This is a genomic window from Paracoccus sp. (in: a-proteobacteria) (genome assembly GCF_047605025.1).
Classification (GTDB): domain Bacteria; phylum Pseudomonadota; class Alphaproteobacteria; order Rhodobacterales; family Rhodobacteraceae; genus Paracoccus.
This window is the reverse complement of the sequence record NZ_JASGGO010000017.1, coordinates 1-83,379: the sequence shown is the minus strand read 5'-3', so window position 1 is coordinate 83,379 and position 83,379 is coordinate 1. Positions and strand designations below refer to the sequence as shown.

Annotated in this window: 74 protein-coding genes and 3 pseudogenes; 42 read left to right on the top strand and 35 right to left on the bottom strand. The window is 64.4% G+C overall.

Annotated elements, in window-relative coordinates:
- The 8 genes from QM682_RS11395 to QM682_RS11360 all read left to right on the top strand — a co-directional run.
- A partial coding sequence (locus QM682_RS11395) for a tyrosine-type recombinase/integrase (RefSeq protein WP_415129796.1) occupies positions 1-978 on the top strand: 978 nt, incomplete at its 5' end.
- A 139-nt stretch (positions 979-1,117) separates the two neighbouring features.
- Positions 1,118-1,357, top strand: coding sequence for a type II toxin-antitoxin system CcdA family antitoxin (locus QM682_RS11390; RefSeq protein ID WP_415129794.1), 240 nt, complete (start codon positions 1,118-1,120; stop codon positions 1,355-1,357).
- Positions 1,357-1,656, top strand: coding sequence for a CcdB family protein (locus QM682_RS11385; RefSeq protein ID WP_415129792.1), 300 nt, complete (start codon positions 1,357-1,359; stop codon positions 1,654-1,656). The genes QM682_RS11390 and QM682_RS11385 overlap by 1 nt, the downstream gene beginning before the upstream one ends.
- A gap of 137 nt (positions 1,657-1,793) precedes the next feature.
- Positions 1,794-2,990, top strand: a complete 1,197-nt coding sequence (repA, locus tag QM682_RS11380) for a plasmid partitioning protein RepA (protein ID WP_415129790.1) — start codon at positions 1,794-1,796, stop codon at positions 2,988-2,990.
- On the top strand, positions 2,990-3,916 hold the full coding sequence (repB, locus tag QM682_RS11375) for a plasmid partitioning protein RepB (protein ID WP_415129788.1): 927 nt from the start codon (positions 2,990-2,992) through the stop codon (positions 3,914-3,916). Before repA ends, repB begins: the two co-directional genes overlap by 1 nt.
- Positions 3,917-4,089: 173 nt before the next feature.
- Positions 4,090-5,241 carry a plasmid replication protein RepC gene (gene repC, locus QM682_RS11370; protein WP_415129786.1) on the top strand — a complete coding sequence of 384 codons (1,152 nt, stop codon included), beginning with the start codon at positions 4,090-4,092 and terminating at the stop codon, positions 5,239-5,241.
- Between the two features lie 902 nt (positions 5,242-6,143).
- Positions 6,144-8,381, top strand: coding sequence for a TonB-dependent siderophore receptor (locus QM682_RS11365; RefSeq protein WP_415129784.1), 2,238 nt, complete (start codon positions 6,144-6,146; stop codon positions 8,379-8,381).
- 239 nt (positions 8,382-8,620) lie between these two features.
- Entirely contained in the window at positions 8,621-10,027 is a 1,407-nt protein-coding gene (locus tag QM682_RS11360; RefSeq protein ID WP_415129782.1) for a YncE family protein, read from the top strand.
- 193 nt (positions 10,028-10,220) lie between these two features.
- Here the strand turns inward: QM682_RS11360 and QM682_RS11355 are convergent, their stop codons facing one another.
- From QM682_RS11355 to QM682_RS11345, 3 genes are read right to left on the bottom strand one after another with little or no spacing between them, the layout of a single operon-like run.
- On the bottom strand, positions 10,221-11,000 hold the full coding sequence (locus QM682_RS11355; RefSeq protein ID WP_415129780.1) for an ABC transporter ATP-binding protein: 780 nt from the start codon (positions 10,998-11,000) through the stop codon (positions 10,221-10,223).
- Positions 10,993-12,015 carry a FecCD family ABC transporter permease gene (locus tag QM682_RS11350; RefSeq protein ID WP_415129778.1) on the bottom strand — a complete coding sequence of 341 codons (1,023 nt, stop codon included), beginning with the start codon at positions 12,013-12,015 and terminating at the stop codon, positions 10,993-10,995. The genes QM682_RS11355 and QM682_RS11350 overlap by 8 nt, the downstream gene beginning before the upstream one ends.
- Complete coding sequence (locus QM682_RS11345; RefSeq protein ID WP_415129776.1) at positions 12,012-13,070, bottom strand: ABC transporter substrate-binding protein; 1,059 nt, start codon at positions 13,068-13,070, stop codon at positions 12,012-12,014. The genes QM682_RS11350 and QM682_RS11345 overlap by 4 nt, the downstream gene beginning before the upstream one ends.
- Before the next feature lie 82 nt (positions 13,071-13,152).
- On the opposite strand from QM682_RS11345, the gene QM682_RS11340 reads away from it, so the two are divergent.
- From QM682_RS11340 to QM682_RS11315, 6 genes and pseudogenes are all read left to right on the top strand, one after another.
- Positions 13,153-13,884 (top strand): substrate-binding domain-containing protein, encoded by a 732-nt coding sequence (locus QM682_RS11340; protein ID WP_415129774.1) that lies wholly within the window; start codon positions 13,153-13,155, stop codon positions 13,882-13,884.
- Positions 13,885-14,004: 120 nt separating this feature from the next.
- Positions 14,005-14,259 carry a hypothetical protein gene (locus QM682_RS11335; RefSeq protein WP_415129772.1) on the top strand — a complete coding sequence of 85 codons (255 nt, stop codon included), beginning with the start codon at positions 14,005-14,007 and terminating at the stop codon, positions 14,257-14,259.
- Positions 14,260-14,364: 105 nt separating this feature from the next.
- Positions 14,365-14,748 (top strand): annotated as a pseudogene (locus tag QM682_RS11330) (ATP-binding protein); the annotation flags it as partial.
- Between the two features lie 213 nt (positions 14,749-14,961).
- On the top strand, positions 14,962-15,771 hold the full coding sequence (locus tag QM682_RS11325; RefSeq protein ID WP_415129770.1) for a transglutaminase-like domain-containing protein: 810 nt from the start codon (positions 14,962-14,964) through the stop codon (positions 15,769-15,771).
- A 117-nt stretch (positions 15,772-15,888) separates the two neighbouring features.
- Positions 15,889-16,776: an SHOCT domain-containing protein gene (locus QM682_RS11320; protein WP_415129768.1), complete on the top strand. Its 888-nt coding sequence runs from the start codon at positions 15,889-15,891 to the stop codon at positions 16,774-16,776.
- 35 nt (positions 16,777-16,811) lie between these two features.
- Positions 16,812-17,057: a hypothetical protein gene (locus QM682_RS11315; protein ID WP_415129766.1), complete on the top strand. Its 246-nt coding sequence runs from the start codon at positions 16,812-16,814 to the stop codon at positions 17,055-17,057.
- 109 nt (positions 17,058-17,166) lie between these two features.
- Here the strand turns inward: QM682_RS11315 and QM682_RS11310 are convergent.
- From QM682_RS11310 to QM682_RS11295, 4 genes and pseudogenes are all read right to left on the bottom strand, one after another.
- A pseudogene (locus QM682_RS11310) lies at positions 17,167-17,418 on the bottom strand (transposase domain-containing protein); the annotation flags it as partial.
- 133 nt (positions 17,419-17,551) lie between these two features.
- Positions 17,552-17,799 (bottom strand): annotated as a pseudogene (locus QM682_RS11305) (FGGY-family carbohydrate kinase); the annotation flags it as partial.
- Between the two features lie 68 nt (positions 17,800-17,867).
- A complete protein-coding gene (locus tag QM682_RS11300; RefSeq protein WP_415129764.1) occupies positions 17,868-18,899 on the bottom strand; it encodes a GntR family transcriptional regulator in 1,032 nt (343 codons plus the stop codon).
- Positions 18,875-20,416 (bottom strand): UxaA family hydrolase, encoded by a 1,542-nt coding sequence (locus tag QM682_RS11295; protein WP_415127558.1) that lies wholly within the window; start codon positions 20,414-20,416, stop codon positions 18,875-18,877. Before QM682_RS11295 ends, QM682_RS11300 begins: the two co-directional genes overlap by 25 nt.
- 192 nt (positions 20,417-20,608) lie before the next feature.
- Here QM682_RS11295 and QM682_RS11290 point away from each other — a divergent pair, with 192 nt between their 5' ends.
- From QM682_RS11290 to QM682_RS11250, 9 genes are all read left to right on the top strand, one after another.
- The gene (locus QM682_RS11290; protein WP_415129762.1) at positions 20,609-21,289 is read left to right on the top strand and encodes an amino acid ABC transporter permease; all 681 of its coding nucleotides are present in this window, start codon (positions 20,609-20,611) and stop codon (positions 21,287-21,289) included.
- 11 nt (positions 21,290-21,300) lie between these two features.
- A complete protein-coding gene (locus tag QM682_RS11285; RefSeq protein WP_415129760.1) occupies positions 21,301-21,945 on the top strand; it encodes an amino acid ABC transporter permease in 645 nt (214 codons plus the stop codon).
- A 63-nt stretch (positions 21,946-22,008) separates the two neighbouring features.
- Positions 22,009-22,728: an amino acid ABC transporter ATP-binding protein gene (locus QM682_RS11280; protein ID WP_415129798.1), complete on the top strand. Its 720-nt coding sequence runs from the start codon at positions 22,009-22,011 to the stop codon at positions 22,726-22,728.
- Positions 22,729-22,758: 30 nt separating this feature from the next.
- Positions 22,759-23,568 (top strand): transporter substrate-binding domain-containing protein, encoded by an 810-nt coding sequence (locus QM682_RS11275; RefSeq protein ID WP_415129758.1) that lies wholly within the window; start codon positions 22,759-22,761, stop codon positions 23,566-23,568.
- 74 nt (positions 23,569-23,642) lie between these two features.
- Positions 23,643-24,569 carry a dihydrodipicolinate synthase family protein gene (locus QM682_RS11270; protein WP_415129756.1) on the top strand — a complete coding sequence of 309 codons (927 nt, stop codon included), beginning with the start codon at positions 23,643-23,645 and terminating at the stop codon, positions 24,567-24,569.
- A 1-nt stretch (position 24,570) separates the two neighbouring features.
- Positions 24,571-26,145: an aldehyde dehydrogenase (NADP(+)) gene (locus QM682_RS11265; RefSeq protein WP_415129754.1), complete on the top strand. Its 1,575-nt coding sequence runs from the start codon at positions 24,571-24,573 to the stop codon at positions 26,143-26,145.
- A complete protein-coding gene (locus QM682_RS11260) occupies positions 26,142-26,948 on the top strand; it encodes a shikimate dehydrogenase family protein (protein WP_415129752.1) in 807 nt (268 codons plus the stop codon). Before QM682_RS11265 ends, QM682_RS11260 begins: the two co-directional genes overlap by 4 nt.
- A 21-nt stretch (positions 26,949-26,969) precedes the next feature.
- A complete protein-coding gene (locus QM682_RS11255) occupies positions 26,970-28,106 on the top strand; it encodes a fumarylacetoacetate hydrolase family protein (RefSeq protein ID WP_415129750.1) in 1,137 nt (378 codons plus the stop codon).
- A gap of 579 nt (positions 28,107-28,685) precedes the next feature.
- On the top strand, positions 28,686-30,065 hold the full coding sequence (locus QM682_RS11250) for an ammonium transporter (protein ID WP_415129748.1): 1,380 nt from the start codon (positions 28,686-28,688) through the stop codon (positions 30,063-30,065).
- Between the two features lie 268 nt (positions 30,066-30,333).
- On the opposite strand, the gene QM682_RS11245 is transcribed toward QM682_RS11250, so the two are convergent.
- The 6 genes from QM682_RS11245 to QM682_RS11220 all read right to left on the bottom strand — a co-directional run bounded on the left by QM682_RS11245 (position 30,334) and on the right by QM682_RS11220 (position 37,951).
- Positions 30,334-31,377 (bottom strand): heme-dependent oxidative N-demethylase family protein, encoded by a 1,044-nt coding sequence (locus QM682_RS11245; protein ID WP_415129746.1) that lies wholly within the window; start codon positions 31,375-31,377, stop codon positions 30,334-30,336.
- Between the two features lie 9 nt (positions 31,378-31,386).
- Positions 31,387-32,334, bottom strand: coding sequence for a PDR/VanB family oxidoreductase (locus tag QM682_RS11240; RefSeq protein ID WP_415129744.1), 948 nt, complete (start codon positions 32,332-32,334; stop codon positions 31,387-31,389).
- Entirely contained in the window at positions 32,331-32,933 is a 603-nt protein-coding gene (locus QM682_RS11235; RefSeq protein WP_415129742.1) for a dimethylamine monooxygenase subunit DmmA family protein, read from the bottom strand. The genes QM682_RS11240 and QM682_RS11235 overlap by 4 nt, the downstream gene beginning before the upstream one ends.
- Before the next feature lie 56 nt (positions 32,934-32,989).
- A complete protein-coding gene (locus QM682_RS11230) occupies positions 32,990-34,126 on the bottom strand; it encodes an aminomethyltransferase family protein (RefSeq protein ID WP_415129740.1) in 1,137 nt (378 codons plus the stop codon).
- Between the two features lie 37 nt (positions 34,127-34,163).
- Positions 34,164-36,536, bottom strand: coding sequence for a DUF1989 domain-containing protein (locus QM682_RS11225; RefSeq protein ID WP_415129738.1), 2,373 nt, complete (start codon positions 36,534-36,536; stop codon positions 34,164-34,166).
- 71 nt (positions 36,537-36,607) lie between these two features.
- Positions 36,608-37,951 carry an NAD(P)-binding domain-containing protein gene (locus QM682_RS11220; protein WP_415129736.1) on the bottom strand — a complete coding sequence of 448 codons (1,344 nt, stop codon included), beginning with the start codon at positions 37,949-37,951 and terminating at the stop codon, positions 36,608-36,610.
- A 169-nt stretch (positions 37,952-38,120) separates the two neighbouring features.
- Here QM682_RS11220 and QM682_RS11215 point away from each other — a divergent pair, with 169 nt between their 5' ends.
- Positions 38,121-39,398, top strand: a complete 1,278-nt coding sequence (locus tag QM682_RS11215) for an ABC transporter substrate-binding protein (RefSeq protein ID WP_415129734.1) — start codon at positions 38,121-38,123, stop codon at positions 39,396-39,398.
- Here the strand turns inward: QM682_RS11215 and QM682_RS11210 are convergent.
- From QM682_RS11210 to QM682_RS11180, 7 genes are all read right to left on the bottom strand, one after another.
- Positions 39,382-40,107, bottom strand: coding sequence for a FadR/GntR family transcriptional regulator (locus tag QM682_RS11210; protein ID WP_415129732.1), 726 nt, complete (start codon positions 40,105-40,107; stop codon positions 39,382-39,384). The two genes, QM682_RS11215 and QM682_RS11210, sit on opposite strands and share 17 nt — an antisense overlap.
- A gap of 100 nt (positions 40,108-40,207) precedes the next feature.
- Positions 40,208-41,092: a formyltetrahydrofolate deformylase gene (purU, locus tag QM682_RS11205; RefSeq protein WP_415126237.1), complete on the bottom strand. Its 885-nt coding sequence runs from the start codon at positions 41,090-41,092 to the stop codon at positions 40,208-40,210.
- Between the two features lie 123 nt (positions 41,093-41,215).
- Positions 41,216-42,100 carry a bifunctional methylenetetrahydrofolate dehydrogenase/methenyltetrahydrofolate cyclohydrolase FolD gene (gene folD, locus QM682_RS11200; protein WP_415129730.1) on the bottom strand — a complete coding sequence of 295 codons (885 nt, stop codon included), beginning with the start codon at positions 42,098-42,100 and terminating at the stop codon, positions 41,216-41,218.
- Positions 42,097-42,648 (bottom strand): sarcosine oxidase subunit gamma, encoded by a 552-nt coding sequence (locus tag QM682_RS11195; RefSeq protein ID WP_415129728.1) that lies wholly within the window; start codon positions 42,646-42,648, stop codon positions 42,097-42,099. Before QM682_RS11195 ends, folD begins: the two co-directional genes overlap by 4 nt.
- Positions 42,641-45,565: a sarcosine oxidase subunit alpha family protein gene (locus QM682_RS11190; RefSeq protein WP_415129726.1), complete on the bottom strand. Its 2,925-nt coding sequence runs from the start codon at positions 45,563-45,565 to the stop codon at positions 42,641-42,643. Before QM682_RS11190 ends, QM682_RS11195 begins: the two co-directional genes overlap by 8 nt.
- The gene (locus QM682_RS11185; RefSeq protein WP_415129724.1) at positions 45,562-45,846 is read right to left on the bottom strand and encodes a sarcosine oxidase subunit delta; all 285 of its coding nucleotides are present in this window, start codon (positions 45,844-45,846) and stop codon (positions 45,562-45,564) included. Before QM682_RS11185 ends, QM682_RS11190 begins: the two co-directional genes overlap by 4 nt.
- A 9-nt stretch (positions 45,847-45,855) precedes the next feature.
- Complete coding sequence (locus tag QM682_RS11180; RefSeq protein ID WP_415129722.1) at positions 45,856-47,106, bottom strand: sarcosine oxidase subunit beta family protein; 1,251 nt, start codon at positions 47,104-47,106, stop codon at positions 45,856-45,858.
- On the opposite strand from QM682_RS11180, the gene QM682_RS11175 reads away from it, so the two are divergent.
- Positions 47,091-48,200: a GlxA family transcriptional regulator gene (locus QM682_RS11175; RefSeq protein WP_415129720.1), complete on the top strand. Its 1,110-nt coding sequence runs from the start codon at positions 47,091-47,093 to the stop codon at positions 48,198-48,200. The genes QM682_RS11180 and QM682_RS11175 overlap by 16 nt on opposite strands.
- Before the next feature lie 31 nt (positions 48,201-48,231).
- Here the strand turns inward: QM682_RS11175 and glnT are convergent, their stop codons facing one another.
- From glnT to QM682_RS11120, 11 genes are all read right to left on the bottom strand, one after another.
- On the bottom strand, positions 48,232-49,536 hold the full coding sequence (glnT, locus tag QM682_RS11170; RefSeq protein WP_415129718.1) for a type III glutamate--ammonia ligase: 1,305 nt from the start codon (positions 49,534-49,536) through the stop codon (positions 48,232-48,234).
- 72 nt (positions 49,537-49,608) lie between these two features.
- A complete protein-coding gene (locus tag QM682_RS11165; RefSeq protein ID WP_415129716.1) occupies positions 49,609-50,937 on the bottom strand; it encodes an FMN-binding glutamate synthase family protein in 1,329 nt (442 codons plus the stop codon).
- 11 nt (positions 50,938-50,948) lie between these two features.
- Positions 50,949-51,632 carry a protein GlxC gene (locus QM682_RS11160; protein ID WP_415129714.1) on the bottom strand — a complete coding sequence of 228 codons (684 nt, stop codon included), beginning with the start codon at positions 51,630-51,632 and terminating at the stop codon, positions 50,949-50,951.
- Positions 51,633-51,634: 2 nt separating this feature from the next.
- Complete coding sequence (locus tag QM682_RS11155; RefSeq protein ID WP_415129712.1) at positions 51,635-52,522, bottom strand: class II glutamine amidotransferase; 888 nt, start codon at positions 52,520-52,522, stop codon at positions 51,635-51,637.
- Positions 52,523-52,702: 180 nt separating this feature from the next.
- Positions 52,703-53,350, bottom strand: coding sequence for a helix-turn-helix domain-containing protein (locus QM682_RS11150; protein WP_415129710.1), 648 nt, complete (start codon positions 53,348-53,350; stop codon positions 52,703-52,705).
- A 475-nt stretch (positions 53,351-53,825) separates the two neighbouring features.
- On the bottom strand, positions 53,826-54,479 hold the full coding sequence (locus QM682_RS11145) for an ANTAR domain-containing response regulator (protein WP_415129708.1): 654 nt from the start codon (positions 54,477-54,479) through the stop codon (positions 53,826-53,828).
- Positions 54,480-54,542: 63 nt separating this feature from the next.
- Positions 54,543-55,712 carry a transporter substrate-binding domain-containing protein gene (locus QM682_RS11140; protein WP_415129707.1) on the bottom strand — a complete coding sequence of 390 codons (1,170 nt, stop codon included), beginning with the start codon at positions 55,710-55,712 and terminating at the stop codon, positions 54,543-54,545.
- 194 nt (positions 55,713-55,906) lie between these two features.
- Positions 55,907-57,994: a hydantoinase B/oxoprolinase family protein gene (locus tag QM682_RS11135; RefSeq protein WP_415129705.1), complete on the bottom strand. Its 2,088-nt coding sequence runs from the start codon at positions 57,992-57,994 to the stop codon at positions 55,907-55,909.
- A 33-nt stretch (positions 57,995-58,027) separates the two neighbouring features.
- Positions 58,028-60,100 (bottom strand): hydantoinase/oxoprolinase family protein, encoded by a 2,073-nt coding sequence (locus QM682_RS11130; RefSeq protein WP_415129703.1) that lies wholly within the window; start codon positions 60,098-60,100, stop codon positions 58,028-58,030.
- Between the two features lie 386 nt (positions 60,101-60,486).
- Positions 60,487-60,813, bottom strand: coding sequence for a hypothetical protein (locus QM682_RS11125; protein WP_415129700.1), 327 nt, complete (start codon positions 60,811-60,813; stop codon positions 60,487-60,489).
- Positions 60,814-60,883: 70 nt separating this feature from the next.
- On the bottom strand, positions 60,884-61,153 hold the full coding sequence (locus QM682_RS11120) for a hypothetical protein (RefSeq protein ID WP_415129698.1): 270 nt from the start codon (positions 61,151-61,153) through the stop codon (positions 60,884-60,886).
- Positions 61,154-61,189: 36 nt separating this feature from the next.
- On the opposite strand from QM682_RS11120, the gene QM682_RS11115 reads away from it, so the two are divergent.
- The 5 genes from QM682_RS11115 to QM682_RS11095 all read left to right on the top strand — a co-directional run bounded on the left by QM682_RS11115 (position 61,190) and on the right by QM682_RS11095 (position 65,634).
- Positions 61,190-62,275 (top strand): ABC transporter substrate-binding protein, encoded by a 1,086-nt coding sequence (locus QM682_RS11115; RefSeq protein WP_415129696.1) that lies wholly within the window; start codon positions 61,190-61,192, stop codon positions 62,273-62,275.
- Between the two features lie 92 nt (positions 62,276-62,367).
- Positions 62,368-63,234 (top strand): ABC transporter permease subunit, encoded by an 867-nt coding sequence (locus QM682_RS11110; protein ID WP_415129694.1) that lies wholly within the window; start codon positions 62,368-62,370, stop codon positions 63,232-63,234.
- Positions 63,231-64,277 carry a branched-chain amino acid ABC transporter permease gene (locus tag QM682_RS11105; RefSeq protein WP_415129692.1) on the top strand — a complete coding sequence of 349 codons (1,047 nt, stop codon included), beginning with the start codon at positions 63,231-63,233 and terminating at the stop codon, positions 64,275-64,277. The genes QM682_RS11110 and QM682_RS11105 overlap by 4 nt, the downstream gene beginning before the upstream one ends.
- On the top strand, positions 64,274-64,996 hold the full coding sequence (locus QM682_RS11100) for an ABC transporter ATP-binding protein (protein WP_415129690.1): 723 nt from the start codon (positions 64,274-64,276) through the stop codon (positions 64,994-64,996). Before QM682_RS11105 ends, QM682_RS11100 begins: the two co-directional genes overlap by 4 nt.
- Positions 64,993-65,634: an ABC transporter ATP-binding protein gene (locus QM682_RS11095; RefSeq protein ID WP_415129688.1), complete on the top strand. Its 642-nt coding sequence runs from the start codon at positions 64,993-64,995 to the stop codon at positions 65,632-65,634. Before QM682_RS11100 ends, QM682_RS11095 begins: the two co-directional genes overlap by 4 nt.
- Positions 65,635-65,745: 111 nt before the next feature.
- Here the strand turns inward: QM682_RS11095 and QM682_RS11090 are convergent, their stop codons facing one another.
- Positions 65,746-66,609 carry a DMT family transporter gene (locus QM682_RS11090; protein WP_415129686.1) on the bottom strand — a complete coding sequence of 288 codons (864 nt, stop codon included), beginning with the start codon at positions 66,607-66,609 and terminating at the stop codon, positions 65,746-65,748.
- Positions 66,610-66,713: 104 nt separating this feature from the next.
- Between QM682_RS11090 and QM682_RS11085 the strand changes: the two genes are divergently transcribed.
- On the top strand, positions 66,714-68,138 hold the full coding sequence (locus tag QM682_RS11085) for a PLP-dependent aminotransferase family protein (protein ID WP_415129684.1): 1,425 nt from the start codon (positions 66,714-66,716) through the stop codon (positions 68,136-68,138).
- 489 nt (positions 68,139-68,627) lie between these two features.
- Here QM682_RS11085 and QM682_RS11080 read toward each other — a convergent pair whose 3' ends face one another.
- Positions 68,628-69,488 (bottom strand): alpha/beta fold hydrolase, encoded by an 861-nt coding sequence (locus QM682_RS11080; protein WP_415129682.1) that lies wholly within the window; start codon positions 69,486-69,488, stop codon positions 68,628-68,630.
- Between the two features lie 410 nt (positions 69,489-69,898).
- On the opposite strand from QM682_RS11080, the gene QM682_RS11075 reads away from it, so the two are divergent.
- Entirely contained in the window at positions 69,899-70,921 is a 1,023-nt protein-coding gene (locus QM682_RS11075; RefSeq protein WP_415129680.1) for a VOC family protein, read from the top strand.
- A gap of 39 nt (positions 70,922-70,960) precedes the next feature.
- On the opposite strand, the gene QM682_RS11070 is transcribed toward QM682_RS11075, so the two are convergent.
- Positions 70,961-71,758, bottom strand: coding sequence for a DNA-binding transcriptional regulator (locus QM682_RS11070; RefSeq protein ID WP_415129678.1), 798 nt, complete (start codon positions 71,756-71,758; stop codon positions 70,961-70,963).
- A 299-nt stretch (positions 71,759-72,057) separates the two neighbouring features.
- Here QM682_RS11070 and QM682_RS11065 point away from each other — a divergent pair, with 299 nt between their 5' ends.
- The 10 genes from QM682_RS11065 (at position 72,058) to QM682_RS11020 (ending at position 82,414) form a co-directional block, all read left to right on the top strand.
- Positions 72,058-73,764, top strand: coding sequence for a bifunctional 3-(3-hydroxy-phenyl)propionate/3-hydroxycinnamic acid hydroxylase (locus tag QM682_RS11065; RefSeq protein ID WP_415129676.1), 1,707 nt, complete (start codon positions 72,058-72,060; stop codon positions 73,762-73,764).
- A 17-nt stretch (positions 73,765-73,781) separates the two neighbouring features.
- Positions 73,782-74,573 carry a 2-keto-4-pentenoate hydratase gene (gene mhpD / locus QM682_RS11060; RefSeq protein ID WP_415129674.1) on the top strand — a complete coding sequence of 264 codons (792 nt, stop codon included), beginning with the start codon at positions 73,782-73,784 and terminating at the stop codon, positions 74,571-74,573.
- Positions 74,574-74,626: 53 nt separating this feature from the next.
- On the top strand, positions 74,627-75,802 hold the full coding sequence (locus QM682_RS11055; RefSeq protein ID WP_415129672.1) for an ABC transporter substrate-binding protein: 1,176 nt from the start codon (positions 74,627-74,629) through the stop codon (positions 75,800-75,802).
- A 9-nt stretch (positions 75,803-75,811) separates the two neighbouring features.
- Positions 75,812-76,675 carry a branched-chain amino acid ABC transporter permease gene (locus tag QM682_RS11050; RefSeq protein ID WP_415129670.1) on the top strand — a complete coding sequence of 288 codons (864 nt, stop codon included), beginning with the start codon at positions 75,812-75,814 and terminating at the stop codon, positions 76,673-76,675.
- 29 nt (positions 76,676-76,704) lie between these two features.
- Positions 76,705-77,697 (top strand): branched-chain amino acid ABC transporter permease, encoded by a 993-nt coding sequence (locus QM682_RS11045; RefSeq protein ID WP_415129668.1) that lies wholly within the window; start codon positions 76,705-76,707, stop codon positions 77,695-77,697.
- Entirely contained in the window at positions 77,694-78,476 is a 783-nt protein-coding gene (locus QM682_RS11040) for an ABC transporter ATP-binding protein (RefSeq protein WP_415129666.1), read from the top strand. The genes QM682_RS11045 and QM682_RS11040 overlap by 4 nt, the downstream gene beginning before the upstream one ends.
- Positions 78,469-79,173, top strand: a complete 705-nt coding sequence (locus QM682_RS11035) for an ABC transporter ATP-binding protein (RefSeq protein WP_415129664.1) — start codon at positions 78,469-78,471, stop codon at positions 79,171-79,173. Before QM682_RS11040 ends, QM682_RS11035 begins: the two co-directional genes overlap by 8 nt.
- A gap of 14 nt (positions 79,174-79,187) precedes the next feature.
- Positions 79,188-80,132 (top strand): acetaldehyde dehydrogenase (acetylating), encoded by a 945-nt coding sequence (locus tag QM682_RS11030; RefSeq protein WP_415129662.1) that lies wholly within the window; start codon positions 79,188-79,190, stop codon positions 80,130-80,132.
- Entirely contained in the window at positions 80,129-81,163 is a 1,035-nt protein-coding gene (gene dmpG / locus QM682_RS11025; RefSeq protein ID WP_415129660.1) for a 4-hydroxy-2-oxovalerate aldolase, read from the top strand. Before QM682_RS11030 ends, dmpG begins: the two co-directional genes overlap by 4 nt.
- Before the next feature lie 231 nt (positions 81,164-81,394).
- Positions 81,395-82,414 (top strand): GSU2403 family nucleotidyltransferase fold protein, encoded by a 1,020-nt coding sequence (locus QM682_RS11020; protein WP_415129658.1) that lies wholly within the window; start codon positions 81,395-81,397, stop codon positions 82,412-82,414.
- Positions 82,415-83,167: 753 nt separating this feature from the next.
- Here the strand turns inward: QM682_RS11020 and QM682_RS11015 are convergent.
- Positions 83,168-83,379: type II toxin-antitoxin system RelE/ParE family toxin (locus QM682_RS11015; protein WP_415129656.1), on the bottom strand; the 212-nt coding region annotated here is incomplete at its 5' end.

The window sequence follows — 83,379 nt, the reverse complement described above, 5'->3', positions numbered from 1 at the left end:
CGCGGCACGCCGGCGAACACGCTCAGGGCCTGGGAAAGCGATCTCGGCTATATCGTGGCCTGGCGGCAGGCGCGCTTCGGCGCCGGGCCGGGCTGGCCCGAGCGCGAGGAGGTGGCGCTGGCCTTCGTGCTCGATCACAGCCGCGATCTGGCCGAAGCGGCGGAGGACGATCCCGCCCGGCTGGCGGCAGAGTCGCTGATCGGGGCCGGGTTGCGCCGCGGGCTCGCCTGCCCTGCCCCCTCGACGCTCGACCGCCGCATCGCGTCGTGGCGGGCGTTCCACCGCATGCGCAACCTGGCCTCACCCTTCGAGGCGCCGATCCTGCGCCAGGCCCGGCAGAAGGCCCGCAAGGCGGCCGATCGGATCCCGGCCCCGAAATCCGCCCATCCGGTCACCCGCGATGTGCTGCGCCAACTGCTCGACGTGTCCGGCCCCGGTCTGCGCGGGCTGCGCGACCGCGCCCTGCTCTGCCTGGGCTGGGCATCGGGCGGAAGGCGGCGGTCCGAGATCGTCGCCCTCGATGTCGAGGATCTGGATCTGACGGACCTCGCGGCAAAGGGCCTGATCCGGCTGCGCCTGCCCGGCACCAAGACCACGACAAGGGGCGATACGCCGCGCCTGGTGCTGCAAGGCACGCCGGCGCACGCGGTGACGGCCTGGATCGACGCCGCCGGGCTGACCACAGGGCCGCTGTTTCGCCGCATCACCCGCCACGACACCATCGGCCGCAACCGGCTTTCCGCCGCCGGAGTGTCCGAGATCCTGCGCCGGCTGCTGCGCGATGCCGGCCTGCCCGCAGGCTTCGCCTCGCCGCACGGGCTGCGCTCAGGCTTCCTGACCCAGGCGGCGCGGGACGGGGCGCCGCTGCAAGCGGCGATGAAGCTGTCGCTGCACCGCTCGCCGCAGCAGGCGCAGAAATACTATGCCGATGTCGAGATCGCCGAAAACCCCGCGGCAAGCCAGTTCGACGCGGGCTAGCGCGACCCTGGCGAAAGCCCTCGCCGCGTCCTGCGGCGGTGCGGCGCAAACCCCGCCAGGGTCTTGGGCAGGCAACGGGCCGCGCCTTGCCACGCAGTCCTCATGCGCATAGCATATGCGTATAACCCAAGGATGCGCCATGCCCCCTGCCCCCGAAAGCCCGCGCAAACCCGCGAACCTGTCGCTGGACCCGGCATTGCTGGCCCAGGCCCGCGCGCTTGGCATCAACCTGTCACGCGCCGCCGAGGCCGGGCTGCGCGATGCCGTGCGCAAGGCGCAAAGCGAGGAATGGCGCCGCGACAACGCCCCGGCCCTTGCCGCCTCGAACGCCTGGGTCGAGGAAAACGGCCTTCCATTGGCGCCGCATCGCCCGTTCTGATGGCGCGGTTCCAGTTCTATCCTGCGCCCGGCAGCCCCGGCTATCTGCTGGACGTGCAGGCCGACCTGCTGGACGGGCTGAACACGCGCGTGGTGGTGCCGCTGATGCCGGTGGCGCGGGCGCCCCGGCCGGCGGCGATCCTGAACCCGGTCTTCGACATCCTGCAACAGCCGCATGTGATGGTGACGCAGTTCCTTTCCGCCGTGCCGGCCAGCCTGTTGCGCCAACCGGCCGGCTCGCTTTCCCCCCGGTCCGCGCATATCATAAGGGCGCTGGACTTCCTGTATCAGGGCTTCTGAGCGCCGCGAGACCGGCCGCAGCCGGCGGATTTCGAAAAACTTCTTGTCAGAATCGCCGCTGTCGCGCATTTAATTACGGAACAAACAGAATAAGACGGTCGAAAGCGTAACAACCGGCCGCAGGCGATGAGGACAGGATGCAGCGAAAGACTCGCATCGACAAGCTCGTGGGGGAACATGCCCTTGCGCTTTCCAGCCGGCTGCAAGCGCATCGCGCCCAGCTATTCCCGCCCGATGCCAAGCGGCAATTGCGCAAGTTCACCAGCGGCGAGGTCGCCGAGCTTCTGGGCGTCAAGGACGCCTATCTGCGCAAACTGGACCTGGAAGGCCGCGGTCCCAGCCCGGAAACCCGCGCCGGCGGCCGACGCTATTACACGCCCGAAGACATTCAGGCGCTGCGCGAAATGCTTGAAAAGGGTGCGAAATCCCCCGGAACCTATCTGCCTGGCCGGCGCGGGAACGACCATTTGCAGGTCATCACCGTCATCAATTTCAAGGGCGGCTCGGGCAAGACCACGACCGCCGCGCATCTTGCGCAGAAGCTGGCGCTGGACGGCTATCGGGTGCTGGCCATCGACCTTGACCCGCAAGCCAGCCTTTCGGCGCTGCATGGCGTGCAGCCCGAATTCGACCTGGAAAACGGCGGCACCATCTATGACGCGATCCGCTACGCCGATCCGGTGCCGATCAGCAGCATCATCCAGAAGACCTATTTCACCAATCTCGACCTGATTCCCGGCAATCTTGAGCTGATGGAATATGAGCACGAGACGCCGCGCGCGATCATCGAACGCAGCGGTAAGATTTTCTTTACCAGGATCGGTGACGCTCTGGCCGAGGTCGAAGCTGATTATGACGTGGTGGTGATCGATTGCCCGCCGCAACTGGGGTTCCTGACCATGTCGGCGCTGTCGGCCGCCACCGCCATCCTGGTGACGGTGCATCCGCAGATGCTGGACGTGATGTCGATGTGCCAGTTCCTGCTGATGACCTCGAACCTGCTGGGGGTGGTCGCGGATGCGGGCGCGGATATGAACTATGACTGGATGCGTTATGTCGTCACCCGCTATGAGCCCGGCGATGGGCCGCAGAACCAGATGGTCAGCTTCATGCGCTCGTTGTTCGGGGAAAACGTCCTGAACCATCCGGTGCTGAAATCCACTGCGATCTCGGATGCGGGCATCACCAAGCAGACGCTCTATGAGGTTGAAAAATCCGCATTCACCCGTTCGACATACGAGCGGGCGATGGAAAGCCTGAACGCGGTCAACGGCGAAATCGAGTCATTGATCCAACAGGCATGGGGCCGCAACGGCACGGGAAAGGGTGACTGATGGCACGCAAGGATCTGCTCAAGGGCCTGATGCAGGCCGCAAGCCCCGCCCCCGAGGAAGAGGCGGCCGCCCTGCCCCGCTATAGCCGTGGCGCCATCGGCGCCGTGTCGCGCGGGATCGACGATCTGAAGCGCCGCGCGATCAGCGACGTGCCAGCCGACATGATCGACAATGCCGGCCTGCGCGACCGGCTGGACCAGGATGCCGAGGGCATCGAGGCGCTGAAGGAATCCATCCGCGAATACGGCCAGCAGGTGCCGGTGCTGTTGCGCCATCACCCCAACATCGAGGGCCGCTACGAGGTGGTCTATGGCCGGCGCCGGGTCGCGGCGCTGAAGGCGCTTGGCCAGCCGGTCAAGGCCATGGTCCGTCACCTTGACGACCGCGCGCTGGTGATCGCGCAGGGCCAGGAAAACAGCGCCCGCAAGGATCTGTCCTTTATCGAGAAGGCGCTTTTCGCGCAGGCCATGACCCGCCAGGGCTATGAGCGCAAAGTGGTCTGCGACGCGCTGATGATCGACAAGACCGTGCTGTCGCGGATGCTGACCGTGGCGGACAACCTGCCGCAAAAGCTGATCGCCGCGATCGGCAGTGCGCCATCGGTCGGGCGTGACCGCTGGCTGGCCCTGGCGCAGCGGGTGCGGGACCGGGACCTGGAGGCGACGGTCGCCTCGGCTCGGGGGAGCAGTTCGGATGAGCGGTTCGAGGCGGTTTTCATCGCGACGGCCCCTGCCCGCCGCCCCGCGCCCGCCCCGCGCGAAGTCACCGATCCCGCTGGCAGGCGCATCGCCGAAATCCGCGGCAGCGGCCGAAAGACGGTGATCGAACTGGCCGGCGACGACCGCGAATTCGGCGACTGGCTGGCCCGCAATCTTGAAGAGATTCATCGTAACTGGCTGAAAGAAAAGGGCCAGAACGGCGAATGACAGGCTGAAACCATCACAGGAGGCACGATTACGGCAAAAAAGAAGCCCCCCAGGACATGACATCCCGAAGGGCCGCTCTTTCGATCTAGCACCTCGAATTTAGCGGCAAATGTTGACAGCTGTCAACAGCGTCTTTTCCAGGCGATGGCTGATTTTTGTCCGCGTGAAATCACATGCAGCACATTTCAATGACGCCCTTTGGGCGGCAGCCGGTGACGGCTGGCCTGTTGGCAAGTCATGCGCTTGCGGGCAGCCCTGCCCCGCTGGCCGCAGTGGACAAATGGCACCTGCTGCGCGACCTGACCGCCGCCCGCAAAAGCTATGGCATCAGCGACCGCGATCTTGCCGTGCTTTCGGCGCTTCTAAGCTTTCATCCGCAGCGCGCGCTACAGGATGATGCGGCGCTGGTGGTTTACCCATCGAACGCCTCGCTGTCCGAACGCGCGCATGGCATGGCGGAAAGCACGCTACGCCGGCACCTGGCCGGGCTGGTCAATGCCGGGCTGATCCTGCGCCGCGACAGTCCCAACGGCAAACGCTTTGCCCGGCGCACGGTCTCGGGCGCGAAGCAGGCATTCGGTTTCGACCTGCGGCCCCTGCTGGCCCAAGCCGGGACCATCGCGCGGAATGCCCAGATCGCGCATGAGGCCGCAACAAGCCTGCGCCTATTGCGCGAGGAAGCCGTGCTGCTGCTGCGCGATGCCGCCAAGCTGATCGCCTGGGGCCAGCAACAGCTTCCCGGCAATTGGGACCGTCTAAGCGACGCCCTGGCCTTGACGCAGCGCGGCCTGCGCCGCAAGCCGGACGCCGATCTGCTGCACCGCCTGATCGCGGCCTCGCGCGAATTGCTGGCCGATATACGGTCCCAATTGCCCCATGAAGCACAGGAACCAAGCGGCAATGACGCCCAAAATGAGCGGCACCAACAGAATTCAAACCCAGAATATCTTGAATCTGAATCTGGCGAAGAAACGGCGATTGCCCAAGCTCCGGCCAACCTGCCCCTGGAAATCGTGTTGAAAGCAACCCCCGAGATTCAGGTTTACGCCCAGGAAAGCATCCGTAGCTGGCGCGATCTGACCCATCTTTGCGATTTCCTGCACCCAATGCTGGGGATCCCGGAACAGGTCTGGGCACAGGCTTGCGGCGCAATGGGCCGCGAATGCGCCTCGGTGACGCTGGCCTGCATAATGCAGCGCCTGACCAGTATTTCACGCCCAGCGGGATACCTGCGGCATTTGGCGACCAAGGCCAGTTCGGGTGATTTCAATCCGGGACCGATGGTGATGGCGCTGCTGCGCACCGAATCCGCGCCAGCGTGCTAATGCCGGGGCTCGCGACCAGTATCGGTTGCGGCTAGGACTGAACCCCGGTGCATTGTGGGGTCAGGGCAGGGCCGTGACGCGGAGGACAGTTTGACGGTCAAAGAAAGTTGACAGCTGTCAACTTCGCACCAAGGCGGCTAACCGATCATGACCGCCGCCTGGCAAGCTTGGCATAGGGCTGTAGCAAGCAGGCGCGCCGATGGTCTGGTCATGCGGCTTGGGTCTTTGGCCCAGCCTTGGGCGCAAGGTGTCGCAGCGGACGGGCAGGGTGCAGGCGTCCCTTGCAAAGGGTATCCAGGCAGGCCCCAAAAGAACGGCATGGCCGATCCGCAAAGAGGCGATGCGCTTGGGGTCATGAAGAATAAGGCGTGAAGAATAAGCGGCCCCAGAGGGCGGTCATCGTGATGCGGGCTGCCGATTGCAGCGGGGCAGGGGGCGTGGCCGGGATAAATGCCCGAGCATCCGGCTTCAGGGGGCGCCTCAACCGCCGATTTCGGCAAAGCTTCCAGGCTTGGGACAGCGGGAAGGGCAGGGGAGTTATTATCGTAAAAGGAGAGTTTGTTTTAACAATAACACCCATACGGATATGCGCCTGACCTTGCGGGAAAGGGGCGGCATGTCGTCAAGCTTGCGGTGATCACGAAACTGTGGCCAGCGGGACACAGATCACCCGGTCGGTTCCGGTAAAAGGCCGTGGCGACTGACTTTTCCAATAGATTAGTGCAATAGCACATAAGCTTTAGCATGATCCTGGGACCGCGCGCGTTTTTTGCGTCCCAAGGGGTCGCTTAGCCAAACATCACCATAAGCACCAAGCCGGTAGCCGGGTTTTCGGCCTGCCCTGCCACGCAGTGGCAATTAGCCAGGATGCTCATTTTAGTCAATTGAAAGGGTATCAACCTATGCGAAGAACACGGACGCATATCGTTTCGACGACCACCGCGATGGGGATGGTCCTGTCGCTGTCCGCCTATGCCGGGCATGCGCAGACCGCGGCAGAGGATACAGACGCAAGCGGTGTCGTCACGCTGGATACCGTCGTGTTGACCGGGACCGGCGATGCCGAGACCGCCTATCGCGCCGACAGCACCATCGGCCGGGTCGCCACCGATCCCAAGCATGTCGCCCAGACCATTACCTCGGTGACGGCCAAGCGCATCTCGGACCAGAACATCCGCTCGAACCTGGACCTGCTGCAAAGCTCGCCGGGTGTCGACGTGACCGGCAACGAAGGCTTTACCCGCGTGCGGGGCTACAGCGCGCAAAGCGCCATCGACGGGATTTCGGTGGGCAGTTTCGTCGGCCGCACCAGCGCCGACCTGACCCCCTTCGAGCAGGTCGAGATCCTGAAGGGCCCCGCATCGCTGTTTGCCGGCAGCGGCTCGCCCGGCGGGACGATCAACTATACCTTCAAGCGGCCGCGCGACGCGGAATCGCTGGAATTCAAGCTGGGCGCCGGCGATCCGTCCTCAAAGCTGATCACGATGGATTACAACTTCGCCCCCGCGATGGACGGCCGGCTGCGGGCGCGGGTCGTGGGCTCCTGGGAAGATCGGGACCTGACCGCCCACCCGGAACGTTTCGACCGGCTGTCGGTCTATGGCGTGACCGAATTCGACCTGACCGACCGCACCACCTTCCGGCTGGGCTATTGGCACCAGCGCGAGGATTCCGTCCGCAGCTTCCGCCAGGCGCTGCCGGCCTATAGCGATGGCGGGCTGATCGACTTTCCAAAGGGCACCACGCCGACGCAGGACTGGAACCTTTACAAGTTCCGCGCGAACTGGCTGAACCTGGACCTGGAACACAAGTTCAACGACCGTTGGAGCGGCAAGCTGTCCTTTCGCAAGGGCTCGTCCGAGCATCCCTCGATCTATGCCGTCGCCCGCAGCGGCATTTGCAGCGGGCCGAACGCGGATATAGGCTATATCAGCACCGGCATCGACCGCGCCAATCCCGATGGCCGCCAGTGCTTCGGTGCGGAATGGTGGAGCGATTACAACGACAATGAAATCTACGACGCCACGCTGACCGGCTCGGTGAATGCATTCGGGCGCAGCCATGATGTCGTGCTGGGATTTACCCAGGAAAACAGCTGGTTCCGCCGCGTCGATGGTCTTCATGCCAATCCGGCGGACGAGTTCATCCTGGACATCTTCAACCCCAATTCGCATGTGCGCGGGCCGCTGCCGATCGGGCCGATGGAGGCCCTGGAGGCGAAAGGCACGCCAAGCGAGAAATACAACCTGTTCGGCCAGATCACGATCAACGCGACGGATCGGCTGCGCTTTCCGGTCGGAGGACGCTTCACCTGGCTGAAGACCTCGGACGGCGATTGGACGGCGAAGGGCGAGTTCACCCCCTCGCTGGGCGTTGTCTATGACGTGACCCCCGAGATCACCGCCTATGCGCAGTTCTCGCGCATGTTCACCGCCAATACGTCCAGCTATGGCTGGAACCCGGCATGGGAGTCGGGCGAGGCGCATGCCGCCGAGGATGGTGTCCTGCTGCCGAACGTCACCGGCACGCAGAGGGAAATCGGTATCAAGGCCGATGTCTTCGGCGGGCTGGCGCTGGCCACGGCCTCGATCTTCGAGATCAAGGAGCAGAACCGCGCCCGCGAGGATACCGATCCCGATCACCCCTATCTGGGCAGCAGCCCCTTCCGCGTCGCCACCGGCGAGACCCGCAGCCGCGGCGCCGAACTGTCGCTGGTCGGTGAAATCCGGCCGGGCTGGGACATCGGTATCGGCTATGCCTATATCGACGCCAAATATATCAAGGACGATTCGGTTCAGGGCGTGGCCATCGGCACGGCGAAGCATTCGGGCAATATCTGGACGAATTACAACTTTACCTCGGGCAGCCTGGACGGGCTGAGCCTGGGCGGCGGGCTGCGCTTTTCGGGCAAGTTCAAGGGTTCGACCACCGACGCGGATGATACCAACCGGGTCAAGGCGCCGGGTTATGGCGTGGTCTCGGCTCGGGCCGGTTATCGGATCAACGACAATTTCACCGCCGTGCTGAATGTCGATAACCTGTTCGACAAGACCTATTACGAGATCGCGGGCAGCGTCGGATCGGGCAACTATCACGGCGAGGGGCGCCGCGTCTCGCTTAACCTGACCGGCCGCTTCTGATCATGGGCCGGCCCGCCATCATCCTGTCTTGGATGGCGGGCCGGTTGATCGTCGGGAAAACACCGACATCAACAGACCTCAATGGCCTGGCGCGGTCGTTCAGAGCCAGCCAAGGAAGTGCCTCGCCAATGGCATGGAAATTGTTGACAATTATAATCGGGAATATATTGCTGCGCAGGACCGAAGCCAGACCGGATCGCCGGCCGCGCCCTTAACTTCCCAATCCCAAGGAGATCCGCATGATCACGAACCCGCGTCACCGAACCCGCACGCTGCTGGGGACCTCGCTGCTGGCGCTTGGCCTTGCCGCCGGGCCGGTGCTGGCCGACAGCATTTTCACCCCTACCTCGGATGTGTTCGCCGGCTCGATCAGCGCCGATGCCAGCGAGCGCGGCGCTTCGATCTATCCCGGCACCGAAGTCACCATCAGCGGCGAGGACCTGATCCCCGGCCAGCGGATCACGCTGATGCGGGGCAATACCGTGCTAAGCGCCGACGGCCCGCTGACCGTCGATGCCGAGGGCAAGATCAGCTTCAACCTGACCGTGGACAGCGCAGCCGCGACCGGCGTTCAGCCCATCGTGGCCATCGCCGAGAACCCAGCCGCTGCCACGGTGGTGGAAATGAAGGTCTCGCCCCAGATCCCGCTGTCGGGCGAGGAGAAGTTCACTATCGAAAGCAAGCCGGTGACACGCGGGCTTTATCAGGTCGCCTACAGCCCGAAATCCGATGCGCTGTTCGTGACCGCCGCCGTGGGCCGCCCGCCAGTCGCCGAATCCTCCGTGAGCAAGCTTGACCCGAAGACGCTTGAGGTCGTGGCCTCGATCACCCCGCCCGCCGCGCCGGCCGGCGCCGATGGCAGCGATGGCGGGGTCTTCGCCGTTTATGGCGTGGATGTGGATGACGTGAACGGCAATGTCTGGGTCAGCGTGACCCGCCAGAACAGCGCCGCCGTCTACAAGCAGGATGACCTGTCGCTGGTCAAGCAGTTCGACGCCGGTTCGGTCGCCCACCCCCGCGACGTTGTTGTGGACGAGGCCCGCGGCCGCGCCTATTTCAGCACCAGCTTCGAGCCTTATGTCGCGGTCTTCGACACCGCCACGCTTGAGCCGCTGGACCCGATCCAGATCGCCTCGACCATCCGCCGGGAGACGTTCGGCGTCCGCAGCGTCCAGGTGGATGAGGCGGCGGGCAAGCTGTTCGCGGTCAGCATCAGCACGCCCGAGGTGGCTGTGGTCGACCTGAACAGCGGCGCGGTTCGCGTCCTGGCGCTGAAAAACCTGCTGGCCGGGTCGGATGCGGCCTATGATCGACAGGAGGGGCTGATTTTCGTCGTCGGCCAGGACAGCGACAACCTGCTGATCGTCAAGGAGGAAACCGGCGAGATCCTTCATGACATCGAGGTCGGGGCCAACCCGCTGAGCGTCAGCTTCGATTCGGACAGCCGGCTGGCCTATGTGGCGGTTCGCGGATCGGATACGCTGACCGTGGTCGACCCGGAGGGCAAGATCGTCGCCAACCTCGATGGCGGCAGTCTTCCCAACCAGGTGCGCGTGCTGGAAAGCGGCATCTACGCCACCAACAAGTCGCGCGGCGAGAACGACGCGCGGGGTGACCGCATTGCGCGCATCAGTCCGGCGCAATAACCTTGGCGGGGCGCGGGCGGCATGGACCGCCCCGCCCGACACGAGCAGGGGCGGCCGATGAACGCCCGGCCCGCGTCGAAGCCGGCAGAGCCTGCCGCCGACATGCCTGGAACGGGAAAACCCCGGCTTGGGCGCGGCGCCACCCCCGGCTTGCCTGTCAAAATGGGCATGTTCCTGTGGGCATGACGATTTGTCAGGCCCTCCCGGAGGGCTGCGGGCGATCACCGTAAAGCGGCACCACCGCCCGATGCGCGCGACTGCCGTTCTGGATCCCGACGATCCTCACCGGCAATCCGTAGAGCGTGGCGATGCGGTCTTCGGTCAGGATCTCGGGGCAGGGGCCGAAGACGGGCGCCGCATCGGGCAGCATCAGCAGCGCCTTGTCGGCGATGGCCAGCGCGTGATTGGGCTGGTGCGTGGTCATCATCACCGCCAGCCCGCGATCCGCCAGCCTACGCGCCAGCGCCAGCACTTGATCCTGATTGCCGAGGTCCAGCGCCGAGGCCGGTTCGTCCAGCAGCAGTGCCGCGGGCTCGGCGACGATGGCGCGGGTGATCAGCACCATCTGGCGCTGGCCGCCCGACAGCGCGTCGAAATGCGCCCCGGCCAGATCAGCCAGACCGATGACGGAAAGCGCCTCCATCGCGGCCTCGCGGTCCTGCCTTCCCGGCATCCGCAGCAGTCCGATATGGCGGGCCCGACCCATCAGCACCATGTCGATGACCCGGTAGGGAAAGGCGCGGGCGAAGTCCTGCGGCACCAGCGCCGTCCTGCCCGTCACCGTGACGCGACCCCGCGAGGCTGCGCGCAGCCCTGCCGTCACCCGCAGCAAGGTGGACTTGCCGCAGCCGTTGGGGCCCAGCACGGCCATGACCTCGCCCGGCTGGACGGCGAAATCCAGGTCGCGGAACTGCCAGCGCCTTGCGTCCCAGGAATGGCCCGCGCCTTCGGCAAGGATCAGCGGTTTAGCCATCCGTCCGCCTTTCCCGCATCCGCCACAGCAGCAGCGCGAACATCGGCGTGCCGATCAGGGCGGTCAGGACGCCCAGCGGGATTTCCGAGGCGCTGATGCCGCGCGCCGCATCGTCCACCAGCAGCAGGAACGTGCCGCCCATCAGCGCCGAGGCAGGCAGCAGCACCTGGTGATCCGCACCGACCAGCATCCGCGCCAGATGCGGCACCACCAGCCCGACCCAGCCGATCATCCCGGAAACCGCCACCTGCGCCGAGACGATCATCGCCGTCAGCACCAGCAGCAGCCAGCGCAGCCCGGCGACCGGCACGCCCAGGGCGCGGGCATCCTCGTCGCCCATCGACAGGATGTTGATCCGCCAGCGCAGGGCCAGCAGCACCATCCCACAGGCGATGACCGGCCCGGCCAGCAGCAGCGCCTTGCCCGCATCGGCGGTGGCGAAGCTACCCAAGAGCCAGAAGACGATCACCGGCAGCGTGTCCTGGCTGTCGGCCATGAACTGCACCAGGCTCACCAGCGCGCCGAAGAAGCCCGAGACCACGACCCCCGCCAGCACCAGCACCAGGATATTGCCGCGCGAGACCGCCGCGCTCAGCAGCCAGACCAGCACCAGTGCCGAGAGGCCGAAGACGAAGGCTGCCCCCACCAGCCCCAGTTGCTGCCAGCCGGCAAGGATCGCCAGCGTGCCGCCGAAGGCCGCGCCCGAGGAGACGCCCACCACCTGCGGCCCGACCAGCGGGTTGCGGAACAGGCCCTGCAAGGTTGCCCCGGCCAGCGCAAGCCCCGAGCCTGCCAGCACCGCCATCAGCACGCGCGGCAGGCGGACCACGACGACGACGCTCCATTCCACCGGCGCGACCGGCTCGGCGGGGGGCAGCCATGGCGACAGCAGGATGCGCACCACCCGCCCCGGCGGGATGTCGAAGCGGCCGATCCCCAGCGAGGTGATGGCGCTGGCGGCCAGCAGCGCCGCCAGCGCCCAGAGGATGCGCCTCTCGCGCCGCGCCGGGTTCACGGCTGGTAGGGCACGCGGTAGAAGCGCTGGTAATAGGCATCGGCGCGGGCATCCATGTCGATGTCCTCGAACCGCTTGGGATAAAGCGTCTTGGCCATCCACAATTCGCCCAGTGCCATGGCCTCGGGCATCGGATAGCCCCAGGCCTTGGCATATTCCGGCATCAGCCAGACCCGGCCGTTCTTGACCGCGTCGATCGGCTGCCAGGCCGCGCCGGTCCTGATCTCGTCCACCACCGCGGGATAGCGGTCCTGCACGAAGATCACCTGCGGGTTCCAGCCAAGGATCTCCTCCATCGTCACCTGCTTGTAGCCATGGATCGACTCTGCCGCGACGTTCTTCGCGCCGGCATAATCCATCATCAGTCCGGTATATTTGCCGGTGCCATAGGTGGTCAGGTCCGGGTTCGCCATGTAGGATCGGACGCGGCCGCCCTGTGCCACATCCGCCAGCCGCTCCGCGACCAGCGCCCGCGATTCCGTCGCCGCGGCGATCAGTTCCTCGCCCGCCTCGGCCTTGCCGAGGATGTCGGCGATCAGCCGCACGCCCTGACGAAAGCCGTTGTCATAGGCCGTGGCCTCGTCGCCCGCCACCTCGGGGCTTTGCTTCACCGCCTCCTCGGGCGGCACTTCCAGCAGCGAGATCGCGACCACCGGCAAGCCGACCGCCTCGATCTGCCCGCGCATCTCGGCGGGAGCATAATTGGTGACGAAGACCACATCGGGCTTGAGCGCCAGAAGCTCTTCGATGTTCACGCTGGTCAGGCCGCCGGGCGTGCCCAGGGTCTCGATCCCTGGCGCCAGCCGGAGGAAACCGGGGCCGAGCTGCTTTTTCCATTCCTCCAGCACGCCGACGATCTGGTCCTGCGCGTCAAGCTGCACGGCGATGTTCAGCGTCTGGTGCTGTAGGATGACGGCGCGCTTGATGGTGTCGGGAAGGGTGACATCATTCCCGATCTGGTCGGTGAAGCTGCGCTCGGCCAGCACGGGCGCCGCAAGGCCGACGGCCAGCGCGAATGCAAGCGACGAGATCAGGCAGCGATCAAGCTTCGACATCGGTTCCCCCAGAAGGTCTATTGAGTGCATGTGATTCGATATGTTCAGTCAAACATATCCAACCGAAAGGCACAGGACCAGAATGCCGGAGATCATCCTTGCCAGCGCGGGCAGCCTCGCGCCTGCCCTGTCGGAGTTTGCTGATCGGTTCGCTTCGGAAGCCGGCCATGCCGTCCGCCTGCGGTCCGGCCCCGCCGGACTGCTGACCCAGGAAATCCTGAAGGGCATGCCGGCCGATGTCTTCGTCTCGGCCAGTCCGCAGGGACCGGCGGAACTGTGGCGCAAGGGTCTATATGGACAACCCAGGACCATCGGCCGCAACCGGATGGTGCTGGTGGTGCATCCGGATGTCGAAACGTCGCGAAACAGCGCCCGCGCCCTGCTGGCCGATCCGCGCTGGCGCATCGGCATGTCCACCCCCGGCGCCGATCCAAGCGGCGACTATACGGCAGCTTTCCTTGACCGGCTGATCGCAACCGATCCTTTCCGCTGGCGCGGCCTGCGCGATCGCTGCGTCAGCCTTTACGGTGCGGCGCTGCCCGATGGTCCCGCCCCACCGCGCAGCCCGGCGGTGGAGGCCCTGTGCAGCCGCAAGGCCGATATGCTGATCGCCTATGCGACCACGGCCGGCCGGATCGCCGAGGCCCTGCCCGGCGCAAAGATACTGCCCCTGCCGCCGGAGATCGCTCTTCCGACCGAAATCTGCGCCTGCGTCCGGTCCGGCGCGCCGGACCCGGCACGGCGGTTGTTCGAGGCGTTGCAACGCCCAGAATGCGCCACGATCCTGCGGCGGCATGGCTTCATCGCCGCTTGAAGGACCGGGGCGGGCACAACTTTTGACGATGTCTGCCCCCATTGCGGGAAGGGGCAATGACATGCTCATTTCGCTGATCTGCTGGTGGGCGGAAGCCACCGGCAGCGACGCGCCCTGGCCATGACTGATCTATATCAGTCTGGAATTAATATAGAAATTCTTCTTACCAAGAACGTCTGCAACGATTATTTGGCAGCAGATGACGCTTCCCCTATTATTTTCATTCAGCATGAAAATAATAGGGGAAGCGCGTTGGAATCGTTATCCGCCAATGCCGCGGGGCTGATAAGGGAACTCATCCGCAACTGCGGTGTGACCCGGCTTGGCCTTCAATCGGCATTGGGCGCCACGCTGTTGTTTCTCACCCAGAACTGAGCCGTTTAAGCGCATAATTTTCACTGAGAACTGAGCCATGTGAACCTTCCCCCAACGCGGTGAGCGGCGGGGGCAACGGAGTGATCCACATGGGACTTTTGAACATCATCCATCGAACTGGTCAACGCCCTCGAACAGGAAAAGGCCAAGGGCAAGGCAGGGCAGATCGCCGAGGGGCTGACCAAGCTCGACCTCGTGATCCTGGATGAACTTGGCTATCTGCCCTTCAGCGCCTCGGGCGGGGCGCTCCTGTTCCATCTGCTGAGCAAGCTCTACGAGCGCACCAGCGTGGCGATCACCACCAACCTCAGCTTCAGCGAATGGGCCACGGTCTTTGGTGATGCCAAGATGACCACTGCCTTGCTCGACCGCCTCACCCACCGCTGTCACATCCTGGAGACCGGAAACGACAGCTTCCGCTTCAAGGCAAGCTCAGCCGCTGCAGCCCGGAAAAAGAAGGAGACAAACCCGCCCTCGACCCCAGCTTGAACCAAAATCCATAATCAGAGGTGGCCCACTTCTCGGTGATAAAACCGGCTCAGTTCCGTGTGAGATTCAACAGCTCGGGATACCCCGGAAATTCTGATACAAGCCTGCTTTTCTGCTATGCATGTGCCATGCGGTCCCGAAGCCTTCCCGCGGCCGGGCCGCTGTGCCAAAGGACATCGGAATCCCCGCAGGGGTCCATCAACCGGAGACCAGATGCTCATACGCTATGGATACGAGATCACCGTCACCTGCCCAGCCCCCACGCCGCTGGTCTGCCTGTTGGCGGTTCATGAAGAGCGTGCCAATGATCTGCGTACCCCCGAGACCTTCTTCACCACGCCGGCCGGGTTGCCCAACTGGACCTATCTCGATCTTTTCGGCAATCGCTGCCGCAGGCTGACCGCGCCCGCCGGCGATCTGACGATCTGGGGCGATGCGACCCTTATCGACAGTGGCCTGGCGGACCCGATCCTGCCGGAAGTCCGTGAGGTGGCGGTGGCCGAGCTGCCGGACCATTGCCTCGTCTACCTGATGGGCAGCCGCTATTGCGAGACCGACCGGCTGAGCCAGATCGCCTGGGATCTGTTCGGCGCCACGCCTCCGGGCTGGAACCGGGTGCAGGCGATCTGCGATTACGTCCATGACCATATCAAGTTCGACTATATGCAGGCCCGCGCCACCCGGACCGCCTATGAGGCATGGCAGGAGCGTATCGGCGTCTGCCGCGATTTTGCGCATCTGGCCGTGGCGCTGTGCCGTTGCCTCAACATCCCGGCCCGCTACGTCAACGGACATCTGGGCGACATCGGCGTGCCGGTGGTCGATCCGATGGATTTCAGCGCCTGGATGGAGGTCTGGCTCGACGGTGGCTGGCACAGTTTCGATCCGCGCAACAACAGGCCCCGCATCGGCCGGATCGTGGTGGCGCGCGGGCGCGACGCGGCCGATGTGCCGCTGATCAACTCATTCGGGCCGCATGTCCTGAAATCGTTCCGCGTCTGGACCTATGAGGTGTCGGAGTAAGGGGGAAAGCCAGCAGCCCGGACCAGAGCCGATGCCATTCATGCCACCGCGCGCGGGGGCATCGAGGTCAGGACCGCCCGGCGTCGGCTGCTGATCGTTCGGGCACGCACTGATCGGGTGGCGCGCGGCCAAGACGCATTGTTGAACGCGGCGCGATGGCATAAGCTCACCTCTGTCAAACCGGGGGACTTCGGCATGTTACTGACTGACGAGGGGCACCTGCGTGTCGCGGAAATCGCACAGCGGCACGGGTTCAGCGTGTCCGCGACAGAGGCGATGCTGGCCGCCATGGTTCACGGCAACGGCAGCCAGGCGCAGTTCAACCACCCGGAATTCGGCGGCATGGGCCAGTGGTCCATGGGCGGAATGCTGATGATCGGCGATATGTTCAACAACGGGCTGAAGTTCCGCGTGGACGGGCTGGCGCAGGAACTGTCCGGCCTCATCGGTTCGTCCTCGTTGTTTCAACCCGCGCGCGCAGCCGGGGCCGGTTTGTTTGCCGCGTCCTCGATCTGGCCGGCCGAGCTTGGTGCGCCATCATCGAGCGGCGCGCAGAACGACATGCAATATGCGGTCTTCCCGGCGCACCACCGGCTTGCGGTGATGCAGGGCGGCAGAATGGCCCTGTATGACACCGGCAATCATTTGATCGGCGGCGTGTCCCAGCAGCAGGGCGGCGGCAATGCCCTGCTGTTTTCAAGCCAATATGGGCCGGTCTCGCTGGACAGCCTGACCCCCGTCGCCCTTCCCGGCACCACGCCGGCCACGGCGCCCAAGCCCGCTGAAACGCCGGCAGAGCCACCCGCCCTTACAGCATCCGATGTCGCCTCTCCTGTCCCCGCCTATGCGCCGACCGCTCCGGCGCCCCGCACGACAACCAGGCCCGCTTCAGATGATGGCTCGATCTTCGCCATCATCGAGCAGCTTCATGGCCTGTTCAGCCGCGGCATCCTCACGCAGACCGAGTTCGAGGCCAAGAAGGCTGAACTGCTGGGCCGTCTGTGACGTGATCCCGCGGGCGACAATACCCCGTTTCTCGCATGCTTGAGCAGGTTGAAGAAGCTCTCGGCGGCCGCATTGTCATGACGGTTGCCGCATCGCGACGCCGTCCTGGCAGCGGCAGAGGTCCGCTGGATTGCCATGCGCGGCATGACCGGAAGCCGTCGAACCCTTCCGCGCCTGGCAAAGACGCTGATCGACCATATGGCCTGGCGCAAGTGATGATCCGCGCGAATGCCGATTCCGACATTATCGTGCCGGAGCCGAACCAATATGAACCAGCATGATCGGCCCTTGCTTCGACCGCTCCGCTGACACGGAAGGCTGGACTTGCAGGTGGTCGAATCTTTCAGGGCAGCGCCGGGTTTCACCGTAGGCATCCGGCGTAGGCCAGAGTTATGCGGCTCTGTCGATCGGGCTGTGCTTCCAGTTCCAGGAAAGAGGTTCCGGCAGGCGTGACAGGGATATTTCTGGCGTCCGGGCAAGGATGTCAGCCAGCCATGCCCGGGGAGCCATGTCATTCACCCTGGCGGTGACGATCAGGGAACACATGAAGGCAGCACGTTCGCCGCCACGCGGTGATCCGGCGAAGAGCCAGGCTTTCCGGCCAAGGGCGGCACCGCGCCCTTGGCCGTCAGCGGCACGGTTGTGTCGTAAGCGCTGTCAGCGCATCACCTTCCGGTCCCTGTCCTGATCGCCTCATTGGAGGTGTATGTTCGTCGATCAGCCGGTCCCCGCCCGCCAAAGCCCCCCCGGCCCGGCAGAGCAAAGGAAAAGCCGCTCATGTCACTTCCATCGTCGCCTTCACGGCCTTTTTCCATCGCTCATAATGCGCCTGTCTGTCCGCTTCCGCCATCCCCCGGCTCGAAGCGGCGTTCCAGGGCCCAGGTGCGGGCAAACGCCTCGGGGGGGCGGGCAGAGGCCCGTGCCCAGGCCCGCCAGATAGGCAGCACCCAGCGCAGTGGTCTCGGTCATCTGCGGCCGGTCCACCGGCGCGCCCAGAATGTCCGACAGGAACTGCATCGCCCAACCGCAAGAACGCCCTTTTCGCTGGCCATGACGCCGGTGCGGAAAACCGGGCTGTCATCGCTTCGCCTTCATGGCTCCAATATATATGGCAGTTCAGCCACCTTCTGGCTGCTGCGAAAGGCAGCGAGGCGATGGACGGCTTTTTGTGCGGAGAGTTCCAGGTGCCTGACCAATGTTTCGCGCACCGTGGCGGGATCTTGCGCCCGCAGCGCGGCCAGGATTTCGAGGTGTTCGCCCGTGAAGGGATCGACGCGGGCCTCGGCGCCCAGTGCGAGCTGGATATGCTTTCCGGCGACCAGGATGCAATGGCTGCGCTTGAGCGTCTCGGCGATCTCGGGATTGCTGCCATGGCCCAGGCAGTCGATATGCAGGTCGGCTTCCAGCAGGTCCAGCTCGCCCACGGTCAGGCGGGGGAAACGCTGCTGGGCGCGCAGCAGCCGGGCCTCGATCCTGTCCAGACGCTCGTCCGGGATGCGGCCGATGGCGCTGGTCATGGCCACGGGTTCCAGCAGGATGCGCAATTCGTAAAGGTTTTCGAACCGCGCCTCGTCCAGCGGCACGATCCACCAGCGCGACCCGTCGTCCTTGTAGACGATCCCGACCTCGCGCGCGTGGATCAGCAGGTCACGGGCCACGGTGCGGCTGACCTCCAGGTGCCGGGCCAGCGCCAGTTCGTTGACCCGCGCCCGGCCGAAGACCGAGCGCAGGATGATCTCGCGTTCGAAATCGTAGTAATGCGGCTGCCAGGCGAAGCTTTTGGCGCTGATGCCGTCCTCGCCGTCCAGCAGCAGCATGTCGGGGACGATCTTCACGCGGCGCGGGATTCCCTTGTTGCCGACCAGCAGCCCGCGCCCGTCGAAGCGGCTGAGCAACCCCTCGTCCTCAAGCGCCGCGAGCGCGCGTTTCACCGGAGAGCGGCTGGAGCCGAACAGCGCGGCCAGCGGCCCCTCCAGCAGCACGGTGCCGTCCGGCAGGGCGCCCGCCGCGATGCTCTGGCGGATGCGGGCCTCGATGGTGGCATAGGCCGGGCCCGCGATCATGGCGGCGCCGGCCGGGGTTTGCGGGGGCTGGACGGTCAGGTTACGGCTCCGATCTGCCATGGCACGAATTCATTGTCCCCAAAGCCGTAATCCTCGCTTAGCGTATGCTCGCCCGAGGCGACCGCCAGGATCTTCTCGAAAATGCGCCTGCCCGCCGCCTCGATCGTATCGGTGCCCTGGACGATGCCGCCGCAATTGATGTCCATGTCGTCGCTCATATGTTCATACATCTGCGTATTGGTTGCAACCTTGATGCAGGGCGCCGGCTTGAACCCCGAGACCGAGCCGCGCCCGGTGGTGAAGACGATCACGTTGCAGCCGCCCGCGACCTGGCCGGTGACCGCCACCGGGTCGTAGCCGGGCGTGTCCATGAAGACGAAGCCGGTCTGGTCGATGATCTCGCCGAATTCATAGACCGCTTCCAGGGGCATCGTGCCGCCCTTGGCCACCGCGCCCAGGGATTTCTCCAGGATGGTGGTCAGCCCGCCCAGCTTGTTGCCATGCGAGGGGTTGTTGTTCAGTTCGGCGCCGTTGCGCCGTGTGTATTCGCGCCACCATTCGATGCGGTCCATCAGCTTCTGGGCCACCTCGGGGGTGACGGCGCGGCGGGTCAGCAGATGCTCGGCGCCATAGATCTCGGGGGTTTCGCTGAGGACGGCGGTGCCGCCATGCCGCACGATCAGGTCGGCCGCGTAACCCAGCGCCGGATTGGCCGAGATGCCGGAATAGCCGTCCGAGCCGCCGCATTGCAGCGCGACCTTCAGCCCGGCCAGGGGCAGGGCCGTGCGTTCGGCGGCATTCGCCTCGGGCAGCATGTCGCGGATGATGCCGCAGGCGATCTCGACCGTCTTGCGCGTGCCGCCCAGGTTCTGGATCGTCATGGTGCGCAGATGCGGCCCCTCCTTCAGCCCGAACCTGCTGACGATGGGGTCGATCTGGTTCGTCTCGCAGCCCAGGCCGATGAACAGGATGGCGGCGAAATTCGGGTTGCGGGCATAGCCGGCCAGCACGCGCTGAAGGTAAAGATAGCCCTCGCTTTGCATGTTGATGGCGCAGCCGGTGCCATGGGTCAGCGCCACCACGCCGTCCACGTTGTCGAAACCGTCCAGCCCGCCGCCGCGATTGAAGTGGTCGGCGATGGCTCGGGCGACGGTGGCCGAGCAGTTCACCGAGGTGACGATGCCGATGTAATTGCGCGTCCCCGCCTGCCCGTCGGCGCGCGCATAGCCCTGAAAGCCGCGGCGCTGCCCTTCGGGCAAAAGCGGCGTGGCGCGCGCGTCCTGCGCGAAGTGATGCGTCACATGGCTGTCCTGCATGGCCAGATTGTGCAGGTGGACATGATCGCCGGGCGCGATGGCCGCCGTCGCGATGCCGATGACCTGGCCGTATTTCAGCACCGGCTCGCCCGCAGCGATGGGGCGCAGCGCGATCTTGTGGCCGCTGGGGATCTCGGCCAGCGCGGCCAGCGTCGCGCCGTCGATCACGACCGGGGCGCCCTGGGCGATGGCCATGCGCGCGACGCCGACATTGTCCGCCGGGTTGAGCAGGATCACAGGAGAGACGGCTTCCGCTTTCATGGTGGCTTCCAGAAATGATTATTGCGCGCATAAATCAATCATGCTATGCCCCCTCAAGTCAACCGGCTGTTGACCAATAATTGGCCATGGGGAGGAGACCCGGACCGATGTGCAACACACAAATAAGCAAACAATTGGAATCACTCGGTTTCCAGACCGACAAAGACCACGCTGCACTGCGGGCGGACAGCAATGTATGAGTTCGACTTTTCGTTTCTGAACGAATACCTGCCGGACCTGATCCATGGCATCTGGCTGACCATCGGCATGACGGTGGCCTCGATCCTGCCGGGTTTCGTGCTGGGCACGGCGGTCGCGGTGGCCCGGCTGCGCGGCCGCCCCTGGGTCAAGCGCGTCGCCACGGTCTATGTCGAGGCGATCCGCAACACGCCCCTGATCATCCAGGTGTTCTGGCTGTTCTTCGGCCTGGCCGCGCTTCAGGTCCATATCGGCGCCTTCGCCGCCGCCGTCATCGCGCTGGTCATCAATGTCGGCGCCTATACCGCCGAGATCATGCGCGCCGGCTTTCAAAGCATCCCGCGCGGCCAGCTTGAGGCGGCCGACTGCCTGGCGCTCAGCCCGTTCCAGTCGCTGATCCAGATCGAGGTGCCCCAGGCGGTCGAGCGGGTCTATCCCGCGCTGGTCAGCCAGTTCGTGCTGATGATGCTGGCGACCTCGATCATGTCGCAGATCTCGGCCGAGGAACTGACGGGCGTGGCCTACATGATCCAGTCGTTCACGTTCCGCGGCTTCGAGGTCTATCTGGTCATCGCCGTGTTCTACCTGGGCCTCGCCTCGGCCCTGCGCTTCGTCCTGATGGGCATAGCCGAGGTCTCGTTCCCGCGCCGCCGCCGTCTGCGCACCCCGCTGTAAAGGTCGAAACCATGCTGGGACTTACCATCCAACAGATCGCCTATATCTTCCAGGGCGCGGGCTGGACCATCATCCTGTCGCTTCTGGGCTTCGTCGGCGGCACCGTGCTGGGCCTGCCGATCGCGCTGGCCCGGTCCTCGAACAGCATGGCGCTGCGGGTTGCCTCGTCGCTTCTGGTGCAGTTCATCCAGGGCATCCCGCTGCCGGTCATCATGTTCGTCGTCTATTTCGGCATCAGCATCGGCGGTTTCGAGGTTCCGGCGCTGGTCGCCGCCGGCCTCGCCATGACGCTTTATGCCGGCGCCTATCTGGGCGAGATCTGGAAGGGCTGCATCCAGGCCGTGCCGAAAACCCAGTGGGAAGCCGCCGAATGCCTGGCCCTGAACCCCGTGCAGCGCTTCGTCTATGTCATCCTGCCGCAGGCGCTGCGCATCGCCATCCCGCCGACCGTGGGCTTCATGGTGCAGATCGTCAAGAACACCTCTTACGCGGTCGTCATCAACTTCTTCGACCTGACCTATTCGGCCAAGGTCATCAACAACTCGACCTTCATGCCCTTTACGGTCTTCACCCTCGCCGCCGCGATCTACTTTGCCATCTGCTTTCCGATGTCGGTGCTGGCCCGCCGCTACGAACGCAAGCTGCACCGGAGCTAGGCGATGAACCAAGCCGCAATTCACAGCAAGGATATCCCCGCCATGTCAGGCTCTACCCAACCGATGGTCCGCTTTCATGGTCTGCGCAAAAGCTATGGTGCGGTCGAAGTGCTGAAGGGGATCGACCTCGAAGTCTCGCCGGGGCAGGTGATGGCGCTGATCGGCCGCTCGGGGTCGGGCAAAAGCACGGCGCTGCGCTGCGTGAACGGGCTTGAACGCTTTCAGGCGGGCGCGTTGCACGTCTGCGGCTACGACCTGTCAGCCAAGGACCTGAACCTGCGCAACCTGCGTCAGGACGTGGGCATCGTGTTCCAGAGCTATAACCTGTTTCCGCATCTGACGGTGGAACAGAACGTGACGCTGGCGCCGCGCAAGGTCAAGGGCGTGGGCCACGCCGAGGCGCGCGCCCTTGCGAAAGAGGTGCTGGCCCAGGTCGGCCTGTCCGACAAGGTGGATGCCTATCCCGAACAGCTTTCGGGCGGCCAGCAGCAGCGCGTCGCCATCGCCCGTTCCCTGGCGATGAAGCCCAAGCTGATGCTGTTCGACGAGGTGACATCGGCCCTGGACCCGGAGCTGACCGGCGAGGTGCTGCGCACCATCGAGCGGTTGGCCGCCGACGGCATGACGATGATGCTGGTGACGCATGAAATGGCCTTCGCGCGCTCGGTCGCCGATCAGGTCGTGTTCATGCATCAGGGCCGGGTCTGGGAGACCGGGCCGGGCGATATGCTGCTTGATCCGCAGACGGTCGAACTGCGCCAGTTCGTTGGCAGCGGACTGTAGAAGAACCAATCCAACGGAGGAGAAAAGATGATGAGTTTCAAAACGGCCGCCACGGCCGCCGGCCTCGTGCTGGCTGTCGCGATGGGGCTGGCCGGCCCCGCCGCCGCCGCCGATGTGCCCGCCGCGATCAAGGAACGCGGCAAGGTGCTGATCGCCATCGATGTCAGCCACCCGCCCTATGGGATGCTGGACGCACAGGCCAAGGAGACCGGCTCGGATGTCGAGACCGCCAGGCTTCTGGCCGAGGACATGGGCGTCGCGCTGGAAATCGTCCCGGTCTCGGGCGCGAACCGCGTGCCCTCGCTGCTTAGCCGCAAGGTGGATATGGTGATCGCCTCCTTTTCGATCACCGAGGAGCGCAAGAAGGTCATCGACTATTCCCGGCCCTATGGCGTGATCCCTGTCGTGATCTCGGCGCCTGCCGACATGGCCATCGCGGCCCCCGCCGATCTGGCAGGCCAAGCCCTTGCCGTGGCGCGCGGCACCACCGCCGACATCGAACTGACCCGCATCGTCAAGGAAAGCGGCGTGGACGCGAAAATCGTCCGCTACGAGGACGAAGCGACCACCAACACCGCCGTCGCCACCGGCCAGCAGAAGATCCTGGCCGCAGCACTTTCCACCGCCAACGAGGTGGCCGCGCAGAACCCCGGCCTGAACATGAAGGTCAAGCTGGACATGGCCTCCTATCCGATGGCCGTCGGCCTGCGCAAAGGCGACGACGAACTGAAGGCATGGGTCGATGAATGGGTCGGCCAGAACCTGAAAAACGGCAAGCTGAACGCGATCTACGAAAAATATTTCCACCAGCCCCTGCCCGAGGTCATCCCCGAGGGCTGAGACCGCCTGTCCTTGCCGGGCGCCGATTGTGCCCGGCAACCCGCCGCATCACTCACGTCATACAGGAACCATCCATGACCAGTCCCGCGCCCTACAAGGGCCTGTTCCCCGTCGCGCCGACGCCGTTTCTTGAAAATGGCGACATCGACATCGAAGGCCAGCGCCGCGTCCTTGACTGCATGATCGATCAGGGGGTCGATGGCATCTGCCTGCTGGCGAACTACTCCGAGCAGTTCCTGCTGACCGACGAGGAACGCCGCATCCTGACCGAGGACAGCCTGGCCCATGTCGCAGACCGCGTGCCGGTCATGGTGACATGCAGCCATTTCAGCACCCGCGTCGCGGCCCTGCGCGCGGCCCATGCCCGCGACCATGGCGCGGCCCTGCTGCTGATGATGCCCCCCTATCACGGCGCGGGCGCGCTACGCGTGGACGAACAGGCGATTTACGACCATTTCGCCCGCGTGCAGGACGCCGCCGGGATCCCGGTCATGGTGCAGGACGCGCCGCTCAGCGGGGTGCATCTGTCGGTGCCCTTCCTGGTCCGGCTGGCGACCGAACTGCCGTTGGTGCGCTATTTCAAGATCGAGGTGCCCGGCACCGCCGCCAAGCTGCGCGCCCTGATCGCCGCCGGCGGCGATGTGATCGACGGCCCCTTCGACGGCGAGGAGGCGATCACCCTGATGGCCGATCTGGATGCGGGGGCGACCGGCGTGATGTCCAGCGCGTTGCTGCCCGACCTGATCCGCCCGGTGATCGAACATCACGCCGCCGGCGACCGCGACAAGGCCGCGGCCGCCTATCAGCGCATCCTGCCGCTGATCAATTACGAGAACCGCCAATGCGGGCTGCGCGCCGCCAAGATCGTGATGGCCGAGGGCGGGGTGATCGGTTCGGACACCGTGCGCCACCCGCTGGAGCCCGTGCATCCCGCCACGCGCGCGGGGCTGCTGGAACTGGCCCGCGACGTGCAGCCGCTGGCGCTGAACTGGGGGAAATGAGATGACATCGACCCTGACCGGCGCGCTGTTCATCGGCGCGGCCCGCCGCCCCGGCAGCCATGGCCAGATCCTGGCCACCGAGGCCGCGACCGGCGCGCGTATCCAGCCCGCTTTCGGCGGCGCCTCGCCCGCCGATCTGAACGATGCCTGCGCGCTGGCCGCCGCCGCCTTCGACGCCTTCCGCGCGCTGCCGCTGGAACGCCGCGCGCGGTTCCTTGAGGCTGTGGCGCAGAACATCCTCGACCTGGGCGATGAGCTGATCGAACGCGCCATGCAGGAAACCGGCCTGCCCCGCGCCCGCATCGAGGGCGAGCGCGGACGCACCACCGGCCAGTTGCGCCTGTTCGCGGGCGTGGTGCGCGACGGCGGCTTCCTCGACCTGCGCATCGACCCGGCCCAGCCCGACCGCCAGCCGCTGCCGCGCCCCGACCTGCGGCTGCGCAACGTGCCGCTGGGTCCGGTCGCGGTCTTCGGCGCATCGAACTTTCCGCTGGCTTTCTCGGTCGCGGGCGGGGATACGGCCTCGGCCTTCGCGGCGGGTTGCCCGGTGGTGGTCAAGGCGCATTCGGCCCATCCCGGCACCTCGGAACTGGTCGCCCGCGCGGTGGCGCAGGCCGTCGCCGGCTGCGGCCTGCCCGAGGGCGTCTTCTCGATGATCTTCGCCGAGGATCGCGGCGTCGCGCAGGCGCTGGTCGCCGATCCGCGTATCAAGGCGGTGGGCTTCACCGGCTCGCGCGCCGCCGGCACCGCCTTCATGGCGATCGCAGCCGCGCGCCCCGAACCGATCCCGGTCTATGCCGAGATGAGCAGCATCAACCCCGTCCTGCTTCTGCCCGCTGCCCTGGCCGCGCGGGGCGCACAGATCGGCACCGCCTTCGCCGCCTCGCTGACCATGGGCGCCGGGCAGTTCTGCACCAATCCCGGCCTGATCCTCGCCATCGAGGGCGCGGGTCTGGACGATTTCCTTGCCGCCGCGAGCAAGGCGATAACCGGGGCCGCCCCCGCGACCATGCTGACGCCCGGCATCCTTGCCGCCTATACGCGCTGCGCGGCGGCGCTGCGCGACCATCCGTCGGTTCAGACCGCCGCCACCGGCGCACCCGCCGATCTGAAGGCCAGCCCGGCGCTGTTCGTCACCGATGCGGCGACTTTCCTCGCCCGGCCCGAACTGCACGAGGAGGTCTTCGGTGCCGCCTCGCTAATCGTGTGCTGCCCCGACCTTGCCGCGATGACGGCGGTGATCGAGGCGCTGGAAGGCCAGTTGACCGCCGCGCTGCATATGGACGAGGCCGACCACGGCACGGCGCGCGGCCTGCTGCCGCTGCTGGAACGCAAGGCCGGGCGGATTCTGGTCAACGGTTTCGGCACCGGGGTCGAGGTCGCCCATGCGATGGTGCATGGCGGGCCTTTCCCCTCGACGGCGGACGGGCGTTCCACCTCGGTCGGCAGCCTGGCCATCGCCCGCTTCCTGCGCCCCGTCTGCTATCAGGATCTGCCGCAGGCGCTGCTGCCGCCGGAACTGCAAGGCGATGGCGCGGGCCTGCCCCACCGTCTGGACGGGAGGCCGGTGCTGTGAACACGCGCGATCTGACCGAAATTACCGGCAGGACCCGGGTTCTGGGCATCCTTGCCGACCCTATCGGCCATGTGAAGGCCCCGCCCGGCATCAACGCCATCGCCATCCGGCGCGGCCGCGACGCGGTGATGGTGCCCTTCCAGGTCGCGCCCGAGGATCTGGCCCGGTTCGCCGATGCGCTGCGCCGGCTGAAAAGTTATGACGGCGGCATCGTGACCGTGCCGCACAAGGGGGCCATGGCCGACATCTGCGACGCGATCACGCCACGTGCCCGGATGATGGGCGCCGTGAACGTGATCCGGCGCGAGGATGACGGGCGGCTGGTCGGCGATATGCTGGACGGCGCGGGCTTCATCGCCGGACTGGAATCGCAGGGCATCGCGGTCGCGGGCCGGCGCGTCTATCTGGTCGGCGCCGGCGGCGCGGCCAGCGCCATCGCCTTTGCCCTGGTCGAGGCGGGCGCGGCGCATCTGACGCTGGCCAATCGCACCGCCGCCAAGGCGCAAGAGCTTTGCGACCGCATCCGCGCGGCCTTTCCATCGGCCTCGGTCTCGGTCGGCGACGCGGACCCTGCGGGCCATGACATCGTGGTCAACGGCACTTCGCTGGGAATGCGGCCGGGCGATGCGATCCCGCTGGATGTCGCGGGACTGACCCCCGGCATGGTCGTGGCCGAGGTCATCATGGACCCCGAGATCACCCCGCTTCTGGCCGAGGCGCAGGCGCGCGGCTGTCGCATTCACCTGGGCAAGCCCATGCTGGAGCAGCAGCTTGAGCTGATGGCCGACTTCTTCAAGCTGTAGACGGGGATGGAAAGGCAAAACATGATCGACGACCCTTCCGGCCTGTGGCTCGGCCGCGTCTGGCTGCCCGAGGCAGCCGGCCCTGCCGTGGTCACGTTGCGAGACGGCCATCTGGTCGACGTGACCGCGCCCGGCGCAGCCACCGCCGCGGATATCTGCGAGATGGAAGAGCCCGCCGGCTGGCTGCGCACCGCACCCGGCCGGGTGCTGGGCCGGCTTGACGACATCGCGGCCGCGCCAGTCGGCGACATGTCCCGCATCCACCTGCTGGCGCCCTGCGACCTACAGGTCATCAAAGCCTGCGGCGTGACCTTCGCGCAATCCATGCTCGAACGCGTGATCGAGGAAAAGGCCGGCGGCGATCCCGCCCGCGCCCAGGCGATCCGCGGCCGTATTGCCGCCATCATCGGGGAATCGCTGCGCGATATCCGCGCCGGCTCACCCGAAGCGGCGGCAGTCAAGCAGGCGTTGATCGGCGAGGGCATGTGGTCGCAATACCTGGAGGTCGGGATCGGCCCCGACGCCGAGGTCTTCACCAAGGCCCCTGTCCTCAGCTCGGTGGGCGCGGGGGCCAAGATCGGCCTGCACCCGATCAGCCGCTGGAACAACCCCGAGCCCGAGGTGGTGCTGGCCGTCTCCGCTTGCGGACGCATCCTTGGCGCGGCGCTTGGCAATGACGTGAACCTGCGCGATGTCGAGGGACGTTCGGCACTGCTGTTGGGCAAGGCCAAGGACAACAATGCAAGCTGCGCCATCGGCCCGATGATCCGGCTGTTCGATGACGGGTTCTCGCTGAACGATGTGCGCCGGGCCGAACTGACGCTGACCGTCGAGGGCGAGGACGGCTATGTCCTGCATGGGCGTTCATCCATGGCGCAGATCAGCCGCGACCCCATGGATCTGGTCGCCCAGACCATCGGCGCCCATCACCAGTATCCCGACGGGTTCATGCTGTTCCTTGGCACCCTGTTCGCCCCGACAGAGGATCGCGATGTCAAGGGCGAAGGCTTCACCCACAAGCCGGGCGACCGCGTGACGATCTCATCCCCCGGACTTGGCCTGCTGACCAATACCGTGCGGCTGTCGACGGAATGCCCGCCCTGGAGCTTCGGCCTGCGCGACCTGATGCGCAATCTATCCAGCCGGAATCTGTTGTGACCACCAGGTTGAGAGCCAATGCCTCCAGATTGCAGGGCTTGTTCGGACTGATACCCGAAGCAAATGCCAATGGGGATATATCAGCCAGACGGCTGGGGCATCATGGCGTGACCAATACATAGAGCTTGTCGTAATTTTGCGCAAACAGGCGTTGGCCCCGCTCCGGGGCGGCGCTGTTTCGCAAATCAGCTGAGGACCGCAATTCCCCATCCTCCATATACATTTATCTCAGGGCCGCGGTGACCTGTATGCCGAGAGCAGTGAAGCGATTCATGGCCGGCGCGCGGGAAATGCTGGCGCTGAAAGGGGGTGATCAGGTCGGGTTCTGATCGGCGCGGCTGCGTCAGCCCCATGTTTCCCGGATCCATGTATGCGGGACAAGCCGGGGGCAGGGCTGGAAACGCCATCCCAGCCGCATGGGATGGCTTTCCGAAATGGCGCGAATTTATGCACTGACTGCACGAAAGCGCAAGATCTGCGACATTATAGCAAAACCACAAGTTTGACTGATAAGAAGTTTTGTTTCCTATGACGCAGGGGCATGATGGCGGCACCTGCCAATCCAACATGGGAAAGACAATGAAACCAAGATACCTGTTTCCATTGACCGCCGCTTTGGCGGCGCTGCCCTTCGCGGCGGCGGCACAAGAGGCCGAGGTCGTGCTTTCCGCGGGCGATACCGCCCTGGTGGCCACCTGCGCGCTGATCGTCATGCTGATGATGCTGCCCGGACTGGGGCTGTTCTATGCGGGCATGACCCGCAGCAAGAACGTGCTTTCGGTGCTGACGCAGATCTTTGCCTCGATCTCGTTGATCATCGTGCTGTGGGTGGCCGTCGGCTATTCGCTGTTCATCGACGGGACCGGCCCGTTCATCGGCGGTCTGGGCAAGATCTTCCTTTCCGGCGTGACCACCGACAGCCTTACATCTACGATCCCCGAGTATATGTATGTGCTGTTCATGGGGATGTTTGCGGCAATCACGCCCCCGATCATCGTTGGCGCCTTTGCCGAACGGATGAAATTTTCCGCTGTGCTGCTGTTCATGGGCATCTGGTTCATGATCAACTATGTGCCCATGGCGCATATGGCCTGGGGCGGCGGCTGGGTGTTCAATGTGGGCGTGCTGGACTTTGCCGGTGGCAACGTCGTCCACCTGAACGCGGGCATGGCGGCGCTGGTCTGCGCCTTGGTGCTGGGCCCACGCAAGGGCTGGGGCACGACGATGATGGCACCCCACAACATGACCATGACCTATACCGGCGGTGCGATGCTGTGGGTGGGCTGGCTGGCCTTCTGCGGCGGCTGTGCGCTGGCGGCCAACGGCTTCTCGTCGCTTCTGATGCTGAACACCTTCCTTGGCGGGGCGGCGGGCGCGCTTGGCTGGATGGTGACGGAATGGATCCATCGGGGCAAGGCCAGCACCTTCGGCCTGCTGTCGGGCGTCATCGCGGGCCTTGTCGCCATCACCCCTGCCTGCGGTTTCGTCGGGCCGGCCGGTGCGATTGCGGTCGGTTTCCTGGCCGCCCCGGTCTGCCTGTTCGCGGTCGAGGTGGTGAAGCCGAAACTGGGCTATGACGACAGCTTTGACGTGTTCGGTGTGCATGGCGTGGGCGCCGTGATCGGCGGCATCCTGACGGTGGTTTTCGCCGCGCCCCTGCTGGGCGGCATGGGCTATCCCGAGGGGCGCGGCATGATGGGCCAGATGATACCGCAGTTGGCGATCATGGGCTTCAGCATCCTGTATTCGGTCGCCACCACCTGGATCACCCTGATGATCGTCAAGGCCGTGCTGGGCCTGCGCGTGGACGAAGAGGCCGAATATGAAGGGCTCGACATCTCGTCGCATGGCGAGGCGGGCTATCGGTTCAGCGACGGGGTGTTCAGCGGTTCGGCGCTGCATTCGGCGGCCGAGGGCCATGCCCCGGCTTTGGCCACGGCACGGCTGAACAACGCCTGAGGATCAGGGCGCGGGTGGCCAGCCGCCCGCGTCGCCTGCGAAAGGGTCGGGCCGCAACCTGCGGCAAGGTCTGGCGGGGAAATGAAGGTGGTGGATGCGGCATATCCCCGATCCGGTTCCAGCGGATCGCGATGATGGCCGCACCCCCTTGGCCCCGACGCCGCGCCCATGGCGACGCCGGGACACCATCCGCCGGATGGCAGGTCCGACGGATGGGCACAGGGGCCGGCGCAATTCCCTGCGCCGGCCCTTGTTGCTTTGCGCCCCGTCAGTCGTCGGGGAAAATCCCGGCCGAGGTCGGCGCGCCATCGTCGAACCGCGACAGGTAATCGACGATCAGGGGCCGGTTCACCGAGAACCCCTTGTAATCGGCCAACTCGTCCGGCAGGTCGCGCAGCACCCGGTGCAGACGGCGCCCCCATTTCGGCACCGTCACCAGATCCTCCAGCGACAGAAGATAGCAGCGGATCGGAAAGGCGATGGCGTTCGAGCGGGGCAACCGCCAAAGGGTCTGCAACTCCACCCGCAGATACTGTTTCGCGCCGACGTTTTCGGCGGTCAGCGTGCGCTTTTCCGGCCCCCATTTGTGATAGTTCTCGGGGCTGGTATCCAGACGCGGATTGACCGTCATCGTCCAGTTCAGCCGCCGCACCGGCGCGCCCTGTTGCAGGTTCAACAGGAATTTCAACGCGCGCTGGAACACGCCCAGTTCGTGCGCCTTTGGCACCGGGGCGTGCCATTCAAAGAAGTTCATGCCGATGTCGAAGTCGAGGCTCCAATCCGCCTGGGCCGTGACCATGCCTGCATCCATCCAAAGGTTGCCCTCGCGCTGATCCAGCAGCGCATGGTCGCCCTGGGTCTGGCGGGTGATGTATTCCATCGGCCCGCAAGGCAGGGTGGTCGCATCCAGAAACGTGAACCGCTGGTCGATGTTCAGCGGCCGGTTGATCCAGTGCCAGTGGTCGCCGTCACGGTGCAGGGTGAACAGATCCGGGTAATCCTCGGCCTTCGAGGTCATCACCAGTTCCAGAAAATCCCAGCCCGCCAGTTCCATATGCGGCAGCGACTGGCAGCGCAGCGGATCGTCGCGCAGCGTGATGTCGCGGTCGCGCATTTCGCTGACATAATGTTCGTCGACATCGAAACGGTGCTGGAACACCGACCCGGCAGCGCCCCGGCGGTGCGGCTCGATATTGACCGAATACATGTAGCTGTCCTGATCGAACGGGAACGGGAACCGCCGCACGGCCTTGGCCGAGTTGTGGAAAGTATAGTCGTCGCGAAAGGTTTCGTCGTTGAACCGGATGGTCATCTTGGCCCCCTAGCGGTCGATGGTCAGGTCGTCGCCCTGAAAGCGTGAAACGCAGGGCATGATCTTCTGCTGCCCGGCCTTTTCGGCATCGGTCAGCCAATGGTCGTGATGTTCGATCCGGCCCTTGCAGGACAGGACAGCCGTTTCGCATTGGCCGCAGGCCCCGCCCCGGCACAGCCAGGGGGCCTCGACCTGGGCCTCTTCCATCGCCTCCAGCAGGCTTTGGTGCGGGCCGACGGTGATGGTCTTGCCCGACAGCGCCAGCGTCACCTCAAAGGCCGCCCCGGGCGGCGGCGACAAAAATGCCTCGGCATGCAGGGCATCGCGCGGCCAGCCCAGACGGGCGGCGGTGGCGGCGACGGCGGTGATCAGCCCTTCGGGTCCGCAGGTATAGACATGGGTTCCAAGCGGCTGGCCCGACAGCACCGCGCCGATATTCAGCCGGTTGCCCTCGTCCGAGATATGGATGTGAACCTGCGGCAGATCGGGCAGCAGGCGCAGGCCCGCCGCCTCGGCCCGGCTGCGGGCGGAATAGTGCAGTTCAAACGGCAGTTGCAGGCGTTGCAACTGGCGGATCTGGGCGGCAAAGGGCGTGATGCCGATACCGCCCGCGATCAGCACATGCCTGCGCGCGCGCAGGTCCAGCGAAAACAGGTTGACCGGCGCGCCCACCCGCAGCAGATCGCCCGCAGCCACCCGCCCGTGCATGAAGCGCGAGCCGCCCCGGCCCGCATCTTCGCGCCGGACGGCGATTTCATAGCCTGACCCGTCCATCGGGTCGGATATGAGCGAATAGGCATTGCGCCGCAGCGTTCCGCCGTCGGGCATTTCCACCACCACATGCGCTCCGCCCGAAAACAGCGGCAATGCCCCGCCCTCGGGGCATTCAAGGCGAAACCGGCTGACCAGGGGCGACAGTGGCGTGACCTCGGCCACGCGCAGCATCCGGGCGGTCATGGCCTGATCTCCTGTGCCGGGGGAATGACGCCGGGGGTTTCGGCATCTATGCAAACCCCCTGAAAGGCCGCCAGACGGCGCGAGTAATGGTCGCGCACGAACAGCACCAGCCCGCAATGCGAGCAAATGAAGGGGTCGGTGGTGACGCCCTCTGTCATGCCCTTGCAATGGACGCATTGCATCCGCCGCGCGATCGAGCCGCGATGTTCGGACTGGATGGCGCCGGGCGGCAGGCCCGCCGCCATGGCCTCGGCCATGGCCTGACCGATCAGCCCTTCGGTTCCGGCCAGATATAGCGTGGTGCCCATATGTGCATCCAGCAGGGCCTTACGGAATCGTTCCAGCACGGCCGGAAAGCTGGGGCTTTCGTGATATATCCGGGGCGACAGCGCCCGCAGCCGCGCCCCGTGGCCGGTGCCGGCGGGGATGAACATCAGATGCGCCCGGTCCATGACCGAAGCATCGCGGGCCACAAGGTCGATGATCGCCTCTGCCCCTTCGGCCTCGGCCAGCATGATGGCGGGGACCGAGCCCTGCGAGACAAGCCCAGGATAGACCGGACGGGACAGGATCGAGGCTGAGAATTGGGTTCCTGGCATGGCATTTCCCTTGTCTCGGCGGGGCGACGCCGATGCCGCCCCCTGCCGGTTGCGTGTCAGCCCTTGGCGGTGCGGATCTTCTTTTCCGGGTCCAGGAAGGGCATGGGCGAGGTCACGGCGGCGATGTCCCCGTGTTCTGCGCAACTCACCACCAGAGCGGTGCCCGCATTGGCGCAATCGACCGGCAGGCGCGCGATGGCGACCGTCCAGCCGTTCACTGGCGAATGCATGGCCTGGGTCACGACGCCCACCTGCACACCGTCACGCAGGACCGGCGCACCATTGCCGGGGGCCTTGTCGCCCTCCAGCTTCAGGCCCCAGATCTTGAAGCGTTCACGGCCCTTCAGGCGGTAATGTTCCTCGGCGCCGCGAAAGCCGACCTTGCCGGGCGACACGGTGAAATCAAGGCCCAGCTCCCACAGCGTATCGCCGCAAGGCTCATCCTCGAACGGATAGATTTCGGAATTGTCATAGGGAAAGAACAGCAGATAGCTTTCGGTCCGCAGCAGGTCCAGCGTCGTGAACCGGCAGGGGATGATCCCCATCTCGGCGCCCTCGGCCAGAATGCGGTCCCAGATCATCGGCGCATCCTGCCCGCGGACGAACAGCTCATACCCGCGCTCGCCGGTGTATCCGGTGCGGGTGATCATCGCAGGCACCCCGAAAAGCGAGGTTTGCAGGATGCCGAAATAGGCCAGATCGCGAATGCCCGGCACATATTTCGCCAGATAATCCACCGCCAGCGGCCCTTGCAGCGACAGATCATGCAGGTTGTCGTCAAAGCGGACCGACACATCCCGGCCCGCCGCCGCCATGGTCAGTTGTTCAAAGCCCTGGCCCGAACCATGCACCACCAGAAATGCGTTCGGCGCGGTGCGATAAATCACGCAGTCATCGACGAACTTGCCCGCGTCGTTCAGCATGCAGGCATAGACGGCCCGGCCCGGCATCAGCCTTTCAACGTTGCGGGTCGTGGCGCGGTCGATCACATGGCTGGCGCCGGGGCCGGTGATGTGAACCTTTTTCAGGCCCGACACATCCATCAGCCCGGCCTTGGTGCGGATCGCGGTATATTCCGCCATCGGGTCGGCATCATAGCTCCAGGCCGTGCCCATGCCCGACCAGTCTTCGAGGTTTGATCCAAGCGCGCGGTGGCGGCTGGCGAGTGCTGAAAATCTCCACGATGCGGTCATCATCTGTCTCCCTGTTCCTGTTCGCGTGGTGCCCTGGTCACGACCGGGGGCGTTCCTTCTGCGGGTCGTAATGCGGAAAGGGGGAAACCCTTGCCGCGAAGCGTTTGGAATGGCCGTCCAGACGGCCGACCTCGACCGGGGTGCCGGGGGCGGCATGGGCCACATCGATGCGAGCCAGCGCGATCAACCGGCCGGTGCGGGGGCTGCGCATGGCCGAACAGACCTCGCCCACCTGGGCGCGCCCGATGCGGATGCAGTCGCCGTGGCCGATGGCATCCTGTCCCTCGACCTCCAGCCCGACGAACTTGCGCGAAGGGTGCTCCTTGCGGCGGATCAGCGCCTCGCGCCCGACGAAATCGGCCGACTTCGACTTCAGCGGGACTGTAAAGCCAATGCCGGCCTCGAACGGGTCGGTCTGGTCGGAGAAATCATGGCCTGCAAAGACAAGGCCGGATTCGATCCGGCACAGGTCCAGTCCCGCAAGGCCCATGGGCCGGATCCCCAGCGGCCTGCCGGCCTGCCAGGCCGCGCGGAACACCGCGTCACCGTCCTTGGGGTGGCAGAAGACCTCGTATCCCAATTCTCCGGTATAGCCAGTGCGCGACAGCACGACCGGCACTCCGGTCGGGCCACCGATCCGGCCCACGGTGAACCGGAACCAGCCGATATCGCCCGCAACAGGCTGATGCGGGGCGGTCCAGACGATCCGGCTGACCAGATCACGTGATTTCGGGCCCTGTATCGCCAGATTGTGCAGTTGGTCGGTGGAGCTGCGGATCATGACGTTCAGGCCCAGACGCGCGGCCTCTTCGCGCATCCAGACGCCGCCTTCGTCGGACCCGCCGATCCAGCGGAAGTTCTGCGCGCCAAGGCGGAACAGCGTGCCGTCGTCGATCATGCCGCCATGGGGATGGCACATGGCGGAATAGACCACCTGTCCCTGACCCAACTTCGATACGTCGCGGGTCAGCACCCAGTTCAGCAGAGCTTCGGCATCCGGCCCCGTCACTTCGAACTTGCGCAGCGCCGACAGATCCATGACCACGACGCCCTGCCTTGCGGCCCAATAGCTTTCGACCGGATCGCAATCGGGAAAGGAATTGGGCAGCCAGAAGCCTTTGTAATCCACGAAATCGCGGGTCAGTTCGGCAAAGTTCGGGTGAAAGGCGCTTTCGCGGGTCATGATCGGTTCCGCATCAAGGGTTGCGCGCCAGGCCGAGGCACGGCGGAAGGTTTCCGTCGCGGCATAGCTGCGAACGTGAATATCGGTCAGATGCCAGCCGTTCGCGGCACTGGTGTCATCCGGGCAGGAGGAGTTCACGCAGACCAGATCGGTCAGCGCCCGCATCAGGACGAAATCGCCCGGTCGGCTCCATGGCTCATCAGCGACCATGACGCCGTGGGCATCGATTGCCGTGTTGAAGAAGAGGTTCGCGGCCATCCAGCCCGCGCGTGGCGCGATGCCGTATTCGGCCAGCGCCCCGTTGAAGTTGTCGGTGCAGTTGACATGGCCGGGATAGCCGATGTCGTCATAATATTTCGCCGAACAGGCCAGACCGAAGGCATCGTGACGGCCACAGGTGTCCTGCACCACCTCGACCAGCGGCGTCATGTCGTGGTCATAGTATTTGGAATGCAGGCCGGGAATGGGATAGGCATGGCCCATCAGGCTGCGCGTGGTGGTCACGTCCAGTGGAAGCGCGACGCCGCGATCCACCTTGCGGGCGTCGAAGCACTGGAAATCGGTGCACTGGCGGCCATCGACATCAATGATCTGGATGTATTCGCCCGCGCGCACGACATAGGCTTCGGCGGTGGCCGAGGCCACCCGCAGATCCAGGACGGGATCGGCCAGCGGTTCGGGCATGGCAAATCCTGCGCGCGCGCGCGCAGCGGCGCGGGTGATGGTCAGCGTCAGCGGCGTCGCGGTGTCCTGCGCGCCGGGATCCATCGGTGCGGCGGGCGCGGCGGCGATCAGCCAACCCTCGCCCTGCGCGACAAAGCTTACCGCAGCGCCCGCGCCTGTATCCGCGCCAAACAGGCCGATGCTGCGCGCGCCGTCCAGTCGGATGCCCAGCCGTTCCAGCCGCAACCGCAGCCCGCGCAGGCTGGCATCGCCCCGCGTCAGCAGGTCGCGCAATCCATCGGCCGGACCATCCGCTTGTCCGCCCAGAAGCCCGCAATCCAGCCGCCCGTCGGGATGAGCCGCCAGCAGCTCGGCGCGCTGGCCACCTTCGTCATTGCGGATCTCGATCCGGTCGCCGGGGCGGATCTGCACGGCCAGCGCACCGGCGCCCGGCAGGCTGTGCCTTTCAGTCCGGGGGCCTTGGCGAAACACCATGGGCCGCCCTGCGACCGAAGCGCGGGGAGGGCCGGGACGAAAGATCGTCTCTGGGGGCGGTGTCAGCATCGGCGCGTCCTGAAATCGGGGAAAAGTGGGGGGCCTTCAGCCCCCGAATGTGTCTCAGGGAAAGGATCGGCTCAGTTGGCCAGATAGGATTCCATGCTGTCGTCAAGCGCATCCTTCCATGGCGTGTGGTGAACGGGTGCCATGGTTCCGGTGATGACCGACCGATAACTGTGATTGCGGAAGGCCATGATATCCTTGGACTTGTGCTTCTTCCATTCGTGGAAGGCCGCGCAGGCGCCATCGACATCGAAGCTGGGATAGTCGGTTTCCGCGATCAGTTCCTTGACGTAATCGCCCTGATACCTGATCGCGTATTTCACATCGTCCGACGCCTCTTCGCGGGCCTCGCGCTCCGACACGTCGGCTATCAGCGCCTGTTTGTCGGCGGGCACCCCGATCCGGCCAAGGATGATGTCGCGCACATACCATGCCTGGGCGTCGAACATGTTGAAGGTGAACCACTGGTCCTGCATGCCCAGATAGAACATCTTCGGATTGTGGACATAGACTACACCTTTATACAGATCCGCCGTCGCCAGCCGGTTTGCGGTTTTCAGCCGCAGGTCATCGGGCAGAAACGGGAAATAGTGCTTGTAGCCGGTGCAAAGGATGATCGCATCGATATGTTTCGACGACCCGTCCTTGAAGAAGGCGGTCTTGCCCTCGACCCCGACCAACCCCTGCTTTTCTTCCCAGTTGTCGGGCCATGCAAAGCCCATGGGGGCCGAACGATAGCACGAGGTGACCGATTTCGCCCCGTATTTCCAGCATTGCGAACCGATGTCCTCGGCCGAATAGGAAGAGCCGACGACCAGCACATCCAGCCCCTCGAACTCGCGCGCATCGCGGAAGTCGTGGGCGTGGACGATACGGCCGAAATAGTGCTCGAACCCCGGATATTCCGGCACGTTCGGGCTGGAGAAATGGCCCGAGGCCACGATCACATGGTCGAAACGTTCCTTGTAGACATGATCGTTTTCCATGTCGTGCACGGTGACGGTGAAGTCGTCGGCATCGCGGTCAAAATCGACCCAGCGGATGACCGAGTTGAAGCGGATCCAGTCCCGGACCCCGGCCTTCAGGACCCGCCCCTCGATATAGTCGACCATCACGGCGCGCGGCGGATAACTGGCGATCTGCTTGCCGAAATGTTCCTCAAAGGAATAGTCGGCGAACTCCAGCCCCTCTTTCGGGCCATTGGTCCACAGATAGCGATACATCGAGCAATGGACCGGCTCGCCATTCACGTCCACGCCGGTGCGCCAAGTATAGTTCCACAGGCCCCCCCAGTTCGACTGCTTCTCGAAACAGACGATCTCGGGGATATCGGCACCTTTCTGGGCAGCGGACTGAAAGGCCCTTAGCTGGGCAAGACCCGAGGGGCCTGCACCGATGATGGCAATGCGCTTCTTCATGTGTTGCTCCCTGCTGTCCGGCATGAACCAGTTTTCCAAAGCGGTTCTTTCGGTATGAACCATGCGGAGCATCCGGTATACTTTTGGTCAACAAATTTTCTTCTGTGGAATGCCGGCCTTCTGTTTTTTCCGCGTTTCGAACCGGAAATTTGGGGCTATAGCTGAAAACATGCGCACAACGTCACTTGCCCAGCAGCTTGCGGTCACTGGTTCCTTGCCAAAACTGGGCGCGAGGAATCGCGCGCCGGTCAGGATCGGCTTTCTGACGCCGCTGTCGGGCGATCAGGAATACTGGGGCAGGACGGGGCTGGACGGGGCGCGGCTGTGGGTCGACTGGATCAACGATCGCGGCGGAATGCTGATCGCGGGCAAGCGTCACCGGGTCGAGGTTGTGGCCCATGACAGTGCCGCGGGCGCCGATGCGGTTCTGGACGCCGCGCAAGAGATGGTGAACCACGACCGGGTAAAGCTGATCCTGACGCTGGGTGGCGACGGTTTTGCGCCGGCCCTGCCATGGCTGATGGCGCGCCGGGCGCTGGTGGCGACGCTGCTGCCCTCGGACCTGTCACCCGACACTCCCTATATGATCGCGCCGGCCGAGGTTCATCCGCTGTTCAACGTGACCGGCGTGGACTGGCTGGCTCGCACCCGGCCCCGCGCGCGGCGCGTGGCGCTGTGCAGCCAGACCGACCTTCTGGGCCTGCCGTCGCTTGCCGTCTACCGCGCGGCGTTCGAGGTGGCGGACCGCCAGATCCTGCGCGAGATCCGCTATGCACCGGGCGAGGCCGATGTCGATGCGATGGTTGCCGCGATGCTGGCGGATGCGCCCGATCTGCTGTGCTGGTGCAGCTCGCCCCCGCCGATGATCCAGGCCCTGACCGAGGCCGCCTTCCGGCAGGGATTCACCGGACAGATCCTTTCCTGCACCGCCGACGACTACCCCCGGATGATCGCCCGCACCTCGCCCGCCTTCATGGAGGGTTATACGTTCCAGTTCCCGGATTTCGACGATCCCGAACTGGCCGACACGGCCTTCTTCTTCAACCGGCCGAAAGCCTTCTTTGACAGCTATAACGCGCGCTTTCCGGGGCAGTGGTCGGCCGTCAGCTGGGAATATGCCTCGATCCTCGACCTGTGGCAGAACGCCGTTGAAAGCGCAGACACGACCGAGCCTGTCACCGTGCTGGCCGCGATGAAGCGTGGTCAGCAGATGGAACATGCCTTTGGCCCAGCCCGCTGGTGGGGCACGGGCATCTTTGGCATCGATAACGCGCTGGTGGGCGACTGGCCGGTGGTCACCATCTGCGACGGGCGGGCGCGGATCGCCGAGTTCGGATCGGTTCCCGATTGGCTGGCCCGCAATGAAGCACTGCTGGAACGCCACATGGCCGCACTAGGCCAGATGTGGCATCAGCGCATGCGCCCCGGCTTCAATCTTCCTGCATGAGCAGCTTCTGATCCTCGATCAGCGCAAGCTTCATGAACTCGGTCGCTTCTTCGATGTCGCGGGCGGCGATGGCGTTGAACAGGGCGTTATAGGCGCGCTGATAGGCGGCGATCCGGCTGGGGGTCAGATGACGGCGATACATCGCCGCGCGGAAAGACTGCCGCCGGGCGTCGATCACCAGGTTGTAGCACGCGATCAGCAGCGGGTTGGCGGTGCCGGCGGCAAGCTGGCGGTGGAACTCTTCCTCCAGCCGAACGAAGTCATTGGCGTCGGTCTGCACCGTCTCCATCCGCGACAGGATCTCGCCCAGGGCATCGATGGCGCGGGGCGGCATGGTGATGATGGCAAGGCGAACCATTTCCGGCTCGATGATGCCGCGCACCACCTGCAATTGCAGCGGCCCCGTCTCGGCGGCAACCGGGGCCAACGAGGTGCTTTCGCCCAAAGGATCATAGGTGACGAACGAGCCGGACCCCGCGCGGCGTCGGATCAGGCCGCGTTCCTCCAGCCGGTCCAGCGCGTCGCGCACCGTATTGCGGGCAACCCCCAGATCCTGCGCAAGCTGGCGCTCCGACGGCAGGCGCTCGTCCACCGCATATTCCTGCGACACGATGCGCGTCGTCAGCGTATCGATCACATGCTGGACAGTGGCGCCAAAGACGGGTGAGCCCAGGGCAGCGGCGGCAAGGCGACGGGGCGGGGTCGACACAGAGCGGGGCCTTCCTTCATTCCGGCCCGAAACGGGATCGGGCCGTGGGGCAGGATAGCCCGGCGGAAGGGTTCTGTTCCAGCCCCGGCTTCTTCTTCGCTCAGCCCATTCTTTCGCTGGCATGGCTTCCTGGCGATGCGGGGAAGATGACGGTCTTGTTTCCGTTGAGGAAAGCCCGGCGGTGGATATGGGCGTGGATGGCACGGGCCAGCACCTGGCTTTCCACGTCGCGGCCCAGGCTGACGTAATCCTCGGGCGATTGCGCATGGGTCACGCGGATGGTGTCCTGCTCGATGATCGGGCCTTCGTCCAGATCGGCGGTGACATAATGGCTGGTCGCGCCGATCAGCTTCACGCCGCGCTCATAGGCCTGCTTATAGGGGTTGGCGCCCTTGAAGCTCGGCAGGAACGAGTGGTGGATGTTGATGATCCGCCCCGACATCCGGCGACACATCTGGTCCGAGAGCACCTGCATATAGCGCGCCAGGACGATCAGCTCGGCCCCGGTCTCCTCGACCAATGCCATGATGCGGGCCTCGGCCTCGGGCTTGTTGTCCCTGGTGACCTTGATGCAATGGAAGGGAATGTCGTGATTCACCACCACCTTCTGATAGTCCATGTGATTGCTGATCACCGCCACGATGTCGATCGGCAGCGCCCCGATCCGCCAGCGATACAGCAGGTCGTTCAGGCAATGACCGAAGCGGCTGACCATGATCACCACCTTCATCTTCTCGGCCTCGTCATGGATGGCATAATCCATGCTGAACTCGGACGCCGCCTCGGCCAGGCCCGCGCGCAGCGCCTCGACCCCGACCCCCGTTTCGGCCAGGAAGCTGACGCGCATGAAAAAGCGGCCTGTCTCGGTATCGTCGAACTGGCTGGAATCGGTGATGTTGCAGCCCTGCCGGGCCAGATAGGTCGAGATCGCCGCCACGATCCCGCGGGTCGAGGGGCAGGTGACGGTCAGGCAGTATTTGGTCATCAGGCGCTCCACTGCGGGCCAGGGCCCATGCTTCTTTCTTGTGCAAATATCCTGGGGGGAAGGTTTTCCCGACCCCATTGAGGGGTCGGAAAAACCTGGGGGGCAAAGCCCCCCGGCCCCGGTTCAGCCAGGCCATGCAGGATCGGGCAGGCCGCTGATCCGGCAGCAAGCGGTCAGCGTATTGGCCAGAAGGCAGGCGATGGTCATCGGCCCGACGCCCCCCGGCACCGGGGTGATGGCGCCGGCGACCTGGACGGCCGCCTCGAAGTCCACATCCCCCACGAGCCGGCTTCTGCCTCCCTCCACGATGCGGTTGATGCCCACGTCGATCACCGTGGCGCCGGGCTTGATCCAATCCCCCCGGATCATCCCTGGCCTGCCCACGGCCGCGACCAGGATATCGGCGCCGCGGCAGATCGCCGCAAGATCGCGCGAGCGCGAATGGGCGACGGTCACCGTGCAATTCTCGGCCAAGAGCAATTGCGCCATCGGCTTGCCCACGATGTTGGAGCGCCCCACGACCACCGCGTTCTGCCCAGACAGGTCGCCCAGCCGGTCCCTGAGCATCATCACGCACCCCAGCGGCGTGCAGGGCACCATCGCCTTCTGCCCCGTCCCGAGCCGGCCCACATTGCCGATGGTGAAGCCGTCAACATCCTTTTCCGGCGCGATGGCGTTGATCACCGCCTCGGCGTCCAGATGCGCCGGCAGCGGCAGTTGCACCAGGATCCCATGCACCGCCGGATCCGCGTTCAGCCCCCCGATCAGCGACAGCAGCACCTCCTGCGAGGTCTCGGCCGGAAGCTTGTGCTCGAAACTCGCCATCCCCGCCTCGCGCGTCTGGATGCCCTTGTTGCGCACATAGACACCCGAAGCCGGATCCTCACCCACCAGAACAACCGCCAAGCCGGGAACAAGGCCATGCCTGTCCTTCAGGCAGGCGACATGATCCGCGACCCGGATGCGAATATTCGATGAAAACGCCTTGCCGTCGATGATCGCGGTCATGTGGTCACCTCCTGCCGTTGGGCGGCCTCGACCAGCGCGTGCCAGATGGTGCCGGCGGCCGTGCGCATCCCAAGCACGGTCAGCCGGGTTTCAGCACGGCGGATAACAAAGACGCTCATGTGATGAAGGCCCGTTCGGGTGGCCGATCCGGGGGCGAAGCGGCCGGCGTCCAGGTTGACCAGCTTTTCCAGCAGGGCGACCAGGGCGGGGGCGGGGCCCTCGATCTCGAAGGCGACAAAACCGTCGGTCTGTTCGGTGACCGAAAGGCCGGAGTCGCAGATCAGCGCCGCCACGTCCTGATCGGCGCGGCCGGGGAATTCGACCATCCATTGATCGGGGCCGGTCCAGAAGGCGCTGATGCCCTTGCCCGCCGCCCAACCGCCGGGGCCGGGCAGCGACAACAGGCCCAGGTCGGGCGCCGTCGCCCCGCGCCGCAGCGCCAGTGAGGCCAGGCCAAGGCCCGCGTTTTCGGTCAGGGTCAGCGCACCGATGCGGCGGCTTTGCGGGGCGGTGCCGCCAAGGGCGCAGATCGGGGTCAGTTCAGGCACGGACACGTCCTCCCTCGGGGTCGACGAAATGGGCCGGGACGACGCGCAGCCGCACGCTTTGGCCTTGCAGGGGGTTGGCGGCGACGATGGTTTCGCCCATCCGCTTATCGCCGTTTTCCAGGAAGCCAAGGCCGATGGCGCGGCCGACATGCGGGCTGAAACAGGCCGAGGTGATCCAGCCCTGATCGGTCCAGGTGCTTTGCGCCGCGCCTTCGGTGAACAGGTGCGAGCCCGCCACCACCGGGTCGGCGGCATCGACGGGTTGCAGCCCGACCAGCCGGCGGGCGTCGGCCATCAACCCCTCGCGCCGCGACATCACCGCGCCGATCGAGTCCTTTTTCGTGCTGACCATGCGGCCCATGCCCAGCATCTGCGCCGAGGTCTGGCCGTTCAGTTCGTTGCCGGCGGCATGGCCCTTTTCGATGCGCATGACGCCAAGCGCCTCGGTGCCATAGGGCGTGGCGCCCAGGTCCAGGCCCGCCTCGACCAGCCGCGCCATCAGCGCATGACCATAGCGTGCGGGCACCGCGATCTCATATGCCAGTTCGCCCGAGAAGCTGATGCGGAAAAGCCGTGCCCGCAGCCCGCCGCAGACGGTCAGTCCCGCGCAGGCCATGAAGGGAAACGCCTCGTTCGAGAGGTCGAACCCGTCCACCACCCGCTCCAGCAGCTTGCGGGCATTCGGGCCGGCGACGGAAATCTGCGCCCAGGCGTCGGTGGTCGAGATCAGTTGCACATCCAGTTCCGGCCAAAGGCACTGGCGGCAGAACTCCATGTGGCGATAGACGGCGCCCGCATTGGCGGTAGTGGTGGTGACGACATACTGCGTTTCCCCCAGCCGGGCGCAGGTGCCGTCGTCCCAGGCAAAGCCGTCCTCGCGCAGCATCAACCCATAGCGGACCATGCCGACCTTGAGCGATTTCATCGCATTGGCATAGATCCGGTCCAGGAATTCGCCTGCATCCGCGCCCTGCACGTCGATCTTGCCCAGCGTGGTCACGTCGCAGATGCCGACGCCGGCGCGGGTAGCCAGGACCTCGCGGTCCACGGTCTCGCGCCAGGTGGTTTCACCCGGACGCGGGAAATATTGCGCCCGCATCCACTGGCCGACCTCGACGAAAACCGCGCCCTGCGCCTTGGCCCATTCATGCGTGGGGGTCAGGCGGCGGGGACGGAAGTGTTCGCCGGTATCGCCGCCGCCCAGCACGGACAGCGCGACCGGCGTATAGGGCGGGCGAAAGATCGTGGTGCCGGTCTCGGCCATGCCTTGCCCGGTCAGTTCCGCCATCACCCCGATGGCGGTGACATTCGCGGTCTTGCCCTGGTCGGTGGCCATGCCGAGCGTGGTCCAGCGCTTCAGATGCTCGACCGGGCGCATGTTTTCCTGATGCGCCAGCTTGATGTCCTTGACGGTGACATCGTTCTGGAAATCGACCCAGGCGCGGGACTTGCCGGGAACGTGCCAAAGCGGCGAAAGGTTCATCGCGCTGTCCTCGGCCTGCGGCAGATCCGGCGGATGCGCGGTCATGCCCAGATCCGACAGCGCCGCGACGGCGGCCTCTGCGCCCGATGCCAGCGCCTGCGCGGTGCTGCCCTGGCCGGCCGCCGCGCCCGCCGGGACCAGCCCGGCCGGGCCGCCGGGACCGGCGAGAAAGGCTTGCAGCCCCGGATCCCAGACCGGCCGGCCGCGATGGTGCGAGGCGATCTGGATATTCGGGTTCCAGCCGCCCGAGACGCCAAGCGCGCCGCAATCCAGCCATTCGCTTTGGCCATTCGCGGTGACTTCGATCCGGGTCAGGCCCAGCCGGCCGCGCGTGCCGGTGACCTGGCCCGAGATGGTGCGGTAATCCGTGCGCGGCGTTTCGCCGCGCGCGTCGATGACGGCGGCGATCTCGACGCCCTTGGCCAGCAGGTCGCGGGCGGTGCGGTGGCCGTCGTCATTGTTGGTAAAGATCGCCACGCGCCGCGCCGGGCTGACCGCCCAGCGGTTGGCATAGGCCCGCATCGCGCCCGATAGCATCACGCCGGGGCGGTCGTTGTCGGCAAAGGGGATGTGGCGTTCCGTCGCGCCGGTGGCGAGGATCGCGCGTTTCGCGGTGATGCGCCACAGCGTCTGGCGCACGCGCTTGCCCGGCGTGGCGAGATGGTCCGAGACGCGCTCGACCGCGCCATAGACGCCATGGTCGAAGGCGCCCCAGACGGTGGTGCGGCGCATGACGCGCAGGTTGGGCAGGGCGGCGAATTCGGCCTCAAGCGCCGCGATCCATTCGGTGGCCGGACGGTCCAGCGGATCGCGCTCGGCCAGCAACCGGCCGCCCAGGCGAAAGTCCTCATCGGCCAGGATCACACGGGCACCGGCGCGGGCGGCGGTCAGCGCGGCGGCAAGCCCCGCCGCGCCGGCGCCGATCACCAGCAGATCGCAATGCAGGAAACCCGCGTCATAGGCATCGGGGTCCGCTTGCATCGACAGGCTGCCAAGCCCCGCCGCGCGGCGGATCGCCGGCTCATACAGCTTTTCCCAGAACGCCTTGGGCCACATGAAGGTCTTGTAATAGAACCCCGCCGCGAAAAAGGGCGACAGCAGGTCGTTCACGGCCAGCAGGTCGAAGCTTAGCGGCCCAAGGTGGTTCTGGCTGCGGGCCATCAGCCCGTCGAACAGCTCGATGACCGTGGCGCGGGTGTTCGGCTCTTGCCGGGCGCCGCTGCGCAGTTCCACCAGGGCGTTGGGCTCTTCGGAGCCAGAAGTGAACACGCCGCGCGGGCGGTGATATTTGAAGCTGCGGCCCATCAGCCGCACATTGTTGGCCAAGAGCGCCGAGGCCAGCGTGTCGCCGTCATGCCCGGTATAGCTGCGCCCGTCGAACTGGAAATCCAGGCTGCGGTCGCGGTCGATCAGGCCGCCGGAAAGACGGGTCATGCCGCACCGCCCTTCAGCTTGACGTTACGCGCAAGCTCCGCGCCAAGAATTTCATGGGTCAGCGTGTCGCGGGTCACGACCAGCCAGCTACGGTCGCCCTGTTCGTGGAACCAAAGCTCGCGGTGCAGCCCGGCCGGATTGTCGCGCAGGTGGACATATTCATGGAACCGCGTCGCCGCGCCCTCGGCCATGCCGTCGGGGCGGTCCAGCAGGGCGGCATCGCCCAGATAGGTGAACTCGGACGCATCGCGCAGGCCAAGAAGGGGATGGGGGATCAACATGTCGGGGCCTTAATGCAGGTTGGGCGTCGCGCCCACGCCTTTTTCGTCGATGGGATAGCCGCGCTCGAACCTGTCCAGGCGCATCAGGCGGGCGGTGTCATGCGGGGTGTCGGTGGCCAGCAGATGGGCGAAGGCATAGCCCGAGGCCGGCGTGGCCTTGAAGCCGCCATAGCACCAGCCCGCGTTCAGATAGAGGCCCCGCACCGGGGTCTTGTCGATGATCGGCGTGCCGTCCATCGACATGTCCATGATGCCGCCCCAGACCCGCAACAGCCGCGCCCGGCCGATCATCGGCATCAGGGCCATGCCGCCCTGGGCCACATCCTCGATCACCGCCATGTTGCCGCGCTGCGCATACGAGTTGTAGCCGTCGATATCGCCGCCAAAGACCAGCCCGCCCTTGTCGGATTGGCTGACGTAGAAATGCCCGGCGCCGAAGGTGATCACGCCGTCGATGACGGGCTTCAACCCCTCGCTGACGAAGGCTTGCAGCACATGGCTTTCGATCGGCATCCGCATCCCGGCCATGGCCATGACCCGGCCGGTCGAGCCCGCCACCGCCACGCCGACCTTGCCCGCGGCGATATAACCGCGCGAGGTCTCGACGCCGCGTAGCGCGCCGTTTTCGATGCGAAAGCCGGTGACTTCGCAGTTCTGGATCAGGTCCACCCCGGCAAGATCGGCCCCGCGCGCATAGCCCCAGGCCACGCCGTCATGGCGCGCGGTTCCCGCCCGGCGCTGCAACAGCCCGCCCTTGACCGGAAAGCGCGCATTGTCGAAGTTCAGGAACGGCGCCATCGCCCGGACCTGTTCCTGGTCCAGCAGTTCCGCATCCGCCCCCGCCAGCAGCATCGCGTTGCCGCGCCGCCGATAGGCATCGCGCTGACCATCGGTATGGATCAGGTTCAAAATCCCGCGCTGGCTGACCATGGCGTTGAAGTTGAACTCCTGCTCAAGCCCCTCCCACAGCTTCATAGAAAACTCGTAGAAGGGTTCGTTTCCCGGCAGCAGATAGTTCGAGCGGATGATCGTCGTGTTCCGCCCGATATTGCCCGAACCCAGCCAGCCCTTTTCCAGCACCGCGATCCGCGCCTGCCGGAAGGCGGTGGAAAGATAATAGGCCGTCGCCAGCCCATGCCCCCCGCCGCCCACGATCACATAATCATAGGCGGGTTGCGGTTCGGCGTCGCGCCACAGCGGTTTCCAGCCCGTATGGCCCCGAAAAGCCTCGGAGATGACTTTAAGTGCTGAGAAACGCATGTGCGACCCCGTGCGAAAACGACCTCGCCAAAATAGGGTCGATAGCAGCGGCATACTTTATCCAGGACAGACACTTTCTTATCTTGTTGCGCCACCCCTGCCGATTTATGATGAAGGCCATGGAGATCGGTTTTTTATTGCTGCCCGGTTATGCGCTGATGTCGCTGGCCTCGGCGGTCGAGCCTTTGCGTGCCGCCAACCAGCTTGCCGGATCCGAGCTTTATCGGCTGCGCTACTTTGCCGCCGAAGAAAGGTTCGTTCCATCCTCTGCCGGGGGTGGCTTTAGTTGTGCGGCATTGCGTGATGCGCCTTTGACTCTGGATTTGTTGTTCACCGTCGCGGGTGGCAATCCGTTGCAACAGGACGATCCAGAGGTGGCGCGTCACCTGCGCCAGCTTGCACGGCACGGGGTCAAGCTGGGCGGCATCTCGGGCGGGTCGGCGGTGCTTGCACGATATGGGCTGATGGGGGGACGGCGTTTCACCGTCCATTGGCTGCATATCGAGGAGTTGGAGGAGCTTCTTCCAGACCTGCTGATCGAGCGTGCGCTTTATGTTATCGACCGCGACCGCTATACCTGTGCCGGGGGCGTCTCGTCCTTTGATATGATGTGTGCCCTGATCGCCACGCGACAGGGCGCCGCTTTCGCCCGCGAGGTGGGGGACTGGTTCATCCATTCCCGCGTCCGCACCGCAAGCGAGCCGCAGCAACTGGATCCAGCCAGACGCTACAACCTGCACCACCCTATACTTGAGGCGGCAGTGCGCTTGATGAGCTCGCATGTCGCGGATCCGCTGTCCCCCGAACAGCTTGCCGAGCTTTCCGGGTGTAGCCTGCGGCAGCTACAGCGACGCTTTTCCGGCCATTTCGGTTTGTCCATCATGGAGTTCTACCGAAGGCTGAGGCTGGAAAAGGCGGATGAACTTCTGCTCCATTCCGCGCTTGCGATAGCCGAGATCAGCGGGATGACCGGATTTTCCACCGTCCAGCATTTCAGCCGATGTTTTGCGCAAGCCTTCGGTGTGCCGCCGGGGCAGCGCAGGCTGCAAGGGCTGGGGGCACCCGGATCGGGCGTCAGCGACAGGCGCGCATAGTGCCCGCCCATCGCAGGTGTCCGGGAATCCGTCAGATATCCAGGGTATTATCCCGCTCCCACTGGGATAGGTGGGCGGTATAGGCGTTCCATTCCTGTGACTTCATCTTCAGATAGGCGACCGAGAAGTCCTCGCCCATCGCCGCCTTCAGCCCCGGATCGGCATCATAGGCGCGGATTGCATCCAGCAGGTTCAGCGGCAGCCTGGGCGCATCCTTGATGGTGTGGCCCTCGGCATACATGTCGATGTCATGGCGCTTGCCCGGATCGGCCTTGGACTTCAGTCCCGAAAGACCCGCGGCGATGATCACGGCCTGCAACAGATAGGGATTGACCGCCCCGTCGGGCAGCCGCAGTTCAAAGCGGCCGGGGCCGGGCACGCGCACCATATGGGTGCGGTTGTTGCCGGTCCATGTGACGGTGTTGGGCGCCCAGGTCGCGCCCGAAACGGTGCGCGGCGCGTTGATGCGTTTATAGCTGTTCACCGTCGGGTTGGTGATCACTGCCAGGGCCGAGGCGTGCTTCATGATGCCGCCCAGGAAATGGCGACCCTGATCCGACAGGCTCAGTTCCTTGGTGTCGTCGGCGAAGGCGTTCTTGCCGTCTGCGGTCCAGACCGAGATATGGGCATGGCAGCCATTGCCGGTCAGGCCCATGATCGGCTTGGGCATGAAGGTGGCCCGAAGCCCGTGTTTTTCCGCGACCGAGCGGACCATGAACTTGAAGAACGAATGCTTGTCGGCCGTGGCCATGGCGTCGTCGTATTTCCAGTTCATCTCGAACTGGCCGTTCGCGTCCTCGTGGTCGTTTTGATAGGGTTCCCAGCCCAGTTCCAGCATGTAGTCGCAGATTTCGGCGATCACGTCATAGCGGCGCATGACCGCCTGCTGGTCATAGCAGGGTTTGACCGCCGTATCGGCGGGGTCCGAGATTCCGGTGCCCTCGGGCGTCAGCAGGAAGAACTCGGGTTCGACCCCGGTTTTCACCGTCAGCCCCATGCCGGCGGCTTCGCCCACCAGCCGGGTCAGAACGTTGCGCGGAGCCTGATCCAGCGGGCCGCCCCCGGCCATGATGCAGTTCGACGCGACCCAGGCCACATCCCTTTTCCACGGCAGCTGGATGACCGAAGCCGTGTCGGGCACCGCCAGCATGTCGGGATGCGCGGGCGTCAGGTCCAGCCAGGTGGCAAAGCCCGCAAAGCCCGCACCGTCGCCCTGCATATCGGAAATCGCCTGCGCGGGCACCAGCTTGGCCCGTTGCGCACCGAACAGGTCGGTATAGGAAATCATGAAATACTTCACACCCTTTTCGCGGGCGAAACCGGCAAGGTCGATCATGTGGACTGTCCCCGTTGGAAGAGAAGAAACTGAGCGGGGCGGGATACAATGTCCCGCCCTCTGGTCGTCGGATTAGAAGCTGCCCTGACCCGGCACCCAGTTGGTGCCGGCCAGCGGAACACCGGCCATGGCGGCGGCTTCGATGGTCAGGGCGCAAAGGTCTTCGGGTTCCAGATTGTGGACATGGCTTTTGCCGCAGGCCCGCGCGATGGTCTGGCATTCCAGCGTCAGCACGGCCAGATAGTTGCGCAGCCGCCGCGACGCCTCGACCGGGTCGAGCCGCGCCATCAGTGCCGGGTCCTGGGTGGTGATGCCCGCCGGATCGCGGCCTTCATGCCAGTCGTCATAGGCGCCTGCGGTGGTGCCAAGCTTCCGGTATTCGTCTTCCAGATGCGGGTCGTTGTCGCCAAGCGCAACCAGTGCCGCCGTGCCGATGGCGACCGCATCGGCCCCCAGGGCCAAAGCCTTGGCCACATCGGCGCCGGTGCGGATACCGCCCGACACGACCAGCTGCACCTTGCGGTGCATGCCCAGATCCTGCAACGCCTTTACCGCCGGGCGGATGCAGGCAAGCGTCGGCTGGCCGACGTTTTCGATGAACACGTCCTGCGTGGCGGCCGTGCCGCCCTGCATCCCGTCCAGCACCACCACATCGGCCCCGGCCTTCACCGCCAGCGCGGTGTCGTAATAGGGACGCGCGCCGCCGATCTTGATATAGATCGGCTTTTCCCAGCCGGTGATCTCGCGCAGTTCCAGGATCTTGATTTCCAGATCGTCCGGCCCGGTCCAGTCGGGGTGACGGCAGGCCGACCGCTGGTCGATGCCTACGGGCAGGTTGCGCATGCCGGCCACGCGCTCGGTGATCTTCTGGCCCAAAAGCATGCCGCCGCCGCCGGGTTTTGCACCCTGGCCGACCACGATTTCAATCGCATCGGCGCGGCGCAGATCGTCGGGGTTCATGCCGTAACGGCTGGGTAGATATTGATAAACCAGCGTTTCGGAATGGCCGCGCTCTTCCTCGGTCATGCCGCCGTCGCCGGTGGTGGTCGAGGTGCCCGCCATGGTTGCGCCCCGGCCAAGCGCCTCTTTGGCATTGGCCGACAGCGCGCCGAACGACATGCCCGCGATGGTAACCGGGATCTTCAGGTGGATCGGCTTTTTCGCGAACCGCGTGCCCAGGACCACATCGGTCGCGCATTTTTCCCGATAGCCTTCCAGCGGATAGCGGCTGATCGAGGCGCCAAGAAACAGAAGGTCATCGAAATGCGGCACGCGGCGCTTGGCGCCACCGCCGCGGATGTCATAGATGCCGGTCGCCGCCGCCCGGCGGATTTCCGAGTTCACTTCGTTCGAGAAGGTCCAGGACTGACGCGGAACCGTCTGCGGGATTTTCTTTTCCATGGCCCTGACCTTCAGTAAGCCGACGCATTGTCGACGTGGAAATTGTAAAGCGTGCGGGCCGAGCCATAGCGCCTGAACTCTTCGGGCCGTGCATCGGCGCCTGCGCGATCCAGCAGATGGCGCAGGATCTCGATATGTTCGGGCCGCATCTCTTTTTCGATGCAGTCCGCGCCCAGCGATTTCACCGAACCGCGCACGAACAGCCGCGCCTCGTACAGGCTGTCGCCAAGCGCATCGCCCGCATCTCCCAGCACCACCAGATTGCCCGATTGCGCCATGAAGGCCGACATGTGGCCGATGCTGCCATGCACCACGATGTCGATGCCCTTCATCGAAATCCCGCAGCGCGAGCTGGCATTGCCCTTGATGACCAGAAGCCCGCCTTGCCCGGTGGCCCCGGCATACTGGCTGGCGTCGCCCTCGATGATGACGGTGCCCGACATCATGTTTTCCGCAACACCCGGCCCGGCCGAGCCGGTGACCTTGACCGTCGCCTGCTTGTTCATTCCGGCGCAGTAATATCCGGTCGAGCCCTTGACCGTGACTTCGATCGGCGCATCCAGCCCCACGGCGATGGCATGCGCGCCCTTGGGGTTGATGATTTCCCAGGCGGTCTGGTTCGTGGTCTTGGCCTGGGCCTGCAATGCCGCGTTCATCTCGCGCAGCGGCGTGGTGGTCATGTCGATGGTCTGCATGATCAACGTTCCCAGAAATAGACGGTGGCGGGTTCGGGTTCCCAGACGCGGGCGGTGTCGATCCCGGGCAGGTTGGCCAATGCGCGGTATTCGCTGCCAAAGGCCACATAGTCGTCGGTTTCGGCCATGACGGCGGGCTTGCAGGCGACCGGATCGCGCACGACGCCAAAGCCGTTCCTGGTGCCGACGACAAAGGTGAAAAAGCCGTCAAGGTCGGTCAGCGTGCCTTCCAGCGCCTCGCCCAGATTGGCGCCCTCGGCCAGGCGCGAGCTGATGTAGCAGGCGGCAACCTCGGTGTCGTTCTGGGTTTTCGGGGCAAAGCCCTTCTGGGTCAGCACCCGGCGCATCTGGTTGTGGTTGGAAAGCGAGCCGTTATGCACCAGGCATTGGTCGTCGCCGGTCGAAAACGGATGCGCGCCAAGCGTGGTGACGGCGCTTTCGGTTGCCATGCGGGTGTGACCGATCCCATGGCTGCCAGCCATCCGCCGCAGGCCGAAGCGCGCCGCCACATCCTTGGGCAGCCCGATTTCCTTGAAAATTTCCATCGACTGGCCCGTGCCCATGACGCGGATGCCGCGTTCGGTCATGAAGGCAAGGGTGGCCGCTTCGGCATCCGCGGGCAGGGTCAGCACGGCATGGGTGTCGACCACCCGCATCGCGACGCGCTGGCCCAGAACCTCTTCCAGCGCGCCTTCCAGCCCTGCAAAGGCAGTGGCGGGCGTGTCGGACTGGATGGTCATCTTCAACCCGATGCCTTCGTCACCATAAATCGCGATCCCGGCACTGTCGGGGCCGCGGTCGGTCATGGTGATCAGCATATCCGTCAACAACGCGCCCAGACGGGGGCGCAGGTCTTCCTTCTTAAGGAACAGGCCAACGATGCCACACATAGCTTTCTCCGCTCAGATCCGGCACGAGGCCGTTACGGATTAACTAAAAAGAAACTAGATTTCCTTCCAGTATAATTTTTGCTGTCGGATAATTATTCCCGCTCATAGAGATGACGCCTAAAAGATAGGCGGGAATGGCCCGTCAGAACGCGATCTGCACAACCGGCGGGCGGAACCTGGTCAGGCGCTTTGCGGATAGCAGATGATCGACAGGTAGCGTGCGGGCAGTTCGCGCAGATTTTCCGGCCCATGCGGGGCATCCGAGTCGAACAGCAGGCTGTCGCCGGGTTCAAGTTCATAGATCTGGTCGCCGTGGCGATAGTCCACGCGCCCTTCCAGCATATACAGCATCTCGATTCCGTCGTGCTGGAACGTGGGGAAGCGGTCGCTTTGCGTGGTCAGCACGATCAGGTAAGGCTCGACCACCACCCCCGAACTGTTCGAGCCGATATGGCCCAGCAGATGATACTGGTGGCCCGCGCGGGTGCCCGCCCGCTCGATCTCGACCGCCTCTCCGGCCTTCACATGCATGGCGCCTCGCGGTTCCTCATAGCCGGAAAACAGCTGCACCAGCGGCACCCGCAGGGCATTGGCCAGCGATTGCAAGGTGTTCAGCGAAGGCGAGATCACGCCGTTCTCGATCTTGGACAGCATGCCCACCGAAAGGCCGGTCTGCACCGCCAGATCGGTGCCGGTCATACGCTGGCGCTTGCGCAACTCGCGCACCTGACGGCCGATGGCCACCTCAAGGTTGCGTTCGCGCACCTCATGCACGGCATGGGGGTTCTGAACCAGCCGCACCTGCGCCGTTTCGCTGTTTTCCGCCATGCCGATGCCTTCCATTTCTTGCCTGCCCATGTTCCGCCCGACGGGTGCGGAGGTCAAGCAAGGCGCATATGGGAAAAGCCAGCGGCCTGACGCCATGCGAACACATCGGCGGCATCGACCAGCCCGGACCCTGTCCGGCAAAAGCCAGGACCGGCCAGCGCAACCGGCGAAACGCTTTCAGCCCGTCTTTGCCGCCATCAGCGCGAAGGGCAGCGCGTTGCGTGCCAAATGCTCTGCGGCGGCAGCATGTTCGCGCGGGAATGAAAGCGGTCGGGCCTGGAGCGGCAGGTCGCGCCCGCCATCTTGCTTATCATCTGATTGCTGTGCTGGCGGTGCCTGAAGCCCTTATATTGCAGTCTTTCCGCCTTGGTCAGCAGCCCTGAATGACCGCGTTCCCGTCACGCCGGCCGCCGTTGCGCATTTCTGCCGTGACGGGATGATGATCGGTCTATGGTGTCACCGGCCCTATCCGCGTTCATTCATCACCTGGCAGCGCGCTCTCACCTTCGCGCCAGTTCAGCCCGGCCAGCAACTCGCCCGAGACCATATCCACCGTGGTGCGCCGCTTCATGGCCAGTTGCCGCAGCATCCCGTATGCCTCTTTCTCCGACTGGCTGTCGGTCAGCATGATTGCCAGCTTGGCGCGCTCAATGATGCGGCATGAGTCGAGCCTTGCCTGAAGCCGGACCAGGTTCTGCCGCAACCGTCTTTCCCGGCGGTGATTATTGACCGCCGCCAGCAGGTTGGTCAGGATCCCGAAAGGCCGGATCGGTAGCCCGATCACCGCATTGACCCGCATATGCAGCAGGCGGTCAATCGAAAGCGGGTTCTCATAATCAATCACCGCGATCAGCACTGCGGATGGGTTCTCGGCCTGCCAGGTGAAGGAGAGCCGGCTTTCGATAAGGCGGTCAAGCATGACAAAAACAATGTCTGTGGTCTGGTCATATGAGACAGGCGGGGGCCAGATTTCCTGCACCTGACAGCCGATCCGTTCCAGATGCGAGCGCAATGCCTGATCGGCGCCATTTTCGGGCTGGACAATAAGGATCTTCAGAAGCCGCAAGTCTTTGATAAGGACGGGATGCTCCTTATCTTCGACAAAAGGCTCGCTCCGTCCAACATGCATCTCAGATCCCTTTGTCCTGAAAGCCTTTGCCTGGTTTGATCGTCCTTCCGTCGGTTCGGACACTTATGTCCATTCCGCGGCATGGGGCGTCATCGCACTGGCGACTTCGTCTTCGCTGCCAAGGGAATAGGTCGTCCTGTAAGGGTCGGGGCGAATGGCAGTCTCTGTTTCCGCGACGATGTCGAACTGGCCATCGGCGCGCGCGACGCCGATTTTCGGCCAGACATAGCAATGCAGATTGGAGGGATCTATCGCGATCCGGCCCTGGGGGGCCTCGAACGAGGCATCCAGAATCCCGGCCCGGATCGAGCGGATACTGTCGGTGCGCCCCTTCCGCATGGCCTGCGCCACCATATGAGTCTGGGCATAGGCCGCGTCCCAGCACATATTCGCCGGGACCGCCTCTCCCCGCGCGGTCCTGTATCGTTTCAGCAGCGAAATATTGGCCGGGTTGGTTTGCGAGGCGAAATAGGTCGCGGCGGTGATGTGGCCCTCGGCCGCCCCACTGGTGATCGCCTCAAGGTCCGCTTCGCTGGTCGTCAGGCTTGCCACCCCGATCCTGCCGGCATCAAGGCCATTGCTGACATAGGCGCTGTAGAAATCCAGATTGGACTGGCCGACGAAGTTGTTGAAAATCACATCCGGCCGCAGCGCTATGATCTCTTTGAGCAGAGCGTCGAACTCTTCCGCGGTTGCCTTTTCGCCGAGATAGGTTTCACCCAGGATCTCTCCGCCGCCCGACCTGATCAGGTCGCCCATGATCCGGCCGGATTCACGGGGCCAGACATAATCCGATCCGACGATATACAGACGCGGCGGGTGGTCTTTCAGAAGATATTGCGCGAGGAAGAGGCTGTTCTGGTTCGGAACCGCCCCGAAATAGAGAATACTCTCTGAATATTCAAATCCTTCATATTGCGCCGGATAGCATAGCAGCCCCGCTTCCTTATCGAGGACCGACAGGACCGCCTTGCGCTGGCTGGACGTGTAGCAGCCCAGGATCACCTTGACCTGGCCTTCGGAGAGCAGACCGGCCGCCATGGCCTGATAGGCCGCAGGCTTACCGGCCGGATCGCGGTAAACCGGCACCAACTCGCGGCCGTTGATGCCGCCGGACTGGTTGATTTCCTCGATCGCGAAGGAGCTGGCGGCCAGCATGCTTCTCTCTGTCAGAGCGGTCCAGCCCGTTTTCGAGAACATAACTCCGATACGGACCGGGTCATCTCTTCTCATGTCGTGCAGCCTTTTCCTTCTGAGAATGCGGTGATCAGGAGTTCAGCCACCCGCTGGCACTGATGTTTCGGGCCGCATGGAGAATGCTAGGCACCCCCTGCAAATGAGGCAAGAAACAGTGCCGGCGGGGGCCGATGCGAGGCGGGCGACACTGCCCGCCCGCCTTTTCTTTGGGCATTTCCGCCGGGATGCCGTCACGCCGCGAGATGAACCCGCTCTTTCGCTTCAAGGCTCAGCACGGCGAGTGTCTTGCCCCAATAGGGCAAGACGCGGCGCTTCATCATCTCGCGGAACTGGCGGGTGGTGTTGGCCAGCAACTCGCCATTGCCCCAGTCCAGGATGACGCCATATTGCCGGACACAGTCCATCTCGGTGATCTCGCCCGCGCGGTAACGTGCCGCGATGGCCGCCGCATCCTCGTCCAGCCAACCCGGACGCGCTGCGGCGATACGGGCCCGCTCTGCCAGAGTCGCCGTCTCATCGACCTCAAAGCGCGCGAGATCGGCGTCGATGACGCGGATGACGACGCCATAGTCGATGCGGGCCCGCGCTAGGCTGACATATTCGTCGGCGACATCCTCGCAGACCAGGGCCGGATCGCGCAGCAGCGGGTCGCCGACACCGCCGCCCCCGGCCGAGGGACGGGTGAAGACATCGTCCAGCTCGATCGGCAGGTTCGAGAAGATCGAACCGAGATAGCGTTCCTTCTGGGTGCCTTTGTTCAGCCAGACGCCATGCGGGATCGAGGGCAGCCCCCCCCACATGCCCCAGGTGACCGAGCGCTCGCGGTCGCAGCAATAGGAGACGACGATCCGCTCGCCCTCAAAAACCGAGCCGCCCTTTTCGGCGCCAAGCCCACCACGCGCCTCGCCGGGGCCGGCGGAATCCTGCACGAAATCATGGCATTTGGTCAGCACCGGCGCGAGCCGCTCCTGGCCCTCCAGCGGCTGGATTCCGTATTGCGCGCCAAAGACCGGCGCGGTGGCGTTGAACCCGTCGCGCCCGTTACGGCCGCCCCAGCCGCCCGCCATCCAGTCATACCACATGAAGTAAGGCTTGCCCTGAAGACGGGTATCACGCCCGCCGACCAGCAGATATTCAAGGTTGAAGGCGCAGCCCATGGTGCGTTCGGGCATGATATCGGCCCAGAGCCCGAATACCGAGTTCATCAGCTTTTCAAACGGGCCGGAGCAGAACCCGGCACAGGGGCTGGGCCAGTCCGCATTCACCACGGTGCCCGGTTCGCCGACATTGACGGTTACCGCGCGGTAGAGGCCGGAGTTCAGCGGCAGATCCGGGAACTGGTATTTTGTTCCCGCCACGATCCCCGCGAAAGACCCGCCATAGGCCGCATTCAGAAACGTCGAGATCTGTGGATGCGAGCCGGAAAGATCGTAATGTGCGTGATTTCCCTCAATGGTGAACTTGATCTTGATCGGGATCAGGCCCTCTTCGAGTTTGGGGTCTTGGTCGATATAATCCTCGGCATACCAGGTGCCGTCGGGAAGTTCGGCAAGGCGCTGGCGCATCAGCACCTCGACCCAGTCCTGCACCTCGCGGAAGGCGATCTTAATGGTCTCGACGCCATATTTGCCGCAAAGCCGCAGGATCTCGCGTTCGGCGACGGCGGTCGCCTCGGCCTGGGCCTGCATATCGCCGATCACATCGCCCGGATTGCGGGTGTTGTTGGCGATCATCTTCGCCACGTCTTCCAGCCAGACGCCTTTGCTCCAGACACGGGTCGGCGTGATGCGCAGCCCTTCGCCCATATGATCCAGCGCGGTGATGTTGAACGAGCCGGGTGTTGCCCCCCCCATATCGGCCCAGTGTCCATTGGCCTGGGACCAGCCGATCAACTCGCCCTCATAGAACATCGGGCGCAGGATGCGGGTATCGTTGAAATGGCTGCCACCGCGGAACGGGTCATTGACGATGAAGACGTCACCGGGATGGATGTCGCCCGCAAAATCCTCGATCACCGCCTTGCAGGTGTAATGCAGCGTGCCGACATGGGCCGCGATATCGCCGGTGCCCTGCATCACCAGATTTCCATCGGGATCGCTGAGGCCAGATGAGAAATCGCGGCAATAGATCACGAAGGAATAGCAGGTGCGCAAAAGCTGTTCGGCCATCTGGTCAACGATATTGACGAAGGCATTGCGCAGCACCTCGAAAGTGATCGGGTCAAGCTGCGATTTGAACTCGGTCATCCGCTGATCTGGCGGCGGCGGGAACTGGATGCCCTTGTCGGAAAGGCTGAGGGATTGTTTTTTGCCGGTCATGCCGGGATCCTCCTATAGTTTGGGAGAGAGCGCTTATGCCGCGCCGAGCCTGATCTGGATGTTGAGCCATTCGTCTATATAAGCCGTGTCGCCCGGCGGGATGACGGTAGTGGAATCGAGTTGGTCGATGATGGCGGGGCCCTTGATCGTGACGCCGGCCGGCAGGGTCTCGCGGTCGTAAAGCGCGGTGGTCAGTGCGGTCGGGTGGTCGTGGAACCAGGCCTCACGGGTGCCTTTGGGAACCGCTTTCGCATCGGGGTCGATGGTGATCTTGGGGAAAGAGGGCTTCGGCGTGACGCCGATGGCGCGCACGGTCAGGCGGTAGATCTCGACCGGGAAATCCTCGCGGCGGAAGTTGTGGGCCTTTTCATATTCGCTGTGGAAGATCGCCAGAGCCTCACTGATCGAGGTGATTTCCCCCGGCACCGGCACCGCGAGCGAGCGCCACTGGCCCCGGTAGCGCATGTCGATGAAGCGCTGGAAGGTCATGTCGCCCGCCTTCACGCCGTCACGTTCAAGACGGTCGCGGCCCTCCATCTCCAGCTTGTGGAACCCGGCTTCGACTTCTTCGGGTTTCGCGCTGGCCGCATCCTCGAAATACATCTGGGTGACGTCATGCTGCACATCGACCAGCATACAGCCCACCGCCGAAGTCACCCCGGGATTGGGCGGCACGATGACGACAGGGATGTTGAGTTCTCTGGCAATATCAACACCATGCAACGGACCTGCGCCGCCGAACGCCACCAGCGAAAAGTCGCGCGGGTCATGGCCGCGGGCAATCGAGATCAGCCGCACCGCATCGGCCATATTGGCATTTGCAACGCGCAAAGTCGCCAGCGACGCCTCGACCAGATCGAGCTTCAGCGGATCGGCGATTTTGGCCATCGCCTCCAGCGCGGCATCGCGGTCGAGTGCCTTCTTACCCCCCGCCAGCGCGGTGCCGACGCGGCCCAGGATGATATTGGCATCGGTATTGGTCGGCTCGGCGCCGCCCGCCTTGTAGCAGGCAGGGCCGGGAACAGACCCCGCCGATTGCGGCCCGTTGCGCAGCGATCCGGCCTTGTCGAGCCAGGAGATCGAGCCGCCGCCCGCGCCGATGGTCAGCACTTCGATAGAAGGGAAGCAGATCGGATGGCCCCAGTCGACCTCCCATTTGTCGGTCATTCGGATATTGCCTGCCTCGGCCAACGAGATATCCGCCGAAGTGCCACCCATATCGAGGCCGATGGAGTTCTGGTAGCCGCAGAGCTCGGCAAAATATTTGCTGGCGATGGCCCCCGCCGCGATCCCCGATGCCGCCAGACGCGCGGCATATTTCTCGGCGGTGGCAGGTGTCATCACGCCGCCGCCGGAATGCAGTAGCAGCACATCGGCCTCATATCCGGCTCCGGTCGTGCGGCGGTCGATATCGCGGGCATAGGGGCGGATGATCGGGGCGAGGATCGTATTCGCCACGGTGGTCGAGAATCGGTCATCCTCGAAGATCTCGGGATGGGTTTCATGCGAGGTCGAAATGGCCACATCCGGCCCCAGAACCTCGGACAGGATTTCTGCCATCCGCTGTTCATGCGCGCCATTGACATAGGCATTGATGAAACATACGGCCACGGCATGAACCTCGCGCTTTTTCAGGATCCGCGCGATTTCTCGGGCGCGGTCCTCGTCAAGGGGTTCCAGAACTTCGCCGCGAAAATTGATCCGCTCTTTCACCGCGAAACGGTCGCGGCGGCGCACATAGGGGGGAGTTCCCTCTTTATATGCGTCCCATGGATCTTCACGAGTGCCACGGCCGATTTCAAGAACGTCGCGGAAACCCTCGGTGGTCACCATTGCCACAGGTTTGAAGTTTCGCGTGATCAGAGCATTAGTTGCAACCGTGGTGCCATGGGTGAAAAGATCGACATCGTGCCAGTCTATATTTGCCGACTCCGCGCCATTCATAATGGCGTCAATCGGGTTTGACGTGCTGGGCACTTTCGCAACTGTCTGATTGCCGTTTTCATCCAGCACGAAAACATCCGTAAAGGTTCCACCAACATCAATTGCAAGCCGAACGCGCGCATGCTTCAACAACGGACTGGCGCCCGCTCCATCCATATTCATCGGGAGTGTCCTTTTGATTTGTGCAGGACATGACCGGCCAGGACAGAGGAATTACGTCCTGCATACGCCTGATCATGCGTTGCGAATTTATATCATGGGGAGAGGAGATCACCCATTGCATCGGGGGCGGGGTGATTCTGTGCATTCGGTGCTGAACGCGTCCTTCAACACTAAGCGAAGAAAATCGAAAACCACAAGATCTTTTTTTCAGCCGCGGCGAATCTGGCGCATTTCCTATGTAAGTCAATACATATCAATATGTTGCGCGCATGCCCGTCATGCTGTGACGCAGCATGGCCTGAGGAGTCGATCGCTTATTTGTAAGACGAGATCTGCACCACATATACGCGAATGGCCTTGTGCGGATCATGGAATCAGCCGCTTTGTCATCTCTGTATTACCTGAAGATCTGGCTGGGCAGGGACCGCGATATACTGTGATTTGGCAAGGCCGCGCCGCACCCGCAGGCGACCATAAAGCGCGCAAATTGTATGCAGAATCCAGGTCTGCTGCCCGGCAGTTAATCTTTCCCAGGCGCAATCGAAGTTCTGGCTGCCAAAAATGCTGCCTGGTCGAAAATCCTGTTGACCGATCCGATGGATTTCGTCGATGCGCTGTTGAACGAGCAGGTTCGAAGTATTGTCACCAGTTCGTTTCGCCGGTTCAGAGCTGGCATCGTCATCGATCCAGCAAAGGGCGTCCCGGACGCCCATGCCGCAGGGCATAAAGGCACAACAAGGTGCCAGCGGTCAGCCCAGATTGCTACGGCACAGTAACGTGCTGTCATGCGATGTTGCGCCCCTTGCGGGAAAGGGCGGCGCAACCTTCGGGCCCCTGTTCTCCGAACATCACATCTGTCCGCAGCGCGCGAACCTGACTCCGGCCTGCCGGAATCTCCTCTGAAATAACAATACTGATAACAGGGACTCCATCATGAAGAATATGCAGCGCAGACACTTCCTTGGCCTTGGGGCCGCCGGACTTCTTGCTTCCCCGTTCATTGCCCGCCCCGCGCTTGCTGCTGCCGGTAAAATCCAGGTAGCGGGCATTCACGATGCTTCCGGGGGAATTGATATCTATGGTAGGCCGATGATCAATTGCCTCAATCTGGCGGTGGACAAGCTCAACACCGCCGGCGGGGTGCTGGGGCGCGAGATCGAGTTGGTCAGCTATGACCCGCAATCCAATATGCAGCTTTATGCACAATATGCGACAGAAGCGGCGACGCGGCAGAAGGTAGCAGTGGTTTTCGGCGGTATCCTCTCGGCCTCGCGTGAGGCGATGCGCCCGGTGCTTGACCGCTACAAGACGTTGTATTTCTACAGCCTGCTTTATGAAGGCGGGGTCTGTGACCGCAACACTTTCTGCATGGGCTCGACCCCCGGTCAGACGCTTGAGAAATTCACTCCCTATGTGATGCAGAAGTTCAACGGCAAGAAGGTCTATGTGCTGGCAGCCGACTATAATTACGGCCAGATCACTGCGCTGTGGATCGAAAAATTTGTGAAAGAAAACGGCGGCGAAGTGGTGCGTGCCGATTTCTTCCCGCTTGATGTCAATGATTTCGGATCGACCATCCGGCAGATCCAGGCGGCGGAACCCGATATTATCATGTCGGTTCTGGTCGGCGGTGCGCATAACGCCTTTTACCGGCAATGGCTTGCCTCGGGGATGAAGGACCGGATTCCGATGGCCTCGACCACTTTCGGCATCGGCAACGAACAGGTTCTGACGACGCCTGAGGAGCATAACGGTATCATCGTCTCTTATGCCTATTTCGACGGGATCAAGACCCCGGAGAACGAAGCCTTCAAGGCTGAATATTACGCAAAATTCGGTGACAAGGCGGATGCGATCACCGAGGGCGGCGCCATGACCTATCACGCGGTCAATCTCTGGGCGAAGGCGGTGGAGATGGCGGGCACCATCGAGCGTGACCCGGTGATCGAAGCGCTGGAAAGCGGGCTTTCCTTCTCGGGGCCGGCGGGACTGACCACGATCAACGCGCAGACCCATCACAACACGCTCGACAGCTATATCGCCGAGGTGCGCGACAATAATTACGTCGTGCTGGAAAGCTTCTCGCAACAGCCGCCCAGCGATACCCTGGCGGTCTGCGATCTGAAGGCCAATCCCGGTGATGCGACGCAATATGTCGTCGAGGTGCCGAAGTGACGCCGCAATAATGCCTCGCCCCGCCGCGTGGCCCCTGACAGACGGGCGGTGCGGCGGGGAAATCCTGCCGTCTGCGCAACCGGGAGCGCCCTATGGACTATATCGCGATTATCCTTTTCCAGACCGCGATCAGCATTTCGAACCTGGTGCTGATCAGCGCCGGTCTTGCCGTCATCTTCGGCATGATGCGGGTGATCAACTTCGCCCATGGCGAGTTCCTGATGCTGGGCGGCTATACGGCGGTCATCGCCACGCAAAATGGTGTGCCGCTGCTGATTTCCTGCTTCATCCTTGCGCCGCTGCTGGTGGGGCTGGTGGGGCTGATCGTCGAATATCTGGTGATCCGCCATCTTTATGGCCGGCTGCTCGATACGATGCTGGCCAGCTGGGGGGTGAGCCTGATCCTGATCGGTCTTGTCACCGTCATCTTCGGCAATTCGGTCTCGGGAATATCGACTCCCTTCGGCAGCCTTTCGGTCGGGCGTTTCAGCATCGGGCTTTATGAACTGTTTCTGGTGCTGGTCACCCTGGTTCTGGTCGCCTCGGGATATCTGGTGATGCGCTACAGCCGGATCGGCCTGATCGCCCGCGCCACCATGCAGGATCGCGAGATGGCGGCCTCGCTTGGGATCAATCAGCGCGCCGTCTATCGCGCAACCTTCGTCACCGGCGCGGCGCTGAGCGGGCTGGCCGGCGCGCTGATCGCGCCCATCGCCGGGGTAGTGCCGACCATCGGCGCCTCCTATCTCGCGAAATGCTTCATCACGGTGATCTCGGGCGGGCCGGCCATCATCGCGGGCACGCTGTCGGCCTCGGGGCTGCTGGGCGGTGTCAATGTGATCATGACCTTCCTTGCCACGCCCGTTCTGGCCGAGGTCGCATTGCTGGCGGCGGCCGTCGTGCTTTTGCGGATATTGCCGCAGGGGATCACCAGCAAGTTCTTCCGGAGATCGCAATGAAAACGTCACTTCTGACCCCTGCACGTCTTGGCATTGTCGCGATGATTCTCGCCAGCGCCTGGGCGCTGTTCATCGTGCCCTCAAGCGGGGATATGACGCTGATCCTTTCCGGCTCGATCTATTGTGCCTTTGGCATTCTCGCGCTGTCGCTGGCACTGATCTGGGGATTTGGCGGCATCCTCAGCTTTGGCCAGACCGCGTTTTTCGGGATCGGCGGCTATGCCTATGCGGTGCTTGCGCTGAATATCGGCGACACGACCATCGCCGCCCTGCTGGCGATCCCTGTCGCGGCGGCGGTGGCGGCGGCCATCGGCTATTTCATGTTCTGGGGGCGTCTTGGTGATGTCTATCTGGGCGTGATCACGCTTGTCCTGTCGCTGATCCTGTTTCGCTTCATCAACCAGACATCCGGCGCCGAATGGAAGATCGGGGCCGCTCCACTGGGGGGATTCAATGGCATTCCCTCGACCCCGATCCTGACCGACCTGAATGGAGACGTGCTCTGGCCCGAGGATATCTATCTGCTCTGTGTGCTGGCGCTGATCTTGTCCTACATCTTCTGCCGCCTGCTGCTTGGGACCCTTTTCGGCCGCGTCGTCGTGGCCCTGCGCGAGAATGAACTGCGCGCCGAGCTTCTGGGCTATGATACGCGGCTCTATAAGCTGGGGATTTTCACTATCGCCGGCGGGCTGGCCGGGCTGGCCGGGGTGCTGTTCGCCAATTGCGTTTTCGTCAGCCCGAATATGTTCAGCCTGACGACAAGCTCGCAGTTGCTGGTCTGGGTGATCGTCGGCGGGCTGGGGACGCTGGCCGGCCCGGTGCTGGCCTGCTTCCTGCTGATGGCATTTTCGGCCTGGCTGGGCACAGTGAATGCAGGCGGTTGGCTGGATCCGAACCTGATCATGGGCCTGGTGCTGACGCTTTTCGTGATCCTGCTGCCCAAAGGCATCCTGCCGCTGCTTCAGGCCGGATGCGAGCACGCGCTGGCGTTTGCAAGAAGGCCGCGCCCGGCGCCTGATCTGGTGCGGGAGGACGCGAAATGAGCGACGGATATCTGCTGGAGGCCCGCGACCTGACCATGCGCTTTGGCGGCGTCGTCGCGGTGAAGGATGTCAGCCTCGTGCTGCGCGAGGGAGAGCTGCATTGCCTGATCGGCCCGAACGGTGCCGGCAAATCCACCTTCTTTCGGATGCTTTCAGGCCAGTATCGCCCGACCTCCGGCGAGGTGCGGTTCCGCGGGGAGTCGATCATCGGCCAAGGCAGCGCGAAAATTGCGCGCGCCGGGATGGGGATCAAAACCCAGGTGCCCTCGGTCTTCAACGCGATGACGGTGCGCGAGAATGTCATGCTCGCGGCCCAGCGGGTTCTGCCGCCCGGTCTTGCCCGCACCCGCAGCGACGAGGTGATGGAGCAGATCGGGATCAGTTCCCTGGCCGGCGAAAAGGTCGGGATTCTTGCCCATGGTCAGCGCCAGCTGGTCGAGCTTGCAACCGTTATCACGCCGCGCCCGGAGTTGATCTTGCTGGATGAACCCGCTGCCGGGATGACCGGCGACGAGGTCCATGCCCTTGGCGATCTGCTGGTCGGGCTGGCCCGCAGTTGTTCGGTCATCGTGGTCGAACACGACATGACCTTCATCCGTCGCATCGCGCGCAGCATCACGGTGTTCAACCAGGGCGCGGTCCTGGTCGAGGGGCCGGCCGATCAGGTTCTCGCCGATCAGCGCGTGCGCGATGCCTATCTGGGAAAAGAGGTGGCATGATGTTGGATCTGGTGAACGTCAATTCGGGATATGGCCAGATCCCGATCCTGCGCGACATCACCCTCAACGTTGCCGAGGGCGAATTCGTCGGCATCCTCGGCCATAACGGGATGGGCAAAAGCACGCTTCTGATGACGATCGGCGGCGCCTTGCCCGCGACCGCCGGCAGAATCGCAATGAGCGGCACCGAGATCACCCGCCTGCCGATACACCGGCGTGCAAGGATGGGCCTTGGCTATGTCAAGCAGGGTCGGCGGATATTCCCGCGCCTGACGGTGCGCGAGAACATGCAGGCGGCCTGCCTGGCCGGCGGGCAGCCGCTGGCGCGGGTCGACGAGATGATCGCGCTGTTCCCACGTCTCGCGCCGATTGCCGAGCGTCCAGGCGGGGTGCTTTCGGGGGGCGAGCAGCAGATCCTCGCGCTGGCCCGCTGCCTTTGCACCGCGCCGCGCCTGGTGATGCTGGACGAGCCGACCGAGGGGATCCAGCCCTCGATCCGCGAAGAGATCGTCGAGGCACTGCTGATGCTGCGCGACAGGCTGCGGCTGACCATGCTGCTGGTCGAGCAGAACGAGGCCTTTCTGGGCGCGCTTTGCACCCGCAGTTATTACCTCGAAAAAGGCCGGCTGCTTGCATGACGAGGGCATGCTGACAAATGGCGAAGCCATAACCTGATACAGGCGATCTCTTCGACCTCGGAACCGCCCGGTTCCTCGCCGATCACGATGGCCGCCCTTGGGCCGCAGGCCCTACTTGGCGAACTTCCGTGCGCCCGCGACGCATACCACGACCGCCACAGTCACGATGAGCATGATCGTGCTTACCTGTTCGCGCAGCAGGCTTGCGGCCAGGGTGAGGCCGAAGAAGGGTTGAAGCAACTGTAGTTGCCCCACGGCAGCTATGCCGCCCCGCGCCAGTCCGCGATACCAGAAGACGAAGCCGATCAACATGCTGAACAGCGATACATAGGCGAGGCTCGCCCAGGTCGCCCCGCTGATCCCGGCGAAAGTGGCCGGCATGGTCGCGAAAGTCAGCACCAGCATGATGGGCAACGACAGAACGAGCGCCCAGGAAATCACCTGCCAACCACCCAGCCGCCGCGACAGCTTTGCACCTTCAGCATATCCAAGGCCGCATACGATGATTGCGGCCAGCATGAGCAGGTCGCCAATGGGAGAGACGGTCATTCCTTGCGACAAGGCGAAGCCTGCGACGATGGCGCTGCCGAGACAGGAGAAAAGCCAGAAGGCAGGGCGTGGACGCTCGCCGCCGCGCAAAACCCCGAAAATCGCCGTTGCCAGCGGCAACAGGCCGATGAAGACAATCGAGTGGGCGGACGTGATGCGTTCGAGCGCCAGCGCCGTCAGCAGGGGAAAACCCACCACGACGCCGAGCGCCACGATCACCAGAGAGAACAGGTCGCCCCGCGCCGGTCGCCTTTCCCCGAACACCAGCAGGAGCGCGACCGCGAGCATCCCGGCAATGGCCGCACGCGCCACGGTGAGAAAGACGGGATCGAACTCCATCACCGCCACGCGCGTTGCCGGCAGCGATCCGCTGAAGATCAGCACTCCCAGGAACCCGTTGATCCATCCGCCCGCCGTCTTGTCCACCACACGCTCCGCTGTTTTTGCCCTTATCGGCGGCGATGGCTGGCGTTGCCAGATACAATACAATACAATTCGTCAATACTGTTATGGTTCTGATAGCAATACGGATGGACGAACGAACCCGCATAAGGGGAAAGGGTGAAACGCTGATCGGCGGCGTCATGGGGACAATCCGCCAGCGGATTGCCGCGCGCAATCTGATGCCGGGCGCGAAGCTGCCATCCATCCGGGCCTTCGCAAAGACCATGCAGGTTTCCACCTCTACCGTTGTCGAAGCCTATGAACGGATGGCGGCGGATGGCATCATCCGCGCGCGGCCCGGTTCCGGTTTCTACGTTTGCAACCCGCTCGCGCCTTTGGCCTTGTCGGAGATTGGCCCGAAGCTGGACCGAGAGGTTGATCCGCTTTGGGTGTCCCGCCAGTCGCTCGACGCTGGCGACGATATGCTGAAACCAGGCTGCGGCTGGCTGCCGGCATCATGGATGCCCGAAGGGGGATTGCGCCGGGCGCTGCGGACCCTGGCACGCGCCGATAACGCGGCCCTTACCGACTACGGCACGCCGCTTGGCCTCGCGCCGCTTCGCCAGCTTTTGGCCCGGCGCATGGGCGAACGCGGCATCGAGGCGTCGCCGGACCAGATCGTGCTTACTGAATCGGGCACACAGGCCATTGATCTGCTTTGCCGATTCCTGATCGAGCCCGGTGATGCGGTGCTGGTCGATGATCCCTGCTACTTCAATTTTCATGCGCTGCTGCGCGCGCACCGGGTCAAGATAATCAGCGTTCCCTATACGCCATCGGGACCGGATATGGAGTTGTTCGCGCAAGCGTTGACCGAACATCGGCCGCGCCTCTACATCACGAACTCGGCGCTGCACAATCCGACTGGCGCGAGCCTCTCTCCCGTCGTTGCGCACCGCCTGCTTAAGCTGGCCGAGCAATCGGACCTGACAATCATCGAAGACGACATATTCGCCGATTTCGAGCAGACTCCGGCGCCGCGCCTGGCTGCCTTCGACGGACTCAGCCGGGTCGTCCATATTGGCAGCTTCTCCAAAACGCTTTCGGCATCCGTGCGCTGCGGCTTCATCGCCGCGCCGCGCGACTGGATCGAGGGCCTGGCCGATCTCAAAGTAGCAACGTCCTTCGGGGGCGGCCGGCTTTCGGCGGAACTGGTGCTGACCCTGCTCAGGGACGGAAGCTATCGCAAACACATAGAGGGGCTACGACTGCGACTGTCACGAACCATGAGCGAGACAACCCCCCGCCTCATGGCGATCGGCATCACGCCCTGGCTTGAACCGCCGGCTGGCATGTTCCTCTGGTGCCGTCTGCCCGAAGGCATCGACGCGGCCCATATCGCGCGGCATGCGTTGGCGGAGGGTATCGTGCTTGCGCCCGGAAATGCATTTAGCCTCTCGCACTCGGCCAGCGGTTTCCTGCGCTTCAATGTCGCCCAATGTGGCGATGAGAGAGTTTTCAAAGTGCTGGGAAGCGCGATCAGGCATTGCGAGGAATCGCGTCATTCCTAAGGCTCCAGGCTTCGGTAACGGGGTCGCCCCAGCCAAGCGGTTTTGCGCATACAGGATGTGCAGCCGGAGCGCGCGGCCTTGTTCTTTGATCAAGCGATCTGCTTTCCTGTTCGGCAGCCTTCGCCTGGCCGACCCGAGTGCGTGCTTCGGTCCGTGGTCAGCGCGGTGGCTGCCCACATGATGCTGGTTCAATGCAAGTCCGATGTGCCCATCTCATTGGCGTGCTCGATACGATCGGCATCGGTCCTGAGCACGGCATCACCGGAACCGCGTCCCGTGGGGACATCGAAGGCCCGTGATCAGGCGGGCAGCAGTCTGGAACCTGTGTCTTCGGCCGGCATGAAGCGCGGGAATGCCGAAGCGGAAGTCGGTGTCATCCTTCCACATCCGGTGCAGGATCACGGCGATGCGCCGGGCCAGCGCATGCGCGCCCATCCCTGAGCCGTCGGGGGCAGCAAGCTCCGGGTGAACCTGCTGCCCCCGATTGGATCAGTGCGTCAGAAAGTCGAGCACCATGCGGTTGAATTTCGCGTGGTGCTCCCACTGCACCCAATGGCCGCAATTGTTGAAGATATGGAGTTCCGAATTCGGCAGTCCCGCCACCAGCCGCAACCCGACATCCATCGACACGAAGCGGTCGTTGCGGCCCCAGACTATCAGCGTCTGGGCCTGGATCTCGCCCAGCCGATGGCCGACATCGGGGAATTGCTTCGGATTGGCCGCCGAGCTTTTGACGAAGTTTTCCAGATGGTCGCGCCGCGCCAGCAGGTTCGTCAGCCGGGCGTTGAACAGCTCTTCGGTCAGATCGCTCGGATCATAGACGAAGACGTTCATCATCCGCTTCAGGTTCTCGATCGTCGGGTCGCGGTAGAGCGCGCCGATCAGCTTGATCCCCTCGGTCGGCATTGGCACGAGGGGGCTGACGCCGCCGGTGCCGCCGCCCATCAGGATCAGCTTGCCGACCCGCTCGGGCCAGGCCAGCGCAAAGGCCACCGCGCTGTGCCCGCCCATCGAATTGCCGATGATATGCACGCGGTCAAGCCCGAGGTGATCCACCAGCCCCTTCAGCATCCGCGCGTTGAGTTCGGATCGCGAGCCGGTGTTGATGATCGTGTCGCTTTTGCCCCAGCCAGGGCAGTCGAGCAGCACGACGCGGTAGCCCGCATCGGTCAGCGGCGTGATGTTGCGGTTGAAATTCGCCCAGCCGGTCGCACCGGGGCCCGAGCCGTGCAGCATGATCACGGTTTCCGTGGCTGCTTCCGGGGCGCAGTCGTTGAAATGCAGTTTCAGCTCGGCCCCGCCCTCGGCAAGGGCGAAGAACCGGCTGGTGGCGGCTTCGGTGAAGTCCATCGCGATCTCCTGCGGTTGCGGGGCGCGCATGATAGATGCCGCCCCCTGTCTCCCTGTGCGCGGTCTCCTCTCCGCGCGGCGATTTCCAGCTAGACCACCCGCGCGGATACCCGCAACATTGCCGCGCGGGCGGTGCACTTGGTGCACAAGCAAGATGGGGCCTGCCGTTTCTTGCTTGTGCATCCGCAGGCTGCGGAAGCTGCGCCCCGCCATGCGGGTGCACTTGGTGCACCGGGCACGCATCGGCGTTGTCGCAAGTGGCCCAGGGTTGATAGCACTTCACCGTGGCGCAAGGGAGGCCGGAGCGGTTCCGGTTTGGCGCCAACCCATGACGACGACATCGCGATGCCCCGCGCGCTTCGGTCGCGGCCTGCCCGCGCATGTCCTGACCGATCACTCAGGAGGAGACCATGACCCGTCTTTCGGATCACTACGACCCCGGCCCGCAGATCGCACAATGCGGCACCATCAACCTAGGCACCAAGGACATCGAGAAATCGCTGGTCTTCTTTCGCGACACGCTTGGCATGGAAGAGGTCGAGCGGCGCGGCAACGTATCCTATCTGCGCTGCTATCAGGAACTCGGCCACCATTCGCTGGTGCTGACCGAGCAGGACGAGGCGGTCGTCAATTCCTACAGCTTCCGGGTGAAGCGGCCGCAGGACGTGGAACTGTTCTATCAGGATCTGCAACGGCAGGAGATCGAAGTGCTGGAGGTCCCCGCCGGCACCGAGGCCGGTCGCGGCACGGCGGTCCGTTTCCTGCTGCCGGGCGGCGAGCATCCGTTCGAGCTTTACTACGACATGGAAAAGCCGCTGGCACCAGAGCCGATACGCTCGCGCCTGCCGTCGAACAGCTCGAAGCGGCGCGGTCTTGGCGCGCGGCGGATCGACCACTTCAACATCCAGACCTCGCCCGACACGATCAATCAGGCCGAGCAATGGGTGCGCGACAATCTGGGCTTCAAGCGCCGCGAATTCGCCTATCTGCCCGAGCGGCGCGATACGGTGATGGCGTCGTGGATGTCGGTGACGCCGCAGGTGCATGACCTGGCCATCGTCGCGAACCGACTGGACAAGAAGGCGCGGCTGCACCATGTCGCCTTCAACTTGCAGGATTTCTCGGATGTGCTGACGGCTGCCGACACGCTGCGCGACCTTGACGTTTCCTATGGTGTCGGCCCAGGCAAGCACGGTGTGGGGCAGGCGATGTATCTTTACATCCACGATCCGGGCTCGGATCACCGGGTCGAGCTTTATGCCGGCGGCTACCTGATCTTTGACCCGGACTGGGAGGCGATCGAATGGACGCCCGAACAGTTCCCCGAAGGCATGACCTGGTATGGCGACCCGATCGACACCACCCCAGGCAGCCGTGGCCGCGATACCACCGGATCGGCCGGGCTGAAGGGTGCGGCCAAACGGCTCGCCTAAGCCATGTAAGACACGGGGGCCGGGAAGCCGGCCCCTTTTTCATTCCGGCGGATTGGCGAGGTAATCCTCGATCTTGCGGGCTGCGGCGTTGAGCGGGGCCAGATACTTCCGGCGCGCCTCGCTTAACGTCAGTGCCGAACGCAGCATCACGATGTTGATGCACCCTGCCACCCGCCCCGCATGAAACACCGGCATCGCCAGGGCGAGGATCTTCTTTTCGGTCAGCCATTCGCCGTTGTTATAGGCATGTCCCGACTCTCGATGCTGGTCTAGGAATGCCTCGAAGGCCGCGCGGCCCGCGCCCTGTAGCACCGGCTCGCCCTGTTCCTCAAGCCGGTCGAGCAGCGCCGCACGCTCGTCCGCTGGGCAAAACGCCAGATAGGCCCGCCCCATCGCCGTCATCGGCAGCGTCAGCCGCCGCCGCACCGTGACCTTGTGGAAGGACAGCGGGCTATAGCGGTGCGTGGTTTCGCGCACCCGCATCGACAGGCCATCCAGCGTGGCGAAATCCGATGGCCAGACCACCTTCAGCAGCAGATCGCCCAGCACCGGAGCCGCCACCTGGCTGATCCATTCCTCTTCCAGGAAGCCGTCGCTCAGCGCCCGCACCTCATGCGTCAGCCGGTAGCTGTCATCCGAGGTCGAGCGCCGCACGACGCTCTCATTCTGCAATGTTTCCAATAACCTGCGCACCGTCGTGCGGTGGATTCCGGTGGTGTCCGCCAGTTCGCGCACCGTGGCCCAGCCGCCCTCTGCCTGGTTCAGCGCCCTTAGAACCGATAACCCCCGGCTTAGGCCCTGCACCTGCTTATAGGGTGATTCCCCGTCCCGCGTCATCGCGCAACCCGCTCCGCTTCGTGCACTATATGCACCAAAATGACATGCCCGTTGTCTGTTTGGCAATGGCTCTGCAAGGTGCCTCCATCGCGAAGCGGCGGGACGGAGGCCGCATCGCGCCAGCCATCAGGAGGAGAGCACCCATGACGGAATGTCATTCCATCAGGCATGTCCCGCGCAGAAGCGTGAAGGGCGTCTGACGCCGTTCTCCATTTCGCGACCACACCCAGGCCCGACGCCCCGGCCCCCGCAGGGGAGGCCACCGGATGCGTATGGCCCCAGCCCTTGCAGGATTTGCCATGCCCGCCACCGAAACCCTTTCCGAAACCCTTTCCGAAACCGCGCTCAAGACACAGGTGCTGATCATCGGCGCCGGACCCGTGGGGCTCACGCTCGCCAATTACCTCGGCACCTACGGGATCAGGACTTTGGTGGTCGAGGCGCTGCCCGACCTGATCGACTATCCCCGCGCGATCGGCATCGATGACGAGGCGATGCGCACCATGCAGGGCATCGGTCTTGCCGGACTGATCGAGCCGCACACCACGCCCCTGCACTGGATGAAATTCCTGACGGCAAAGGGGCGGGTCTGGGCCTCGCTCGAACCCAAGACGGACGAGTTCGGCTGGTCGCGGCGCAATGCCTTCATCCAGCCGCAGGCTGACCGGATCTGTTACGAAGGGCTTGCGCGCTTCCCAAACGTGGAGGTCCGCTTCGGCACGACCTTCGAGCGGCTGGAGCAGGATGCGCAGGGCGTGCGCGTATATCTGACCGGGCCCGACGGCGCCTTTACCGTCGCGGCGGATTACCTTGTGGGCGCGGATGGCGGCCGCAGCCCGGTGCGCGAGGCGCTTGGCCTGACCTTCGACGGCAAGACCGCACCAAACCAGTGGATCGTGGTCGATGTCGAGAACGATCCCATCGGCACGCCGAATGTCTACCTGGGCTCCGATAACCGCCGCGCCTATGTCTCGGGCGCGCTGCCCCACGGTGTGCGCCGGTTCGAGTTCATGGTGCTGAAGGGCGAGGATGAAAGCCATTTCAACCGCCCCGAGGTGATGTGCGGGCTGTTGTCGCGGGTGCTGGACAAGCCGGAACAGGTGCGGATCATCCGCCAGCGAATCTACAACCACAACGCGCGCCTGGCGAACCGCTTCCGCGTCGGGCGTGTCCTGCTGGCAGGGGACGCCGCGCATATCATGCCGGTCTGGCAGGGGCAGGGCTACAACAGCGGCATCCGCGACGCGGCAAACCTCGGCTGGAAGCTTGCGAAGGTGGTAAAGGGGGAACTCGGCCCCGAACTGCTCGATACCTACCAGACCGAGCGGCGCGACCATGCCAAGGCGATGATCGACCTGTCGGTTCTGGTCGGCAAGGTGTTCAACCCGCCTTATCGCTTCCTCAATACGCTGCGCGACGGGGTGACGCGGCTGCTCAATTTCGTGCCGCCGGCGAAACGCTATCTGCTGGAGATGCGCTTCAAGCCAATGCCCCGCTTCCATGCCGGCGCGATCGTGCCGAGCAAGGCGGGCGACCCGAAGACCAGCCCGATCGGGCGGCTGTTCATCCAGCCCCGTGTGCGCGGGACCGATGGCACTGTGCTGCGGCTGGATGATGTGGTGGGGCCGAATTTCGCCATTATCTCATGGGCCTCGAATCCGGTTCAATACATGGATGCGGATCAGGTCGCGCTGTGGCGCGGTTTGGGCGCGGTCTTTGTCTGCGCGAAGCCCGATGTGCAGCTTGGCGCGACGCCGGACCCGCGGCTTGGCTTCCGCACCGACCCGATGAAGGGCGTGGTGCAGGTCGGCGACGTGCAGGGGCGGCTGAAGGACTGGTTCGGCGCCTGGCCGGAATCGGTGGTCTTCCTGCGGCCCGACCGGATGGTCGGCGCGACCTCGACGCCTTTGGCCATCAACGGGGTGTCGCGCGCGATGCTGCATGCGCTGGCCTGTCCGCCGCAAATCATGCCCGCCCCGACCCCCGGACTGGTCGCAGCGGAATAACCCAAGGAGAAACCCGGATGACATCCCCCGAACTGGTCGCCCAGCTTGCGCGCGAATTGCGCGACGCCGAAGCGAATGGCGTCGCGATTCCCCCGCTGCGTCCACGCATGCCCGATGATGACGGGGCCACGGCCTATGCCGTTCAGCAGGCGAATATCGACCTTGCCGTCGCGGCGGGGCGGCGCGTGGTCGGCCGCAAGATCGGCCTGACCGCGAAGGCGGTTCAGGCGCAGCTTGGCGTCGACCAGCCCGATTTCGGCGCGATTTTCGCCGATACGATCTATGGCGACGATGATGAGATTCCCTTTGCCCGGCTGATGCAGCCGAAGGCCGAGGCCGAGGTGGCGCTGGTGCTGAAACGGGGCCTTGATGCGCCGGACGCAACGCTGACCGAACTGATCCGGGCGGTGGATTTCGCGCTGCCGGCAATCGAGGTGGTGGGCTCGCGCATCGCGAACTGGGACATCCGCTTCAACGACACCGTGGCGGATAATGCCTCGTCGAGCATGGTCGTTCTGGGGGGCGTGCCGGTGCCGCTGGCGGGGCTCGACCTGAAGCTGTTGCCGATGGTGATGACCTGCAACGGGGCCGAGGTGTCGAAGGGCATCGGCGCGGCCTGCCTTGGCCATCCGCTGAACGCGGCGCTTTGGCTTGCGCGCAGGATGGCGGCTTTCGGCACGCCGCTTGCCCAGGGTGATCTGATCCTGACCGGCGCGCTTGGGCCGATGGCGCCGGTCGCGCCGGGCGACCGGTTCGAGGCCCGGATCGAAGGGCTGGGCTGCGTGCGCGCGGCTTTCGGCGCGACTTGACCATACGGCGCCGCGAGGGAGCGCGGCACCGACAATTTCCAAGGGAGGTTTCCATGATCAGACGTCATTTCCTGCTGGCGGGCGCCGCCGTGGCCGTGCTGGCCGCAGGCCCGGCACTGGCGGCCGATACGGTCAAGGTCGGCATCCTGCTGCCGATGTCCGGCCCGTTCAGCCAATACGGCAAGCAGATGCAGAACGGCATCGACCTGTTTCTGAAGCAACACGGCGACAGCGTCGCGGGCAAGCAGATCAAGGTCATCATCAAGGATGACGGCGGTATCGCCCCCGACCGCGCCCGGCGCGCGGCGCAAAGCCTGATCGTGCGCGACAAGGTCGACGTGCTGGCGGGCTTCACCTTCACCGCCTCGGCCATGGCCGCCGCGCCGCTGGCGAAAGAGGCCGAAAAGGCGATGATCGTGATGAATGCCTCGTCCTCGGGGATCACCGCGGCGAACCCCTATATGGTGCGCGTGGGCCAGACCCTGCCGCAGATCACCGAACCCGCAGGGCGCTATACCGCCGAGCAGGGGTTCAGGTCGATCTACACCGTCGTCGCCGATGTCACCGCCGGCCATGACGCCGAAGCGGCCTTCATTCGGGGCGTCGAGGCCGGGGGCGGCACGGTTGCGGGCTCGCTGCGGGTGCCCGCCCAGAACCCGGATTTCGCGCCCTTCGTCCAGCGGATCAAGGATGCCAGGCCCGATGCCGTCTTTGCCTGGCTGCCGCCCGGCGAAGCCGCGATCAACTTCCTCAAGGAATTCGATCAGCGCGGGCTTGGCGCGGCGGGGATCACCATGCTTGGCACCGGCGACCTGACGGATGAGCTGACGATTACCCAGACCGGCGATGCCGGATTGGGCGTCGTCACCACCGGGCATTATTCGATGGCGCACAAATCGGCGTTGAACGACCGTTTCGTCGCCGAATACCTTGCCGATTATCCGGGCGAGAAATGGCCGAACTTCCTGTCGGTTTCAGCCTATGACGGGATGGCGGCGCTTTATCGGGGGCTGGAGAAGACCGGCGGCGATGCGACCGGCCCGGCACTGGCCAAGGCACTTGCAGGCGAGACGCTGGAAAGCCCGCGCGGACCGATCACGATCGACCCCGAAACCCGCGACATCGTGCAGACGGTCTATGTCCGCAAGGTCGAGCGCGTGGGCGACCGGCTGATGAATGTCGAGATCCACGAATTCCCCGAAAGCCGCGACAGCGCGGCGGCGAAATAGGGGGCGGCAATGGCAAATCTTCCCGGCATCCTCTTTGACGGCCTGGCCTATGGCAGCCTGCTGTTTCTCGTCAGCATCGGGCTGTCGATCACCATGGGGTTGATGAATTTCATCAACCTCGCACATGGCGCTTTCGCGATGCTGGGGGGCTATGGCTCGGTCTGGCTGACGGGGCGGCTCGGGCTGCCGTTCCTTGGCACGCTGCCGCTGGCCTTCCTTGCGGCCGCACTGGCGGGGCTGGTGGCCGAGCGGCTGCTGTTCCGTCGCCTGTATCGCGCAGCGCATCTGGATCAGGTGCTGTTCACCGTGGGCTTCACCTTTTCGTCGATCGCGGCGGCGCATTATCTCTTCGGCGCCGGGCAACAGATGGTTTCCCTGCCCGAGGCGCTGCGTGGGCAGGTTCAGATCGCGGGGGTGGACCTTGGCCGCTACCGGCTGTTCCTGATCGGCACGGTCGCGGTGATGACGCTGGCGCTGCATATGCTGATGACGCGCACCCGCTTTGGTGCGCAGGTGCGCGCGGCGGTCGACAACCAGGACGCGGCCGAGGGGCTGGGCCTGAACGTCGGGTTGGTGTTCAGCCTGTGCTTCGCGCTCGGCACCGGGATGGCGGGGCTGGGCGGCGCTCTCGGCATCGAAGTGCTTGGCCTCGATCCAAGCTTCCCGCTCAAGTTCATGGTCTATTTCCTGCTGGTCGTCGTCGTGGGCGGCGCGGGCACGCTTGGCGGGCCGCTGGTTGCCGCCGCGATCCTCGGCATCTGCGACGTTGCCGGCAAATATTTCGTGCCGCAGGCCGGAGGCTTCATCATCTATGTGCTGATGATCGTGCTGCTTCTGGCCTTCCCCTCTGGCCTTGGGGGGAAACGTGCATGACCTCTTCACCGTTTCAGGAAACCCTTCGCATGACCACGCAATCCGCCGCCGTCCGCCGCCTTGCCAGCCCCGTTCCCCGGCCGCTGGAAATCGTTGTCTGGCTGATCCCGGCGGCGGCCTTCTTCCTGTTCCCCGACAATCTCGGACTCGGGGTCTCGATCATGACCTATGCGGTGGCGGTGCTGGGGCTTGACCTCGTGCTTGGATATGCCGGGATCGTCTCGCTCGGCCATGCCGCATTCTTCGGCATCGGTGCCTATACCGCGGGGCTGCTTGCGGTCCACGGCTGGCGTGAGCCGATCACCGGGTTGCTTGCCGCAGGGGCCGTGGCGCTGGTGGCCGGATTTCTCACCAGCTTCCTCGTGGTGCGGGGCAAGGATCTGACCCGGCTGATGGTGACGCTGGGCATCGGCCTTGTCGTCTATGAGATCGCCAATCAGGCCAGCGGGATCACCGGCGGCATCGACGGGCTTTCGGGGATCGAGATGGACCCGATCCTTGGCCTGTTCCACTTCGACATCTACGGCCGCACGGCGTGGTGGTATACCTATGCGGTCTCGCTCGTGGTCTTCGTCTACCTGCGCTTTGTCGTGGCCTCGTCCTATGGGCTGTCGCTTGCCGCGATCCGCGAGGGGGTGAAGCGGATGCCTGCGCTTGGCGTTTCGGTCGAGGGGCGGCTGCGCATCGCCTTCGCCTTCTCGGCGGGCATCGCCGGGATCGCGGGCGGCCTGCTTGCGCAGACCACGCAATTCGTCGGCGTCGACGCGCTGTCGGTGAACCGGGCGGCGGATTTCCTGGTGATGCTGGTGCTGGGCGGCACAGGGCGGCTTTACGGCGCGCTGATCGGGACCGCCGTTTTCATGGTTGCCAAGGAATACCTCGCGGATCTCGACCCGGTCTATTGGGAGTTCTGGATGGGAGTGATGCTGATGGCGGTGGTGCTGCTTGCACGCGGCGGCATCGTCGGCGCGCTGTTGCGCCTGCCGGCCCTGCGCGGCAAGATGGGGAGGGGCGCACGATGAGAGCCGCGAGCATCCTTTCCCCGGACGCCGACATCGCGCTGTCGACCGAGGGGCTGACCCGGACCTGGGGCAGTTTCGCCGCCAATTCCGACATCGACTTCCGCCTGCCGGTGGGCGCGCGCCATGCGCTGATCGGGCCGAATGGCGCGGGTAAGACCACCTTCATCAACATGTTGACCGGGGTGCTGGCGCCGTCCTCTGGCCGGGTGTTCCTGCAAGGCGAGGATGTCACCGCCCTGCCGCAGGAGGCGCGCGTGCGCAAAGGCATCGCCCGCACCTTCCAGATCAACACGCTATTCCCCGGCCTGACGGTGCTGGAAAGCGTGCTGCTTGCGATCCTCGAACGCAAGGGCCTGGGGCTTGACTGGTTCCGCCCGTTGCGCGGCCACCGCGCCGAGATCGCAGAGGCGATGGACCTGATCCGCGACCTGGGGCTGGAACCGCAGGCGGGCGAAAAGGTCGAGACGCTGGCCTATGGCAAGCAGCGGCTGGTGGAAATCGCGCTGGCGCTGGCGACACGGCCGCGGATCCTGCTGCTTGACGAACCGGCGGCCGGCATCCCGGCGGGCGAGAGCACCGAGATCTTTTCCGTCATCGCGGGGCTGCCCTCGGATGTGTCGATCCTGTTCATCGAACACGACATGGAACTCGTGCGCCGGTTTTCCGACCAGATCACGGTTCTGGTGGCGGGCAAGATCCTGACCGAGGGCCCGCCCGAGGCGATCATGTCCGATCCGCGCGTGCGCGAGGTCTATCTGGGGGAGAGCGAGCATGTCTGACCTGCTTACGGTTGAAAATCTTTCGGCGGGCTATGGCGATGCGCGGGTGCTGGACGGGATCAGCTTCGCGATGGCGCCGGGCGAAAGTGTCGCGCTTCTGGGCCGCAACGGGGTCGGCAAGACGACGCTGATACGCTCGCTGATCGGGCTGACCCGGCGCCATGACGGCACGCTGCGGTTCAACGGCACGAATATCTCGAATACCGCGCCCTATCGGCGGGCGCGGGCGGGAATCGGCTGGGTGCCGCAGGAACGCGCGATGTTCCCGTCGCTTACGGTCGAGGAGCACCTGACCACGGTGGCGCGCCCCGGCGCCTGGGGGCTGTCGACCGTTTACGACATCTTTCCGCGCCTGCGCGAGCGGCGCGCCAACATGGGCAATCAGCTTTCTGGCGGCGAACAGCAGATGGTCGCCATCGCCCGCGCGCTGATGACCAACCCGCGCCTGTTGCTGCTTGATGAGCCGATGGAGGGGCTGGCGCCGATCATCGTCCACGAACTTGCCGCCGTGGTCCGCCGGCTGATCGCGGAAAGCGGGCTTTCGGTGATCGTCGTCGAACAGCACGCCCGCCTTGCCCTGTCGATGACCGGCCGCGCGATCGTTCTGGATCGCGGTCGGATCGTGCATGCCTCATCCAGCGCGGAATTGCTGGAAGACAACGAAAAACTGGGCCGCCTCGTCGCGGTCGCCGCCTGACAAAAGGAAACGCCATGACCAAAGTGAAATGCGCGATCATCGGGTCCGGAAATATCGGCTCGGATCTGATGATCAAGATCATGCGGAATGCGAAGGCCCTTGAAATGGGCGCTATGGTGGGGATCGACCCGGCCTCGGACGGGCTTGCACGGGCCGCGCGGCTTGGCATCGCCACCACCGCCGAAGGCATCGAGGGGCTGACCAAGCTGCCCGTCTACAAGGACATCCAGGTGGTGTTCGATGCGACCTCGGCGGGCGCCCACATCCGCAACAATGAAATCCTGCAACGCGACGGCAAGAAGGTGATCGACCTGACCCCCGCAGCAATCGGCCCCTTCACCATTCCGGCGATCAACGGCGATGCGAATATCGATGAGCCGAACGTCAACATGGTGACCTGCGGCGGGCAGGCGACGATCCCGATGGTCCATGCCGTCGCGCGGGTGTCGAAACGCACGATCTACGGCGAGATCGTCGCCTCGATCTCGTCGAAATCGGCGGGGCCGGGCACGCGGGCGAACATTGACGAATTCACCGAAACCACATCCAAGGCGATCGAACTGCTGGGCGGGGCCGAGCGCGGCAAGGCGATCATCGTGCTGAACCCGGCCGAACCGCCCCTGATGATGCGCGACACGGTTTTCGTTCTGTCGCAGGGCGCCGAACCCGAGAAGATCGAGAGATCCGTCGCCGAAATGGCGAAGGTGGTGCAGTCCTATGTCCCCGGCTACCGGCTGAAGCAGCAGGTGCAGTTCGAGGTGATCGGTGACAACAACCCCGTCCGCATCCCCGGCATCGGCCCGGTTTCGGGCCTGAAGACCACGATCTTTCTGGAGGTCGAGGGCGCGGCGCATTACCTGCCGGCCTATGCCGGAAACCTCGACATCATGACATCCGCGGCGCTGGTAAGCGCAGACCACTGGGCCGCCAAGATTCTTTCGCAGGAGGCCGCCCAATGACCCGCCCGAACCCCGACAAGCTTTATGTGCAGGATGTCACCCTGCGCGACGGCATGCACGCGATCCGCCACCAATACAGCCTTGATCAGGTGCGCGCCATTGCGGCGGCGCTTGATGCGGCCAGGGTGGACGCGATCGAGGTCACCCATGGCGACGGTCTGGCCGGTTCGACCTTCAACTATGGTTTTGGCGCGCGGGACGATGCCGAATGGATTGCCGCCGTGGCCGAGGTCTGTTCGCATGCCGTGGTGACGGTTCTGCTGCTGCCCGGCATCGGCACGGTGCATGGGTTGAAGCAGGCCCATGCCGCCGGGGCGCGTTCGGTCCGCGTCGCGACCCATTGCACCGAAGCCGATGTCTCGCGCCAGCATATCGAGGCGGCGCGTGCCCTTGGCATGGATACGGTGGGCTTCCTGATGATGGCGCATATGGCCGATCCGGCGACGCTGCTGGCACAGGCGAAGCTGATGGAGAGCTACGGCGCCGAATGCGTCTATGTAACGGATTCCGCCGGGGCGCTGCTGCCCGCGCAATATGCCGGGCGGATGAAGGTGCTGCGCGACGGGCTGAAGCCCGAGACCGAGATCGGCGTGCACACGCACCACAACCTGACCCTTGGCGTGGCCAATGCGGTGGCCGGGATCGAGGCCGGTGCGATGCGGGTCGACGCCTCTCTTGCCGGGATGGGGGCGGGGGCGGGCAATGCGCCGCTGGAGGCCCTGATCGCCGTGCTCGACCGGATGGGGGTCCAGACCGGCTGCGACCTGTTCCGGCTGATGGACGCGGCAGACGACCTCGTGCGCCCGTTGCAGGACCGCCCGGTCCGGGTCGACCGGGAGAGCATGTCGCTTGGCTATGCCGGGGTCTATTCAAGCTTCCTGCGCCATGCGGAAAACGCCGCGAAGATCTATGACATCGACGCGCGCGAGATCCTGATCGAGCTTGGCCAGCGCAAGATGGTCGGCGGGCAAGAGGACATGATCGTCGATGTGGCGCTGGATCTGCTCAAGAACCGCGTTTCGGCTAACTGACAATCCAGCCGGCGGCTCACCCGGATGCTGTTCCTGGGGGTGGTGTGGCTTCCCCAGGCCGATCCGGGTCGCGGCCGCCGTGCTGAAGACATCGGGGATCCTTGCGCAACATACGCCCCCCCGCATGAGCGCCTTGGGCAGGTTGTGTGCATCATAAAAACATTTGCTACACGCCATCAATGCGGGTATCAGATTTTTATTTGCTGCACACAGCCAATGCGAAGGTATCAGATGGATCCGACATCGCACTCCCGCGCAGCCCAGGTCGCTTATCAGGACCTGCTGCGCATGCATCTCGACGAAGCGGCTTCGGAAGTGGTGGGCAGCATCGAAGAGCGGCAGCGCAACGGGCGGATCTACCTTTATGACCGGTTCCGGATCGGGACCGAGATGAAGAGCCGCTATCTCGGTGAAGATAGCCCCGGCTTGCGTGATCGCCTGGCACGCGTTGCGGCGCTGAAGGCGGAGACGAAGGAGCGAAAGCAGCGCATGTCGCGCCTGGCACGCGTCTTGAGGGCCGAAGGGATGATCGGAACCGACCGCGAGACAGGCTCGCTGCTGCTGGCCTTCTCGCGCGCTGGTGTCTTCCGGCTGGGCGGCACGTTGATCGGGACCGGAGCCTACGCGCTCTATCAGGGAGAGCTTGGCGTTCGCTTCGATTCCGACGAGCTTGCCCAGACGGGAGATATGGATTTCGCAAGCTTCGAGCGGCTCTCCGTGGCCTTGGGCGACCGTGTCGAGGAAGAGCCGGGGGACATTCTTCGGTCGATGAAGTTCGAGGCTGTTCCAGGGATTTTCGGTCGGCAGGTCTGGAAATGGCGTCAGAGCGGCGGTGAGGCCATGGTCGAGTTCCTGACGCCGGCTTTCGGAGAGGAAGGAATTAAACCGCTTCCGGCTCTGGGCGTAAGCGCGCAGGCACTGAACTACCTCAATTTCCTGATTGCGCAACCGATCCACGCGCTTGCACTTTACCGCTCCGGTGTTCTTGTGCAGATTCCACGCCCCGAGCGCTTTGCGATCCATAAGCTGATCGTGGCCAGCAGGCGGCATGGCGGCCCGGAGGAGGCGAAGGCGCGCAAGGACAGAGCGCAGGCCAGGTTTCTGATCCGCATCCTGGCGCAAGATCGGCCCGACGATCTCGCTGAGTCCTACGAGCACGCGATGTCGCAGGGTCCCCGGTGGCGCGACCGGATCGCATCGAGCCTCGCACGCATGCCAGCGACCGAAGACCTCCTACGCGGTCTCTCGTGATCCGGTGCGGATGCTGGTGGCTTTGATCGAGCCGTTTCCTTGGCGCAACGAGGGACTTCGTTTGCGGGGGCATCGGCATGAAGAACCGGGGCGTCGCCGGCCAGAACTCCCGCCTGCCGGGGATGGGCCATAAGGCGGAAGGCCGCCCGCAAGCGGAGTCCGCCGTCGCACATGCAACGGCGAGAGCAGACGAAGAAAGCCAATGCCATGCCACCGGCACCAGTTCGAAAGCATCCCCGGCGCGGAACGCCCACAGCGGCATCCGAAAATATTCGCTGTCGCTGCGGATCGACAGGCGGCTTTGCGGCTGGCGCGCAGGATGGCCGCGTGGTTGGTCGCGATGTTCACGCGGCGGGATGGAGTGCCCCGGGGCAGGCATTGCGCCTTGAGGGGGCAGCGCGCGCAGTCGTGCCGATCAGCACGGTATCGCTTGCCTGTTGCCGAACTGTCGCGGGGCGTGAGCCGTTTCCCGGCCGGACAGCGGACCACATGGTGATGGGGGTCGAACTTGAACCGTTCGGTCGGAAAGCCCTTCCGGCACTGCCGCACGACGCGTGTGAAAACCTGGCGGAAGACGTCTGTACCCCATCGCTGCCGGATGCGCGTCAGCGAGGAGTGAAGGTGAACGGATCTCTGGTTATCGTCCTGCATGGGCAGAGATTCGCACGGCAACCCTTGATCGGTCCAATGACTTTCCCGAATCGAACCGATGTGGATCGATTCGTTTCGCTGATGGGTTCCGGTCCGGCGGCATTACGGCTCAGGGAACAGAACCGCCTCGTAATCCATTGCGCCATTCAGCACATGGAGAACCGTGATCTGATCGGTGGAGATGCTGTAGAAGATCAGATACCTGCCATGAACGCGGCGCCTGATCCCTTGGGTCTCATAGCGCGGCACCAGTTGCCAAGCTTGCGGCATCTCCGCGATCTCCTGACAGCAGCGCTCCAATTCGCGAATGAAGC

Coding starts and splice junctions, on each gene's coding strand:
- QM682_RS11390 (WP_415129794.1), top strand. CDS start 1,118: ATGCCCCCTGCCCCCGAAAGCCCGCGCAAACCCGCGAACCTGTCGCTG.
- QM682_RS11385 (WP_415129792.1), top strand. CDS start 1,357: ATGGCGCGGTTCCAGTTCTATCCTGCGCCCGGCAGCCCCGGCTATCTG.
- repA (WP_415129790.1), top strand. CDS start 1,794: ATGCAGCGAAAGACTCGCATCGACAAGCTCGTGGGGGAACATGCCCTT.
- repB (WP_415129788.1), top strand. CDS start 2,990: ATGGCACGCAAGGATCTGCTCAAGGGCCTGATGCAGGCCGCAAGCCCC.
- repC (WP_415129786.1), top strand. CDS start 4,090: ATGCAGCACATTTCAATGACGCCCTTTGGGCGGCAGCCGGTGACGGCT.
- QM682_RS11365 (WP_415129784.1), top strand. CDS start 6,144: ATGCGAAGAACACGGACGCATATCGTTTCGACGACCACCGCGATGGGG.
- QM682_RS11360 (WP_415129782.1), top strand. CDS start 8,621: ATGATCACGAACCCGCGTCACCGAACCCGCACGCTGCTGGGGACCTCG.
- QM682_RS11355 (WP_415129780.1), bottom strand. CDS start 11,000: ATGGCTAAACCGCTGATCCTTGCCGAAGGCGCGGGCCATTCCTGGGAC.
- QM682_RS11345 (WP_415129776.1), bottom strand. CDS start 13,070: ATGTCGAAGCTTGATCGCTGCCTGATCTCGTCGCTTGCATTCGCGCTG.
- QM682_RS11340 (WP_415129774.1), top strand. CDS start 13,153: ATGCCGGAGATCATCCTTGCCAGCGCGGGCAGCCTCGCGCCTGCCCTG.
- QM682_RS11335 (WP_415129772.1), top strand. CDS start 14,005: ATGACTGATCTATATCAGTCTGGAATTAATATAGAAATTCTTCTTACC.
- QM682_RS11325 (WP_415129770.1), top strand. CDS start 14,962: ATGCTCATACGCTATGGATACGAGATCACCGTCACCTGCCCAGCCCCC.
- QM682_RS11315 (WP_415129766.1), top strand. CDS start 16,812: ATGCTTGAGCAGGTTGAAGAAGCTCTCGGCGGCCGCATTGTCATGACG.
- QM682_RS11300 (WP_415129764.1), bottom strand. CDS start 18,899: ATGGCAGATCGGAGCCGTAACCTGACCGTCCAGCCCCCGCAAACCCCG.
- QM682_RS11295 (WP_415127558.1), bottom strand. CDS start 20,416: ATGAAAGCGGAAGCCGTCTCTCCTGTGATCCTGCTCAACCCGGCGGAC.
- QM682_RS11290 (WP_415129762.1), top strand. CDS start 20,609: ATGTATGAGTTCGACTTTTCGTTTCTGAACGAATACCTGCCGGACCTG.
- QM682_RS11285 (WP_415129760.1), top strand. CDS start 21,301: ATGCTGGGACTTACCATCCAACAGATCGCCTATATCTTCCAGGGCGCG.
- QM682_RS11280 (WP_415129798.1), top strand. CDS start 22,009: ATGGTCCGCTTTCATGGTCTGCGCAAAAGCTATGGTGCGGTCGAAGTG.
- QM682_RS11275 (WP_415129758.1), top strand. CDS start 22,759: ATGAGTTTCAAAACGGCCGCCACGGCCGCCGGCCTCGTGCTGGCTGTC.
- QM682_RS11270 (WP_415129756.1), top strand. CDS start 23,643: ATGACCAGTCCCGCGCCCTACAAGGGCCTGTTCCCCGTCGCGCCGACG.
- QM682_RS11265 (WP_415129754.1), top strand. CDS start 24,571: ATGACATCGACCCTGACCGGCGCGCTGTTCATCGGCGCGGCCCGCCGC.
- QM682_RS11255 (WP_415129750.1), top strand. CDS start 26,970: ATGATCGACGACCCTTCCGGCCTGTGGCTCGGCCGCGTCTGGCTGCCC.
- QM682_RS11250 (WP_415129748.1), top strand. CDS start 28,686: ATGAAACCAAGATACCTGTTTCCATTGACCGCCGCTTTGGCGGCGCTG.
- QM682_RS11245 (WP_415129746.1), bottom strand. CDS start 31,377: ATGACCATCCGGTTCAACGACGAAACCTTTCGCGACGACTATACTTTC.
- QM682_RS11240 (WP_415129744.1), bottom strand. CDS start 32,334: ATGACCGCCCGGATGCTGCGCGTGGCCGAGGTCACGCCACTGTCGCCC.
- QM682_RS11235 (WP_415129742.1), bottom strand. CDS start 32,933: ATGCCAGGAACCCAATTCTCAGCCTCGATCCTGTCCCGTCCGGTCTAT.
- QM682_RS11230 (WP_415129740.1), bottom strand. CDS start 34,126: ATGACCGCATCGTGGAGATTTTCAGCACTCGCCAGCCGCCACCGCGCG.
- QM682_RS11225 (WP_415129738.1), bottom strand. CDS start 36,536: ATGCTGACACCGCCCCCAGAGACGATCTTTCGTCCCGGCCCTCCCCGC.
- QM682_RS11220 (WP_415129736.1), bottom strand. CDS start 37,951: ATGAAGAAGCGCATTGCCATCATCGGTGCAGGCCCCTCGGGTCTTGCC.
- QM682_RS11215 (WP_415129734.1), top strand. CDS start 38,121: ATGCGCACAACGTCACTTGCCCAGCAGCTTGCGGTCACTGGTTCCTTG.
- purU (WP_415126237.1), bottom strand. CDS start 41,092: ATGACCAAATACTGCCTGACCGTCACCTGCCCCTCGACCCGCGGGATC.
- folD (WP_415129730.1), bottom strand. CDS start 42,100: ATGACCGCGATCATCGACGGCAAGGCGTTTTCATCGAATATTCGCATC.
- QM682_RS11190 (WP_415129726.1), bottom strand. CDS start 45,565: ATGACCCGTCTTTCCGGCGGCCTGATCGACCGCGACCGCAGCCTGGAT.
- QM682_RS11185 (WP_415129724.1), bottom strand. CDS start 45,846: ATGTTGATCCCCCATCCCCTTCTTGGCCTGCGCGATGCGTCCGAGTTC.
- QM682_RS11180 (WP_415129722.1), bottom strand. CDS start 47,106: ATGCGTTTCTCAGCACTTAAAGTCATCTCCGAGGCTTTTCGGGGCCAT.
- glnT (WP_415129718.1), bottom strand. CDS start 49,536: ATGATCGACCTTGCCGGTTTCGCCCGCGAAAAGGGTGTGAAGTATTTC.
- QM682_RS11165 (WP_415129716.1), bottom strand. CDS start 50,937: ATGGAAAAGAAAATCCCGCAGACGGTTCCGCGTCAGTCCTGGACCTTC.
- QM682_RS11160 (WP_415129714.1), bottom strand. CDS start 51,632: ATGCAGACCATCGACATGACCACCACGCCGCTGCGCGAGATGAACGCG.
- QM682_RS11155 (WP_415129712.1), bottom strand. CDS start 52,522: ATGTGTGGCATCGTTGGCCTGTTCCTTAAGAAGGAAGACCTGCGCCCC.
- QM682_RS11150 (WP_415129710.1), bottom strand. CDS start 53,350: ATGGCGGAAAACAGCGAAACGGCGCAGGTGCGGCTGGTTCAGAACCCC.
- QM682_RS11145 (WP_415129708.1), bottom strand. CDS start 54,479: ATGCATGTTGGACGGAGCGAGCCTTTTGTCGAAGATAAGGAGCATCCC.
- QM682_RS11140 (WP_415129707.1), bottom strand. CDS start 55,712: ATGAGAAGAGATGACCCGGTCCGTATCGGAGTTATGTTCTCGAAAACG.
- QM682_RS11135 (WP_415129705.1), bottom strand. CDS start 57,994: ATGACCGGCAAAAAACAATCCCTCAGCCTTTCCGACAAGGGCATCCAG.
- QM682_RS11130 (WP_415129703.1), bottom strand. CDS start 60,100: ATGAATATGGATGGAGCGGGCGCCAGTCCGTTGTTGAAGCATGCGCGC.
- QM682_RS11125 (WP_415129700.1), bottom strand. CDS start 60,813: ATGGGCGTCCGGGACGCCCTTTGCTGGATCGATGACGATGCCAGCTCT.
- QM682_RS11115 (WP_415129696.1), top strand. CDS start 61,190: ATGATCAATTGCCTCAATCTGGCGGTGGACAAGCTCAACACCGCCGGC.
- QM682_RS11110 (WP_415129694.1), top strand. CDS start 62,368: ATGGACTATATCGCGATTATCCTTTTCCAGACCGCGATCAGCATTTCG.
- QM682_RS11105 (WP_415129692.1), top strand. CDS start 63,231: ATGAAAACGTCACTTCTGACCCCTGCACGTCTTGGCATTGTCGCGATG.
- QM682_RS11100 (WP_415129690.1), top strand. CDS start 64,274: ATGAGCGACGGATATCTGCTGGAGGCCCGCGACCTGACCATGCGCTTT.
- QM682_RS11095 (WP_415129688.1), top strand. CDS start 64,993: ATGATGTTGGATCTGGTGAACGTCAATTCGGGATATGGCCAGATCCCG.
- QM682_RS11085 (WP_415129684.1), top strand. CDS start 66,714: ATGGACGAACGAACCCGCATAAGGGGAAAGGGTGAAACGCTGATCGGC.
- QM682_RS11080 (WP_415129682.1), bottom strand. CDS start 69,488: ATGGACTTCACCGAAGCCGCCACCAGCCGGTTCTTCGCCCTTGCCGAG.
- QM682_RS11075 (WP_415129680.1), top strand. CDS start 69,899: ATGACCCGTCTTTCGGATCACTACGACCCCGGCCCGCAGATCGCACAA.
- QM682_RS11070 (WP_415129678.1), bottom strand. CDS start 71,758: ATGACGCGGGACGGGGAATCACCCTATAAGCAGGTGCAGGGCCTAAGC.
- QM682_RS11065 (WP_415129676.1), top strand. CDS start 72,058: ATGCCCGCCACCGAAACCCTTTCCGAAACCCTTTCCGAAACCGCGCTC.
- mhpD (WP_415129674.1), top strand. CDS start 73,782: ATGACATCCCCCGAACTGGTCGCCCAGCTTGCGCGCGAATTGCGCGAC.
- QM682_RS11055 (WP_415129672.1), top strand. CDS start 74,627: ATGATCAGACGTCATTTCCTGCTGGCGGGCGCCGCCGTGGCCGTGCTG.
- QM682_RS11050 (WP_415129670.1), top strand. CDS start 75,812: ATGGCAAATCTTCCCGGCATCCTCTTTGACGGCCTGGCCTATGGCAGC.
- QM682_RS11045 (WP_415129668.1), top strand. CDS start 76,705: ATGACCACGCAATCCGCCGCCGTCCGCCGCCTTGCCAGCCCCGTTCCC.
- QM682_RS11040 (WP_415129666.1), top strand. CDS start 77,694: ATGAGAGCCGCGAGCATCCTTTCCCCGGACGCCGACATCGCGCTGTCG.
- QM682_RS11035 (WP_415129664.1), top strand. CDS start 78,469: ATGTCTGACCTGCTTACGGTTGAAAATCTTTCGGCGGGCTATGGCGAT.
- QM682_RS11030 (WP_415129662.1), top strand. CDS start 79,188: ATGACCAAAGTGAAATGCGCGATCATCGGGTCCGGAAATATCGGCTCG.
- dmpG (WP_415129660.1), top strand. CDS start 80,129: ATGACCCGCCCGAACCCCGACAAGCTTTATGTGCAGGATGTCACCCTG.
- QM682_RS11020 (WP_415129658.1), top strand. CDS start 81,395: ATGGATCCGACATCGCACTCCCGCGCAGCCCAGGTCGCTTATCAGGAC.